The sequence below is a fragment of the Streptomyces natalensis ATCC 27448 genome (assembly GCF_000935125.1).
GTDB lineage: Bacteria > Actinomycetota > Actinomycetes > Streptomycetales > Streptomycetaceae > Streptomyces > Streptomyces natalensis.
This window is the reverse complement of sequence record NZ_JRKI01000026.1, coordinates 1-112613: the sequence shown is the minus strand read 5'-3', so window position 1 is coordinate 112613 and position 112613 is coordinate 1. Positions and strand designations below refer to the sequence as shown.

Genomic DNA, 112613 nt, shown 5'->3' with positions numbered 1-112613 from the left:
ATGAGGCGCTCCACCAGCTCCGCACACGACGGCAGATCCTCGATCGCCCCGGCGACCTGGCCCGACGCCATCACCCCGAGGTCCGTACGGCCGTCGACCATCGATGCCTTCAGGAGCATCGGCGTGTTGGCTGCCAGCAGCACCTGACTCCAGGTCAGCTCCTTGCCGTGCCGCATCGCCAGGCCGTCCCGCACCATCTGCGCCCAGCTCAGTCCGGACAGCTTCCGGAACGATGCGGCATGCCGCACCGCCGTGAGGAGCGCGGCGGTGCGGCCGGAGCGCTCCAGCGCCTCGACCAGTTCGCTGCGCAGCATCCGGTGCGGCAGCCCGTCCACCTTCCTGGTGACGGTGATGTCCGCGGCCTGCGCCGCCAGATAGCGGGCCTGCACGGCCGGCGGCACGGTGCTGTCCGACGTCAGCAGAAAGCGGGTGCCCATCGCGATACCGGCCGCGCCGTAGGCCAGCGCGGCGACCAGGCCCCGCCCGTCGAAGAAACCGCCCGCGGCGATGACCGGGATGTCCACGGCGTCGACGACCTGGGGGAGCAGCACGGTCGTGGCGACGCTCCCGGTGTGCCCGCCGCCCTCACCGCCCTGGACGATCACCGCGTCCGCGCCCCAGGCCGCGGCCTTCTCCGCGTGCCGACGGGCGCCGACCGAGCAGATGACGACGACGCCCGCGTCCTTGAGCCGGGCGATCAGCTCCCGCGAGGGTGCCAGCGCGAACGACGCGACGCGCACCTTCTCCGCCACGAGGATGCCGACGCGTTCGGCCGCATCGCCCGCATCCGCCCGCAGATTGACCCCGAACGGCCGGTCCGTACGGGAGCGCACCTCGCCGATCGCGGCCCGCAGCTGACCGGTGGTCATGGTCGCCGACGCCAGGATCCCCAGCGCGCCCGCCTGTGCCGCGGCCGAGACCAGCCGGGGCCCGGCCACCCAGCCCATTCCGGTCTGCACGATCGGATGCCGTACCCCGGCGAGCGCGGTCAGCGCGGTGGCGATCCCGGTCACGACGGCACCTCGCCCTCGCGCCGTCCGTCCGGGTCGAGGACCTCGCGGATCAGGCGCAGCTCCGCCGCGCCCGGCTCGCGGGTGCGGGGCACCTCGGCGGGTATGACGAGGGCGAAACCGGTGGCCTGCCGGACCTCCGCCACGGTCACCCCGGGGTGCAGGGAGGCGAGCCGCATCGTGTGGTCGGGGGTCTCGAAGTCGAACACCCCGAGGTCGGTGACCACCCGCGGGATGCGGTGGTAGCGGGTCGCGGACGGCCCCGCCGCGGCCGCGCTGTCGTAGCCGACCCCGCTGACCATGTCGACCTTCGGGACGAACACCCGCCGGGAATGCCGCGGCACCCAGTAACTGACCGGATTGTTGAGGGTGTTGACGGGCGCGCCGCGGACCCCGAGCAGCTGCCGGTCCGGTGTGGCCCAGTCGCCGATACAGGAGATGTTCTGGTTGCCGAAGCGGTCGAGCTGGCTCGCGCCCATCATGACGTGCCGCCTGCCGCCGGTGACCATGGCCAGATGCTGACGGTAGGGCAGCCAGCCCTCCCGCTCACCGTCGGGCCCGACGAGCGTCGCCTCACCGTCGGTCAGCAGCAGGTCGGGCGAGAAGGTCCGCCGGGCCAGCCGGGCCCCGAGGGACGGGATCAGGCCCATCGGGCTGGCGAGCACCTCGCCGTCGTCCCGCCACGCCTCGGCGCAGGCGAGCACGCAGTACTCCGCGCGACTGGTCATCGGCCCTCCTCCTGCCAGGTCCGGACGGCGCTCCGGTAGGACTTCTCGTCGCCGCCGGACAGGAAACGCTCCGCGAACTGCGGCCAGGGGGTGGTCGCATACAGCTTCTGGAACGCCTCGTCGCGGCCGTAGTCGGGCACGCACGAGGTGAAGTGCGCGCCGTTCGGCGTCTCGACGACACCGGTGACCGCATGCCGTTTGACGAGCAGCGTCTGCAACGGCGCGTCCCCGAAACCCGCCACGATCTCCTCGCACGAGACATACGCCGCATCGGCCGCCTCGCAGAACAGATCGTCGAAGTACGGATCGGGGCCCAGGTACTGGCCGTTGCCCAGCCGGTCGGCGCGGTTGACGTGGACCAGGGCCGCATCCATGCGCAGCGCCGGCATCGCGACGAAGGTCTCCCCGTCCTCGTAGGGCGAGGTGACCGTACGCAGATGGGGGTTGACCCGCATGACGTCCGAGCCCAGGCCCGCGCGGACGGGCAGGAACGGCAGCCGGTTGGCGGCGGCGTGCAGCCCCCACATGAACATCGCCTCGTCCACCTCCGTCAGCTCCAGGGCGCCCGCCTGGCGCGCCGCGCGGAAATGCGGCTCCAGCGGGATCGAATCCAGCGTCACGAACGCGGCGACCAGCTTGCGGATCCGGCCGGCGGCCGCGAGCAGACCCACGTCCGGGCCGCCGTACGCGATCACGGTCAGATCGGTGATATCGGACCGCAACAGCGCCCGCACCAGGGCCATCGGCTTGCGCCGCGAGCCCCAGCCACCGATGCCGAGGGTCATCCCGCTGCGGAGCCGGGAGACGACGTCCTCGGGCGTCATCGTCTTGTCGGTCATGGCCGGACCTCCCCTTCTTCCGTTGCCCGGTGCGGCGTGCCGAAGGTGTCGCGGACGCGGTCGGCCACCCCGCTGAGGTTGGCCTCGAAGGTGAAGCCCTGCTCGAAGCGGTAACTGCGGTGGACGTCGACGGGGTCGATGCCGTTGAGGGCGGCCTTGGCCAGACGCAGCAGCGAGCCGTCCTTCGCGGCGATCTCCCGCGCCAACTCCAGTGCTGCATCGAGGAGTTCGGCGCGCGGGACGACCTTCCAGACCGAGCCGTGGGCGTGCAGTTCGGCGGCGGTGGCGGTGCGCGAGGTGTAGTAGAGCGCGCGCATCAGGTGCTGGGGGACCAGCCGGGCCAGATGGGTGGCTGCGCCGAGCGCGCCGCGGTCCAGCTCCGGCAGCCCGAAGACGGCGTCCTCGCTCGCCACGACGGCGTCCGCATTGCCCACCAGGCCGATGCCGCCGCCGAGACAGAAGCCGTGCACCGCCGCGATGACCGGCACCTCACAGGCGTAGACCGCCGCGAACGCCTCCGCACACCCGTAGTTGGCGCCGATCAGCGCGCCGTGGCCGCCCGCGGCGGTGTCGCGCTGCATCTCCTTGATGTCGACGCCCGCATTGAATCCGCGTCCCTCGGCGGTCAGGACGACGCAGCGGACCCCGGGGTCGCGGCCGGCCGCGCGGACGGCGTCGGCGAGGTCGTACCAGCCCTGTACGGGCAGGGCGTTGACCGGCGGGAAATCGACGGTGACCTGGGCGATGCCCCGGTCCGCGCCATGGCCCCGGTCCTGGTCCGGCCGGGAGGTGGAGACACCCATGAGCAGATCAGCTACCTTTCAACCAAGCGCTTGTTAGGTAGCGAAGTTAGCAGCGGACCGCGCGCTGCGGGAGGGGGCCGGATGGCCGTGACGCTCGATCTGACCGGACGCGTGGCGGTGGTCACCGGCGGCACCCGGGGCGTGGGAGCCGGTATCGCCCGCGCCTTCCTCCGGGCCGGCGCGGAGGTGGTGGTCTGCGCCCGGCGCCCGCCCGACACCCCCGTCCTGGCCGCGGGCCGCATCGCGCACTTCCGCCCCCTCGACCTGCGCGACCCCACCGCCGTACGCGAGGTCCTCCCCCGCATTGCCGCCGATCACGGCCGCCTCGACTGCCTGGTCAACAACGCCGGCGGCACCCCCTACCGCCTCCTGGGCGAGGCCGACGCCGAATGCCACGCCCGCGTCATCGACCTCAACCTCACCGCCCCGCTGACCGCCTCCCTCGCCGCCTACGAAGTGATGCGCACCCAATCGCACGGCGGTACCGTCCTGATGATCGGCAGCGTCAGCGGCACCCGCCCCTCTCCCGGCACCGCCGCCTACGGCGCCGCCAAGGCCGGCCTGGACAGCCTCGCCCGCACGATGGCCGTCGAATGGGCCCCCACCGTCCGCGTCAACACCCTCGTCCTGGGCATGGTCCGCACCGAACGCGCCGCCCTGCACTACGGGGACGAGGCGGGCATCGCCGCCGTCGGCGCCACCGTCCCGCTCGGCCGGCTCGCCGAACCCGACGAGATCGGCGACGCCTGCGTCTTCCTCGCCTCCGACCGCGCCGCCTACCTCAGCGGCGCCGCTCTCCTCGTCCACGGCGGCGGGGAACGCCCCGCCTTCCTCGCTGCCGCCACCGTCAACCACCCCAAGGAGCAGGGAAGATGACCGGGATCTGCACCGGACGCGTCGCCGCCGTCACCGGAGCCGGGCGCGGCCTCGGGCGCGCCCATGCGCTCGCCCTGGCCGCCGAGGGCGCCCATGTCGTCGTCAACGACCTCGGCGTGGCAGCCGACGGCGCCGGCTCCTCGGCCGGCCCCGCCCAGCGCGTCGCCGACGAGATCTGCGCCCTCGGCGGCCGGGCCGTCGCCCACACCGGCGACATCACCACCACCGACGGCGCCGCCTCCTTCGTCACCACCGCGCTCGACGCCTTCGGCCGCCTCGACGCCCTCGTCAACAACGCCGGATTCCTGCGCGACCGGATGCTCGTCAACCTCGACGAGGACGACTGGAACGCCGTCCTGCGCGTCCATCTCACCGGGCACTTCCTGCCGCTCAAGCACGCCGCCGCCCACTGGCGCGCAGCGGCCAAGGCGGGCCGTCCGCCTGCGGCCCGGGTCGTCAACACCAGCTCCGGCGCCGGACTGCTCGGCAGCGTCGGCCAGGGCAACTACTCCGCCGCCAAGGCCGGGATCGTGGGCCTGACCCTCGTCGCCGCCGCGGAGCTGGGCCGCTACGGCATCCAGGTCAACGCCCTCGCGCCGGCCGCCCGCACCCGGATGACCGAGCACACCTTCGCCGAGACCATGGCGGCGCCCGCCGCGGGGGACTTCGACGCCATGGCTCCCGAGAACGTCTCCCCGCTCGTCGTCTGGCTCTCCTCCGCCCACTGCGACGGCGTCACCGGCCGCATCTTCGAGGCCGAGGGCGGCCGGATCACCGTCATGGAGGGCTGGCGGCCCGGCCCCACCGCCGACAAGGGCGCCCGGCGCACCCCGGCCGAGGCCGGCGAGACGGCCCGCGCGCTGCTGGCCGCCGCCGAGCGGCCGCAACCGGTGTACGGGGCGGGCTGATGCCGCGCGCCCCACGCCGGGCAGGTCCCCGGCGTGGGGCGCGGTGGCTTCCGACGCGGCGCCTACGGCCGGGGGCCGATGACGTCGCCCCCCTCGTCGTACACCGTGATGGCCAGGGCCGGACAGCAGTCGGCCGCGTCCAACGCCGTCTCGTTCGCCGCGATCTCCTCGCTGACGGGACGCGAGACCCGCTCACCCAGGACGAACAGCTCGGGTGCGATGGTGGCGCACATCCCGGACGCCATGCACCGCTTCGGATCGATTTCCGCTCTCCACGTCATGGCGGCCTCACCACCCCACCGGCAGCACCCGCGGGCCCCGCACCAGCATCTCACTCTTCCACACCACGTCACCGGCCACATGCAGCCCCGGGAAGCGGCCGATCAGCGCGCCGATCGCCTCCTGGAGCTCCAGCCGCGCCAGCGGTGCGCCCAGGCAGTGATGCGCCCCGTGCCCGAATCCGAGGTGCTGATTGCCGTCCCGGGAGATGTCCAGCTTTCCCGGTTCGGAAAAGCGCAGCGCATCGCGGTTGGCGGCGCCCACCGCGACCAGGACGGGGGACCCGGCCCGTACGAGCGTGCCGCCGACCTCGATGTCCTCCTTCGCATACCGGGCCTGGCCCGCGCCACTGCCCAGCGGGACGAACCGCAGCAGCTCCTCGACGGCGCTGCCGATCAGCTCCGGCTGCGCGCGCAGCCGGGCCAGCTCACCCGGATGATCCAGCAGCGCGAGCACGAAGTTGGGTATCTGGGTGGCGGTCGTCTCATGGCCCGCGACGAGGATTCCCACGCACAGATCGACCAGCTCCAGTTCGGAGAGCCGGTCGCCGACATCGCGGGCGTCGATCAGCGCCGTCATCAGATCATCGCGCGGCGTTTGGCGGTGATCCTCGATCAACTGACGCATATAGGCGCGCAGTTCCTCAAGGTTGGTGTCGAACTCCTCCGCGGTGAGCGAGCTCGTCGACAGCGCGGCATCGCTCCACACCCGGAACCGCGGCCGGTCCTCGGCCGGCACGCCGAGCATGCGGCAGATCACCGCCACGGGAAGGGGCAGCGCATAGCGGTCGACCAGATCGGCCGGCGGCCCGGCCGCCTCCAGTTCGTCCAGCAGCTCGCGGGTCAACTCCCGCACCTGCGGCCGCAGTTTCTCTGCCTGACGGACCGTGAAGGCCCGGGCGACCAGGGAGCGCAGCCGGGTGTGATCGGGCGGGTCCATGCCCAGAATGCCGCTGTCGCGGCGTCCCTCGGACTGCCGGGGCTCGTCGTGCGAAGCGCTCTCGGCCCGGCTGAAGCGCGGATCGCCGAGGACGAGCCGGGCGTCGGCGTAACGGGTGACGAGCCAGGCCGGCTCGCCGTAGGCCATCCGTACGCGCACCAGGCCGGGCCGGTTGCGGACGTGCGCGTACTCCTCGGCGAGGTCGAGGCTCTCGGGCGTATTGAAGGGGTAGGAAAGTGGTGCTGTGTCGGCCGTGGTCATGGGGACCTCCCTCATGTAAGCACCTGCTTACACAAGGTAGGACGCGCCCTCCCGGGCGGTCAACGACGTTTTACGGCCGTCCTGGTGACGTGCCGTCGGAAAGGAGCATGGCGATGGGGACGACGAGGCGGACGGCACGGGAGACCGCATGCGGCGACGACGGCGAGGGCGGCGGCGCCGGTGCGGCGGCCGGGCACCGGCGGGACGCGGAGGGCACCCGGCTGCGGCTGCTCGACGCGGCATCGCAGCTCTTCGCCGAACGCGGCTACGAACGCGCCACCGTACGCGATATCGCCGCCCGCGCCGGCGCCAACCAGGCCCTTCTCTTCCGCTACTTCGGCTCGAAGAAAGCCCTGTTCGGAGAGGTGATGGCGCGCGGCGGCCAGGAACAGCTGCGGACCACCCCGCCGCAGGACCTCTTCGAGGTCGCCCTGCGCGGGATGCTCGCCGACGGCTCCGGCGACGGCGCCGCCAAGGACCGTTCGCTGGAGGTCTGTCTGCGATCCATCGGCGGCAGCGACGAAATCGCCGAGGCGCTACGGGGGCTGGGGGAGGAGTACGCGGAGGTGCTGGCGACCCAGTCGAGCGCCGATCACGGCGAGCTGCGGGCCGATCTGGCGCTCTCCTGGCTGCTCGGAATTGGCTTGATGCGGGTGGTTGTCGGAAAAGAACCGCTGGCGAGCGCCGACCCGGACACGATATGCGCGCTGACCGGCGACACCCTGCGCACCCTGCTGGCCGGCGGACCGCAGGAGGGGACGAGCGGCTGAACGGTGGCGGGTCAGGCGATCCGTGGCCCTTGTGGCTCCGCCCGGCGCGCCGTCTCCGCCGTCTCCGCCAACTCCGTACGGATCCGGCGCAGATCGGCGGTGAGCGTGTCCAGCCAGATGACCGCGTCGACGAGCAGGGCGGCAGCGGCGGCGCGGTCCGTGTCCGGGCCCGGCGGCGGAGCCGGAACCACCTCCAACAGTCCACGGATGTCGAGGAGTTGAGAGGTATCGGGCTCGGCCGGTGCGCTGCGGACACCGTCCGGTCGCTCCGTCCGGAGCCGTTCGGCAAGGGCGCGGTACTCCTCCGCCGTCCGCCCCGCCTCCCGCCGCAGCCAGCCGCCGACCGCCCGGTCGCCGATCCGTCCGGGGCGGCCGGGCAGCAGCCGCTCCCCGCGCCGGGCGTGCGCCCCGGCGGCCAGCACCGCGGGCCAGTCCGGCTGCCGGGCGGTCTCCTCGCGCGGCTCGCTCTGATACTGGGCCAGGCTCTCCTCGGCCAGGACGAGGGCGCGGTTGAGGGCGACGATCCCGGCGCCGTCCGCCGGACCCGCGGCCGGCTCCACGACCCGCGCCGCGGTCCGCCCCACGGCATCGGCGACCGCCGTGCACACCCCCGCCATGCTCCGGCGCAGCTCGCTGCCCGCACCCCGCGGCCAGGCCAGCAGCCCGCACGCCAGGCCGATCACACTGCCGGTGAGCACATCGGCGAACCGGGTCGGGGCCAGCTGCCAGGTCACCGGCGCGACCTGCGCGAACAGGGTGGCGACGACGAGGGTGAAGCCGCCCTGCGCCCAGGCCGGGCCGCGCAGCGGACCCAGGGTGAACGCCGCGAGCATCACGACCGGCAGCACCAGCGCGTACACCGTGGTGCGCTCCTCCACCAGCGCCAGCAGCACCCCGGCCGCCGCCGCGCCGATCAGCGTGCCGACGAGCGCCTGGCGGACCACCCAGCGGGTCTCCAGGCTCGTCGTACGGGTGAGCGTCAGCGTCGCCAGCAGCACCCAGAAACCGTGCGAGAGATCCAGCACCCCGGCGACCGCCCGCGCCGCGGCCAGGCCCAGCGCGAAGCGGCAGGCGTTCTGGAAGATCACCGAACGCGGTGTGAAGTGCGCGGACAGCCGCCGCCACCACAGCACCCAGGCCGGCGCCCGCGCATACGCGAAGGCGTGCCCGGCGGGATCCCGGCCGACGCCGCGGTCCCCGAGCAGCAGCCGGGTCGCCAGCACCAGCACCACCGCGGAGTCCGCCGCCTGCACCACCAGCGCCCGGCGGCGCAGAAACACCAGCCGGTCATCGGCGCCCAGCCGCTCCAGCGCGGCCACCGCCCGACGGGTACGCACGGGATCGAGTCCGGCCTGCAACGCCGCCACCGACGGCTCGGCGCCCGGCCGCCGCCCCGCCCGCAGCGCCCGCGCCGCCTCCCGCAGGGCGGCGGCGATGCCGTGCAGCAACGCCACCGTCTCCGCGTGGTACCCGCCCCGGGGCGCGGCCGCGCCGTGCAGCGCCGCCAGCTGCGCCAGCAGCGTACGGACGGTCTCGGCGGCGTGCGCCATGGCCTTGTGGGCGCGGGTGGGGGAGGCGGGCAGATCGGCGGGCGGGACGCGGGAGGGGCGCAGCCGGTCCGCGGCCGTGCGGGCCCGCGCGAGCGCCCCCTCGGGGGCGGGCCCGTCGTGATGGTCGGCCAGCGCCGCGGCCGCCTCGGCGGCATCCGCCAGCAGCGCGGGGAACGGCGGCGTGACCGGCCCTGGCAGGATCAGCACCTGGGCCGCGGCCAGCAGCACCGCCCCCAGCACAAACCCGTAAACCCGCTGGTCCAGCGTGTCCGGTGCATACGGCGGAAAGCACGGCAGGATGTACAGCAGCTGCATCCCCGGCGCCGCCCCGGCGATCCGCGGGCCCGCGCTCCCTGCGTAGGCGACCAGAAAGCCGATCACCAGCATGCCGAGGACGGCCGCCCAGGTACGGACGGCCAGCAGGGTGCCGAGGACGACCAGCGCCGTTCCCGCCGGGAGGGCCCAGAGCGTGGTGGCGGCGCGCTGCCGGCCCGATCCGGGGATCCGGGCGAGCGCACCGAGCGCCACCACCGTGAAGGTGGCGTACAGCGCCATGACCGCCGCGTCGAGGCCGTAACGGCACAGGTAGAAGGCGATACAGGCGGCGGCCGTCACCCGGGCCGCGGTGCCCACCACGGCCCGGCGCCCACCATGGCCCGGTCCGCCACGCTCCACCCCTCCACTATTGGCCGCGGGCCGTTCCCCCGCACCGCGGGAGCCGTGCGGCCGGTCCGAGGCGACGGGCCGGGTTTGGCGGAGTCGCCCGCATCTACGTACAGTTCCGGCGAAGCTCGAACGGACAGTTCACCGGACGGTTCGCGACAGCCACACAGCAAGCGGGGCGGTGCGCAGGGCACCCGGGCCCCTTTGACGGAAAGCGGCGCAGCGGCGATGACGGTGATCGAAGAAGGCCGGGCCGAGGGCGCCGGAATCGACGCGGAGCGGATGGCGGTCTGCCTGAGCGTCCTGGAGGAGCTCGACGCGCTGCCGCTGGAGCACCCCGACGCGATCACCATACGGCGGGCCACCGCCGGCATCTACCGCAAGGTCAAGCAGCGCCGGCGCTCGGAACGCCGGGCCGCCAAGACCGCCAACGACCGCGCCGTCACCGCCGCGACCGCCACCGGGGCGACCGACCGCATCGACGACGAGACCCAGGGCCTGGCCCTGACCAGCTCCGTGACCACGGAGATCGCCGGGATCCTGGAGCGGCCCCGCTGCTGCTACGTCTGCAAGGCCCGCTACGTCGAGGTCGACGCCTTCTACCACCAGCTCTGCCGCGCCTGCGCCGCCGAGAACCGGGCGCGCCGCGACGCCCGTACGGACCTGACCGGGCGGCGCGCCCTGCTCACCGGCGGCCGCGCGAAGATCGGCATGTACATCGCGCTGCGCCTGCTGCGCGACGGCGCGCACACCACGATCACCACCCGCTTCCCCAACGACGCCGTCCGCCGTTTCACGGCGATGCCGGACAGCGCGGAGTGGCTGCACCGGCTGAAGATCGTCGGCATCGATCTGCGCGACCCCGCCCAGGTGATCGCCCTCGCCGACACGGTGAGCGCCGAGGGCCCCCTCGACATCCTGATCAACAACGCCGCCCAGACCGTGCGCCGCTCGCCCGAGGCCTACAGCCGCCTCGTCGACGCCGAATCGGCCCCGCTGCCCGCCGGGGAACTGCCCGCCTCCCTGGTCCTGGGCCACTTCGGCAGCGGCACCCCCGCCGCGCTGCCCGCGTCCCCGGCGTCCGGTGACCGCGGCCCGTCCGCCGAACAGCTCACCGCCCTCGCCCTGACCCCCGGCTCCGCCTCGCCCGCCCGGATCGAGGCCGGCACCGCGATCGACGCCGGCGGTCTCGTCCCCGACCTGCACGCCACCAACAGCTGGATCCAGAAGGTGGACGAGGTCGACCCGGTCGAGCTGCTGGAAGTCCAGCTGTGCAACATGACCGCACCCTTCCTCCTCGTCGGCAAGCTCCGCCCGGCCATGGCGGCATCCCCGGCCCGCCGCAAGTACGTGGTCAACGTCTCGGCGATGGAAGGCCAGTTCAGCCGCGGCTACAAGGGCGCCGGCCATCCGCACACCAACATGGCCAAGGCCGCCCTGAACATGCTCACCCGCACCAGCGCCCGCGAAATGCTGGAGACCGACGGCATCTTGATGACCGCCGTCGACACCGGCTGGATCACCGACGAACGTCCGCACCCGGAGAAGATGCGGCTGGCCGAGGAAGGTTTCCACGCCCCCCTCGACCTGGTAGACGGCGCCGCCCGCGTCTACGACCCGATCGTCCGCGGCGAACAGGGCGAGGACCTCTACGGCTGCTTCCTGAAGGATTACGCGCCTGCGGCGTGGTGAGTGAGCGGGGAGCGGGGCCCGACGGGACTTTGGGGACGCATCCGCGACGGAGCCCGGTCCGGATGAACGCCGGCGCCGCCCGCTGCGTATTACTCCTCACCACTCATCGTCCGAGGAGGGGCACATGACCGACCCCGCAATCCCCGCAATCCCCCCGCTCATCGCCCTGCCCGATGGGGAGGCCGAACTCCGGGTGACGCTCCGGCTGCAATGGGAGGACGTCGCCGCACTCGGCCAGGAGGCCGGACGGCTCGCCGCCCGGTGGAAGCGGGCGGTGAGCCTGGACGAGGCCGCCAGCCACCGGCTGCGCGGCCGCCCGACCACGGCGCCGGCCCCGGCCCCGGCCGCCCCCGCACCGCAGGAGCGGGCGAAACCGCAGCCCGCGGTCGCGTCGTCGTCCGTATCGCCGCTGCCCGCGCGCTCGTCGGGGGAACACGCCCGCCAGGCGATCGAGAAAATCTCCGGAGGCGCCGGCCACGCCTCGGCCTGACCGATTGCGGTGATCCGCCGGGCTCCCCGCGTGCGGCCGGTCCGCCGCGCGAGGAGCCCGGCGCGGCGGTCAGGACTGGGGCCGCTTGCCGTGGTTGGCCTTGTGGTTACGGCGCGACTTTTTCTTGCGGCGTCGCTTCGAGGACATACCGTCTCCTTCCTGATGCGGCGGAGCATCGCGATGCTGCGGCCGCTTCGATGGGCACTTTCGATGTGGCGCTGGCGATGTGGCGATTTCGCCTTGTTTCCACCCTTTCACGCCGACGCCGGGGGAACAGCCTCCCGCACGTCACCTGATCGGACGATTCGTCGGCAAGTACCCGGGGACTATGTCACCCCCTCGCCATCCTTGATCCATGACGAACAGCAGCAGAAACACCTGCGCCGCCCGCAGCGGCGGGGCCCGGGCGGGCGCCCGGACGCTCGCTGCGCCGAATCCCGTCGAGCGGACCGCGCCGTCCGTGTACACCGCCTATGCCGCCATGGTCCTCGAAGACCGCGGCTGGCGTCAGATGTTCCCGGCACTGCCCACCGAGAAGGGTGCACGCCACGGCCTCGCCGAGATCTTCCGTGGCCAGGCGGTGTGGAATCCGGCGTGGGGCGACCGCTATCTGGAGGTGGCCGACGAGATCCAGAGCGAGGCCGCCGACCAGGTCATCCTCGGTGGCGGCGTCTACCGCATCGTCCGCATCGAGCAGACCGTCGTCATGACGGAGTACGGCCCCGAGTCCCCGAAGCCGACGGACCAGGAGTTCCCGGCGGAGTTCGACGACCGCAGGTCGGCCGCCGGCGGACGGGGCGCCGGCTGACGGCGGGCGGGCGGGGCGTCGTACGTCAGGGGCGGCGCGGCGCGTCGGACTCCAGCCAGGAGAGGTACCACTCGCGGAAGTACGGCCCCGGCGTCATAGCGGGCCAGACCTGGTCGGCGAACCAGATGCGCCCCACGTCCTGGCCGGTGACCACGATCCGGACGAATTCCCCGCAGCCCATCTCGGCGATGGCCAGCGACCCCGTCACCAGCGCCGCCTGCTCGTAGCGCTCCCTGGGGCCGGGGCGCCAGGCCGCGGTGAGCGGGAAGGGCGTCGTCAGGACTCCGGGCTGCCGGTCCTGCGCCTTTTCGTCGTCCGCGGCCCACCCGTCGTCGTCCTCGTCCTCGTCCGGTGGCCCGTAACAAAGCCCCTCCAGCGGAAACAGGCCGTAGCCCGGCCCCGCGCCGCTCTCGCCCACCTGGGTCAGGAAGTCGCGGTAGTCGCGGGGGAGCGGGATGCCGTACCGCGCCTCGAAGGCGTCGACGTCGGCGGCGGCGCGCGGCGGGCTGAGCCGGTAGCGGTGCCTTTCGGCGCCGAACCGTTCGCACCGAGGATCCTGACGCGCCATCTCCGCCAACCTGGCCCGCATCGCGTCGGCATCCCAGCCACCGGCTCCATCCCGTCCCCGGGCGGCGGCAGTTGTCCCCTGGCTCTGGCTGCTCATCGGCTCCTCATCCCTTGAGAAGCACGTTACCGGTCGCGGTCGGCGCCTCGAACGCCGGGCCGACACCCGCGTAATCCCGACGACTTCGCCACCGCGCCGGCCGAAACCCCCTCCGTACGCAACGTCTTCGCACCGGCGTACGTCCTCCTGCATGCATCTGCACGCACGACATTTGTGGAGGTACATCTTGCGACGGTGGGGAACAGCGGCCGCGGCGCTCGCACTGACGGCAGCCGGTCTGGCCGCCACGGCAGGGACGGCCGACGCCGCCTCCGGCCCGACGGGCCGGGCGTCCTCGGCCGCGGCCTGCTCGACCGCCTGGGGCAGCGGGACGAAATCGGCCACGGGCGCGAGCGCCGCGCCGCTGAAGAACATCAGGACCGGCCGCAGCGCCTGCTACGACCGCATGGTCTTCGACCTCGGCGGCGCGAGCGGCAAGGCCGGCTACCACGTCGGTTATGTGGACCAGTTCCAGCAGGACGGCTCCGGTGAGGTGATACCGGTCAAGGGCGGCGCCATCCTGGAGGTCTTCGTCTCCGCGTCCAGCTACGACCCGCAGACGGGCAAGCAGACCTACGCCGGAAAGGCCGGCAAGCCGCTTCCCGGTGTGCACCTCGCCGGATACGAGACGTTCCGGGACGCCGAGTTCGGGGCGAGCTTCGAGGGACAGACCCAGGTCGGCCTGGGCACCCGGGCCAAGCTGCCGTTCCGGGTCTTCCAGTCCGGAAACCGGCTCGTCGTGGACGTCGCGCACCACCGCTGAACCGCGGGGTGCACGGAGCGTTGAGGAGTCCGGCCGCGCGATGGGCGCGGTCGGACGGCCCCCCGCGGCTGGTCCCCCGGCTGTGTTGGTCCGCCCCCGGCGCGCGACGGCCGCATGGCCGTAATACGACCTAGCAGATATATACGATGTCCCGCCCTTGCAACCGGTGCCCGGGGTGCCGGGTCATACCGGGTATGAGACGACTACTGAACCTGCGCATACGCCGGTCCCGCGCCGGACGCCGAGCGGGTGCGGCGCTCGCGCTGACCGCGCTGACGGTCCCCCTGACGGTGGCCGTCGCCTCGCCCGCCTCGGCGGCCTCCGAGTCGGCGTGTCACGGGCTGCGCGGCCCCTACCAGAAGCAGGCGGAACGGTTCCTCGGGCTGCGGGTCGACGGCCAACAGTCGGAGTCCGACTGCCGCGCCATCCGCGCCTTCCAGACCGACCACGGCATCTCCCCGAACTACGGCTACGCCGGCCCCGTCACCTGGGGTGTGATGCAGGTGGTCGCCCGCCAGCAGGCCGCCGGGCGCCAACCGAACAGGGCGCACAAGTGCCCCACGACCCGAGGACGCATCGCCTGCGTCGATCTCGACCGGCAGATCAGCTGGGTCCAGGACGGATCGAAGCTGGTCTTCGGCCCCGTACCGGTGCGCACCGGCCGCAACGGTTTCGAAACCCGTACCGGCTCCTCGAAGATCTACTGGCGCCATCTGCACCATGTGTCGACGCTGTACCACGTGGCCATGCCCTACAGCCAGTTCTTCGACGGCGGCCAGGCGTTCCACTCCATCAGCGGCAGTGTCTGGTCGGCCCCGGGGTCGCACGGCTGCGTCAATATGCGCCCCGTGGACGCCAAGAAGTACTGGTCCCTGCTCGGCTACGGCGACGACGTCTATGTCTACGGCCGCAAGCCCGGCACGTGAATTCGGCGCAGCGGCAGGTTGCTCGGGCCCGGCGCCCCGGTGACCGCGGCCGGGCACGTCCGGCGTCCGCCGTGGCGTGCCCGGCCCCGCCGGTCAGGCCAGCAGGTCGTACAGCGCCATGGGCGTGACATAGCCGGGCCAGCGCCCGTCGGTGAAGAGATGCACCCCGGCGTCCAGATAGCACTGGTCGACGAGCTGGGAGCAGATCATGTGCCCCGTGCTCGCGATGTAGCGGTGCAGCCCCGGAACGGGGAGGCGGAAGCGGTGCGCGGCGATCGCGGCATAGTCGAGGAAGCTGTAGGGCACCCCGACGTACCGTTCCGACGCCGCACAGATGGCGGTGCGCTGCGGTGCGGTGAGCCCCTCGGGGCAGACGTAGAGCACGGGGGCGCCGTCATAGGCGCTCAGGCTGCCGATACGGGCACCGCCCGGCTCGGCCTCCAGCAGCCGTCCGTCGGGCAGCACGAGAAAGGCGTGTTCGTAGTCGGCGAAGCCTTCTTTGTTGAGCCATTGTCCGAAGCGGATCAATTGGCCGGTGACGCCGGATATCTGAGTGAGTCCGATATCGCCGGGCTGGGGATGGGTGTGCTTCATGAGCAGCTCCCAGGGGCACAAAAGGCGGGTTACTCAAGGTGATACCCCGAATGCACCCCGTGCTCACCGCCGTCCGGTGCTCAACCGCCCCCGCCTCCCGGCCACTTCGAGCGCCCGGCCTCTCACCCCCTCCGCACCACCAACTCCGTGTTCCGGTCCACCGCCCGGCCCGCCATCGCCTCATGGACGCCACCGCCCATCTGCGCCGCCAGCCCGGGGGCGTTGTAGGACACCTCGCGGTAGAGCGACGCCAGACCCACGGCCGACAGGTCGTCGAAGTCGGTGCGGTGCGGGGCGGCGGATTCGATGAGGGTGGTGAACAGGGACAGTGTCCCGTCGTGGTTGTCGACCAGTTCGAAGACCCGGGCGTGCTGCGGATAGTCCACATGGGAGGCGGTGTTGACCTCCCAGAACGAGCGGGCGGCCGTAGGATGGGGGTGCGGCGTGATGCGGTTGATGTGACTGTGGCCGTTGATCCATGCGACGACGTTCGGGAACCGGTTCAGCAGCGCGATGACCTCCTCCCCGTCGTGCCGCTTCTCCTCCGTCCGTGCCGCATCCGGGCGTCGCGTCATGCTGGGGCTGTGGTGGTGGCTGAAGACGAGGATGTGCGCATCGTCGGCCGCCGCATTGCGCACCGGCCGCCCGTCCGCGTCGTAGTAGTGAGCGCTGTGTGCCGCCAACGTCCGTTCCAGCCAGGCGAGTTGCTCGTCGCCCACGGAACCCTCGTAGTGCCCGCTGCGGTAGGTGGTGTCGATGCTGATGCCGAGGACCCCGTCCGCCGCGCGGAAGGAGTAGTACATCCGCTCACCGTCCAGCTGGTTCTCGCTGTACCCGTGCCCGGCCGGTCCCGCGCCGGCGAAGGCCGGGTCCAGATGCGCCCGCACATACTCGTGCGGGGTGAGCATGCGCCGGCGCTCGTCCGGCGTCACAGCACGGGCTCCGGCGGCGTGACGGAGCAGAATCTCCCTGAGCACGGTGCTCTTGGGATCCCCGCCCGTGTCCAGGACGCGGGCGAGCGCGGCCACCTCCGCATCCGGTACGGAGTACAGCTTGCGCGCCCCGGTGACGTACTCGCGCAGGACCGGATCGTACGGGGAGAGGCAGCCGCCGGGCAGATCGTCGTGGTTGCCGGGCGTCGAGTACCACGGCATGCGCAGACCGGGGCTGACCACCGGGCGCAGCGCCGCCTCCAGATAGCCGGGTATCCGCGGCAGACCGCGCCGCTTGTCCTGGTCGGAGAGGCCGGAGTCGGGGTGCCAGTACAGCGGCAGACCGGAGTTCTGCACGCCCTCGTAGGCGCGGGGATCGCCGGAGTTGGGGGTGATCCGGCCGCCGCTCATCAGGGTGAGGAACCACTCCAGCTCCAGCGCGGAGTGGTTGTCGACGTTGTCCCCGGTGGACATGACGAACGCCGGCCGCCGTCCCGTGTACGGTCCGTCGCCGAGCGCATTGATCTGCTCCACCAGCGCGACCGAACCGGCCACCGACAGCGCCTCCTGTGCCCGCCACGACCCCGGCGAGCCGGCGCGCAGGAACTCCGTACGCAACGGGCTCTGCACATCGGCCACATGCAGATCGGTGACCTGCACGAAGCAGGCGAGCGCGGTGCGCCGGTCGGCGCGGCCGGACCGCGCGGCGGCGAGCTCGTCCCGGACGGCCAGCGGCCATCCGGGACCGGAGACCAGGCGCCGGTAGCCGCTGCCGGGCGCCAGGCGTGCCGTGGTCTCCAGGGTCGTGGCCCCGAAGGGGGCCGCTCGCCCGGAGGATGGGCGGGCCGGGGACGAACCGGGGGCGCCCTGCGCGGGCGGGGTGTCGGCGGCCGCGCTGCTGCGGCGCTGCCCCGGCAGGGCCAGGGCGGCCCCGGCCCCGGCGACGGCGGCGGAGGAAGTGATGAGGAATCGACGGCGGTTGGTGGCTGAGGTCGAGGTTGGGGTGGCGGTGGTTGCGGCGCTGGTTTCGCTGCCGGCCATGTGGCCCTCCGTGCCCTGGCCGGCGTGCCGGCCACGGCGGTGTCACCAAGCGGAACATCTCCTTCCGACAGGGTGTGCGGTGGGCATGACCGGAAATTGAACGCGATCGAAAGAGCGCACGCCGCGTGCCTGTCGGTACGTCGGTGCCGTGGTGCGCGGTGCGTCGGTCCCGTGGTCCTCGGTGCGCGGCGGCCTTCCGGCAGGCCGCCCGCGCCGGTGATCGTTCGCCTTGGGCTCAGACCCGGGCCGAGAACGGGCAGACCCAGTCCTCGGGCTTCCGCCGGCCCGAGTAGCGCCGGGCCTCGGAGAGCTTCTCGTACTCCACGAGATTGGGGTTGATATTGCCTTGCAGCTCGATGTCCTGCTTGCGGATCTTCTCCTGGAGCCGGTCCCACAGTCCGGCGGCCTTTATTCGGTCGAACTGCGCATGCGAATTGAACGCCAGCATCGGGAAGGGCGGACGGCGCCCGATACGGCTGTGCGTCTCGTGCAGTCCGATCACGAAGAACGGGTGCCCCGCGACGCTGTAGGCGAAGGCGCCGGACGAGGCGTCGTGGTCGTAGCCCTCGGCCCACCCGTGGGCGATGCTGTCATGATCGTGCAGGGCCTGAAGCTGCCGCCACAACATGTCCTCGAACTCGATCTCCGACAGCTGGAGCGGTCCCGAGAACGTGGCCACGAAACTGGTGAAGGGCTTGGCGTCCCAGTCCACCGCTTTCACGTACCGCTCTAGGTCGGCCGCCATCTGCCGCGCCGTGTCGTCGTCCCCGAACCACGTGTAATGGTGATGAGTGATCCCACCCTGCCGCCACGCCGAGCGGCCTGCCAGACAGGGGAACGAGTCGCCGAGAAAGAACTGCCCGACTTCAGTGGCGGCGGAGGCGTCAACCGTCATGTTCGAGACCTTCTGGTAGTCGGTAGGGGGACACGACCCACGGGGGGACCCCGGCAGTCAAGATCGGACATGGCCGTTTCGTCAAGCCAAGGACGGATGTACTGCGGCGTCGCCCCACCGGGGCGGCCGGCGGGGCCAAGATCCCCGCTCACGTGGTGTAGTCCGTGATGATCCGTACGTATACGGCAGACGGATCGTGATGAATAAATATGCGTGAACTGCGTGAATGTCCCTTCACTGTGCGAACCGTCCAGCGGGTTTGTGTGTGGTGTGTGTGACCGACGGGCAGTGAGGGGTCAGGGGTCACGGAACGGGGGGAACGTGGACTGGGCAACGCTCGTGGCGACGGTGAGTGGTGGTCTTGTGGCCATCTCCGGCACGGTTCTGGCCGACCATCTACGCCATCGCCATGACAGCGACCGCGGCGTGGAGACGCGGCGGCGTGCGGTGTACATCGAATTCATCACGGCCGCCGGGGCCTGCCATACGCGGCTGCGCCAGATAGCCCAAGCCCCGCAGGCCGAAGTCGATCTCGACGCGGCCACCCGCGCCGCGCTGAACGATGCCGAGCTCTACGAAGTGCGCGAACGGCTCTTCATCGATGCGACCACCGCCGTCGCCGGCGCCGGACAGGCGATGTTCGAACGTCTCGGCGCCCTACGGCGTGCCGTCGCGGCGGGCGCCGCACAGAACTCCCGCGCCTTCCACGACGCCTATCACCCCTACCTCGCCGCCGTCTGGGCCTATCGCGTGGCGGTGCGCAAGGAGTTGGAGGGGCTGCCCCTGTCGCCCGGGGATTTCGGGTGGGAGGAATGGGACAGCAGGGACCGATGCGCGCTGTGCGCAGGGACGGGCGCGGGGGCTGGGGCAGGGACGGGAGCCGGGGGCTGATCGGCCGTCGTCGCGCACATGACCGGCCTCACATCGCCCCGCCTTGACCCTCACATATATGTGAAGCTTCCCACCGAGACCTTCGAGACCCCGGCCCTGCTCGCCGAACTCGGCCTGAGCTACGTACTGGACTGGACCAACGACGACCAGCCGTACCCGCTCAATGTGCCCGGCATGCTGAGCGTGCCGTACTCCGTCGAACTCAACGACATCGGCCTGTTCGTCAGCAAGGGCCTCACCGGACCGGACTTCGTGCAGATCGTCAAGGACCAGCTGGACCAGCTCCACGAGGATGCGGCGGACGGCGGCCGGGTGATGTCGCCGGCCCTGCACCCGTTCGTCGTCGGCCAGGCGTTCCGGCGCAAGTACCTGGACCAGGCGCTCGAATACGTGGTGAACCACCCCGGGGTCTGGGCGACGACCAGCGACGAGATCGCCGCCCACTATGCGCGGGCAAGGGCGGCGGCGGGGGAGCGGACGAACTCTTCCTCCTGACTCCTCCTGACTCCTCCTGGTTCCTCTTGACTCCTCCTGAACTGGGAGGAAACTGGTTACTACACCAGACAACCGGAGAGCCGCACCGTCGGCAGAGACGTCTGTCGGCAGGAGACCCTTGGCGTGGCTCTGGCTAGGCCCCCGGAAGTCCTGCGATGTCGGAGACTCGGCGACGACTGAGGTAGATGGCGTCGATGAGGACTACCGGGGACTGTTGTGTGTGCAGGAGCAGCCCATGAACCCCCAGCAGGCCCGCGACCTCGTCCGTAGCGTCTTCGGTGACCGGGTCCACGCCGAGGTGACCGGCTTCCCCGGCGGCAACCTGTCCCTCGCCATCGCCGGCAGCCGGCACTCCGCCACCATCGACGGGCACCCCGACACCGGCTGGGCGTACACCGTCGACCCCGCCGAGGACGACGGATTCACCGGCCATGACCAGGCGGCCGAGACCCTCGAGGAAGCCCTGCGCGACATTCACGGGAAGCTGGCCGACTGACCCGGGCGCAGCCGGTGGGCCGCACCCCTTTCGTGACGCATTCGTCGCTCTCCGTGTGTGCGAGGTCCGTGTACGCGAGGTCCGTGTACGCGAAGTCCGTGTACGCGAGGTCCGCGAGGGGCGCACGATCCCCGCCGCTCACCCCAGTGTCCGGTCGAGATTGAATGCGGCGCTGATGAGCGCAAGATGGGTGAACGCCTGCGGAAAATTGCCTATCTGCTCGCCGGTGCGGCCGATTTCCTCCGCGTACAGGCCGAGGTGGTTGGCGTAGGTGAGCATTTTCTCGAAGGCGAGACGGGCCTCGTCGACACGGCCGGCGCGGGAGAGGGCCTCGACGTACCAGAACGAGCAGATGGAGAAGGTGCCCTCATCGCCGCGCAGGCCGTCCGGGCTGCTGCGCGGGTCGTAGCGGTAGACCAGGGAATCCGACACCAGCCCCTCGCCCAGGACGTCCAAGGTGGAGAGCCATTTCGGATCGGTGGGGGAGATGAACTTCGCCAGCGGCATCATCAGCACCGCCGCGTCCAGCACATCGTCGCCCTCGTGCTGGACGAAGGCCCGCCGCTCGGCGGACCAGCCGCGCTGCATGATCCGCCGGTAGATCGCATCGCGCGTCCCCGACCAGCGGACCAGGTCCGCCGGCAGGCCGCGGTGCGTGGCGATCCGGATCGCCCGTTCGATCGCCACCCAGCACATCAGCTGCGAATAGAGGAAGTTCTGGATCTTTCCCCGGGTCTCCCATATGCCTTCGTCCGGCTGGTCCCAGTTGGCGCAGACCCAGTCCACCAGCCGTCCGACGGTGTCCCAGTGCTCGCTGGAGAGCGGCTCTCCCCATTTGTCGTAGAGATAGAGGGAGTCGATCAGGGCGCCGTAGATATCGAGCTGGAGCTGTTTGACGGCATTGTTGCCGATCCGTACGGGCGCCGATCCCCAATGGCCTTCCAGATGCGGGAGTTCTTCTTCCGGGAGATCGCTGCGGCCGTCGATGCCGTACATGATCTGCAACGGGCCGCCGGGGGTCTCGTCCAGGGAGATGTTCTCGGAAAGGAAATGGACAAAGGCTTTGGCCTCGTCGGTGAAGCCGAGCCGCAGGAGCGCGTAGAGACAGAAGGCGGCGTCGCGTACCCATACATAGCGGTAGTCCCAGTTGCGTTCGCCGCCGATCTGTTCGGGGAGGCTGGTCGTGGGGGCGGCCACGATGGCGCCGGTCGGCGCGTAGGTCAGGAGTTTGAGGGTGAGCGCGGAGCGGTGCACCATCTCCCGCCAGCGTCCCCGGTAGCGCGACTGGGACAGCCAGCCGCGCCAGTAGCGCACCGTGGCACCGAACAGCTGCTCCGCCTCCGTCACCGCACAGTCCCGTGGCTCGATACCGTCGCCGATCCGGTCGAGGGCGAACACCGCGGACTCGCCCTCGGCCAGGGTGAACGAGGACCGCGCGTCCGGGCCGTCGATCTCGACCGGCATGTTCGACGTCAGTGCGAGGGACAGGGCGCGGGAGGTGAAGACGGTCTGGCACTGCCGGGTGCCCACGGTGTGCGGCTGCCGGCCGTAGTCGAAACGGGGCGCCACCCGGACGCTGAACGGCAGCGAGCCGCGCACGCACAGCACCCGCCGGATCAGCCGGTGCCGGTCCGCCTCGCGCGAGTCGTCGACGATCGGCATGAAGTCCTGGACCTCGCCCACGCCGCCGTCGGCGAAGAACCGGGTGATCAGGATGTTGGTGTCGGGGAAGTAGAACTGCTTGGTGCGGGCCGGTACGTCCGGCGCCAGCTCGAAGGCACCACCGCGGTCGGCGTCGAGGATCGCCGCGAAGACGCTGGGCGCATCGAACCGTGTGCAGCAGTACCAGTCGATGGTGCCGTTCGTCCCGACCAGCGCGGCGGTGCGCATATCGCCGATCAGACCGTGCTCGGCGATGGGGGTGTAACGGGGCGCGTCCGCCTTGCTGGGGCGGAGGCTCTCGCAGACGGTCATCCGACCTCCCCGGCGGCACCAGGGGCAGCAGTGCTCGGCCGAGCACTGGGTTCAGGTTACCTCCGGGGTGTGGGGGCGGCGAGGGACGACGGGATCGCCGCCTACCCCCTCCCCGACGCCTGCGCCGCGGCGCGCTCGCGGGCGGCGGCGGCCCGGTCCGCCCGGCCGAGCTGCTCTTCGAGGCGGGCCTGCGCCGACCAGTTGTACGGGCAGACCGGGCGCAGCTGGATGCGTGCGCTCAGCAGCGTCCGGGCCAGCTCGGCGCGGCCGGCGCGCAGGGCCGATTCGACGAGGGTGCGCTGGACGGCGTCCCGCTGCGCATGGCTGCCGCCGAAGGTGTGGAGGCGGTGGCGCAGCGGCAGCAGCAGATCGGCGGCCCGCGCGTACTCCTGCCGGCCGAAGGCGATCAGCGCCCGGCACACCGGCAGACCGATCTCGGCCGTCATGGCGCGATTGGTCACCCCGGGGGCCGCCTCGGACACCCAGCTCTGCCGGTCCCGCACCAGCCGCTCGGCCTGCGCCAGGCGGCCCGCCCCGACGTACGCCATCACCGCATGCACGTCGTTGAAGGCGTAGTGGGCGCCGTCCTGACGGCTCTCCCAGGCATCGGCCAGCCGGCCCCACCGTGTGCTCTGGTCGTCGCCCGCCAGATGGAGCCGCCACAGCAGCGCCGCGGCGTCGAGCAGCTCCATCGCCACCGGCGCCGAGGACTCGTGGTGGATGGCGGAGTCGTAGATCTCCAGTACGCGGGCGGTGTCGCCCCGTTCCAGTGCGTACAGGGCGTAGTGCCACCAGGTATGGACGGTCAGGAAGGTGCCCGCCGACCATTCCCGGCTCCGGTCGTCGAGGAAGCGGATCCCGTCGCCGAAACGGCCCCGCATCTCGTAGGTGTGCGCCACGCCGTGGATGCTCCACACATCGTGCGGATGCTGTGCGAGCGCCGCCAGACCGGCCTCCTCGGCCCGCTCGTAGTGCCCGGTCTCCTCCAGCCCGAACGCGTACATGCCCAGCAGCGGCCCATGGTGCCGGTCGTCCCGGCTCCAGGCGCCGAGCGCGCCGCCGATCCGTTCGCGCAGGCGCGCGGCGTCCCCGGTGAGGAAGTCGTGCTGATGCCCGGCGAACAGCGCCAGCGCATCGCGCGGGTGGGCGATGTTCAGGTCGTCGAGAATCCGCCCCGCGCCGTGCAGGTCACCGTCCAGCCAGGCCGCCGCGGCGGCCAGATGCATACGCTCCCGAGGCGTCGCAGCCGCCTCGTCGAACCCCGTTCGGAACCGCCCGAACGCCTTCCGCGCCGCCGCCGTGTCCTTCTCCTCGGTCCCCAGCACCCCCAGATACGCGGCCAGGACCTGCCCCATCACCGATCTCGGCGCGGCGGTGAGCACCGCCTGCGCATGGCCGGCCACCTCCGGCCGGAAGAACAGCAGGTCGTCCAGGGCCTGTTCGTAGTGTTCCAGCGCCTCGGCGCCGGTGTCGGTCATGCGATGTCCGTGCCGGTCTGTGGTCATCGGTGGCTCCAGGAAGGTACGGGACGGTCCGCCAACGGGGCGCGGTGGCCTGCCATCGCCCCATCGTGGCGGGCGGGAGGGGACGAGGGAAGGACGACTCGGGCGGCGCAGGGGGGATCGGCCGGCGCGTACGCCGATGGCGGTGCGCGGGGCCGCCCCTCGTGCCTGTGCGGCAGGATGCCGCAGCACGTCAGCGCGGTGAGGGCTTCCCGAGCCGGCCCGCCCGGCTGTTCCCGGCCGGGCCGATCGCCTGGTTTGCTGCCGCCCGGCGCCGACCGCTGCGGCACCTCAGGAACGCGCCCCGCGGAGATCTCACGGACGCGAGCTCGTCCTCGGCGCGCGGCGGCGGGCGGAGGGGCGGGGCGGCGAGGCGGCGTCGGCGGACGGGTTTTCGGTGCCGGGGGCCGGGGCGGGCTGTGGCGGGAGGGTCTGGAAGGGGAGTTCGCCTGCGTAGCCGACGGCGAGGGCGAGCTGACGGCCCGCCAGGTGCCGGGCGTGGGCGAGGGTCAGGGCACGGTCGCGGGCGATCAGGCGGGTGGCGAGGCCCGTCAGGAGGGCGAGGGCGACGGTGGCGACCTCGTCGGGGTCGCAGTCGCGGAAGTCGCCCGTGGCGAGCCCGGCCGTCACGGTGGCGGCGAGCGGCCGGATGATCCGGTCGTTGAGCGAGGCGAGCGTGCGGGCGAGTTCGGGGGAGCCGGCGGCCCGCATTTCCAGTTCGGACCACAGGCGCCATTCCATGACGTCCTCGTGGGTCAGCGGCAGCCCGAAGTCGATCAGATCGGCGAGCCGTTCGGGCGGTGCGGAGCGGTGCTCGCTGTCCGTACGGCGTTCCAGCCGGGCCTCGGCGGCGCTCAGGGAGTGGGCGAGGGAGGCGGTCAGCAACTGCGCGCGGGTGGAGAAGTGGTAGTGCACCAGCGCGGTGGAGGCCCCGGCGCGGCGGGCGATATCGGCGATGCGTACGCCGTCGAAGCCGTCGCGGGCGATCAGTTCCAGGGCCGCGCGCAAAATCCGTTCCCGGCCGTCGTTCGCGCTCATGGGGCCGATCCTGCCACAGGTCGGGGGATTGAATCCGCCCCGTCCTGACTTTAAAGTCAGGACGGCCGGTGGCCCCGCCGTCGCCGCGCCGACCGGGCGCGCCCTGCCCGCGCGCCGCCCCTCCGCCCCCGGGAGATCGCATGCCCCGCTACGGCCCCATGTTCGGTCCCGACATCACCTTCCTCGGCGTGGACCGCTGCACCCTCGATGAACCCGACACCTACCGGGATGCCGACGTCGTCATCGTCGGCGCCCCCTTCGACGGCGGTGTCTGCCACCGGCCCGGCACCCGCTTCGGGCCGCAGGCGATCCGCTCCACCGACTACGGCGCGCACGACGGCTCGCGGCCCTCCCTGGCGATGCGCGTCGACGGGCTGCGGGATCTGCGGGTGCTCGACGCCGGTGATGTGGAGATGTTCGCCGGCGACATCGAGGGCAGCATCGCGGCGATCGAGGAGGCCGTCGCCACCATCGCCGCCTCCGGGGCGGTGCCGTTCGTTCTCGGCGGCGACCACACCATCGCCCTGCCCGACGTCACCGGCGTCGCCCGCCACCACGGCTTCGGACGCGTCTCGATCATCCACTTCGACGCCCACGCCGACACCGGCGACATCGAGTTCGGCCATCTGCACGGCCACGGCCAGCCCATGCGCCGGCTGATCGAATCCGGCGCGGCGCGCGGCGACCGTTTCCTCCAGATGGGGCTGCGCGGCTACTGGCCGGGGCCCGAGACCCTGGACTGGATGGCCGACCAGAAGATGCGCTCGTACGAGATGAGCGAGATCGTCTCGCGCGGCCTGGACGCCTGCCTGGAGGAGGCGATGGCCCTGGCGCTGGACGACTGCGATGCGGTGTTCCTCTCGGTCGACGTGGACGTGGTCGACCCGGGGATGGCCCCGGGCACCGGTACGCCCGAACCCGGCGGCCTCACCTCGCGCCAACTCCTGGACGCTGTACGCCGGTTGGCCCTGGAGCTGCCCGTCGCGGGCCTCGATGTGGTCGAGGTCTCGCCGCCGTACGACCATGCCGACATCACGGCATATCTCGGGAACCGGATCGTGCTCGAAGCGCTGTCGGGGATGGCCGCGCGCAAGCGGGGGGACGTGTGGAACCCCGCCCGTCCGCTCCTGGACGGCAGGGGGACGCGGCCGGGCCGGGCCTAGGGTCCTTGGCGGGGAGACACGTCCGGTCGGGGGCGCTCGGGTGGTGACAGATTGCGGTCACCCGCTTGGCCAGGCACTCTTTGGGCATGTCGTATGTGAGGCTCGAGGCCTGGATCGGTGGGGAGTGGCTGGAGGTGGGCGCCGTGAGCGTCTCCGTGAGCGAGGCCGCGCTGACCCTGTCCTTTGAACGTCAGCGGTCCGCCTCCGCGTACCGGAGCCTCATCTGGGAGCCGCTGGAGAAATTCCTGCGGGAATACCGTGACGAGCCGCTGGTCGTGGTGCCGCAGGGGCGCAATCTGCCGGTGATGTTCGGTCCCGGCGCCGCGGGGCCGTTCCGGCTCTCCGAGGTGACCGACGGCTGACCGCCGCACCGCCCCACCGCCGGGCCGGTGGGACGGCCCCGCGGCAGGGCGCTATTCGAGCCCCGTCTCCGATTTGCTGAACAGCTGGCCCCGGGAGTAGAAGAACACCGCATTGCTGCTCCCGTCGGCGCCGTAGCAGGTCCAGGTGACGGGGTAGCCGTCCCCGGGCGCGGCCGTGTCCTCCTGCTGGCACGTACTGGCATAGCGGAGCAGATCCTTCTGGCTGCTGCCGACCTTGATCGCGTTGTATTCCGCCAGGGACATCGGATTGCTGGCCAGCGTGCTGCTCTCGTAGGCACCGGCCGCCGCGAGGAGGCCGAGGAGACCGAGGCCGGCTATCGCGCTCTTTTTCACGGGGGAGTTGTCCTTATTGCGGGCGGGAGACGTTGAGGGGTGGCGGGCGCGGAGCGGGTGCCGGTTTCAGGATAGAGGGCCGCCCGCCGCGCGCCCGCCGGCCTCCGCGCGGCCCCCGGCCGGGCACGGCGTCCCGCACGGTGCCCGGATACGGGCATCGCCGCCAACTCCCTTGATCCCAGGGGGACTACGCGGACCCCCACGGGCATCACGGACGATCCCCGGAACCATCGCGGTAATGATCAGCTGCTGCTATCGTCTCCGGGCGCCGACTGGTCATGAGTCGGCCGGTCCTGACCCGGCGTCCCCACCACCGGATACCGGTTCGCTTCGAGGACTCCGCCGCGGGGGCGGAGAGACGGGAGAGCTGCGTCATGGACGACCGGCCCCCGCATTCCCCCGCTTCCCCCGGCGACGCGGCGCACGGCGCGCCTCCCGTGGACCCGCTGTTCGCCCTGACCTCGGGACTGTGGGCCTCGCAGGCGCTGGTGGCCGCCGAGGACGTCGGCCTGTTCACCTTCCTCTCCCAGGAGGGCGGTGCCAGCGCCGCCGAGACCGCCGAGGGACTGGGCATCCCCGCACGGCCCGCCGACATGCTGCTGACCGCCTGCGCATCCCTGGACCTGTTGCGGCGCAACGGCGAGCGCTATGTCAACTCCCCCGTTGCGGAGGAGTACTTGGTGCGCGGGCGGCCGTACTACTTCGGGGACTACGTCCGGATGCTCCAGCACTACGTCTACCCCGGATGGATGCGGGTCACCGAGGCGGTCCGCACCGGCCGCCCCACCCGGCAGGCCCCCGAACCGGACAAGGGCCTCTTCGAGGCGGAGAACCGCCCGGAACTCTTCTGGGACGGGCTCTACCCGCTCTCGGCGCTCACCGGCCGCGCCCTGGCCCGGGCGGTCGACTTCGGTACGGCGCGACTGCTCGACGTCGGCGGCGGCGGGGGTGCCTTCGCCATCGAACTGTGCCGCTACCACCCCGGGCTGCGGGCCACCGTCTACGACCTGCCGCATGTCTGCGCGTTCACCGCCGACCGGGTCGCCGAGGCCGGGCTGTCGGAACGCATCGGCGTCCACCCGGGCGACTTCTTCGCCGACCCGGAGCTGCCGGGCGGGCACGACACGATCCTGCTGTCCATGATCCTGCACGACTGGGACGAGACCCGTAACCGGGAGCTGCTCGCCGCCTGTTTCCGCGCGCTGCCCAGCGGCGGCACCCTGGTGATCAGCGAACTGCTCGTCGACGACGACAAGACCGGACCGGCCGATGCGGCCCTGATGAGCCTGAACATGCTGATCGGCACTCCGGGGCGCAACTACACGGCCGCGGAGTACGGGCGGTGGCTGCGGGCGGCCGGTTTCGATGCCGTACGGACCGTGCCGTTCCGGGCCCCGGGGGCGAACGGAGCGGTCCTCGCCCGCAAACCGTGACCGGGCCACACCGGTCCCACGGAGGCGGCCAGGTGCTCGCGTCGGACGGCCGCGGCTGGTGGCGGGCCGTGGCGCGGGGTGGCGCGCAGGCACGCGAGGGGCAAACCGTGCGCGCGTACCGTACGCCCCGAAGGCGACCCGGCGTACAGGATTCCTCCTGCGGTTGAACACCAAAGCGACCAGCTTTGACCATCCCTGATGCCTCATCCGATCAATCTCGTTCCGGATCGATCGCACGGGTCCGGGAGGCGGGCGACGGCGGTGACCAACCCCGGGGGAGGGGTTTACGTGATCCGCCCGGTCGTCTACGGCCATAACCCTCTGTGGTCGTGGCGCGACGGACCGAGGGCGAAGTAGATTCCCCGACACCGGATGGCCAGTCCGGGAAGACAGTGACCCTGGCCGGGGCGTCCACTCCATGGCCAGGGCCTGTCGAACAACCGTGATTTCGATCGATTCCTCGGCACGCACCAAAGGAGAAGCTCATGCCAGATGACCGTTATCACCACCAAAGCCCGTTATGGGCCGTGGATTTCGGTGCCGAAAGTATCATGCCGCCGACTTCCTGCAATGAAACGCACGGTGCCGGTGACTTGACAGTCACCGTGCACGGCAGCGTCCTGATCACCGTGCTGATCTGGCCGGTCATGGCCTGGACCGGGTCCGCAGGGAGCATGGCCGCGGTCGCGCTGGCCATGGCTTGCATCAGGGCGGCGAGAGGATCCCGGCTCACCTACCGGCGCATTTGCCGGCCCGCAGACGGTGACGGCCATACCGGGCCCCCGGACCGCCGGGCGCCCTGACCGGCCCGGCGCAGCCCCTTCGATCCGGCCCTGCCGTGCGCGAGTTTGGCGCACGGCAGGGCCGAGGACGACCACCGGGGCGCGCCTTTCCTCTCCCGTACGCCCCCCGAAAGAGGCACCCCCATGACTCCCGCAGCACCGCAGCGACGGATCTGCCAGAACTGCCGCGCGTCCTTTGTACAACCGGCCCGCCCCGGCCGCCCCAGCACCATGTGCTCCGAGCCCTGCAAGCGCGCCGCCCGCCGCAAGTCCCTGGACCCGCCCGACCTCTCCATGCCCGAAACCGATATGGACGAGGCCGCTGAGGACCTCAACCGCATGGTCAGCGATCTGCTCGCCGCCGTCCAGGGCCGCGCCCCCTCCGCCCATCTCCTCCACCACCTCACGGTCCTCAAACGGATGGTCACCGACACCGAGGCCGCCGTGGTCCGGCGCGGACGTGTCCAGGGCGACACCTGGGACACCCTCGCCGCACCCGCCGGCCTCAGCTCCGAACGGCTGCGCAAGAAGTGGACCGAAGAAACGCTTACCCGCAGGCTGGACAACCGCCGCGCCGCCCGCGGCCGCGGCGCCTCCCCGCTGCTGCCCGCGCCCCGCCCGCCGGCCGACGCCACCCCGCTGCCCCCGGCCGGCACCGCCCTGCGCCCGCCGACGCACACCCCCGCCCAGCACCTCGCGGGCGCCCTGACCTCCCTCCAACGCAAGACCGGACGGACCCTCAAGGACATCGCCGCCGCCTCCGGCGTCTCCGCCTCCCATGTCTCACGCATCCTCTCCGGCCAGCGCCTGCCCTCCTGGCCCGTCGCCGAACGGCTCGCCCGTACCTGTGACGGCAACCCCGAGGAACTCCGCGCCCTGTGGGAGGCCGCCCAGCGCCCGCCCGACCCCGAAGCCTGTACGCGGCCCCCCGCCCCGCACCACCATGACGACGCCAAACGCCGCTTCCACACGGCGCTACGGGCCCTCTACCTCGCCGCTGACCGACCCCACCTGTGGGCCATCCGCCGCGCCGCCGGCAACACGCTCGGCGTCAACCACATCGCCCGCGCACTCAACGGCACCGACGTCCCCGACTGGCACACCACCACCCGTCTCGTCGCCGCCCTCCAGGGCCGCCCCGCCGACCTACGGCCCCTCTGGAACGCCGCCTACCGGACCCCGCCGCCCGACGCCCACGGCCCCCACCTCCCCGCCGGCGCCTTCGGCTGACCCGCGCCCCCGTCGCGCGGTTCGCCCTTCGTGCCCGTCCCTCGTCCCCGTCCCCACGCCCCGCCCTCGCCAGGCCCCGCGACCCTCAGGACTTCCATGCCTTTCGCCCCCGCACCCGCACGCGTACCGCCTCCCGCATTCGAGGCCTTCCGTACGCTGCACCGCGCGCCCTACCTCGCCTACGCCCACGCCCATCTGCCCGCGGCCCTGGCCGCCGCGGTCGTCACCGAAACCTTCGCCACCCTGGCCAGGCACTGGCAGACGCTCGTCAGCTCCGTCAACCCCACCGCCGAAGCCTGGGACCACCTCTCCCACGAAGTCCGCCGCCACGCCACCCCGTTACCCCTGACCACTCCCCTCACCACCGACTGCCTCCTGCGCTACGACGCCCTCGTCCTCGCGGCCCTCGGCTACGGCCCCGCCGCCACCGCCGCCGTCACCGGCCGCGACCCGGACAAGATCCGCTGCCTCACCAGGACGGCGGCAACGCCCCTTCTGCGGACGGCGGTTACCGGGGGCGCCCAGGGACGGGGCCGGGAGGATCCGCAGGAGGGCCCGCACGCCTCCCGCTTCTGACCCGGCGCCGGCGACATGGGGATGTCCTTGCTGCGGATGACGTGGAAGGTGGCGGGTGTCCCCTCCTTGAAGCCGGAGCAGTCCCACGTGCACGACTTCAGCGAGACGTCGGAGCCGGTGGGGGTGTCCGGCCGGCCCGTGCCCAGCCCCCACTGCTGGGCCGTGGCGTAGCCGACCGCCGCGCACGGGTCGGACGCGGTGTCGGGAACGACCGGCGCCGCGCCGTCGCCGTGGAATCGGTCCCGGGCAGCATTCCCGACGGCACTCAGCCAGACGGCGTGTAGCCAGGCGTGTAGCCGGGCGGCGAGTAGTCGGGTGTGTAGCCGGGCGGCGTGTAGCCGGGTGTGTAGCCGGGCGGCGTGTAGTCGGGTGTGTAGCCAGGCGTGTAGCCAGGCGGTGTGTAGTCGGGTGTGTAGCCGGGTGGGGTATAGCCGGGCGTATAGCCAGGAGGTGTGTAGCCGGGCGTCGTGTAGCCCGGCGGTGTGTCCGGGCCCTCCGGAAGGCTGCCACTCGCGGCGTCGCGCAGCAGCAGCCAGATTCCCGTAACGGCCGCCGCGGCCAGTACGACCGCGACGATCGCCGCGATCAGCAGGCGCCAAGGCCGGGTCCCCGGTGGCGGACCCGTTGGGTGCGGCGGCTGCACCCAGTCCTGTCTGTCCTCGTCCCATTGACTCACGCCGACTACCCCTGCCCGCCCAAGAGCTGCGTGATCTGCTGGACGACGGCCACCGCCGAGGCGAGCCCGGCCACGGCCGACGTACCGAGGTCGAGCCGCTCGCGCAGCCACTGCAAACGGTCGCGCCGAACCTGCCCCGTGGCGGCGATCTCCTCCTCGGCCTCGGCGAGCCCGGCCTCGACCTCGGCCGTCTCCTCGCTGGGGCTGAGCAGGCACAACTGCTCGCGCAGGGTGCGCATGGCCGTACGGAGTTCCGGCGACGCGTCGAGCGCCTGCGTCGAGTTGTCCAGGGCCCTGGCCTCCGCGCCCGCGGCCACGGCGCCACCGGTCATGACGCCGATGCCGATACCGCCGTCGGGGGCGGCAGGCGGCGGCACGGCCCCGGCCTCGCCCCCCGGAGGCGCCGGCACGGGCGCCGACCGGCCGAAGCGCCGCGAACGGTCCTCGGCCGAGGCTCCCGGCCCGGCCGCCACCGCGCCCCCGGTCAGCACGCCGACGCTGATCCCGCCCGAACTACGCTGCTCCACAGGTGAGTTGCCGGACCGTCGCTCTTCCGAGCCCGTCTCCTCGCCCGTCTCCTCCGGCTCGTGCGTCCCCGTTGTCATAACAGCCCACCCATCACATCGCCCACGATGTCCAAGTGCTTCGCCGACGACTTCTCGCCCGACGAGACCGCGCCGCCGCTCATCTGCCCGATGAACACTCCGCCCCCGTTCACATTGACCACATACTGCTCGAACTCGCCCGTCTCATAGCCCTTCTGACGAAGCGCCTCCCGCACCCCGCTGGCGATCCGGTCCTGAAGCGTCTTGACGTAGCGGCTGATGTCCATCTCCTGGAGCAGGGACACCTCCTTCACGCTGCCCAGCTCCCGCACCGACGTGGCCGGTCCGTCCGGCAGCGCGAACTCCGGGATCGTCAGCCAGACACGGAACAGCGAGACGGCCGTGCGCAGCAGGCCGACACCGGCGGCGAAACCCGCCGACGGGCTGCCGAGCACACTGTGAACGGCATCGCGCAGAACGCCCTCCCCGCCGCGTGCCGCGATCACGTCAACGGACCGGAACTCCGGGCGCACGGGGGTGAGGATGTGCGGTACGACCTCCAGGACCAGGATGCCGCCCTGGGTGTGGACGCGGATCAGCAGCGAGATCGCTACCTGTTCGTCCCAGGCTCCGACCCTGACGCGCAGAAAGTGCCGGCGTGCCTCGCCGCCCTCGCCGACCGCACCGTTGAGGTGCTTCTGGACGGTGGCGGCCTCGTACTTCACCAGACCGCGCGCCATCCCGACCGGCAGATAGACCATTTCGTCGACTTCGAGGGTGCGCAGGCGGTCGCGGCTGGTGGCGGCGGCCGAGGTGCGCAGGGATTCCAGCTGCGGTGTGATGAGGTCGATGACCTCGCGGCCGGTGAGCGGCCCGGGGGCCGCCGCGGGGGCGGGTCCTGCGCCCGTGCCGGGCTTTTCCGCCCAGGTGGACTGTTTGTGCAGGTCCGCTTTCTGCGTCGTCGGTTTCTGCGGGGTCGCCTGCCACCCCTTCCGCTTCAGCTCCATGACGAACGACCACGGCTTGTACGGCTCACCGGCCCCGACGAACGGCCTGAACGGGTCGTAGATCGCCAGGCTCGCATGCTGTTCGCGGTCGATCGCCGCGCCGATCCGCCGGAACTGGGCGGTGTCCGGCAGCGTCTCCCGGGTCGCCTTGGCGAAGGCGGCGCGGCTCAGCTTCTCCCGCATCACGGAGACGACATGCGTGCGGTACGACCACACCGGCGGCACCAGCAGCACCGGGAACACCGCAGCCGTCCAGGCGTCGGCACCGTTGACCAGCGCGAGGATCACGGCCGCCCAGTAGACGATCCCCACGGCGACCGGCACGACCGGCAGCACCGCCTTCAGCCGGCCGCGCGTCGCTTCCTTGATCACCGCCCGGCCGAGACCGAACACGGAGCTTCTGCTCCCGCGCACGCCCCACGACACCAGGCAGACCACGCCGTACGCCAGGAACCACGGGATGGGATAGGCCGTCTGCGCGCCGACCCCCGCCAGCCCGAGCGCGATGAACAGCCCCCAGACGGCCAGCAGCACCAGCCCGGTCTCCGCCTCCCGGCGCCGGGCCTGGAGGGCATGCGCGAGGACCGGCAGGGCATCGATGCCGAGCGAGGGCGCGATCGGCCGCTCCTCGTGCTCGACCAGCTGCTCGATGACGCGGTGACGGAAGTCGCTGTCGAAGTAGACCCCCGCACACAGCAGCCGCGTGGCCTCGCTACGGATGTGCCGCGACGTTGCCGCCGCAGTCGAAGCCGCAGCCGAAAACGTCGGGCTGGGCTGCTTGGATACGGACATACGTCCCCCGTCCCCCGATCCCCCGGTGGTTCAACTCGCCCTCCGTGAACGGATGGTGAGTGAGTTGCCGTAGGTGCAGTATGGCGACGGATCCGCCCGTGTGGAAGGGGATTCGCGGCTACTGGTTGGGGACGGCGGGGCGAAGGAGTGGTGTGTGTGCGTTGTCCTGCCCAGGGGATTTCTACAGTGCTGTAGATCAGTGCTGTACATTTCATGGTTCGTCGGCGGCGGGGGAGCCGAGGACGGGGGAACGGGGAGACGAGGGAACGGGGTGCCGTGGGCATCGGGGGAGAGGATGGGGAGCGGTTCATTGGGTGATGCGGCCGAGCCGGCGAGCACGACGGAGACGGAGAAGCCGGTCGATCCCCGTGACGAGTGTGACGAGAGTGACGAGGCGGCTTTTCGCCCGCGCGGACTGGTGGATTTCCGTGTCCCGGGCGCGTACGAGGACTCGGGGGACGTCCCGTCGGTGTTGTCGTACCCCGCGGGTACGGTGCTGGTGGTCTCCGGACTGCCGGGAAGCGGTAAGAGCACGCTGCTGCGCCGCTGGTCCGAGGCGGCGCTCGTCATCGACCCGAGGGTGGTCCACGTCGCCTGCGAGGCGGTGATGCCGGGCTGGTTGCCGTACGCCGTCTACCGGCCCTGGGCGCGATGGCGGTACTTCCGGTGGATGCGTGCCGCGGTGGACGGAGGCCGGCCCGTGCTGGTGCACGACTGCGGAGGCCGGCCGTGGATGCGCAGATGGCTGGCCGGGCGAGCCGGATGGCAGGGACGCGAACTCCACCTGGTCCTCCTGGATGTGGGGGTCGCCGAGGCTCTTTCCGGCCAGGAGTCCCGCGGCCGACGGGCCCCGCGCCGCGCCTTCGCCCGGCACCGGCGCGGCCTGGACCGCCTGCTGCGGGCGCTGCCGGCCCGCGGACACCGCGGCGGTACGCAGCCGGTCCCGGACCTCGTACGCGAGGCGGCCTCGGTGGTCCTGCTGGACCGGGGGTCGCGCGAGCGCGTGGCGGCGGTGCGGTTCGACGCCGATGCGTCAGGGCCGAAGGCCCGCCTGACGTGACAGCAGCAGGCGTCCCACCCCGCCTGCCAGCAGCAGCCCGCCGACCATGGTGATCAGCGACGGGCCGGGGCCGCACGGGACAGCAGCCATTCCCCGAACGCCGGTGCGCCGCTCTGCGCGTACGGCCACAGCTCGGTCATGGCGACCGGTGCGTAGCCCAAGCAGACGCCGGCGCGACCGTGTGCGCGGCCCCGACCTTCACGTCGTACGGACTGGCCTCACCCAGCTTGTCGATGATGCCGAGCACGAGGAAGGAAGGGGTGGTCAACCGCGAGTCCGCCGTGCGGCGACCGTATCGCGCCACCGGGCCCCGTCCCGGGCGGGCCGGAGTCCGTTGGTGGTCAGGCGGTCCGGTTCGCCTACGGCGTCGAGCAGTTCGGGCAGCGCACCGTCAGTGCGCCAGCTCTTGGCACAGCCGGACGATCTCCGGCCGGACCCGGCCCGCCGCCGCACGGCATACGGGCACCATGCCCTGCCCCGTCACCGGGGCGCCGCTCCGCCACCCCAGCTGCGGTGCCACCCGCACCACCCTCGGATGCCGCCGCGTCCGCCGGTGGTGCGGCGCCGCCGACCGCCGCGGGTGTGCGCTCTTCACGGCCGGGTCCGTGCGGCGTGCGGCGCGGTGGTGCGCAGGAGCCCCGACCGCCGCTCCCTTCGACGCCTTCGGGGCCGCCCATGGCCTCGACGCCTCCGACGCCTCCGACGCGTTCGATGTCCTGGGCGTCTTCGGCGTCTTCGGCAACTCCGGCGTCTTGGGGGTTTTCGCGGCCTTCGCAGCCTTCGGGGCATCCCTGTCCGGCGTGGTCACCAGCCCCTCCCGCACCGGGCGTTCGGGCGATTCCGGACCCTGCGGAGCCGAGGCGATGGTGCGATGCGATGCGGACGACGGAGCCGCCCGGTGGTCGGCCGGATCCGGTCCCACCACCGTGCAGCCGCACAGCGCTACGAGCGTCAGCACCACGGTCACGCCACCCTGCCGCCGCCCGGACATGCCCACCGCCGAAGACCCCCACCAAGTGCTCACGACCCGATCAACGTCCGGCGGCCCGTGCGCGTCACGCGGTGGGTGTCATGTGGTGGGTGCCATGTGGTGGGTGTCATGCGACGCGTGTTTCGGCGGCCCGCCTCCCCCACGCGGTGCCGAGGAGGATCAGTGCTGCTCCGGCGTAGCCGAGCGCTCCCAGCTGGTCGCCGCCGAGGGCGACGCCGATCACTGCGGCCCACAGCGGTTCCGTACCCAGCAGCAGGCTGACGCGGGAGGGGCCGGTGCGGCGTACGGCCCACAGTTGCACGAAGAAGGCGAACAGGGTGCAGAGCAGTGCCAGGTAGAGGAGGTCCAGCCACTGGCCCGCCCCCAGGGCGGCGGCCACGCGCAGGGGCGGGGTCCCGACGAAGGGGGAGAGCACCGCGAAGCAGAGGACGGCGGTGGACAGCTGGACGAAGGTCAGCGCGCCGTCGTCGGCACCCTTGATCGAGGCGAGCCGGTGCGTGGTGAGCACATTGGCGGTCCGGGCGAGGGCCGCCAGGAGCATCAGCAGATCGCCGAGCGAGGGCGCGGTGAAGCCGCTGCCCTGGGTGAGGAGCAGCACTCCCAGGACCGATCCGGCGGCCCCCATGAGGAACGACCCGGTGGGCCGGGTGCGGTGCAGCGCCGCCTCGGCCAAGGGGGTCAGGACCATCGTCAGGCTGATGATGAGGCCGGCGTTCGTCGCCGAGGTGTGGACGACGCCGTAGGTCTCCAGGACGAAGACGCAGGTGAGGATGAGGCCGATGAGGATTCCGCCGCGCACCTCGGCCGCGGTGAGCCGCCGGATGGCGCGGAGGCGAAGAAGCCCGAGTACGACCGCGGCGATGAGGAAGCGCAGGAGCAGCGTGGCGATGACGGTCGACGGGCCGGTGATGCTCTTGGTCGCCAGATAGCTGGAGCCCCAGGCGATGGCGACGGCCAGTACGGGGGCGTCGGTCAGCCAGCCGCGGGTTGTCGAGGGAGCGAAGGAGGGAGCAGACGAAGGAGCAGACGAGGGAGCGGATGTGGGGGCAGATGCCATGGGGTTCCCAACGGTGACGTGACGCCGTTTTGGCGGCGTCCCTCCAGAGAGGGGGGTGGAACCACGCCGTTGTAGCCCTCGGATGCCGGAGACCGACTCGGCGGAGCCGACCGTACCGGCGCATGATCATGACATAAGGCTGCCCCTGCCACATCGCCATTTCGGCGCGGTGTACGGGGCCTGGCAGACGCGGAGTTCACGTCCGCGTGGTGAGCGTGCGCCCGGCTGCCCGGGATGGGCCCGCTACCGCTGAGGGTGTGCGAACAGTTCGGCCAGGACGGCTTCGATCTCGTCGTGCTCGCGCCTCGTGGCCGGTAGATGGGGGAGCCGGGGGACGCCGACCGGGCGGCCCGTCGCGGCTAGGGCGGCCTTGGTGAAGGGCACCCCGCCGACTTCCTCGGTCAGCTGGTAGAGGGGACACAGCCGCTGGTGAACGTCGAGCGCGCCGGTCGTATCGCCCTCGGCGAACCGCCGGATCATCGTGTGCAGCAGACGTGGCGCCACATGTCCCGCCACGCCGATCAGCCCGGTCGCGCCGACGGACAGCCACGGCAGCGACAGCGGATCCTCGCCGCAGTAGTACGCCAGCCCGGTACGGCGCATCACCGTGCTGCCCGACAGCAGATCGCCCCGCGCGTCCTGGACCGCCACGATCCGCGGGTGCTCGGCGAGCCGCGCGAAGGAGTCGGCCGCTATCGCGATGCCCGTGTGCAGGGGGATGTCGTGGAGCATCATCGGCAGCTCGGTGGCCTCGGCGAGGGCGGTGAAATGCGCGACGACGCCTTCCTGGGCCGGGCGTGAGTAGTACGGGGTGACGGCGAGGAGGCCGTGTGCGCCCGCATCGGCCGCCTGGGCGGCCAGTTCCAGGGAGTGGCGGGTGTCGTTGGTGCCGATCCCCGCCGTCACCCGTGCGCGGGCGCCGACGGCGCGGACGACCTCCCGGACGAGATCGCGCTTTTCCTTGTCGGAGGTGACGGGGGCCTCACCCGTCGTGCCGTTGAGGACGAGACCGTCGCACCCCTCGTCGACCAGATGCGCGGCGAGGGCGATCGCCGCATCGAAGTCCAGTCCGCCCGAGCGGCGGAAGGGGGTCACCATCGCGGTGATGTTCTGTCCGAACAGGCCGACGGCGGCTCGGCTGCGGGCGGCTCGGTGCGCTGCGGCAAGGGTCATCCGTGTGCTTCTTTCCGGTCTTTCGCCGTGGGGGGAGGTGATCCACCGTCCGCGCCGTGCGGTGGAGCGGTGCGCCGACATTCCCGCCGCGGGCCGAACTCCACTGCCTCATAAGGGCGTTCGCTGAGTCATGTGCAACAGCCTGCCGTTCGCGCGGCCGTCGCGTCCACCGTCCCCGCGGTCGGTTCCGGTGCCGCGACGACGGATTCGGGGCGAAATGCATCGACGGCGCGAAGAGGTGGACCGGACTCCCTGATTCCGGCCAGGGAAAGCCGCCGTACGTTTTCCGCCCCGTCTTCGCCCCTTGGCCCGTTCACCGGCCGCACGCCGGGTGCCGCGGTGTCGCGAAAGCGCTACCGGCGCCGCGGCGAGAACCCGCTGTCCGCCGGTGTTCCAGGCGCCCCGGCAGCCGTCGCCGACGGGATATCAGGGGTGGAAACCGGCCTGCCGGGGCCACTTTTCGGCCGGGGCTCAATTCTTTCGATTACTCGTCCTGGAAAAGGCCCCGGAACGCCGTCGATGACGCGTTCAACGGTGGGTCAAATCCCCCTTGACCAGCCGTTAAACCATGTGAATACCGGCGGCCGCGTGACGTCTGTCACGATGATCTGCCTTGTCCGTGCTCAGTTCATTGCGGCAACATTTCGACGTGTCGAGTTCACCGCCGCTCTTCGGTGAATCCCGGTAATTCAGTGCGGAGGGAGGTGAATCAGATGATGAAGATCACCGTGAAGAAGGTCGAGGCTCCCGCTGGGGGGTCGAAGATTGCTTCCGTCACCACCTGCGGCTGATGCTGCTGACCCGGGGGTGCCGTATTCACCGATACGGCACCCCCGCGGCCAATGGGGCACAGAAAGGTTCTCGCATGACAGCGCCCACCACTGACCGTGTGGACATCCAGAACGCCCAGGCTCGTATTGAGCATCCGCGACTCCGTCACTGCACGTTCAAGTGGGTGTCGGACGACTCTCCCATGCTGATGATCGTCGGCAAGGAATACTTCGAAATCACCGAGGACTTCGGAACCCGGGAACAGTTTCTCACCATCAAGCGGTACTTCGACGGCCGGCACTCGATCGCCCAGATCGCCGAGCGCGCGGGCGTCGACGAGGACTCCGTACGGCAGATCGCCCAGACCTTCGACGAACTCGGGCTGCTGTACCGCACCCGGCCCATGGCCTCCGTACCCGCCAAGGCATTCACCGAGCAGATCGAGGCCAGCTGCGATATGTGGGGCCGTCAGATCGGCTTCCACAACCTCTTCGCCGGCCTGGAGAGCGGCGATCTGCGCGGCGAGGTCTTCATGGGAATGATCCTGGAGACCTACCACTATGTGAAGGCGGCCCCCAAGCACATCGCCACCGCCATTGCCCACTGCGATGACGAACGGCTGGTGCCCCTCCTCTCCCGCTACTTCACCGAGGAATACAACCACGCGGGAATGCTCCTCCAGTCCCTGAAGAAAATGGGCGTGCCCAAGGAGCACATCAAGAGCGCCCATCCGGTCATCGGTACCTGGTCGCTGATCAACAACCTCTGCGAAATCGCCCGCCAGGACACGCTCTCCTATATCGCCTGCACCACGCTCTTCGAGGCGCGCGCCGACGATTTCGAGGAGGGCACCGAAAGCCTGCGGCGCGCCGCGCGCACGGCGGGATATCCGGAAGCCTGCGCCGAACCGCTCATCACGCATATGCGTATCGACGTCGAGGCCGGACACGTCGGCCTGCTGGACGAGGCGGTCGGAATCCTCGGCGACATCCCGGCCGCGAACGCCCACAAGGCCGTGAACAATCTGCACGACCTCAAGCATTCGTACGACCAGTTCCACGACGGAATCGTCCAGTACTACTCGGACATCGCCAACTACATTCCGCGCATCAAGGTGGACTATTTCAGTCTCTGAGCACACGATCTCCGAGCACCACGAGATGACTCACGTCGAGAACGCGCACACGGGGGCGGACGAAGTGACTACTCCGCTGCGGCGGGACGGATCCTTCGTCCGCTTCTGGATTGCCCAGACGAGCAGCCAGCTCGGCGACGAGGTCTACACCGTCGCCCTCCCGCTGGTGGTCTATGCGGTGACCGGATCCGCCGGGGCCATGTCCCTGATTTTCGGACTCTCCATGGTTCCGCACGTCGTCGCCGGCCTCTTCGGCGGCGCCCTGACCGACCGTCAGGGCCCCTACAAACTTTTGGTCGCCACCTCGCTCCTCGCCGGCACCCTGATGGCCACCCTGGCGGCGCTGGTCTCGGCCGGGCGGGCGAGCGTCCCCGTCATGGCCGTGATCACCGTCGCGCTGGCCTGCGCGGCCTCCACCCTGCTGTCCGCCTACGAATCCGCCATCCCGCGGCTGATACCGGCGCCCCGCCTGCTGGAGGCCAACTCACGGCTGGAGAGCACCCGGACCCTGTGCACGGTGCTCGGCCCCTCACTGGCGGGCTTCCTGACCGGCTTCGGCAACGGCGGCCCGGCCATCGCCCTGAACGCCCTCAGCTTCTTCGTCGCCACCCTCATGATCGTCCCCTTGCGCACACTCAAGGGGGCCAGAGGACCCACCATGGCCACGGCGACACCCACCAACACCCCGGTCCGGGCACGGGAGTTGTGGGCCGACGTCCGCGACGGCCTCACCCAGGCATGGCACCGCCGCCCCGTCCGCATCGGCATCCTGCTCAGCTCCGGAGCCAACCTGTGCACCGGCTCCCTGGACATCTATGCGATCTTCTCGCTCCGGCACAACCTGCACGCCTCGGCGGCCGTCGTAGGACTCCTCTTCACCGGCTCGGGCCTCTTCGCCATGCTGGCCGCCGCCCTCCTGCCGCGGCTGGGCAGGCGCGTCGGCTACGCCCCCGGGATGGGCCTGGGCCTGGCCGGGCTCGGCAGCGCCTGCGCGCTCATGGCCTTCCCCTCCCACCTCGTCATCGTGGCGCTCGCCCTGATGGCGAACACCTGCGGCACGGTGATCTTCAACGTCCAATGGCGCGCCATGCGCCAGCATGTCGCGGGACCGGCCCTGGTCGGCCGCATCTCCGGCATCTGCCGAGGTATCGCCTTCGCCGCCGCCGCGATCGGCGCCTGGGTGGGCGGACTGCTGGCCACCCTGTCGGGAAACGGCAGCCGGCTCTATCTGCTCTCGGGAGCCGTCTTCGTCGCCGCCCTCACCCTGTGCGCCCTGAGCTTTCTACGGCGCAGTCTGCGCTCCGTGGCCGCCGCTGCCATGCCGTGAACCAACACCCCAGAACGCCACGCCCATCCCCACACCCACGCCCGCACCCAACGCCCTACCCGCAACGCTGCTCAGCGCCGGAATCGCAACGAAAGGCAAGCACCAACGTATGGGAAGCCGAACGGCCCAGGACGCCCTGCGCGACCTCGATGGCGTGCTCTACCGCCCCGCAGACCACGGCGACGAGAAGTTGGGCGACGCGCTGGCCGCCCGAAAGACCCTGCTGGACGAGGGAGTCAGCTTCCGCGGCGTCGACAGCGGCGAGGTGCCCTGGCTGGTGGCCGCGGAACCGTTCCCCGTGGACGAGGAGCTGACGGGACGGCTGCGCAGCCTCGGCGCCGCCATCTTCGCCCTGTCCGACGCGGTGCAGGACCTGTATGCGGAAGGGCATCCGGTCGTGCGCGACCACCTGGACATCGGCGTGCCCGACGACGTCCGCGGACTCGACCTGGCGCGCACGCTCGACCTCTTCCGGCTCGATGTGGTCGTCACCGACGGCCGCCCCATGGCCACCGAGCTGGAAGAGCTCATCGGCAACGTGGGAAAGATGCACGCCTTTGAACGGGCCTACGGCGTCCCGGCGACGCCCCTGTTCGCGGCGTTCGCCCGGCGGGACGTCACCCGCGTCTGGCTGGACGATGAACTCGGCTCCTACGGCCCCGAAATGGCCCTGATGCAGCGGCGGATGAAGGAGGAGTTCGGCCACGACGTCGCCGTCGACTTCTTCTCCCGCTTCCAGGACGACGGCCGCAAGGGATGGCGGTTCTGCTACGTCAAGGACTTCGTCCAGTACGACGCGGCGGTACGGGAACGGATCGTCGCAGGCAGCGAGACCCTGACCAACCCGCTCTTCCCGGGCTACGGGACCAAGGGCCTGCTCCCACTGTGCTGGCACCAGGACCTCACGGACGAACTCACCCGCCGGATGGGGCAGGAACTGTTCGACGCGGTCAGGGCCGGCACCCCGCCGGCCACACTGCTCCCGGCCGCCCCCGCGCCCGAGACCCTGGACTCCCTGCGCGATACCCGCAAACGCACCGTCCTCAAAGTGATGGACGCCCCCGGCCACCCCGAATACACCTGGGGCAGCCGCGGTGTCTTCTTCGGCGACACCGCGGCCAACCGGTGGCGGCAGGTGCTCGACGCGGTCGCGGCCGGGAACATCCCGGGCCGGACCGATGCCAAGGACGTCCGTTACATCGTCAACTCCCTGGTGGACAGCGACCGTTACGACATCGACTTCCTGCACCCGCGCGAGGGGACGCTGTGCACGATGCCCCGCGCCAGGGTGCGGCTCGGCCCCATCTTCAGCCGGGAGCCGGACGGCCCGCGGCTGCTCGGCGGCCACGCCACCTTCGTGAACACCAGCCGCAAGGCACACCTGGGCCGCCACGCGATCTGCGCACCGGTCCGGCTCGCCACGGCGGCCACCGGCGACGCCCCCGGCGCCGTCCCCGGCCCCCGACCCTGAAACCGCCGGCCCGTGAAACGCTACCGTGCCCTGTTCCGCCACCAGGGCCTCCCCTTGTGGAGCGTGGTCCGCGCGCTCACCCGCTTCCCGATCGTCGGTGCGCCCATCGGGTTCGTCCTGCTGGCGCGTACGACGCTGGGCACTTACCCGACGGGCGCCTGGATGGCCGCCGCCTACATGATGTGCGAGACGATTGCCGCCCCCGTGCTCGGTGCCCGGTTCGGACGCGGAAACGCGCTCCGGGGCGTGCGATGCTCCCTGCTGACCGCCGCAGCCGCCTTCCTGGGCATCGCCCTCGTAGCCGGGGCAGCGGGCACGCCGGTGCTGCTGGCGCTGGCCGGAACCGCCGGCGCGGCGACGGCCGGCCTCCAGGGCGGCCTGCGCAGCCTGCTCACCACCCGGCTCGACCCCGCCGACGTGCCCACCGCGCTGAGCTGGGAGTCGGTCATCCACCAGTTCGTCTACGCCCTCGGCCCGGTCGTGGTGGCCGGGACGGCCTTCGGCGTCGACGGCCGAGCGCCCATGGTGCTGGCCGGAACCGCGGCCCTGGCCGCCGCGCTGCTGTCCGGACGGCTCCCGGGGATCAGGGAGCGGACCGCACCCGGAACCGCCGGCTCCCGGCAGGCGGCGCGCCGCGCCCTGCTCGGTGCCTGGCCGGTCTACCTCACCAGCGCGGGAGTCTCGTTCCTGATCGCCACGGTGGAGGTGCTCCTGGCCCCGCTGCTCGACGAGAACGGACTGCCGGCCTCCTTGTCCGGACCCCTGTTGGGCGCCTTCGCCGTGACCAGCCTGCTGGGCGGCCTCTGTTACGGGCTGCGCACCTGGCGCATGTCCTACCGGTCACAGAGCCTCGTCCTGCTGATCGCGGTGGCCACACTCGTCGGCGGCGCAGCCGTCGCGGCGGGCGCCGGGCTGGTCCCCCTCACCGCGTTCCTCCTGCCGGCCGGCGCCCTGTACGCGGCACTGCTCACCGCCCGCAACCTGTCCCTGCGCGAGCGGCTGCCCCGCGGCCTGGACGCCACCGGCTACTCCCTGCTGTACGCCGGCAGCGGCCTGGGCTTCGGCCTCAGCGCCGCCCTGTCCGGCGTCCTGCTGACCCATGTCACCCCCCACACCGCCCTGCTCGTCGCCGCCGGAGCAACGCTGCTCCTGGCAGCGGCCGGCGCGCTCGCCGAGCCGGGCCGACGGACCCGGCGGCCGTCGCCACCACCTCCGGCACGCGGCCGGAGCCTCGACGCCGGTGCGGCCCACGAAGACCGCCCCGCCGCCTACCACTCGTAGTTCCTCACCCCTCCCACCCCCTCATCGGACCGGCAGGAGAACACCATGAACCCCACCGAGCACGCCGCCATGACCACCACCACGGACCCCACCGACCCCGCCGCCACCCCCTACCACGTCCACATTCCCGGCTGCCGCACCCCCGGTGAGCTCCGCTTCGCCTATCTGAATCTGGCGGACCACCCCCGCGGCGTCCTCATGCTGCAACGCCTTGTCGCCGCCGGATGTGTGCCCACGCTGGTGATCGACGAGGAATCCGCCCTCGCCGACAGCGGCCGCGCCTCGCAACGCGCCGAGCTCGACCAGGTGCCGGGCTACGAACCGCCGCCGCTCACCGAGGACCTGTGCTCCGCACACGGCGTCCCCCGGTACACGGTGCCGCACCACAACGACAAGAAGGTCGCCCACCTCATCCAGGAGGCCGACGTCCACATAGCCGTCCTCGGCGACACCCGCATCCTGAAGCCCTTCGTGATCGACAGCGCCCCGCACGGCATCGTCAATGTGCACCCCGGCTTCCTCCCGGAGGTCCGCGGCAACAACCCGTACATCTGGTCCGTCATCCACAACCTGCCGCAGGGCGCGACGGCGCATTTCATCGACCCGGGGGTCGACCGTGGCCCGATCCTGCTGGCCCGCCGGATCGAACTGCCCGACGGAACCGACCTGCCGCAACTCGTCCACACGCTCAACGACCTCTGCGCGGACATCGTGGTCGACGCCCTGCACCGCCTCGCGTCGGGAGAAGCCACCGCCACCCCCCAGCCCGACGACCCGCGCCTGACCTTCCGCGAGGCCCGCCCCGAAGTCCGCGCCCTCGCCGCCAAGATGCTGCGCGAACGGGCCGAGCGGGCCGAACAGGGCGCAATCCGGCCCTAGTTGGGAAGCAGCGCAGCGCACGCAGCGCTTCCGACCGCCAACGGAGAATGCCTCATTCGCGCCCACCGAATCGCCCGCAGTCGTGCCTACTGTGGGAGCCACGTTCTCGTGCTGTGTGGCGCGGAGGCTGGAGGCGGCGTGCGGGAGTCCTGCGCAATGGGTGTGGAGGTCCGGGCGGGGCGAGGGGAACTGACGGTGGGGGTGGAGGAGGAGTTCGTCCTGGCGCATGCGGTGACGCGCGAGGTGGCACTCGCGGCGGCCGCCGTGGTGGAGGTGGCCGAGCGGCTGGCAGGGACCGGGCAGGTGGTGGGCGAGCTGGCACAAGGGCAGCTGGAGACCATCAGCGCAGTGTGCTCCACCGCACGGCAGCTGGATACCGAGGTCACCCGGCTGCGCCGCTGTGCGGCCCGCGCCGCGCAGGAGGCCGGCTGCCGGCTGGTGGCCTGCGGCACGGCACCACTGGGCGATCCCGGCCCGCCGCCGGTCCAGGACAAGCCGCGCTCTCATACGATCGCCGCCCGGTTCGGACCGCTGCTGGACCAGCTGTGCGCCAACTCCTGCCATGTGCACGTCGGCGTACCGGACCGGGAGGAGGCCGTCCAGGTCGTCAACCACCTGCGGCCCTGGATGCCGCTGCTGCTGTCCCTGACCGCGAACTCCCCCTTCTGCCGCGGCCGCGACACCGGTCACGCCAGCTGGCGGGCCATACTGTGGAACCGCTGGCCGACCGCCACCCCGCCCCCGTACCTGCGCTCGGTGGACCACTACGAGCAGATCGTCTCGGCGCTGGTGAACAGCGGGGCGGCACTGGACCCGGGCATGCTGTACTGGTCCGTCCGCCCCTCCCGGCATGTACCCACCGTCGAGATCAGGGTGGCCGACGTGCAGCCCGGCACCGCCGACACCGTCGCCTATGCGCTGCTGGTACGCGCCCTGGTCGCCGCGGCGCTGGCCGACGTACGCAAGGGGAGACCGGCCCCGCCCGTGGAGGAAACCGTTCTGCGCGCGGCAGCCTGGCGCGCGGCACGTGACGGGATGTCGGGCCAGGCCCTGACCGTCCCGCTGCCCGGCGTGCCCAGAACGGTCCCGGCCTGGTACTTGGCCACGGCCCTGCTCAGACACGTCCAGGGCCCGCTGCGCGCCACCGGCGACTTCGATGCCGTACGGCGCTGGCTGTCGCGTCTGCAACGGCACGGCACCGGCGCCGCACGGCAACGCGCCGTGTACCGGCGCACGGGACGGCTGGAGGACGTGGTCGATGCGCTGACGGTCCCCGTTGCGCTCCCGCGAGGCACCGAGGGGGACCCGAAGGGCCGCACCGCCTGCGCGGACACGGCGCAGCCCCTGTGATCCATGGCCGGGCACCTACGGCCGGGGCACACCCGGCCGGCCGAGGCACCTTCGGCTTCTCAGCCACCTTCAGCCTCAGCCGGCTTCAGCGCTGGTTCTTCTCCAGGGCGCTGATGTAGTTGTTGATGAAATGGTCCCGCACGCCGTCCGAGGCCGGTGCCAGCGCGTCGGCCGTCAGCCCGCGGGCGCGGTCGACGAGCCCGGAGGCCAGGGGCATGGAGTCGTGCAGCTTGCCCTTGGAGTCGATGTAGCGCAGGGCGTCGACGTGATGGAAGGCCGGCTCCGGCGGGAGCTGGGGCACCACGTCGTTGTTGTTCACGAAGCGGTACATCCGGTCGGCGAAGGCCGTGTTGAACTCCCGGGCCAGCAGCCGCTCACAGGTGCGCGGCTGGCCGAAGGTGTAGATTCCGTCGGCCCTCAGCCGTGGCTCCTCGAAGTGCAGGCGGGCACCGGCGAGCATGGCCAGCGCGCCGCCGAGACTGTGACCGGTGAACCAGATCGTCTGGCCGCTGTCCCGGAACTCGTCGAGGGCAGCACGCACCTGCGGCCAGATGGAGTTCAGCGCCTCACCGAAGCCGTAGTGCACGAACCCCTTGCCGCCGGGACCGGGGTAGGGCGGGGTGGACGCGTCGGACAGCCAGTCTCGAATGTTCTTCGGCTCCGTCCCGCGGAAGCCGGTGATGATCATGTGCTCACCGGCGATGGTGTACGCCTGGGTGTCCTCCAGCGGGAACGGCGGGCTGAAGCGGGTCTCGTGGTGCCGCACCCGGGGGAAGCCCCACTCGCGCGCCGTGTTCTCGACGGTGTTCTTGTCCTTGTAGGCGAGATCGGCCGCATGGGCCATACACAGGGCGTGGCCGAGGCTGTAGCCGGTGGCGCGTTGGTCGATCGTGACAGAGCTCAAGGCAGTTCCTCCAGGCAACGGGTCGCGCGACGATGCCGACAGCAAAAGTCGCGCTCTGTAGCAATGCAGCTACAGAGCGTATTGCCCTCTGGATGCCCCATCCCTCATTTCTCAAGGCGTGGCGCCGCCACGCGCTGAGCGGTACGACCTGCATGCACGAGGGTGCGGCTGCTCGGATGCGGATCGGATACGGACGTCGGCCCGGACGACACGGCCGGCATGCCGCCGCCCGGCCGTCGAGGTCAGCCCAGCGTCCGGGAGAACAGCGGCGCCGGTGCGGATTCGCCCAAGGTCGATGCGGTGCCGCGTATCACCTGTTCCAAATTCCGCAGCACTTTCTCCGCTTCCGTACGTACCTCGGTCGGTATGTCTCCCCGTTCCGCGACGAGCCGGTCGTACACCGGCACCTCCTGCCACACTTCAACCACTCCCGTTCCGTGCCGAGTTGCGCTCCGGGACGTCCGGGAGCAGCTGCCGATTGTACGTCTGCCCTGGTGCGCAGTCGCCCGCGGGCTGGCCGAGTGACCCGAATCCGACCCGTGGCGGCTCGTGGCGACGTGCTGGTGCGTAGGTTGTGGTGACATGACTGGTGAGGGTGAGGGTGAGTGGCGGACGGATCGCATCGGGACCGTTCTGAGGGGTGAGAACCCGACCGTCCTGCGGCGGCTGGAGTCGGGGTTCGCGGTGATCGGGGACGTGCAGTTCCTGCCGGGTTACTCGGTCCTCCTCGTGGACGATCCGAACGTGCAGCGGCTGTCGGATCTGCCGAAGGCCGAGCGACTGTCGTTCCTCTCCGACATGGACCAGCTCGGCGAAGCGGTCGAGCGGGTCTGCCGGCGGCTGGATCCGGCCTTCCGTCCGGTCAATCTGGAGATCCTGGGGAACACGGACCCGTTCCTGCACGCGCACGTCTGGCCGCGCTTCGAGTGGGAGCCGGCCGATCTCGTGGGCGCGCCGGTGTGGCTCTATCCGCGTGACCGGTGGAGCGACGAGCAGTTCAGGCTCGGGCCGCAGCACGACGAGCTGCGGGATGCGCTCGGCGGCGAACTGGATCTGCTGAGGTCGTCGGCCTGAGGGGCGGCCCGGCCCGTCGCCGTAACGGTCCGGGGAGCGCCCTGTCCGGACCAGCCGGGGGAGGGACGGCGGGCGGATTGTCAGTGGTGCCGTGCATGATCGGACGCATGACACTGACACACGAATCCTCCTCCGAATCCTCCTCCGACTCCGATTCCGGCGCTCTGCGCACTCTCGCCCTGCGCCATCTGTCTCCCGACGCCGCGGAGCGGTGGCTCGGTCTGCTGCGCCCCGGTGTGCGCCTTGCGGTGGCCGAAGATTCGGACACGGTGGTCGGCCGGCTCGGTGGCCTGCCGACGTTGCCCGCCGATGCGGACTGGCCGACGTGGGAAGGGCACGGGCCGCTCTCGTTCATCGCGTCGATCGCCTGTGCGGCGCTGCCTTCCGACGCCCTGGACATCCCGCTCCCGGACGAAGGGACGCTGCTCTTCTTCTACTTCGACGGTCAGTTGGATGACGGCGATGCTCTCGTCCTGGCAGAAGACCGTGACAGCTGGGCGGGTGCCCGCGTGCTGTACGTCCCGGCCGGCGCGGATACGTCGCAGCGTGCGGCGCCGCGGGTGCTGGAGCCGTATCCGGTGGTGCCACTGACCGCGCGGGTGACGATGACGGCGGCCGAGCCCTGGCATCCGCAGATCCGCGACGCGTTCGCGCCGGGGGCCCCGCTCGGGCAGCGGTACGACCACCCGGTGTGCGCCCAGGAGTTCCTCGACGCGCTGTGGGAGTTCGACGGCACGGTGGGCCACCGGATCGGCGGCCATCCGCGGCCGGTTCAGAATCCGGTGGAGGTGGAGATAGCTGCGGCGGTGCTGGACGGAGAGGTGCCCTGGGACGATCCCCGGCTGTCCGACGAGGCGGGTGGCTGGGTGTTGCTGGCGCAGTTCGACAGCGAGCATGCCGCGGACATGATGTGGGGGGACTGCGGGGCGCTGTACTGGCTGATCCGGCCGCAGGATCTGGCCGAGCGGCGCTTCGAACGGGCGGTGTTCACGTGGCAGTGCGGCTGACGAGCCGCTGTCCGCCCGCCACGCCACGCCCCCGTCCATGGCCCCGGAGGGAGTCTGCGGGCGGCGTCTTGGGCCCGCACGCTCCGTCAGCCCGTCAGCCCGTCGGGTGGGAGCCCGGTGTGTGGCCGAAGGTGCGCCGGAAGACGTCGATGAAGGCGCTTGCAGACGACCAGCCGCACCGGTGCGCCACCGAGGTCACCGGTGTTCCCTCGGCCAGCAGGACCAGTGCGCGCTGGAGCCGCAACTGCGTGCGCCACTGCGGGAACGTCATGCCGAGGTCGCTGCGGAACAGCCGGGACAGGGTGCGGTCGCTCGCCCCGACGTCACGGCCGAGTTCGGCGAGGGTGCGGCTGTCGGCCGGATCGACGCGAAGGATGTCGCACAGCGTCCGCAGCAGAGGCGAGGCCGGAGCGGGCAGGTGCAGCGGCTGTTGGAGGGAGGCCCGCAGCTGGTCGATCAACACCGCGCGCAAACGGGCCCGTTCGGGACTGTCGTCGTCCGGGGTGCGGGTGTAGGCGACGAGCAGTTCCCGCAGCAGCGGGCCGACGGCCAGCACGGTCGGCGCGTCCAGGCCGAGCGGGTTCTCGGCCGCGGGCAGCCCCACCAGGTGCAGTTCCAGCTCCCCGTGGGCCTGGTGGGCGTGCACGGTGCCGGCGGGCACCCAGATGGCGCGGGTGCCCGGAGCCACCCAGGAACCCGCGCCGGTCGTGATCGCCAGAACTCCCCGGCCGGCGTAGACGATCTGGTGGTCGTCGTGCCGATGGGCGTCGATCGCACTGCCGGACGCCAGCCACTGGGTGCGGGTCGGAGCGACCGGCTCATGACGGATCTCCTGCCGGATTTCACGACGTAGCCCATGCCGGGCCTCACGACCGATCTCATGGTGGATCTCATGGCGGCTTTTCGGCATCACGCGGCAGTTTATCGGAAGTGCGACACGGTGCCGGGCCCGGATCCTGACGGAGTGCAAAGGAATACATCGATCACTCTGCTGTCCGTCGGTCATGCCTGCGTCGACATCTACCAGGGCGCAGTGGCGTCCCTCGTCCCGTTCTTCGTCGCCGAGCGCGCCTACAGCTACGCCGCCGTCTCCGGCATCGTGCTGGCCGCCTCCTTGCTGTCATCGGTGGCCCAGCCGGTGTTCGGCGCCCTCACCGACCGCTGGGCGATGCCCTGGCTGCTACCGGTCGGCACCCTGCTGGGCGGTCTGGGCATCGCCCTGAGCGGGCTGAGCGGTTCCTACGGGCTGACGCTGGCGTTCGTAGCGGTCTCCGGGGTCGGCGTGGCCGCCTACCATCCCGAGTCCGCTCGGGTCGCCCGGCTCGTCAGCCAAGGCAGCCACAGCGCCATGAGCTGGTTCTCCGTGGGCGGCAATCTCGGCTTCGCGCTGGCCCCGCTCATGGTCGCCGCCGTCGTGGCCACCGGCGGGCTGCGTCTGACGCCGCTGCTGGCGCTGCCCGCACTCGCCGGCGTCGCGCTGTGCCTGCCCGTGCTGCGCGCGCTGGGACGGCGGCAGGCCGCCGGAGCCGGTACGGCGGTGCCGGCCGGGGACGACGACCGCGCGTCCTTCGTGAAACTGTCGCTGGCCGTGGTGTGCCGGTCGATCGTCTTCGTCGGCCTGAGCGCCTTCATCTCGCTGTACGCCACGCAGCGCATGGACGGCGGCAGCGCGGCGGGCCCCGCGGCACTGTTCGTGCTCTATCTCGGCGGCGCGGTCGGCTCGGTGCTGGGCGGCTCGCTGGCCAACCGCTGGGACCGGGTCACGGTGTGCCGCTGGTCGTACCTGATCACGGTCGGGGCGGTCGCGGGAGTGGTGTTCGTGCCGGGCCCGGCCCTGTACGCGTTCGTGGCGCTGACCTCGGCGGGTCTGTACGTCCCCTTCTCGCTTCAGGTCACGCTCGGCCAGGACTACATGCCCTCGCGCGTCGGCACCGCCAGCGGGATCACCCTCGGTCTGGCCGTCAGCATCGGCGGTCTGGCGAGCCCCGCCATCGGCAGCATCGCCGACGCAACGTCCCTGCGGACCGCCCTGGCCCCCCTGATCCTGATGCCGGTGCTGAGCTGGCTGTTCTTCCGCACCCTGCCCGAACCCTCCCCCAAGCTCTCGACTTCGCTGGAACAGGGGGGACCCTCATCGCCGCGACCTGGGCCTGTGGCGCACCCGAAGGCGGACGCCGCCGATGCTGCGCTCGCTTCGGCCGGGCCTGACCAGCGCTGACCGACCAGCCGGGGGCTCGTCCGCCCGCCGCCCAGGGAGTGCCGCTGCTATGCGGCGAGTTGGCGTTCCAGGGGGGTGCGGTAGCAGGGGGTGATGCGGGTGGTGCCGAGGAATTCCGTCAGCCGGTGGATTTCGGACTCGATGGCGGTACGGGCCTGCCGGCCGGGGTCGGTGAGGAGGCGGTGGTTGATGTGCCCGTCGGAGCGCTGGGCCCATGCACCGATGATGCGGCCGTTCCACCAGACGGTGGGGCCGATGTTGCCGTTGCGGTCGAAGAGGGCCGGGACATGGTCCGGGTCGAGATACCAGTCGCGGTGGCGCCAGCCCATGGCCGTGGGGTCGAGGCTGGGCAGGAGCGCCGCCCAGGGCTCGGGTTCGGGTTCGGATTCGGATTCGGGGGACCGTTCGGCGTCCTCGGGCAGGAGATATCCCGTGCCTTCATCGAGCGCGACGGCCTCGGCTCCGGTGGCGGCGAGGGCTTTGCGGGTGTCGGTGAGGCTCCACCCCGTCCACCACTTGAGATCGTCGGCCGTGACCGGGCCGTAGGCGGCAAGGTAGCGGCGCGCCAGGGCTGCCTTGGCCTCCTGAGCAGGGACTTCGGGCAGAGGCGTCGACGGCGCCCAACGGAACTGCGCCGAGGTCCAGGATCCGGCGGGACGGCTGCGCCGGATCCGGCCGTCGGCGGCCAGGGCACCCAGGATCGGGGCGCAGACGCGCTGCCGGGACTGATAGGACTTGCCGGGGAAGGTGGTGATCTGCACGCGCAGGGCCGGGAGTTCGGCGACGAGTTCGGCGGCGGAGGCTGCGCCCAATGCCGTGAGGACGGTGAGGATGTCGCGTTCCGCGGCGGCGTAGCGGGTCTCGTCCCAGCCGGCGGCGTCCCGCAGCCGTTGCACGGCGTCCGCGCGGTGGCTGTGGGTGTTCTTCGCCGTCGCGGAGTGGGCGACGGGTGCGAGGTGAGCGGGGAGCACGAACATGGTGCGGCGCATGCACCGTATGCGGGCCAGCGTGACGTCCTCGTACAGCGCCCGCTCCACGGAGGCGACGTCCGGGCTGGTGAGGCGGGCCGCGGCGGCGAGGAAGACGGTGGCGGGGTCGGTGGCATGGAGGCCGACCACCGCCGTGGCCGCTTCCTCGGGGCTGTCGACGCGCGCCCGTGCGGCCAGGAGCTGCCGGCGCGCCAGGCGGGCACGGCGCTGGGCGGGGGTTATGCGGGGCGGGCGGGTGATCTCCAGGGGGGTGGTCATGCGGCTCCGAGGGAGGGGATGGGGGAGGGGCGGCCTGGGGCGTCTGGGCGGGCCGCACCCGCGTGCAGGGGCGGGTGCGGCCGCCGCACCATGCCGGTCGCGAAAACGTGCGGAGGGGCGGAGTGATTCCGGGCAGGACAAGACAGGACAGGGCAAGGCAGGAGCAGTGCCGGGGCCGGGGCCGCGGCAGGTCTGTTGCGACCCGGACTTGCCGGGCCCGCTACCAGGTCTGCTTCTGGGTGACGCCGATGACGTAGCCGTTCGGGTCGGTGAAGTAGAAGATCTTCTGGCCGTTGTGCTCGAGGGTGTCCTTGGTGACGGTCACCAGCGGGCGGATCTTCTCGACGTAGGCGTCGAAGTCGTCGACAGCCAGGTAGAACATGCCGAACGCGCCGACGGGGGTGTCCTTGAGGACCGGCAGCCAGTCCCGCAGGTGCCGGTCGCGGAAGACCATCAGCGCGAACTCGCCCTCGAACAGCAGGATGCGGATGTCGTCGTTCGCATCGTCGCCACCGGGCAGGGCGGTGAAGCCGAGCTTCTCGTAGAAGTCACAGGCCGCCTGGGTGTCGGGAACGCCGAGGCAGGGGGAGATGGCGGGGGCCTTCATCGGGTGCACTCCTAGGGGGTGAGGTGCGCGGCGGCTGGGGGAGGTGGGTGGCCGGATGCTGGGCCTGCGCCGCGACGGGTGAACAGTACGTTTGTACTGTAGGTGGAGTGGGGGATGGGTGCAAGTTGGACATATGGTGCACCCTGGGTTGTTGGGTGCGGGCTCTGTGTCACGCCGGTGGGGTGCTTCGCTTCCCGTCAATGCCGTATGTCGCACGAGGGGGGCGCTACATGACCTACGAGAGGGTCGCTGTTTCGCCTGGCCGGGGCGACATGGCCGCGACGTAATATAGTACGTACGTACAGTAATCTGCGGTTGAGTAACCAGGCCCCCGCCCCCCCCGCAGAACCCGTACGGCATACGGCGCTCCGCGCCAACAACGTGGCTCGTACGCAGGCCGCGGCACACCACGCCACCAGCAGCGACGTATCCGTCAAGCGGGTGGGCGGGTGAGCGGGCAACCGCTCCCGGGGACCGCTCGGTGTGAACCTCCCATGGCGGCCCGTCAGTTGAGGTGCGGGCCGCTGGTGCGGGGGACGGGGGAGGTGGTCGCCGGTCACGGGTAGTTGGCCGCCGGTCGTCGATTGCCAAACGGGGGGCCGTCCGCACGAATACGCCCGGCGTAGCAGGTGATCAGAGCCCCTGATCAAGCATCCTGCTCATCGGCCTCAGGCCGGATGCCTGGTAGAAGGAAAGCGCGCCTTCATTGAAATCCCAGACGTTGGTCACCAGGCGTCGGCAGCCGGCGGCCCGTCCGATGTCCCGCACCGCGTCCAGCAGCGCCGAGCCGACGCCCTTGCGCGAAGCGCTGGGGTCCACGGCAATCTGCTCAAGCGAGATGACCGAGTCCGGCGCAATGAGCGCGTTGCCGTGCCGCGTGGCCACTCGGGCCATTGCGTATCCCAGGGCGTTCCCGTCGGGCGTCGTCTCGGCGATGAGGAACGTCGTGTCCGGATCTGACAGTTGACGGATCAGGAGAGCTTCGAGGGAGTCACGCGAGGGAGTGCTGACGAAGAGATCGGGCCTGTGGCGGACGTGCGCGTCATGAACGATGGCGTTGAGCCTCGTCAGTATCGCGAGGTCGTCCGACGAGGCGATGCGAAGGGTCATCACGCCCGTATCCTCTGCCGTCCCGCATACGCCACGCCACGGGGTTTCGCGGACGGGCGCGATCGGGACGTCCCTGGCTCAGGGAGCGACGCCACCCTCGACCCAGTAGGAGGTCACGGCGGTAGGGTCACGCGCATGGGGGGAGAGCTGGGCGCGGTCGAGGCGGGAGGGCTGGTCAAGGCCGCTGTGGGAGGGGCTGGACGCGGTCGACTGGGCGGGTCTGGAGCACAACTACGGGTCTGCCGAGGACGTGCCCGGTCTGCTCCGCCGCTGCGCAGGACCGGATCCCGAGGACGCCGAGGAGGCGGCGTTCGAGCTGGAAAACCTGCTGTTCCATCAGGGCGGTTGGATCTGCTCCGCCGTCCCGGCCGCTTTGCCCTTTCTACTGAGCCTGGCCTCGGCTGCGGCCCCGCCCGTTCCGTACCGTCGCGCGGCATTGGACCTGGTGGCGATGCTGGTGGCGGAGGCAGGGCAGGTCGCCGAGAGGTTCCTGGACCCCGGCTGGTCATCGGCCTGGGAACGGGTGCTGCCCGAGGTGCTGGCCTTGCTGGCCGATCCCGCGCCGGAGATCCGGCGGGCCGCGGCCGACGTGGCCCGGGTCTGCGCCGACCCTGGTGAGCTCCTGCTGCCACCGCTCCTACGGTGCTGGCAGACGGAGAGCGACCCGGCCACTCGTCTCGACCTGATCCTCGCGCTCGGCAAGGCGGTCCGGCGGGAGCCGGCCGGCGACCGTTCCCAGGAGGTCAACACCCTCCTCCATGCGTTGCTCGACTCGCCGGAGCCGCAGCGCCGGTTGGCGGCGGTGCATGCGCTCGCGGATGGCGACTCGCGTCGTGCTGCGCGGCCGCCGGAGTTCGTGCTGGCCGCCGTGCGTGACCCGAGCGTGGAGTTGTGGCAGCACACCAGCTCGGTGGCGTGTGGGGCGCAGGGTGTCCAGCATTGGGCGGCGGAGCTGTTCACGGACGCGTCCCCCGCCTTCGCGCTCGGCCTGTTGGCCCACCACCCCGACCAGGAGCAGCGGATCGGAGCCCTGGCACAGGCGGGCGGGCTGTTGTCCCAGTGGCGCTCGCCGACCACTGCGCTGCTGCCGGCCATCGTGGCGCGGTTGGACGATCCGGTCGCCGAGGTGCGCTATCGGGCGGCCGAACTGCTGGCCTGCCTCGGTCCGTCGGCCGCTGACCATGCCGACGCGGTCGCCGCACTGCTCGGCGACACCGCCACCCGGACGACACGGACGCGGGAAACGGTCGCCGAGGCGGCCCTGTGGGCGCTGGCCCGGATGAACGACCCGCGCTGCGTCCCGGGCCTGGCCGAGCGCGTGGCCGGCGCCCCGTCCGGCTTCTCCTCGACCGGCGTCTTTCACAGCGCCCGCCACGCCGTCCACTTCCCCGTCCTCCCCGCCCTCCACGAGGTACTCGTCCACCTCCCCGACCACGCAGAGCTCCTGCTGCCTGCGATCCGCCACCGACTCGGCACCACTACCGCCACCGTCAGGGACGCCACCGCCACAGACGCCACTGCCAGGGACACCACTGCCACTGACGTTCGCCTGCTCCACCAACTCTGTGACGTGCTCGCCGCCTGGGGACCCCCTGCACAGGCAGCCGTTCCGCAGCTGCTCGACCTGCTGGAGGACGACCGGACGTGGACCCCGGCCGCCACAGCCCTGGCCGCGATCGGGCCGACGGGCACCAGGGCACAGGAACTGCTGCGGGCCCGTGAAGTGTTGCTGTCCCGGTCAACCGCCGCAGGTGCAGGTGCAGGTGCAGGTGCAGGTGCAGGTGCAGGCGCGGCCGCGGAGCTCGCCGCCTGGGCGTACTGGCAGCTCGGCGGGGAGCCGGGCCCGGCCCTGAAGGTGCTGGGGCCTGCCGCTACGGAGGGCCGCTTCCCGCACCCCGCCCTGCGCAAGCTGGCCGCCCTCGGCCGACACGCCGCCGGCTACGCCGACAAGATCCAGACACAGACCACCGACACCGATCCCTGGACCAGAGTCGAGGCCGCGCACGCCCTCTGGACCACGACCGGTGACACCGACAGCGCCGTGCCGGTCCTCCTCGACACCGTCCACAATCTGGCCGACGGCACCTACCTGCCGGTCATCCTCCCCGCGGTGCGGTATCTGACGCGGATGGGCCATGCCGCCCAGCCCGCCGCGCGACTCCTGAACGACCTGCCCACCAACGACCGGCGCCTGCACCACTTCGGCGCCTGGCGCGCTTTCACCGAGGACGAGTCCCTCCGCACCGCCGTCGACGAGCTGCTCACCGGTGTCGGCTGACGGACTTTCACCTCCCGCGAGGTGAGCGCCGAACTTTCACGCGAGCGCTGTACGTGGCCGGACGAGCCAACTCACGTACCACCCAAAGGCGTTCGCCGTGCCAGGCATCGGGCATCATCTGCCTACCGTCGAGGTAGCCAACTGGCGCTGCCAGCAGCCACCTATCGGTGACGGACCTGTGTCACCGAAGGCTGAGGTTGCGTCATGTAAGTCTGAGCGTGGTCTGGTCAAGCCCGCCCACGCGGTGCATCAGTGCTGACGAGTTTCCCGGCAGAGTTTCATGGCTCGAACACCATGCCCCAGGCCGCGGTCAGGACCGTGACGGCGTCGCTGTCCACCAGGTGCGGTGCGCCGACGGCCATAGCGGCATCGAGCAGCGCACCCAGGGTCGTCTCCCACGGGTCCCCCAGGATCCGATCGCCGTCCTCGTCGAGGGTGAGGGAACCCGGACCGCCTCGATCCCGGGCGGCTGCGTTGACCGTCTTCCAGATCAGGGAGAAGCCGTACCCGATCGGTGATCCCGAAAAGCCGGCCCCGGGGATCGACAGGGTCCATGCGTGATCTCGGTTTCGGTAGGACGCGGCTTCCGGCTGTTCGGCGAGCCACCGGTCCCATGCCTTGCCGTACTCCCGCTCGGCCGCGGGATGGCGAGCGGACTCAAGCGCCCGTGCGCGTTCCTCGTCCAAGGCGCTCGCGGCCTCGACGATGCGGACGACGGCGTCGCCATGGGGGCCGAAGAGCTCTGATGAGGAAAGCTCCTCCAGTAGGTCGACGGCGATGGCACGTGTGTGGTCGGCGTGCGAAGCCACGCCCTCGGCGGCTCGTGCCACCGCGGCACGCTCCACTCGTGTCGTTGGAGGCACCGTCTGCACCTGGAAGAGCCGCCCGGACCATCTGGCGACATGCACGCGCTCCAACGCGTGATAGACCACGATCCACGGCGGAGTGAACACCGGCAGCGTCACCCTCATGCCGGCCGTTGCCGTCTTCAGGTAACCAGGGGACTCCTCGCTGATGAAAACGAAGCCTGCTGACGTGGGCGGATCCGCCAAATCCTCCACCGACACCCCTGAATCCCTGTTAGCTCACCCTTCGATGGCACGAACCTACTGGTCACCAATCTTCAGTGACAATGATCAAGCTTCGACGATACGGGACAGTGAGGTGACTGAGCGTCTCCCTTGGCGGATGACTGCTTGAGTTGGAGGGGCTCAGCCCAGGTGTGGGCAGGCAGCTGTGAAACCGTGCCTCGACACCTCCGGCGCCGCCGCATGCACGGCTCTGTGAACGTGAGCCCGGCCCCGCAGCGTCTGTGGTCACCGGTTGCTCCTGCCCCGGGTGGTTCTTGTGCGGCCGGGCGTCGGGGTCTTGCGGATCTCCTCGGTGGCTGCGCGGAACGCGGGCGCGGCGTGCCCGAAGTAGTCGAAGAGCAGGGCGCGCTGCTCGGCGGTGTCGCGCGCCAGGATCTCGGCGATGTGACGGCGGGCCGGGGACACGACTTCTCGATGCGGTCGAGTGCGTCGGGCACGGGCTCGACGATCACGCGTCTGCGGTCCTTGGGGCCCGCGGCGCGTTGCGGTCACCTCGCTATTGAACGAGCTTGTCGCCGCTTGGGGGCGGCACGATGTCGAGGCGTACAGCCAGTTGTTCACTGCGGACGCCACCTACACCACCTTCATCGGCACCCTCTCCCAAGGGCGTCAGGACATGGTCGACAGCCACCGCTCGCTGTTCACAGGGTTCCTCAACCGGGAACCAAGCCCGCGGACGAAGTTCTCGACATCCGCTTCCTCGGGCCGGATGTCGCCGTCGTCAACGGATGCGGCGACGCCTACAAAGGCAAGCGGCCCACGTGCGAGTGGGGGTTTGGGGGGCAACAATCCGCCCGGGTCTTTCAGCGTCAGCTCCTGTTGTTGGGCGCCGACTTGCCTGATCCGCCATCGGGTGAATGTTGAAGACGGGCCCCAGTTCGTCCATCCACCGCCGTGCCGCCTCGCGTTCCCGGCGCGACCCCCGTCCGGGGTACGAGACGCCACCCCACTCCCGAATGTGAGATAGATCTCGTCCGTTTTGCCGGATTACCGGGTCCCCGCGCTCCGCCACGATGCCTGGCAGGAAGTAACCCGCAGGAAGTAACCCACAGGACGTAACCCAGGGATGGAGTTCGCAAGTGGACGACAGCCAGAGCGTCGGTTCGTGGCGGGAACTCGGCTGCCATTTAGGCACCGTCGTGGTGCTGGCCGGGGGCGTACTCGTCGGCGCCGTCAATATCTATCTGGCCGCGAGCCTGCTGCCGACGGCGGTCGCGGACATTGGCGGTGGACGCCTCTACGCATGGAACATGACCGTTTTCCTGACCGCACAAGTTGTCGCGACCATGCTCGTGAGCCGAACTCTTGCCAGGCGCGGCAACATCGGTTCCTACCTCATCGGCTTCGGTGTCTTCGCCGTCGGGTCGGTTGTCTGCGCGGTCGGTCCGACCATGCCGGTGCTGCTGGTCGGCCGTGGCGCGCAGGGACTTGGGGCGGGCTTGTTGACCGGTCTGGGGTTCGCCCTGATCTATTCGGCACTGCCGCGCCAACTGTGGGTACGGGGCAGCGCGTTGATCTCCGCCATGTTCGGCCTGGGCAACTTCGTCGGTCCGACTCTGGGCGGTCTCTTCGCCCAGTTCGGGTCCTGGCGGACGGCGTTCGTCGTGTTGGCTGTCGTCTCGGGGGCGATGGCGGCCCTCGTCCCCCGAGTGCTGCCTGGCAGCGGCAGGTCCGCGGCGGGGGCGGTTCCGGTACCGCTGGGCTCGTTGACGCTGGTCATCGGGGCCGCAGGTGCCGTGAGCGTCGCCGGAATCCTCTCGAACGAGGTCATGATGGCGGTGTCCATCGCGCTGGCACTGGCGTTGGTCATGGCCTTCGTGGTGACGGAGAAACGGGGCCAGGTCCGAGTCCTACCGCGCGCGACCTACGAGGCCGGCTCAGCACTGCGGTGGGTCTACCTGACCATCGTGTTCCTCGCGGCCGGCGTCGCCGTGGAGACGTTCCTGCCGTTGTTCGGCCAGCGCCTGGGCGGACTGCCGCCGGTCGCTGCCGGGTTCTTCGGAGCGGCCTTGTCGCTCGGCTGGTCGGTGAGCCAGGTCGCGAGTTCCTCGGTACGTCGGCAGCGGACGGTTCGACGGCTCCGGGTGGCCGGTCCCGGACTCCTTGCGGCGGGGTTCGCCGTGCTCGCTCTGCTGCAGCGCCGCGATGCACCGCTGCTTCTGGTCATTGCCTGGCTGCCGGTTCTTCTTCTCGCCGGTACGGGCATCGGCCTGGCCATGCCCCATCTGTCCGTTGCTGCGATGAGCAGCACGCCGAACAAGGAGGAGGGAGAGAAGGCCGCCGCGGCGGTCGCAACCGTGCTCACGATGTCGACAGCGTTCGGCGCGGCGGTCGCCGGCCTCCTGGTCAATCTGGGCGGCCCTTCGGCGCTTACCTCCGCGCGCTACCTCCTGCTCGGCTTCACCGCTGTCTCCGCCCTCGGGATGCTTACTGCACTACGAGCCAACAGCCTCGCTCGGCAGACCGAGGTGCGGCGCGAGACTGGGACCGAGGTCGAGGTCGAGGTCGAGGTCGGGGTCGAGCAGTCCGCAGGAACTGGCTGATGAGGGTGTGAGAGACGGGCCCGGGGCGGTAACGGGTCCACCAGTGTGGTCGTACAGTGCGTCCCCGGCGGTGGCCACGGCCGGGGACGCAAGGCCCAGGGGCCGCAAGCTTGACGGCCGACCCGTCGGCTGTCGTAGGCCGTGGTGGCCCTGTGTGAGTTGAGCCGGACGTCGGTCAGTTCACCAAGGCTCGATGGCGGGCTTCGCGGATGAGCTGATCGGTGGTTTCGTCGGGAGTGAGGGCCGCGGTGTCGAACCACCAGCCGACGTCGCCGAGTTCACGCTTCATGTCGGCGTCGAGGACTTCATAGCCGTCGAAGTCGAACCGTTCGCGAGGATCCCTGATGGTGTTGCGGTACTGGCATGTCTCAATGCCCGGTGCGAGGACGACGAACAAGACGTGCCGAGTCGACAGGAGGCTCACGAAGAAGTCCAACTGCTCGCGGTCGGGGATCACCCAGTCGATCACGGGCGTGAAGCCGGCATCGGAGAAGCTGTTCGCCAGCATGCACAGGTTGCGGTTGCACAGGCCCACCTGCCGCGCTGCTTCGTCGACAGGCTCGCCCAGGGCTCCGACCCGACCGCTGACGACGAGCCTGCTGATCTGGTCACCGTCAAGCCGGGCGGAGCGTGGCAGACGCTCGGCGACCAGTCTGGTCACCGTCGACTTCCCCGCCCCGGGCATCCCCGTCACGATCAGGCAGCTCGGCCTCTCAGCAGCGATCACGCCCGGCAGCCTGCCAAAGCGCGTGCCGGCCGGCAACCGCATTACCAGGTGCGCTCGTCGGCAAGCCGGACCGCTCAAGGTGCGGAACCAAGGCGTCCAGGTCCAGGGCACTACTGAGCAGGCGGTGGGGAAGTTCACAGAGCGCCATCAGCCCCTGGTCGGCGGACTGTTCGCCTCGCGGGTGCCGGCCGCTCGCTCCACCCAGCGGTGGAGTGGGCGGGTGGAGGGCCGACCGGGCTGGAGCGCCGGGCTGCGGGTCGAGAGGGGAACGGCTATACCTGGGAAGGCATCGCACGGCTCCTCGTAGCCCGACACCTGCCTGATGCGGCGGATCGGTTGGAACGTGACTCCGAGTCCGGGCTGGTCGTTCTGCTGGGCACGGCACAGACCCTCGTGACGGTGCACGGCCGCCGCAGCGGCGTGCTCGCCCTGATACGCGGCCGCGACTGATATGGCCACGCATCTTCCTGCCCTCGCCATCGTTTTGCGTGACTACGCGTCACCTTCTCCGTCTATCGCCCGCGGCCGCCCCACTCGCCTTCGACGCTCCGAGGTGAGAACACGTACGCAACGCTGTTAAGCGCCCGCGCCGTGATCTAGTGAGGAGACTCGGCCCAGGGGACCTCGCGAGCCGCGATGAGGCCGGAGGTGGCCGGCGGCCGTACTGTCGAGCCCGTTACCGAGGAGGACTTCTGATGCGCAGGGTGACCTATTCGATGGGCGTCTCACTTGACGGCTACATCGTCGGGCCGGACGGCGACTTCAACTGGACGGCGCCCGACGAGGAGATCTTTCGCTTCGTCACCGACGAGATTCGAGGGGTCGGCGTCCACCTGTTGGGACGACGGCTGTACGAGACGATGCTGTACTGGGAGACCGCCGACCAGGATCCATCGCTCGACGACTCAATGCTGGAGTGGGCCGCGATCTGGAAGCCGCTCCCAAAGGTGGTGTTCTCCACCACGCTGTCGGCGGTGCAGGGCAATGCCCGCCTGGCCTCCGGCGGCCTGGCAGAGGAGATCGAGCGGTTGCGAGCCGAGCCCGGGGAGGGTGACATCGCGATCGGCGGCGCGAGTCTCGCTGCCGAGGCGGCCGCGTTGGGTCTGCTCGACGAGTACCGAGTCAGGGTCTACCCGGTGCTGGTTGGCGGTGGCATTCCGTACTTTCCCCAGTGCGAACGCCGGGTGGATCTCGAGCTCGTCGAGACCCGCACCTTCAGCTCAAGTGTCGTCTACCTCCGCTACCGCGTGGCGCGCTAGGGGCGTGTTTCGAAAGTGCTGGTCACAGCCCCGCGTGCGCGGGCGCCCCGGCCCCATCCGGGCGCGAAAACATGGCGGAGATCCTCGTCGAACGCTTGACGGGGCCTCGATGCAATTTCCGCGGCGCCGGGACGGCACGACCCGCCGGTCACGGCCGACCCGCCTCGCGACACACCGGCGCAGAACGTGGCAGGCACTACGGTGCTCGCGGCCGGAGCGAAAGCCACTGGTGCCGGCGCCTCAGTTCGGACAAGCTGCGGCACATGTACTGGATGCCCTTGCTCTCCACACTGACCGGTGCCGTCATCGGCATTGCAGCCACTCTGATCGCCGATCGCAACCGGTGGCGGCGGGAGGAATCCAGGCACGCACTGGAAGTACGGCGCGAGGTGTACACGGAGTATGTTTCCGCCCTCAAAGCCGCGGGTGAGGAGATACGGGCCGTCGCTCTGGGCGACCACATGTCCGAGTCGGCGCGCGACGCGGCGGTGCGGGAGGCCGTGCGTGGCACCGGGATCTACACGGCGGGCGAACGCCTCTGGCTCGTGGGCCCGCCGCAGGTCGTGGAGGCGGGGAACGAGGCGTTCCACTGCCTGCGCGCGATCCGCGATGCCTATGCCCGTGGAGTGGCTGTCGGCTCCGCCGACGACGCGCCCCTGATAGAGCGACGACGCAAGGCCATGGCGCAGATGCGTCGCCTCATGCGTGAGGACCTGGGCATCGGACCCCTTGGAATCGAGTGATGGGTCATCAGCCCTGCGCTCGTCCCAGCCTCGCGAGGTTCCTGCTCACGGCGGCGAGCAACCGGCTCTGACCTCGGCGTCTATTGTTGGACGCGCTGGGGCGTGCTTCAGAAGTGGATCAAGGTCATGTGGTGATCACGTCTCATGACTCGAGGAGACCTGACAGGTACTCAGTGGGCGGTGCTGGAACCGCTGATGCCTTGGGGCATCAAATCCGGCCGTCCTCCGGTGCACACCAACACCAAGCGGCAGCTGATCAACGGCATACGGTTCCGGACGCGGACCGGCATACCGTGGCGAGATCTACCCGCACGCTACGGCCCCTGGGAAACGGTGTATGGGCTGTTTCGCCGCTGGCAGCGGAACGGTAGCTGGCACCGCCTCTTCGAGCAGCTTCAGGCCCGGACCGATGCGAAGGGCCTGATCACCTGGGACGTCTCCGTGGACTCGACGATCGCCCGCGCCCACCAGCACGCGGCTGGTGCCCGCAAAAGGGGGATCTACAGGTCGAACCGCCCGGCCGTGTCTTCGACGAGCCCGCCGATCACGGGCTCGGACGCTCCCGCGGCGGGCTGACCACCAAGCTCCACCTGGCCGTCGAGCAGGCTCAGAAGCCGATGCCGCTGGTGGTCACCGCCGGGCAGCATGGGGACTCCCCGCAGTTCCCGGTCGTCCTCGGCCGCATCCGCGTCCCCCGGATCGGGCCTGGACGCCCGCGCAGGGGCTCGTCGAGTCCTACGGGGACCGCTGCGGCGAGGTGGGCCGACAGGTCGGCGCCCGTGCCCTCGCCCTGGGCCCAGGCGTCAAGGTTGAAGCCTTCGCTGAAGCCGTATTCGAAGGCCAGGACGGCCAGGACGGCCAGGACGGTGAAGCCGCAGCGTTCGACCAGATACCGCAGGATGCGCTCGCGCATGAGGGCGAACTCGTTGATGAAGTGGGAACTTTCGCCGATCGCGACGACGCGGGCGTCACCGATGATGGCGCGCAGCGGCTCCAGGTCATCGAGCGGCGCCTCTCGGTCGAGGTGGGTGAGCGGGACGGCATGGCCGCGAAGCCAGTCGGCGAAGGGGGTGTGGTGGGACGAAGCAGGCGTGCAGATGACTCGATTCCGAGGTGCTGGAGGTCTGAAACGGGAGTCGCGTATCGGTCAGTTGTTGGTTTCCGTGGTCCCCGGGTGTGAAGTGCGGGAACGCGAGTGGATCACTGAAGCGGGGGCGCTGCCTTCTCCAGGTCATCGACGCATTCTTCGACCTCGCCGACACGATCTCCCACGATCTCCACCGTGCGTAGCCTGATCCGGCTGGCATGGACGCCCCACCGCTGGGGCGAACGCACGAACGCACGAACATGCGAACGCACGAACCGCCGACCATGACCGCACCCCTATCCGCACGGCCTCCTACAGAGGCCGCGAGTTCGTTGTCAGTGCTCGGTGTTACTTTCTGTGACATGACCGATCACGCGCTACGGCTGCTGCGGCAGGACCGCCGCCTGGCCGAACTGGCCGCCTTCCCCTTCGACTTCGACCTGGACCGCGCCGCCCACGGCCATGTCGAGGAGGTCCACCTCGCCTCGGGCGGGCCGCTGGAGACAATAGCCGGGGACGATACCGGCGGTACGTACTTCGTGTGCGCGGACGGCTCGGTGCTCTACGCCGACTCGGAGGGCGCCGCGGGGATCATCGGCTCCAGTGTCGACGAGACCCTGGAGCTCGTGATCGGCCTGCCCGGCTGGCGCGACTACACACGTCTGTCGCCAGACGACGGCGAGGAGAAGATCCTGGCGTGCGTCGCGGAGACCGAGGACGAGATCCGTGAGTACTACGGAATCGACGAGGAGCGTGCCGAGCTCCGTGCGGCACTGGGCTTCCCGAAACGCTCCCCGGTCGAGCTGGTCGGCAGGCTGCGTGCCGCGCTGCTGCGCACCGAGCCGGAATTCATACTGCTCAACGCGGATGAGGGATGCGCGTACGACCGGATAGGCCCGCCCGGTCCCCCGCTGTGGGAGCCAGTGCTCGCGGCGGGCCGCGCCGATCTCGCCTGGCTGCGGGAAGGCGACCGCACGGCATGGCGTGAAGTCGCCGAGGACCCGGTGCGGCGCCGGATCACCCTGCGGGCCGCGCAGTTCGACCGCGCCGAGGGCGATCTGGACCTGCTGCGGCATCTACTGCGGCACGAGACACGGTCATCGATGACGGACGAACTACGGCTCGCGGCCGTGCTGGTGGGGCTGCGCGGGGACACCGGAGATCTGCCGCTGCTGCTTGAGGTCCGGGAGACGGACTTCGACACGGCGTGCGGCCTGGGCGGGATGCCGGAACCGGGCGCAAGCGCGGACGAGTTGCAACAGTGGGCGCGGACGCTCGACGAGTCGATGTTCGGGACGGACCCGTCGGACGAACCGGTCTCCACCTGGACCGACCTGGCGCGGGACCAGGGGATGACGGACCTCGCGCGGGTGACACTGATCCGCGAACTCGACAACATCTTCATGGACCAGAGCAGACTCCGCCGCTCCGAGGCGTCCCGCACCCTGGCCACGGCTCCGTTGAGAGGGCTCGCCCAGGACTTCGAGGAACTCGGCGACCTTCCCCAGGCACTGCGCGCCCAGCGCCTGTACGCCGCCCTTCAGGAGACGGCATGGGACCGGGCCTCGGCCCGGCACACCCTGGCCCGCCTGGAGCGGGAGGCGGGCCGGCTGCCGCAGGCGGCGGGCAGCCTGGCCGCCGTGCGCGACGCCCTGGCCACCCCGGGCGACGACTCACTGTGTCACTGGCAGCATGTCAACCTCGGCCGCTTCATCGCCGAGGAGCACTACCGGCTCACCCTCGCCCTTGCCGACGCGGGGCGCCCCGAGGAGAGCCGTGCCCTCCTCACAGCCGCCGACGCCATACTCGGCGAGCTCTCGGAGAACACCGCGAACGGCATCCGCGAGCTCGCCGGGCGAACCGCGGCGAGAGTGCGGGAGGTCAACTGAGGACGGACACGACGGGCGGGCCGGTCCGCCAGGAAGCAGTGGGCGCAGCGGGCCAGGTCTCCTCGCCCGCTGCTACGAGCGGCACACCACCGGCATCGAGGCGTTCTTCGTGGCGTGGGACTGGGCGCGTCGCGTTGTCAGGAACCGCAGTCGCGGCCGGCGTCGCACTGCCAGCCGGAGAAGCCGCCTTCGCGGGGATGCTCGACGGCGTGGTCGAACTGGATGAATCCCCAGGCGGCCCAGGCGATGAAGGCGATGCAGAGGGCGAGTCCGGTCCACAGGGCCAGCTTCTTCAGAAAGCCTCCGCGACCCGCGTCGTCCTTGTGGGCACCAGGCCCGTCCCCGCCGTCCCCGCCGTCCCCGTCATCCAGGAGCGCCGGACGGGTGGGTGCGGACGGCCGTGGCCGCGGTGCTCCGGCCGCCGAGTGCCGGCCCTTCATGAGTGGGCTGTCATCTCGTCGGACGAACCGGATACGTCGAAGCCGCGGGCCATTCCGGAGCTGTGGAGAGCCGGAATGGCCGATGATACGGCTGCTCGGTTGCTGCTGGCAGGTTGTGCCATGCATGTCCGCAGGTGCCTTTTGCCGTGGGCTTCACACCAGACCACGCCACCCCCGTACGGCCGTCCGCAGACACCAGCGTCCAACGTGTGGAGCCCTTGGGCGATCTCGTTGACGACGCGCTCGGTCTCGCGCCGGAAGGTGTGGCCGTCGTCGCTGATCGGTTCGGTCATCCCCTACCCCTTCACGCTACTGATCAGCATGTAGTAGAGCACCACGAGCGCGACAACAGAGCACGGGGCGAGTGCCGCGAGGGCGATGCGGTTGGCGGCGTGCTTCCTGCGCCAGGGCAGGATCCAGCTGGCGAGCAAGAGGGCGACGGGGACGAGCAGCCCGCAGAAGTAGCCGAGGAAGAGAGCCCCGAAGCGGTCCGCCTCGGCGCTGGAGCACGAGTCGCAGACCATCGGCGACATCATGCCCACGATGACGGCGAAGAACCCGGTGATCCCGGTGACGGCGGTCGAGGCGAGCGGCGCGATCCACGCGTTCGGGTCGGAATCGCCGTCCCCGTTGCCGGGTGAGCTACGGGTCGGCAGGGGGGTGGCCGGCATCCCGCCGAACGGCATGTGGTCGGACATGTACACCACTCAACCCCAGCGCCGGTCCCCGCACATGAGCCCTCGTACTCAGATCCGGACGCTGCCCAGCCACAACACCTCACGAGCGCGGCCCAGGTCCGCATCGTCACAGCCGACAGCCGCGACCGCGCCCAGCTGCTGCCCGACTGGTCTTCGTGCCTGCCGCCCGGGGAGGCTGCGGGCGTCAGCTGCCGTGCGGTGCGGCGCCCCGTACGGCAGGCAGAGGCACAGGCGCCGGCCGATGGCTCGCGGCGTGGCAGGGTGGGGATACGTGTGGCCGTTACGTCCCCCCCCCGGCGGTCCGCAGGATCTGGTCGGCCCGTTCGACGTCACGCGCTGGGATCCTGATCAGGTGCTGGACCCGAGCTGGAATGTGACTCCGACCAATGATGTGTGGTCGGTGCTGGAACGCGTCGAGCACGACACCGGCGAGATCACGCGGCAATTGCGGCCACTGCGCTGGGAGCTCCTTTATCAGGAGGAGGGCAGTCCTCCCACGGGTGTTCGCGGTCAAGGGGCCGGGCACAACTGAGCAGGTGGTGGGGATGGTCACAGAGAGCCATCAGCCCTGGACGGCGGGCTGTTCGCCGCGCGGGTGCCGGCCGCTCGTTCCACCCAGTGGTGGAGTGGGCGGGTGGAGGGCCGACCGGGTGGGGCCGACCCGGGGGACGATGCTTTTCCACCCACCCGGCTTCTAGCGTCGATGCAGGTCACCGAAGTGCCGGAGCGTCCGGTGCCGGACCGCTGGAGGCTGTCGTGGAAACCGTGCAGAGACGTCAGGCGGAGCGGTGGCGCGCCCTGGGCCTGTCGCTGAGCATGAACCTTTTCCTGCCGCTGGTCGTGTATTACGTGCTTCGGGCGCGGGATGTCGCGCAGTGGCAGGCCCTGTTGCTGAGCGGTGCGGTACCGGCGGTGCACGCACTCGCAACGGCCTTGGTGCGGCGGCGGGTGGAGTTCTTCGACGTGCTGGTGGTCGTGCTGTTGGCGGTGTCGGCGGGGCTGTCAGCGAGCAGCGGCAGTCCACGGGTGATGCTGCTGAAGGACGCGGCCATCCCTGCTGTTCTGGGGCTGTGGATTGGGGGCACCCTGTTCGCGGCCCGGCCGTTTGCGTATCACATCGGGTGTCGGCTGCGTGGGCCAGACGGTGCCCAGTCTGCTGAGCGTGTCTGGCGCGAACTGCCCGAATTCCGGGCGGCGTTGCGCGGACTGACCGCCCTGTGGGGCGGTGCCCAGCTGCTCGATGCCGCGCTGAGTGTGGTGTGGGCGCTGGAGCTTCCCGTCGACCTGGCACCGGTGGTCGGCAGGATCCACTCCTTCGCCCTCCTGGGTGCGATGGTGGCGCTGACAGCGCTCCGCAGCCGTGCCTTCAACGCCAGGTTCGGTACGCCGCTGTTCGGCGTCCGGGCACCGGTCGCATCGCAAGTCCCCTCCGGCGCCCCGGTCCACGTCGCGGACGATGCGATGGCGCGATGAGGGCAGGACGGCAGGACGGCATGACGGCATGACGGCATGACGGCATGACGGGATGGCGCGTGACGGGGTACGGAAGGTGAGGCGGGTGCACGGACCTCCGGATACGCGACCAGGTGGCGGTTCGTGCGTTCACCGTCCCCCTAGTGCGTCTACTTGTACTTGCCTGGCAACCCCGCGCGGCACGTAGGCCCACCAAAGCACGCATCACGCATGGGGTCTGGCCATGGACACAGCCAGCCCCCATGCGTGGGTGGCTCGGTGAGCGACGAGGTCAGAAGCTGGGCGCTCCCGGTACGGGGCGCGGGATCGGCGCGACGCCCTTGCGGGGGCCGGCGTTGTGGTGTGCGGACGGCTTGCAGGTGAGGTCCCGCGCCGGGAGTTGTCTGGTGCTCAGGTAGGCGTTGACCGCCCGGTTGGCGCAGGCGCGCGGGTCACCGGAGTAGACACCGTGTCCTTCACCGCCGGCGACGTACACCATGCGCGACCCCTTCAGGGCGCGATGCATGCCCAGACCGCTGGTCAGAGGCGTCTGGGAGTCCCACTGGTTCTGGACGGTGAGCAGGCCGACGTTGTTGTGCACGGCCGTGACCGGCTCGGCCGGCTTTGTTCCAGAAGGCGCAGGGTGTGATGTTGGAGCCGAAATCGCCGTACAGCGGGTACCTGGCCTTGTCCCGGATCGCGTCACGCCGGTACTGGTCGGGATCGCGTGGCCAGGCCGCGGTGTCGCCGCAGACGACGGACCAGAAGACGGCGGAGCCGTTGTCGTCCGGCAGTTGTTCGTCGGATGCGGCGAAGCGGCGCGGGCCCGGGACTTGGTCCGGCGTCGCGGAGCTGCGCGGGACGGGTTTGCCGTCGGCGGCCTTCTTCAGACCGGCGACGGTCTTGGCGGCGCTCTCCGGGCTGAAGAACTGGCGGCGCAGCGCGGCCCGGATGTCGTTGCTAACTCGCACTCCGATGTCGCAATGAACTCTCATGGAAATGTCTTCCTGATCAGTCAACTGAGCTGCAGTCGTAGGGGATTTATTACGACACTCACTGCTGCGTAGATGCGACATTTTGTGAGAAATGACAACACCCGAAGACAGCGAAGAGCACGACGAGACCGGCCGCCCGATCCCCGGCCCCATCGACGACGACGAGGCCCGCCTGGCCTACGTCGCCATCACCCGCGCCCGCCAACACCTCGACCTGGGCGGCCTTTCCTGGATCAACAACCACCCCGACGGACGCCCCTCATGAGCATGCGGCGCGCCTCCCCACGAATCCGATTCTCACTCACCGGCCGGGGGCTGGGAGGGCACGCAGCCGGGACGGCTTCGATTCCCCTCGGTCCCTGTACCACGGACAACGATCCCAGAGCTGGAAGCAGCCTGCATCTGTGAGGCGCCCCTGTTACAGCGGTAAGGGGTTTTACCTCCTCGGTCGGTTATGGCCCGGCGAGACCGTCAAGCCGCAGGCACGGGAACAGGCCCTCGGACGGAGCTTGCATGTCGTTGCCTGGCACGTAACACGCGCCCGTAAATCGGCCGAGAGTAATGCACGGGCTGTGTGCCCCTGAAACCTGTCTTCGGCGGAGTGTCTTGAACCAACCCTCAGGACCGGCTCGGAGGGCGATTTCCGTAGCCTTGTTCGCATGTCTTAGAGGTCCGCACGGTGGCTGGATTTTGCGGGATGGGCAACGATGATCTTGCTTGTTAGCCTCATGGAATGCATGTGAACACGGGAAGTTCCGGAGCCCCAGCAAGGGTCGTGGCCGTCGTGGGGTCGGGAGCCAGCGGTATTCTCACCACCATTCAGCTCATCGAGCAGGCGGGCGATGTCGACATCAAGGGGAGGTTAAGGATCCAGGTCTTTGATCGCGATGGCGACTTAGCCCGCGGGCCAGCCTATGGCACGCTTCATGATTGTCACATCCTTAACATGCGTGCATCTACCATGAGTATGTACGCTGATCGTCCGGAGCACTTCTGTGACTGGATGAACGTGCAGTTCAGGGAGGATGGTGGCGCGGTCTCGGGAGATGCGTACGTACCGCGGTCCCGATACGGCCGGTATCTGCGGGAGCAGTTGCTGAATGCCGTGGAAGGAGCCCAGCGGCAAGGCGTAGAAGTGGAGTTCGTGACCGCCGAGGTCACCGACTGCCTTCCCGGGTCCGGAAAGGCGCTCGTCCAGTGCGGGGACGTGATGTATCCCTGTGATGCGGCCGTATTGTGCTCCGGTGATATTGCGGGAAACAGGTTCCCTCAACTCACCGACACGCCGGGCTACATTTCCTCCGCGTGGCAATACGAAGCCATTGCCGGTATACACCAGTCGAGGTCGGTAGCAGTTATCGGATCCAGCCTGACGGCCGTCGATGTGCTGGTCATGCTGGACGCCTTGGGGCACCGCGGAGAAATTCACTGTGTTTCCCGGCTGCGGTCCCTGCCGAAGGTGCAGGGACCGCCCTCGCCCTGGGAGCTGCAATACGTCACCCGGGAGCGCGTCGAGAAGCTGACCGAACACGGCACGCGGCAGGCGGCGTTGGCCGAGATCGCCGCGCTCTACCGGCAGGAGGTCGAGCTGGCGACCGGAACTGCCGTGGACTGGGCAGCGGTGCTCGGATCCGCACATCGGCCCGTGGCCGACACCCTGCCCGAAGACATCCGGGAAGCCGCCGAGGGGCGCAACCGCTGGTACGCGGCACTGGACGCCACCGGGCACCTGGCCCCCTACCTGTGGAACCGGATGGACGACTCCTCCAAGGACGTCTTCCTGGCACGCTACGCTTCGCTCTGGGCGATGTACCGGCACAGCATGCCGCTGCCCAACGCCGAGAAGATCTGGCGGATGGTCCGCGAAGGGCAGTTGCACGCGCACACCGGATTCCGGTCGGTCACCCGCGCATCCGGCAGGAGTCACACCCTGACCTATGTCGCCGACGGGCGGGAGCACGAGATCACGGCCGACTATGTCGTGAACGCGACCGGCGCCTCGCCGGACATCACCGAGCTGGACGACCCGCTGATCTCCAACCTCCTCCACGCCGGCCGGCTGCGTCCCCACCGCCACGGCGGGATCGACGTGGACTTCGCCACCGGCCAGGTGATCGGTCTCGACGGCACCGCGAGCATGCCCATGTACTTCGTCGGGCCGCTCACCCGAGGCGTGCACTTCTACACCCATTCCGTGGAGACCCTGCGCACCAACGCCGCAGCCACCGCACGCGCCCTGTTGCGCGACCTCGACTGACCCGATTTTGCACCGGCTTGTGAGCACACGAAGCCGTGCACCCACACGCCCGCACGCCCCTACGTTCTGAAGCCTGTACGCCCAAGTCCCTATGCCTCAACTCCCTGAGCTCGCTGACTGCGCGCACGACCCACCCGGCACCACCACGAAAGACAGCTCCATGACCTTGCAGATCGCCTTCTTCATCGGCAGCGACGTCACGTCCCACCTCACCGTGAATGCGGCCATACGTTCCCTGGCCGGTGAGGACGTGGGAATCCACCTCTTCTACACCGGGCAGAAGCCCCCCTCATCGGCCCCGCGGGAACGCCGCGACCTCTACTTCATTGAGCACCAGCTCACCAATGGCGTGCTCTACCCCTACCTGGATGCCGCCAACGTCCCAGTCGGGCCGTACCAGACGCCGCTCGCCATCGCGCAGACAGCGCCGGGCCGGATCAGGAGCGAGCGTGTGTCAGAAATCAACTCACCCGCATTAATTGAAGAGTTGGTGCGCAAGGGTGTCACGCTCGGCTTCTCGGTGCGCTGCTACCAGAAGTTCGGGGCGGATATCATCCGCTACTTCTCGGAAGCCGCCGAGCACGCCGCACTGCTGAACCTCCACCCCGGAGCTCTCCCCGCCTACCGCGGAGTGCTCACCTACGCCCGCGCCATGGCGAACTCCGAAGAGCACGCCGGGTTCACGCTGCATCACATCAACGCCGACTGGGACGCGGGTAACATTCTCTCCTGCGTCACCCAGCCGCTGGACTACCGCAGTTCGGTGCTGGAGAACATGCTCCGACACCACCGCTCGGGTGCCGCCCTGATACGCGAGGCGGTTGTACAGACGACTGAGGGTGAGCGGCTGCTGAGCGTCCCCCAGCAGGAGTCTGCGGCTCGTTACTACACGCATGCCACGCCAGCAGAGCTGACGGAATTTCAGGACAAGGGTCTCGAGCTGTTCCGCGCCGAGGCCGTCATCGAGACGCTGGTGCGCGCCTTTTGTGTGGGTGATGACAGCACGGCCCGCGGGGCGCGCAAGCTCCTGCGGGACGCCGTGGTAGACGCCGGGATCCTGGCATGACGGCCGCGGCCGGCCTGGCGAAAGGCACCTCCGCTGGCAACGGTCTCGGGCGGGCGTTGACCGTCACGCTCACCCTGGCCTGCGCGATCTCCTCGTCCAACATCTACATCAACCAACCGGTCCTCACCGACATGGCGCACTCCTTCGGCGTCTCCGAAGGGGCCATGGGGTCGGTTCCCACAGCGACCCAGTTCGGCTACGCGCTCGGCATCCTGCTGTTGGTGCCCCTCGGCGACACCCGGGACCGCAGGAAGTTGATCCTGACGCTCGGCACGGCGACCACGGTGGCGCTGGCGGCCGCAGCAGTGGCGCCTGATCTCGCCGTGCTCACCGTGGTCAGCTTCCTCCTCGGGGCGCTCACACCGATCCCGCAGATCGTCATCCCGCTGGCAGTGGCGCTCTCCGGCGAGCGCGCCAAGGGGCGGACCGTGGGCGTCTTGCAAGGCGGTCTGCTGGTCGGCCTGCTGGCCTCCCGCGCCTACGCGGGCGCGCTCGCCGACCTGGTGGGCTGGCGCTGGGTCTACGGCTGCTCGGTCGCGCTGATGGTGATGCTGGTCGCCCTGCTGTTCTTCGCGCTGCCCAAGGGCATCACCGGCGCCTCCGCCATGCCGTACCGGGAGTTGCTGGGCAGTCTGCCGAAGCTGCTCGCCGACCACGCCTTGGTACGCCGGGTATGTCTGTCCGGTGCGCTGGTCGGCATCTCCTTCGGCGCCTTCTGGACGACGCTCGCCTTCGTCCTTCAGGACTCCTACGGCTACGGTCCCGGCATCGCCGGACTGTTCGGCCTGGTTGCCGCGGCGAGCGCACTGGGGTCGCCGCGAGCCGGGCGGCTGGCGGACCGCAAGGGCGGCAGGTACACGCAGACGATGTTGCTGATCGTTTCACTGGCCGGCTGGGCCGCGCTGGCCGGGGGAAAGAACTGGCTGGCCCTGCTGGTGCTCGGCGTCGTACTCCTCGATGTCGGCGTCTGGGGCAACCAGGTGGTCAATCAGGCCATGCTGTTCAAACTGGACCCGGCTCAGCACAGCAGGCTCAACACCCTCTACTTCACCACGCGATTCATCGGCATCGCGACGGGCTCCCTGGTCGGATCCCAGATCTGGAACGTGGGCGGGTGGTACGGCGTCGGAATCCTCGGCGTCGGCGTACTGCTGCTGGCCGCACCGATCCTGTGCACCACCCGGGACGCCGTGCCGGCGAGCGAGGACACCCAGGCGCCGACGGACATGGCCGCCAGGAAGGCCTGAGCCGCCCTCTGACACCCGTCGTCTGGACGAGCGTCCGTGTCGGGTGTCAGAGGGTCTGTCGGGCCACATCCGGCTCAAGCAAGCCACGAGGGCATCACCCGGACGGGCTACTCGGGAGTCCGCTTGCTGTCACCCGCATGGTGCTGGCGGTGGCAGTCGGCGTGTACCAGGCGGAGGTTGGTCCTTTGATCCGTGCCGCCGTCTCTGCGGTAAACGAAGTGGTGCTTGTTGAGCACTTTCTTCGATGCCGCGAACCAGTCCATCCACTCGCGTGGGCTGTCCGGTTCGTATTCGGCTCCGTCAATCAGCGCCTGTCGGCAGAGCGGGCATAGCCCCCTCTGCCGAAACGCGGGCGAGTTTCATGGGACAAACGCATGCAGGTGCACGTCGTGTGCTCGTCGCGCACCCTGTAGGTACACGCCGTCCGTTTTGGCGTTCGAGCTAGTAGTGCTTTGTTACGTGGTCTTGTCACGGTGGGTGTGTGGTAGTTCGCTGGTTGTATGAGGGCTGGGGAACTTGCTGAGTGTCGGGGCCGGTTGGAGGAGTTTGCTGGGGAGGTGTTCGCGCCGCTGGTGCGGCGGGATCAGCGTGAGAAGGGCGCCCTGTATCTGCGGGGGCTGCTGCTGGACGGCCGACGCAAGTCGATGCAGCCGATGGCTGAGCGCCTTGGGGAGGACCACCAGCAGCTCCAGCAGTTCATCACCTCCTCCACCTGGCCCTCCGATGCGCTACGAGCCCGGCTGGCATGGCGGGCCGTGCGGGTGGTCCGTCCTCAGGTCTGGGTGGTGGACGACACCGGATTTTCCAAGGACGGCATCTCCTCGCCCGGTGTGGCCCGGCAGTACTCCGGCACGCTGGGCAAGGTCGGCAACTGCCAGATCGGAGTCAGTGTCCACGCCGCCTCCGACACCGCCTCTTGTCCCGTGTCCTGGCGACTGTTCCTGCCCGAGAGCTGGGATGTGCCCGAGGCGGTCGGCCGCAGGAACCGCTGTCGCATCCCCGACGACGAACACCACCGCCCCAAGTGGCAGCTTGCCCTGGAGATGCTCGATGAACTTGCCGGAACCGGCCTGAGCTCGCCGTGCTGGTCGCGGACACCGGATACGGCGCCAACGCCGAGTTCCGCCGCGGTCTGGAAGAGCGCGGCCCGGCCTACGTCCTGCAAGCCAAGGCCGAGATGACCGCCCACGGTGAGGCCGCCGAACCCCACCAGCCTGCATACAGCGGACTGGGGCCCAGGCCCCTTCCGCGTAACCGCACCCGCCCGGTGTCCTTGCGTGACCACGTGCTGGCCGCAGGGCGGAGCCAGGGACGGACCCTGACCTGGCGCAGGGGTTCCAAAGCTGCGATGAGCTCGCACTTCGTGCTGGTGCGGGTCCGTCTTGCCGGGCGTCGGCCAAAGCCTGCCGCGGACGGCACGATCCCGCTGAGCTGGCTGATCGCCCAGTGGCCCGAGGACGCAAACGAGCCTGTCCAGTACTGGATCTCGAACCTGCCAGCCGATATCCCCGCCCGCGACCTCGTCCGCATCGCGAAGTTACGGTGGCGCATCGAGCACGACTACCGAGAGCTGAAAACCGCCCTGGGCCTGGACCATTTCGAGGGCCGCTCGTTCACCGGCTGGCACCGCCACGTCGCCCTGGTCACCGCCGCCCACCTGTTCCTGACCGAACAACGGAGGAACCCAAAAGCCCCTGCCAGGGCCTGACCCTCTACCAGGCCCTGGACCTCCTCCAATACCTCCTGGCCACCTGGACCGGCACCTGCCCGACCTGCCATCAGCCCACCCCATGGCAGCCCTACGACACCACCTAACAAAGCCCTACTAGTCGGGGTGGATGAGGCGGCCCGCTCGGATCACGGTTTGGATGTCGAGCAGAGTTTCCAGGCGGTGCAGGGGATTGTCGATTACTGCGATGAGGTCGGCGTCGTAGCCTGCGGCGATTCTTCCTTTGCGATCGGCTAGTCCGCATGATTGTGAGGCGAGGGTGGTGGCCGAGGCCAGGGCTTCGGTGTTGGTGAGGCCGAGAGAGGCGAAGTGGATGATCCCGTGGGGGAGCACGCCGTGGGGTTTGCGGGGACCGGCCCCGGCATCGGAGCAGCAGACGAGCTTCGCTCCCTCACGGTGCATCCGTGCGAAATTCTCGCTCCGTTGCTCTACTCGCCTGGCCATGTGGGGCGCGATCATCGAGCCTTCCGGGAGCCATGCTTCGGTGGCGCCGACGAAGATGCCCGCCTGCACTAGGGCCGCAATGGTGTTCCAGTCGGGTTCGATGCCGTCTTCGGTGAAGAAAGAGACGTGTTCGATGCCGTCGACGCCGGCGGCGACGGCGTCAGCGATTCCCTGGGGACCGTGAGCATGCGCGGTGACTGGCCTGCCGTGCGCATGGGCTGTTCGCGTTGCCGCTGCAAGTTCGTCGAGTGTGTACTGCGACTGATGCGGTCCCCATCCGGGAGTGATCACGCCGCCGGTTGCCATGATCTTGATGACGTCGGCGCCGTGTGCGATGCGCTCCTTAACTGCGGCCTGCACGGCCGTGATGCCGTCGGCTTCGCCACCCAAGAACCAGCAGTGCCCGCGAGACCGTGTAAGGGGCGGTCCTGCGGCGAGCATCTCCGGTCCTACCTCCGTTCCGGCCGTGTAGCGGTCACGAAGTGATACGGCGAGATGATGACGATCGCCGAGGTCTCGTACGGTGGTGATACCCGCCCGCAGCTGTTGCCCGGCGTGGACGCGCATGCGAGCCAGGGTTGTGTGGGCATCTTCTTCTGCCATCGCCTGCTTCGACTTGCTGTTGGGGTCGAAGGCGAGGTGCACGTGAGAGTCGATCAGCCCGGGCAACAGCGTGGCGTCACCGAGGTCCAGAACGTGCAGGTCTGCAGAGGGATGCGCCCCGGTCATGTCGACACCTGCAATGCGCGAGCCATCGATGAGCACAAGTGGGCGCCCGGATCGCAATGCGTGCCCGTCAAAGAGGCGCGCCGCGCGGACGGCCCAGGTCCGTCGATGCTGAACCTGTCGTTCACTGCTGGCAACCACCCCGATGCTCCTCCTCATCGTTCAGTCCGCTGACTGCAGCGATCAATCACCGATGCTGCGACAACCGGCGAGTGCATGAAGGCTCGTGCGAGCTGCGACAGCCAATGAGCTTCACTGGCTAGATCGTCACCACCGGACAGATCGGAGAGCACGTGGAAGTCATCACGGGCTCTTGACTCAACTGGAACAGAGCCCCCTTTCACTTTGGCCCCCAATGCTGCCTTGAGCTGGGCCGCTTCAATTACTGCCCGAAGCTCATTGCCGGCTAGGCCAGCTTCCCTGCCCAGCTTGGCCGTCCTCACTGATATCTCAGAATTCATATAGGGGCGCAACGCAATCTGCCCGTCACGGATCTCGATGATCCGGCGATACAAGCGATAGTTCAGGTTTGACAAGGTCGATGCCGGGGGAGGCAGTACGATCTCGGGAAGCTCTTGATACATCGCGAGCCACAATGGGTGAAGGCTGCGGTAGGTGCGGTAATTGTTCCACCAAGTATGCAGGGTCGAAAGGTGAGGTCCCCAGGACGGTATGGTGAGACCGCCGACGATGAGTGGTATGCCAATCCCCGCGCCCAGTAATGTCAATATCTCCCACTTCAGTGGGTTGAGATCGAGTTGTTCGATGACGACATCCGAAGCCCGGTTCACGAAGTTGATCGAATAGATCAGTGCACCCATGGCTGTGACGCGCAACCCACGGCGCAGCCATGGGTGCCCTGAGACTTCGGCGTATTTGCGACACAGACGAGCGATCTCGACCAGTGCCACCAGCAGCGTGCTCACGTACAGGAGCAAATACACATCTACCACGGGCCGATTAGCGTTCTGCACGAGATAGTGTGTTGAGCGTCCCGATGACCCGGCTGCCGCCGCTATCCACAATGACAGCATCGTGAGCATTACGATCACGGCTATACCAAGTCGCCACCGAGCTCTCGGCCACGCCTGCTCGGGCGCGTGCGCCCAGAACACCAGCACTACGAGCACTGCGGCGCTGAAGGCCACGCCACCGAGAAGGTGTATACACAGTGCCGCTATGTCAGGTATACCAAGTTGCCGGTCAACGGCCCGAGCCACCACAGGCGTTGCGAGCACGAACGCCGTGCCCTTCAAAGCGAAAGCGGTCAATAAAGCGAGCAGCGCCGGGGCGCGCCGTTCGAACCTCAGGCTGCGGATCTTATAGAAGAATGCCGCCCAACATAACGTAGCAAGCAGGGGGAAGACAATGCTCTCGGCTCCGGTCACAGCAACTCCAATGAGCAGGTGGATCAGAGGGCGGACCTACCTACCTCTATGATGTGCTGGTTGGAGAGTTCTTCAGCGAGCGTTCAATCCGTGCGACGGTCTCAGCGGCCTCGGGGGGCACCTTCCAGGTGGTTCCGGGGGGCCGGCGATTGGCTCGTTCGAGAATTAACGAGGCCATGATCTCCGCCTCTTCCTCCTGTCTGTCGGAGTAGGTCGTGCGGCCGAATATATCGCGCAGCAGCTCAGGATTGAGGTCCGGGAACAGCTGGTTCATGCTGGCCTTGTCGAGTTCACCGGTCCCGCGATGACAGCAGATCATATGGGCGAGTTCGTGGGCGATGATGTGCTCCTGGTGGAGTTTGCTGGTGTTGGCCTCGTAAATGATGTAGTCGGCATCGTTGGTGGCTATCCAGAGTCCGCAGGGGTCGGACGCCTGCATCACCATGGGGATGAGGTGGATCGGGTGCCCCCGTTGCCGGCCGATGTGCTCGCACAACATCCTGGTGTCAAAAGCCCCTGGAAGCCTTAAGCTCGCCAGCTGCTGCTGGCAGTTTTCCAGCAGCTGCGCTGAGCGTTTACGTTGCGTTCGGTTCACACGTCGAGGTAATTTGGTCATGGCCCGGCGTCACTCACTCCCTCTTGAATCCATCTGTGGCTGCCGCGTCGGTCTCGGAGTGAGGGGAGATCAGGACCCGCTGGTCTGTTCCGAGTCAGTCTTGGGCTGACGCATCTGCGTGATCTCCTGGATGATGCGGACCATGGATTTGCGGGTTTGATCGTCCAAATTCATGATCCTCAAGGCAACATCCCGTACATCTGCGTCGCGCATCGCGGTAGCCAATGCGAACTGGGACTCGATGCGGGCGGCTAGATCTTCGTCGAAGAAGTAGGCGACCGGCACACGGAAGAACGCTGCGAGAGCCTCAAGGTGCCGCTTGGTGGGGTTGTCGCGCTGCCCGGTCCGCAGCTGCCAGACGTACGTCTTCGAGAATGTGCCGCCGCTCAACTTGCTGCAGCCACGGGCGACTTCTTCGTAGGTGTACTCGCGTCCATTCGTCCGGATCGTGGTGAACAGCCTGTCGATCTTGTCGGCCAGGGATGACATACAGGCTCCTTACGTTCGCCAGGATGACCGTCGGACTAGGTCAACATCCATGCTAGTTGACAGAGTTCATCCGTGTCTCTACGGTACAGAAGCTGGCAGCGAAGGTGGACGGGGGGTCCATGTCTGTTTGCTCACATGAACAAGGTTCTGTGTGGACAGGACGTCCATCTCGCCCCAACCCCTGCGCTGATGTCTCTGGCAGGTGAACTGGCACGTGATGCATGTCTTCCCTTCCTCGGTGAAGAAGCAGATAACTGCAGTTCGTTGCTCCTGTCCTGAGGTCATGGGTATCAACTCCCCTCTCTCGCCCCACCTTTCACTTCTGGAGGGGGAGAACCCGCGGCACATCTGCGCCCTGACCAACGTGCAGACGGCGCTGCCGCCGATCACGGTGCACCGCCCCACGATGCGGAGCGTCGACGGTGTACACCGGCTGCGCGCGGCCGCGCTGCGCGGGGACGACGGGTACGTCGAGCCCCGGTTCGTCGAGGGCAGCGCAGAGGGCGCCCCAAGCCATCGACTGGAAACTCCACTCGCACCTCGTCGCATGGCGAGGTGCGCGCTTGCTCTCCTGCCACCATGCCACTTCTGAACAGCGGCCCCTCGCCGCGACCCGGTCGGTCGCGGCGATGAGAGGCCGGCTGGAGGTTGATTGTGTTCGGCAAAACGAACGGTGAGGTTCCGCTCGTGCGATGGCCCGCACAGGCGGAGTTACGGAACCAGTACATGAGGGATGGAATCCCACGACTGCTCGTCATCGAAGGTGACGCGAGCCCTCCGGTGCCCAGCGACCCGTACGAGGACTGGGTACGGCCTCCGATCTCACGCTTGGATCTGCAGGCCAGGGTCGCGACGTTGAGAAGCAGACTGATCGACGGCAATGTGCCGTCGATCGACTCCGTCGGCCGTCTGTCCTTCGGTTCACGGGCCGTCACGGTGTCGAGCACCCAGGTGCAGTTGATGGAATTGTTCGTCGCGCGGTTCCGGGAGGTTGTCCACCGGGACGAACTATGGCAGCGACTTACCGAGCATTCGGTGGGCGTGCCGACCAGGAACTCGCTTGATCTCCACATCCGGAGGCTTCGGCAGCGCATCGCCATCGTCAAACTCTCCCTTGAGACAGTGCGGGGGCGCGGGTATCTGCTCCAGCCCTGTTCCACCGTCGTCTGATCAACGTCTGGACGTGGACTACCTCCGGTGCCTGCCGGTTGGCGCCATGCACCCGCGGAGGGAGGCGGACCTGGGCCGGTCCGCACGGTGCCGATGCCGCTGCGGGGCCTGCTGGTGGCGCCGTCGTCGCCGTTCCTCGATCGTCAGCCAGGTCGCCAGGACTACCGCGAGGAAGATGGCCCCGGCCAGGCAGAGGCAGGCCGTGTGGAACGCGCCGATCGTGGCTGCACCGTCCTTCTCGAGGATCAGGACGAGCATCACGCTGCCGACCGAGCCCCCGAGACGTTGGATGATGTTGGCTTCCGAGGTGGCATCGGGGAGCCGGTCGCGCGGCACGGTGGCGTAGGCGACGGACAGCGCGGGCATGGTTGAGAGCCCGAGGCCGAATCCGGTGACGGCCTGGAGGGCTTCGATCACGACGAAACTGGCGTGGGCATCGAGGAAGACCAGTGGCAGCACGCCGACAAGACTTGTGGTCAGGCCGAAGAGGGTGACGATCCCGCCGCCGATCCGGTCGGTGGCCGGGCCGCCGAAGGGCATCGACAGCGCGGTGCCGCCGCCGATCCCGAGCATCAGCAGACCGGTGTGGATCACGCTCTGGTGCCGGATGAGCTGGAAGTACAGCGGGAAAAGGATCATTGTCCCCAGCAGGGCGGCCCCGGTCAGGAACACCGAGGAGGTCGCGGCCGTGTAGATGCGGTTGGCGAACAGCCGCAGGTCGAGCACGGGGGTGGCGACGGTGAGGCTGCGCCAGATGAACAGGACGAGCGCGACGATCCCCAGCGGGAGGGTGGCCAGTACCTGCGGGGAGATGACTCCGTGGTGCCGGCCGATGACGGTGACGCCGTAGATGATCAGCGGGAGACCGCCCGCGATCAGTGCGAAGCCACCGAGGTCGAACGGCCTGCCCGCGGTGGGCTTGCCACGGGGAACCAGCAACAGGCCGAGCACCAGGGCCAGGAGGCCGACCGGGACGTTGACCAGGAACAGCCACCGCCAGGACAGGTTGCTGATGAGCAGGCCGCCGATGGTCGGGCCGATGACGGGGGCGAGCACCACGACGATCTTCGTGGCGTTCAGCACCCGGCCCATCCGCTCGGGACCTGCGGCCTGGCCGATCAGGGTCTGGCCGGTCGGGACGAGCAGCGCTCCGGACAAGCCCTGCAGGGCGCGCAGGCCGACGAGGACCGGCAGGTTCGGCGCCGGCGCACACAGCGCGGAAGCCGCGGTGAAGGCGACCAGGGCGCCCAGCCACAGACGGCCGACGCCGAGCCGCCGGCTCAGCCACGCGTTGAGCGGTAAGGAGGCGGCGAAGGCAATCAGGTAAGCGCTGGTCACCCACTGCACGTCCGGCAGCGGCGCTTTGAAGTCCCGGCTGATGGTGTTGAGCCCCACATTGACCAGGGACGAGCCGAGGGTCGTCATGAACGAACCGAGGATGACGACGCCCGCGAGCCGCCACACCTCAGCCGGCACCTTGGCCTGCGGAGTCGGCCGGCTGGGCGGACTGGTGGTCGATATGGACATCTTGGCCCCCGTGGCTGCTACTGACAGTTCGCGATCGTGGGAATTCCCATTAATAGGTATACCTATGGTTGCGGTACGCTGCAACCATGTCGACCGAAGAGCCCCTCGAGCGTCCGCCCGTCCTCCTCCATCTGCCGGTCTTCGCTCTCGCGCACTTCGGCCGGGTCGCCCGCGGCGCGGCCAAGAACGCGTTTGCCGGTCAAGGGCTGTCCTCGCGGGCCCACTTCGTCCTGCTGTGCCTTGACGAGTACGGTGAGCTGTCCCAACGTGAGCTGTCCGACCGCATCGCGATGGACCGCAGCGACCTGGTCAAACTCCTCGACGAGTTGGAGCGGACCGGGCAAGTCCGGCGGCAGCCCGACCCCCGCGACCGCCGTCGCCACGCCCTGGTCATCACCGCCGCCGGCATGGAGACCCTCAAGCAGGGCGAGCGCATTCTCCACCAGGCGACCGACGAGGTCCTGGCACGGCTCAGCACCGAACAACGAGCGGAACTGCAACGACTGGTCCTACAGGCCCTCGGCGCGGATCAGAACTGAGCGCCGTCGAGAAGGCCTGACCGAAAGCTGAAAGATTCGCGGTTGGCGTCCGGTAATCATGCGACGCTCACGATCGTGAACAACCTTTCGTTTTCGGGCAGTTAGGCTGCGATCTTGACTGGTGATCATCATTGGGGATGGGTTCGGCGGCTGAACGCCGTCGAGCATCCGAGGTTACGACTGGTCTGCTTTCCGCATTCCAGCGGATCGGCGGGAAGCTTCCATTCGTGGTGTGCGGAGCTGCCGCCGGATGTGCAGCTCATGGCGGTGCAGTACCCCGGTCGGGGAGATCGGCTGCCGGAGGCGCCGGTCGCCAGCGTTGCCGAAATGAGTACGCACGTTGTGGCGGAGCTGATGCGGCTTGAACCGCGCGAACTCGTGCTGTTCGGACACAGCCTGGGTGCCTTGGTCGCATACGAAACGGCAATGGCACTGCGCGACCGGAATCGGCCGCCGCACTACCTGTTCGTATCCGGATCGCGCTCTCCGTGGCGGGCCGGCCGCGGTCACGTGCACCTGGCCACCGACGAGGACCTGTGGTCGTCCGTATGTGAACTCGGCGGAGTCGAACAGGAATTGATGGACAACCTGGAACTGCGCGACCTGGTGCTGCCGGCCCTGCGGTCCGATCTCATGGCGAACGAGACCTATCAGCCCCGGTGCGACGCCGAACCGCTGCCCTGTGCGGTTCGCTGCTACTACAGCCCGGAGGATCCGCTGGCGAACGGACCGCTCCTGGGCGAGTGGACGAAGGCCACGGACGAAGGCCTCACACTGTGTGCGCGACCCGGTGGCCATTTCCACCTACAGGTCGACACCGCCGGTCTGGTCGACGACATCATGACCACTCTCGCCGGGAAGTGTGAAAGTGTCCGAGCCTGAGTGGAGCGGGTACGAAGGGCGGGGCGGCCCCGACCTCACCGGGAAATCGGTGGTGGTGACCGGCGCAGGGACCGGAATCGGCAGCTGCATCGCGGAATGCGTGGCCATGGCGGGAGCTGACGTCACGGTCGTTGGACGCAGGCAGGCGCCGCTCGACGAACTCGCCGAGCGGGTCGGAAAGGCGCTCCACGCTGTTCCGGCCGACATCACCGCGCCGGGCGCGGCGGAACGAATCATCCAAGCGGCCGTCGACAGGTTCGGAAAGCTCGACGCGGTCGTGAACAACGCCGGAGTCGCCCGCTTCGGCCGGCTGGAAGAAATCGACCCCGCGGAATTCGACACCATGCTCCGGGTCAATGTGCGCGCTCCCGCCGAGCTGATCCGCTGCGCCCTTCCGCAACTACGGGCGAAACGCGGTTCGGTGGTCAACGTCTCGTCGGTCGGAGGCGCCCTGTCCATGCCCGGACGCGCCTTCTACGGTGCGAGCAAGGCCGCCCTGAACAGCCTGACCCGCTCGCTCGCCCGGGAGTTGGCACCGCAGGTGAGGGTCAACGCAATCCTGCCGGGCCCGGTCGACACGCCGATGTGGCGTGATGCGGGCATGACCGAAGCCGAGCAGCGGAAGTTGCACGACGACCTTTCCGCAGCGACCCCCATGGGGCGGTTCGGTGACGGTCACGAGATCGGCCGCTGGGTTTGCTGCCTACTTGACCCGAACCTGTCCGGCTGGGTCACCGGTGCGTTGATCCCCGTCGATGGAGGCCGTACGGCATGAGTTGGCGGACAGACGCCGCCCTACCAGGAACACGGAGGTGAAACGATCGTGCACAACGCAGAGATCGAATCGAGGGACCGGGTGCCTCTCGCCGCGACGATTCCGTCGTCATGTCTCCACGAGATCTTTCGTGCGGCGGAGGTGAGGGAGCGGGAAACCGGTACCGAGGTGGTGAAGCTTCACGTCGGCGACCCCTACTTCGACCCGCCGGCCGAGGTGGCTGACGCGCTGCACGCCGCGATCCGGCGGGGCGACACGAAGTACACGTCCGTGGAAGGCGTCCTGGAGCTGCGCGAGGCCCTGGTCGAGAAGCTGTCCATGGAGAATGGCCTGGACACGGCGGTCTCCCGGGTCTTCGTGACCCCGGGATCGGCCCAGGGGCTGACCGCGCTGCTGCGGTCCATCGTCGAGCCCGGAGCCGAGATCCTGTTGCCCGAGCTCCACTGGCCGGTCCACTTGCAGCAGAGCCTGTTCGCCGGGTTCCGTCCGGTCTTCTACCCGCTCGGCCCCGGCTTCCGTCCGGATCCGGAGGCAGTCCTCGCGGCCGGGACCCCGCGGACCCGAGTGCTGCTGTTGAACTCCCCAGCCAATCCGACGGGAGTGGTCCTGGACGCCGACACGGTCCACAGGCTGCTGGAGATTGCGCGCGAGCAGGGCTGGCAGGTCATCAGCGACGAGGCGTACGAGCACTACGTCTACGAGGGCGAACACACGTCTGTGGCGGCGCTGGAGCGGGACGTACCGGTCGCCCAGCGGATCGTACACAGCGTCTACAGCTTCTCGAAGAGCGCGGCCATGACGGGCTATCGGCTGGGATATGTGGTCACCGCCGACGACCGGACCGCGGATGCCATGCGGGTCGTCCAGGAAGCCGGCATCATCGCGCCGTCGACACCGGTGCAGTACGCGGGAATCGCCGCGCTGCACGCCCGTTCCGCCATAGAGTCCAACGCCAAGCTGGTGTCCCACAACCGCAACGAGCTGCTCCCACCGCTGCGTGACGCGGGACTGCTCGCCGAGCTGCCCGCCGGCGGCTGGTACGCCCTGTTGGACGTACGGAAGACCGGGCTCGATGCAGAAACGTTTTCCTCGCGCCTGCTGGACAGCAAGGGCGTGGCGGTTGTACCAGGAGCCGGGTTCACCCTGCGGCCCACACTCGGGGACACCGGGCGGGTGCTCTCCCTCGACTCCGCACCGTGGGCGCGGAGTCTGATCCGGATCGCTTTCTGCGGCAGTCCGGAACTACTCGACATCGGTGTAAAGCGAATCCTCGACTTCGTACGAGACCTTGCCGCGGAGTGACACGATGACAAGTCTGACCTATGCGGACTACCTGAATCTCGACACCCTGCTCTCGCTACAGGCGCCGCGTACACCCGACACCGCGGAACGTTCGGTCATCCTGGCCGAGCACTTCTTCGTCGTCGCGCACCAGTCGAGCGAGCTGTGGCTCAAGCAGATCGCCGCCGACCTCGACGCTGCGGTCGATGCCCTCCGCCCCGAATACGGGCCCAGCGACCCCGAATCGGGAAGCGAGCTGTTGGAGCGGGCGGCGGAGCTGTTACGCATCCTGCTCGAACAACTCGCCGCTCTCGACAAGCTGCCGGTACGGCACTTCGCCGAATTCCGGCCGTACCTTGGCAGCGCCAGCGGAGCCGAATCGGAGCAGTTCCACTACCTGGCCGAGCTGCTGGGTGACGATCAGCATCCGGGCAGGCTGTACGAGGCGTTCGCCGCGGCGACGGAACACAGCGGCACCACGGTCGCCGAGGTCTGCCGGCGCGGCCCGCAGGCCGGAGTCCACCACCGGATCGCCGAGAATCTACTGGACATCGGCAACCGGTACTGGCGCTGGAAGGTGGGACACCTGACCCTGATGTCAAAGATGCTCGGGGAACAGCCTGGCACCGGCGGGACCACCGGTGCCGCCTACCTGATCAGCCGCATCATCGTGCCGTTCGCCGAGCTGCGGCGATTGCGCGGCCGACTCCACGAGGACCTCGTCGGTAGACCCGCACAGTGATCTCGAGAGCGCCCGCCCCACCGGTCGCGCACCGGAACGTATCGGACAGTGGAGTCTGCTGTGAGCACGAACCCGTTCGACGACGAGAACGCCTCCTTTCACGTCCTGGTCAACGGAGAAGGCCAGTACGCGATATGGCCGACGTTCTCCGACCTTCCCGCCGGCTGGACGATCACCGCCGGTCCGAGCAGCCGAGCGGACTGCCTGGAACACGTCGAGCAGAACTGGACCGACCTGCGACCCGCCAGCCTGCGCGGCACCACAGACAGCTAGGAGGTGCTGAACTTGGTTGCCCGCATTCCCGACTGCCCCCTGGCGAGAACGGTCGGCCAGATTGGCCAGTGGTGGACGCTGGAGATCCTGCACGAGACCTTCGACGGACACACCAGTTTCGCGGCGATCCAGGAGAACCTCGGACTACCGACTGAGGTGTTGACCGAGCGGCTCGCCGCACTGGTCGACACCGGCATCCTGGAACCCCACGGCGACCAGGGAGGCATCTCCCGTACCGAGTACCTGCCGACTGTCCTGGGCTGTTCCCTCCGGCCGATCCTGCTGGTCATGGCGGCTTGGGGCAATCACCGCCTGGAGCCCGACCAGCGCAGCCTGATCCTCGTGGACGTCACGACCGGCGAAGAAGCCGAACCGGTCGTCGTCGACCGGGCCACCGGCCGTCGCGTCGACACCACCGGCTACGCCTTCACGGCGGGCCCGGCCGCGAGCGAGGCCCTCCGTGCCCGCTATCGGAAGCGCTAGCAGGCCCGGCCATTCCCGAAGCCCCTCCCCCCATGCGCGGCAGCCTGGCCGGCCGCCGTGCGGTCAGGAGACAAACATGTCCACCGCCCCTCTCTCCGACGTCAGCCCGCGGGGCGAGAAGCTGCCGAGATACCCATTCACCCGCACCCCCGGCTGCCCGTTCGACCTGCCCGCCGAACTTCAACAACTGCGCCGGACAGAGTCGATCACCCGGGTGTCGCTCTGGGACGGAAGCAATCCCTGGCTGCTCACCCGGTACGAGGACGTCCGTTCGGTCCTGGCGGACCGGCGGTTCAGCTCCGACCGGAGGCAACCGGGCTTCCCGCCGAGTTCGGCCGGCCAGCGGATCCGCAACGAGGTCTCCCCCTCCTTCGTCGGGATGGACGATCCGGAACACGCGCGCCACCGGCGGATGCTGGTCGGGGAGTTCAGCGCACGGCAGACCGCAGGACTGCGCCCGATGGTGGCGGAGATCGTGGACAGCCTGCTCGACGAGATGGCGCGGCAGACCGGGCCAGTCGACCTGATGGAGTCGTACGCGATACCCCTGCCCTTCATGGTGGTCTGCCGGGTGCTCGGCGTCCCCTACACCGACCGCGCCTTCATCGAGGAGCACCTGAACGTCCGCCTGGACGCCCGCTCCTCGCCCGACCTGGCCCGGGAGAGCATCTCCCGGATGCATGACTACGTCCTGGAGCTCGTCAGGCAGCGCGAGACCGAGCCGACCGACGACCTGCTCGGCCGACTCGTCCAACGTCGCGTGCACACTGGCGAGTTGACGCGAGACCAAGCCGCATCGATGGCTGAACTGCTGCTGGCCGCCGGCAACGAGACCACCTTCCACATGATCGGCCTCGGGACACTGATGTTGCTGCGCGACCCCGAGCTGGCCGCCGTGGTGCGCGACGGCGAACCGGCTCAGGTATCCAGCGCGGTCGAGGAACTCCTGCGCCTGCTCAGCATCGCGCACGCAGGGCGTCGGCGGGTGGCCCTCGAAGACGTCACGATCGGTGGCGTGACAATCCGCGCCGGGGAGGGCGTGATCGCGGCCACGAACATGGCCGACCGTGATCCCGACGAGTTCCCGCAGCCCGACCGGCTGAACCTGGGCCGCACTCGCAACCGCCACCTGGCGTTCGGTTTCGGCCCGCACCAGTGTCTGGGCGCGAGCCTGGCCAGGCTTGAACTACAGCTGGCATACCCGGCACTGCTACGCCGCTTTCCGGCCCTGCGGCTCGCGGTGCCGGAGGCAGAACTGCGGTTCATCGACGGAAAGGTCATATACGGCGTGGAGGAAGTGCCTGTCAGCTGGTGAACGGAAGTCGCGACCGCACCATCACAGCCACACCGAAGGGCGTCGATAGCCATGTCGGAACCCGTGACCACGGCCCGGCCGACCGTCACCCCGACGCAGTTCCGTACCCTGATGTCGACCTTCCCAGCCGGCGTAGCGGTCGTGACGGCCTCGGAGCCCGGCGGGCCGCTCCGGGGCACGACCTGCTCGTCGGTCTCCAGCGTCTCGACCGAGCCGGCGACCCTGCTCGTCTGCCTGCAGCAGGACAGCCCGACGTTGGCGGCCCTGCTCGGGGCTGCCAGCTTCGCGGTAAACCTGCTCCACGACCAGGCCGAGGCCGTGGCCGAACTGTTCGCGTCCCGCGTCACGGACCGCTTCGACCAGGTCCGTTGGAGGCACGAGCCCTGCTTCGGAGGGCCGCACCTGTTCGATGGCGCCCACACGATTGCGGACTGCCGGGTGGCCGGGACGGCGCTCGTCGGCGACCACGTGGTCGTGTTCGGCGAGGTGTTCCAGGTGAGCACACCGGCTGGTCCGTCGCCCAACCCCCTGCTGTACGGACTGCGCAGCTACTGGTCGCTGGGTCCGGTACCCAAGGCGGTCAACACGATCTATTCAGCGCGTCCTTGACGAAACCAATAGAAGAGGAGTGAAGTCGTGGAGTTCGGAGTTTCCCTGTTGCCGGACACCGGCCCCGAAGAGCGCTCGGGTCGTGACTACTACGCGGACCTGCTGGCGGTATCCCGCCTTGCCGACCAACTGGGCCTGGACTACGTAAAGATGACCGAGCACTACCTGCGCCCGTACGGCGGATACTGCCCGAGCCCGCTCATTTTCCTGTCCGCTGTGGCCAGTGTCACAAACAGGATCCGACTGATGACCGGAGGGATCCAGGCATCCTTCCACCATCCGATCCAGTTGGCGGCGCAGACTTCCCAGTTGGACGCGATCAGCGACGGCCGACTGGACGTGGGCTTCGCCCGGGCCTTCCTCCCCTACGAGTTCGAGGCGTTTGGCGTCGATCTCGACAGCAGCACGGAGCGGTTCCGGGAGACCGTACGGGCCGTGCTGCGCCTGTGGACCGAGCAGAAGGTGAGCGAGGACAATCCGTTCTTCCGCTACACCGACGTGACATCGTTCCCGGCTCCGACGCAGGAACCGCATCCACCGACCTGGGCCGCGGCGCTGTTCACGAAGTCCAGCTTCGAATGGATCGGCGACATGGGGATCAACCTCCTGATGTCCGCCCCGCCACGCCGCGAGGACATGGCGCACACCCAGAAAATGATCAACCACTACCGGGACCACTTCGCTCGGGCCGTGGGCTCCACGACAGAACGGCACTCGAAGGTCGCTATCAGCATCCCGCTGCTGATAGCGGAGTCGGACGACGAGGCCGGCCGCCTGGGCCGACGGCTGCTCCGGAAGCACTGGGCCCGATTCAGCGAGGCAGCGGCCTCGTGGCACAACGTGTCCTCTCCCGCGTACCAGGGATACCAGGAGGCCGTTCAGAAGAAATACGGCAATGACGTGAGTGACACGGAGCTCGACTCGACGGCCTTCTTCGGCTCCCCCGAGAGCGTGGTGGACAAGGTACGGGAAGTCCGCAAGACGCTCGCACCGGACGTGATCCTTTGGCAGGTCGACTTCGGTCAGCAACCGCTGAAGGTCATGGAGCGCACCCTGAAGCTCTTTGCCGACCAGGTGCGCCCGCACCTCTAGCCGTCGAAGCCTTCGAACGAGCGAGAAAGCGGGATCGCAGTGAAGCACTTACTCGGCTCTACCTTTCCAGAACTGTTCGAATCCACCGCCGCGGTGTCGCCCCGCGCACCGGCGGTCACCTACCACGACACGACGATCAGTTACGCGCAGTTGAACGACCGAGCGAACCGGATGGCACGACGGCTTATCGCCCAGGGAGTGGGGCCGGACTCACTGGTCGCGGTGGCGGTACCACGGTCGATCGACCTGGTGGTAGTGATCCTCGCCGTGCTCAAGGCAGGCGGCGCCTACCTGCCGCTGGATCCGACCTATCCGGAGACCCGGCTGTCCTCCATGCTGGCGGACGCGCAACCACTGCTGCTGCTGAGGACAGCGCGAACTCGCCTGTCCGGAGCGGACATTCCCGAGATCGTGATCGACGCCCCCGGTTTCCGGGCTGCCTGTGAATCGGAGCATGGTCATGACATCATCCAGAGCGAGCGCCTAGGAGAGCTCCGGCCCTGCCACCTGATGTACGTGATCTACACATCAGGGTCGACCGGCCGGCCGAAAGGCGTGGCGGTGACTCACGACGGTGTTCCCGACCTGGTCGCGACGCAGTCCTCCTGGCTCAACGCCGGCCCTGGCGACCGCGTCCTGCAGTGGGCGTCGATCAGTTTCGACGCCGCGTTCTGGGATCTCACCCTGGGCCTGTTGTCCGGCGCGACCCTGGTGATGGCGGACGCCGACGACCTGCTGCCGGGTCAGCCCCTGAAAGAGGTACTCGTCCAGCACGACATCACGCACGCGGTACTGCCCCCCGTGGTCCTGAGCATCACCGACAGCGACAATGCGCTGAAGGGCGGGACGATCATGTCCACCGGCGACGCGTGCACCAGAGCACTGGTCCGGGAATGGTCGCGCGGCAGGCGCATGTTCAACGGCTACGGACCCACCGAGGTGACCGTCGGATCCACCATCGCCGGACCCATCAGCGACGCTGACGAGATCAGCATCGGAGTCCCGTGGACCGGCGCCCGGGTCTACCTGCTCGACGAGCGGCTACAGCAGGTCCCCGACCGCCAGGAAGGCGAGCTCTACCTGGCCGGCACCGGTCTGGCACGCGGCTACCTGAACCGTCCGGGCCTGACCGCGACCAGGTTCGTGCCGGATCCCTTCGGCCCGCCGGGAAGCAGGATGTACCGGTCGGGAGACCGCGGCTGGCGCAGGGCCGACGGTGAGCTCTTCTTCACCGGCCGGGCCGACGACCAGGTGAAGGTCCGCGGTTTCCGCATCGAGCTGGGCGAGATCGAGGCGTGCCTGGCCAATCACCCCGCCGTCGACATCGCCGTGGTAGCGGTAGAAGGGCAGCTCGCTGACGCGCTCGTTGTCGCATACGTCAAGGCCCGGTCCGGTTCCCCGGTCACCGGTGCTGAGCTACGTCGGCACGTCGCGCAGTCCCTGCCGGAGCACATGATCCCCGCCACGGTCACCCTGCTCGAACAGTTCCCCGCCTCGCCGAACGGCAAGATCGATCGCAAAGCGCTGCACACCTCGGCGCATCCCGTCGCACCTCGCCCGACGCCCGAACCGACAGAAGGGGATACCACGCCTGAAAAGGTCTTGTACCGCGTGGTCACCGAGGTCCTCGGTCTGCCGCATGTGAATCCCGAGGACAATCTCTTCGAGCTGGGCGGGAATTCCGTGACCGTGGCCAAGCTCACCACCCGGATCCGCAAGGAGCTGGGGGTGAACCTGCCGATGCGATCCGTCTTCCAGACGCGCACCCTGTCGGAGCTGGCACAGGCACTCCAAGCGTTGAAGTAGCCGCTTCCGTCCGGCCTGGAGCCCACCTCGCCGAACCGTCACCGACCTTCGATGAAAGAGAATCCCGGATGAGCACGGCCGTCTCCCCTGTCCACTCACTCGACCTCACCGACCCGGCCACCTTCGTCACGCACGATCCGCGCGACTTCTGGCGTGAGGTCCGCAGGCGCGAAACCGTGTACTGGCATGAGGCCACCGAGCGGCACCCGGGGTTCTGGGTAGTGGCCGGACACGCCGACGTGCAGTCGGCCTACAACAACCCAGAAGCATTGAGTTCCGCCCGTGGAACCGTCCTGGACGTGCTGCTCCGCGGTGACGACTCCGCCGGGGGGAGGATGCTCGCGGTCTCCGACCGCCCCAGGCACCGGCTGCTCCGCAACCTGATGCAGCGCGCGTTCTCCCCCCGGGTGCTCCACGGCGTCGCGGAGCGGATACGCCAGCGCACCACATCCCTCGTCGGCGCGATGACCGGGACCGGGCCGTTCGACTTCGCGACTCAGATCGCCGAACACATCCCGATGCAGACCATCTGCGACCTACTGTCCATACCCGAGCAGGATCGCCAGCAGCTCCTGGAATGGAACAAGCGGACGCTCTCCTCGCCGACGCCGGACGCGGACGAGTTGGATTCGCTCAGCGCGCGCAACGAAATCGTCCTCTACTTCATGGAGTTGGCCGACGAGCGCCGGTTGAGGCCCGGCGACGACGTGGTCAGCATGCTGGCGACTGCTGTGATGGGCGACGGCGTTCTTCCCCTGGAGGACGTCGCACTCAACTGCTACAGCCTGATCCTGGGAGGTGATGAATCCTCACGCATGTCGGCGATCAGCACGATCCGCGCCCTCGCCGAGCACCCCGACCAGTGGCAGGCTCTCCGCGAGGGCCGAGTCCCGATCGACATCGCCGTGGAGGAACTGCTTCGCTGGGCGACTCCGGCCATGCACTTCGCCCGGACCGCGACGCGTGACCTCGTGATCGGCGGCAAGGACGTCCGCGCGGGCGACATCGTCACGCTGTGGAACACCTCGGCGAACGACGACGAGACCGTGTTCGAGGCCCCCGGCGACCTAAACCTTTCCCGGACCCCCAACAAGCACATCTCCTTCGGCCACGGCCCGCATTTCTGCATAGGCTCCTACCTGGGACGATCGGCGTTGAACGCCCTCCTCCGCTCCCTGGTGGAATCCGTCGCTGACTTCGAACTCGTCGGCGAACCGACGCGGATCTACTCGAACTTCCTGTTCGGCTACCGAAGCCTTCCAGTTCGCTTCCGTCCCCGCGGGCGTGGTTGATGATGGGGGAGATCCAGAGCAAGAACGAGTCGTCCTTCCCGGCCCGCGGACTGGTCGCGAGCCGTTCCGCGTTCGCGGCGATCGGCTAAGGACTCGCCCCCGGTTACCGCCTCGACGACATCGTCGCGCAGGTACGGCGAGCTCTCCGATGGCTGATCGAGCACGCGTCCGAACGCCATCGCCAAACTTCCGAGAGCCAACGGCGGGCGTAACGGACCAACGTCCTCGACCAGTTCAGCGATCATCCCGGGTGACCAGCCCAGTGACCTGACGATTGTGGATGATCACTGCACGTGGCCGGCCTTCCATCACGGATGCCATGGTCAATGACCACGGTCTCGGCGCACCAGCGCCAACCACGCACGAACTCGTTAGTCAGACAGGGTTTTCTTGGGGACGGATTCGCGGAGTCCGGCGGCCCAGGGCCCGCCAATCAGTGCCAGGGCGTTGTCGCGCTCCAGCTTGCGTCGTTTCCCCGGCGGCAGTTGCAGAGCGTCAAGCTCGGCCATGGTGTACTCCAGGCCGAACTCCGTTGGTGTCCAGGGGTAGTCGCCTCCCAGGACGATCGTGTGCTCGCCGACTTGGTCGACGACGAGCCGGATGGCATCCCGGTTCTGGGAGTGCGTGTCCATCCAGATCTGGGACAGGATCTGACGTAGATCTCGAGACGCCCAGGAAGGGGTTTCGCCACCAAGGAGCCGCTGGCGGAGATGCTCCTGCTTGTTGTGGAAGTCCCAACGCCCACAGCAGAACGGGGCAATGCCAGCCAACTGGCAGAACATGAACCGCACGCTCGGGAAGCGCTCGAACACCCCGGCGTTGGCCATCAGGAACAGTGCCATGGCATCGGCCAGCAGGAAGCCCAGCCCGTGCAGCAGAAAAGCCGTCTCGTTGAGCCGCATGGGCTTCACCCAGCCCGGCCACGCCTGGCCCGGATGCACGGTGACAGGCACATCGTATTCCGCTGCCAGTTCGAAGATCGGCAGATAGCGAGGGTCGTCCAGGGTGACTCCGTCCGACCCGGTCGTGAGGCCGATGCCGAAGATGTTCGGCAGCTTCAGCGACCGCTTCAGCTGTGCGAGCTCGTCGCCACCGCCCATGGGGTCGACCACTGCGGTCGCCAAAAACCGCCCCTCGGCGGCTTGGAGGTCCTCGGACAGCGAGCGGTTGTATGCCTCGGTCACCTCGGAGAGTGGCCCCATGCCTCGGAGATGGTCCGTTCCGGTGCTGATGATCAGGCCGATGTCGACACCCGTCTGGTCCATGACCTGTGCCATCACCCGCAGGTCGCGATAGGCGGGCCGGTCCTGCGCGATGCGCATCAGATCCAGTTTGCCCAACTCGTCGGTTCGGCGAAGCGGGTTGGGCATCGCTGTGGGGATGTAGTGAAGGTGGCAGTCGATACGTCGGACGTCGCCGATAGGCAGCATGCGGGCGCCTCCCCGGGCCATTTAGTTGTGACTGCATAGATAGGAATACCCATCATAGGCGTCCCCGGCTTGCGAGGGAGTAGGTCAAACGGGTGAGCTGGATTCGGGTGTGTCGATTCAACGCCCTGGCTCACATTCGGTGGTAGCGGAGCGTGACTGGGCTCGTTGGCATCGTGTGCGAGATGTCAACGAGCTCGTGGATACGGTGCTTTCGGGGCTGGGTCTGCTGGCTGTCGAGGATGTGGTCGACGAGGCCGAGCGGATCTGGGTGCGGGTGCGGACGCCCGAGGGCTCGGCTGCATGCCCGGGCTGAGGGCCTTAGCGAACAGCACAGACTCCTCACCGAGCTGCTGACCTGTTCACGTCGCTACGGCTGTAACCAGGGCCCGCAACGGTTGGATCAATTCGGGTGGTCGCCGCGGGCGGCAGATTGCAGCAGGTCGGTGGCGACGGCGAGGAGCGTGGTGCGGCCGACCGGGGTGTTCAGGATCGGGCATTCGGCGCGGACCCGGGAGGCGGTTCGGGGGGCGAGGAGGGAGTAGGCATACAGCAGCGCCGACTCGTAGTCGGCCGGCGCGAGGCCGAATCCTTCGAAGTCGAGCAGTGCTGGCCCGGTAGTGGTGAGGTTGGCGAAGTGGCGGTCGCCGTGCGCGGTGGCTCAAGCGATCTCCTTTGGTGCAGAGACGCCGGTGTATTGGGGGAGAGCGCGGTCGATCCACTGCCGGCGCACCGCCACCCGCCCGGTGGGGCGGCGGCGATGGTTCCAGGTCGGAATAGCGGGTCGGCGAGGACCAGTTCGTACTTCGGTCCGGCTCCGGCCTGCCGTCGGCGGGCACCGTGGCGCCGCTCACGCAGCGCGGATTCCCGTCAGGCCTGCCTCCGAGGGGTCAACTCCTCGATCAAACCGCTGAGATGTGTGCGGGAGAAGCCGGTAAAGGCAGGATGGGACAAGGCCGCACGGGCCCACCTCTTCTTGATCACACTCGAAGAACCCGTGCGGCCCCCTCCACGTCACGGCCACGCTCCCGATCTTCACGTCGTTACTGACTTCGGCTCGTCAGGGTGGCGTTGGGCTGTCGAGGGCCAGGCCGGTGCCGGCTATGAAGCCGTCGAGGGTGTCGGGCCGGTACTGGAGACCTTTGAGTCGGTTGCGGACGAGAGTTTCGAGCCGGTCGAGGGCCATGACAGCGAGGTTGGCGAGGCTGCGTTTGACGTGTGCCCACACCCATTCGACCGGGTTGAGGTCCGGCGAGCAGGCGGGCAACAGGAACACCGTCAGCCATGGCCGTTCGGCGATGAGGTTGCGCATCGTGCGGGAGACATGGGTGTTCAACCGGCCCCACACCAGCACGATCGGTGCTCTGACCAGCTGGTGGGTACCGTCGACCAGTGCGATGAAGTCGCGTTCGCCCATGCTGCGACGCGTGCCTTTGCCTGCGGGGTGGGTCCGTAGGCGGTGGCAGAGTCGGGTCCGGGAACCGGGCCGCATCGCGATCAGTCCGGCCACGGAGAGCCGTCCGGAACGCCGTCCGCTGACTGTCACGACCGGGGTGACGCCCCGGCGGCCCCAGGTTCGTCCGCGGGGCGGCCGTCGGGTGAAGCCTGCTTCGTCCTCGAAGCAGATGTAACCCCCGCAGACCGCCCGTGCCCTTTTACCTCCGCCCATGTCGCCTCCTTCCACCCGGTGACGGCCTGCTCGTCGCGCTCGGCGACCCGTCGTGCGGGGACCTGCGGGGAGAAGCCGAGCCGGTGCATCAGCCTCGTGGCCCCGGAGACGCTGTAAGAACCAGAAAGCCGGAGCCAAGCTTCGCGCCTACACCACCGATGACCGCATCCTGGCCTGGGACAAGACCCTGAGCGAGAGCGAGAACGACCGCTACTACGTACGCATCAAGTAGCACCCTCACAGGACAAGGGCCCCTTTCACCACCCGAGCGGTGAAAGGGGCCCTGTCACGCCCAGCGACAGAATGTCACGTCGGCAGCGAGGTCAACCAGCGACGCCTCCTCGAGCAGGTTCTCCGCACCCGCGCGGGCCGCCGTCAGCGCCGGGCGGGCCGTTGCTGCGCGCAACTGCGGTGATTGCTATGCCTCTGTACCGGCTAGTAGGATTCCGTTAGGTTGAGGTGGATCTTGTTGGCTGGTGTCTGGTCCGGGGTCGGGGCAGGGGCTGGTGGCAGGTGTTGCACAGGCCGGTCCAGCAGTTCAGGAGGTCTTGGAGGGCATCGAGGATCTGGTAGAGGGGGAGCGAGCCCTGTGTGCGGGCTTTTGGGGAGAGCCGTTGCTCGGTGAGGAAGGCGTGGGCGGCGGTGACCAGCGTGACGTGGTGGTGCCATCCAGGCCAGGAGCGGCCCTCGAAGTGGTCCAGGCCCAAGCCGTGCTTGAGCTCCCGGTCTGGCGCCGCAGGACCAGTAGTTGGTGGCGCAGCGCCAGAATCTCGATTTCCTTCCTCCGTTCGCTCATCGGCAGCAGGCGTAGGAACGTGAAGGTGTTCGTGACCGCGAGGTAACCCAGGCGTAGCAGCACGACAGGTCATGATGCCGCCCGCGCCCTGTCTGAGTGAAGACCGCGGGCCAAGCAAGCGGGTGCGCTCGAAGATTGGTGATCAAGGCCGTCACCTGGATGGACGATTTATCGGCACCCGCACTGTCGGCCGATGTGATCGCTGAACTCGTTTCCGAAGTAGGTCCGTTGTGGCAGGAACGGCATCAGGCCAGGCTGGCCTCCCGCCCACGGCTCCTGGCCACGCTCGTCCATCCGGCAAGAGACCCGGTGCCTCCCAAACTCCTGCTCGATAAAGCCATCAGCGAGGACGGTCAGATGTTAGGGACCTGCAGCTGGTCCCAACTGGTCTTGCCGGGGATGCCGTTGGCATCGTCGCCTTCGAGGCCGAGCTTCTGCTGCCAGGCGGCGTAGGACTTCACATCGCCCGGGCCCCATATGTCGGCGTTGGCGCTCGACTGGTACCGGTTGCAGTCTTCGGCGACGAGCCGTTGGTGCATTGCGGCGATGATCGGCGATTTCTGTCCGGTGTGGAAGTACGACGCACCAGGGAACGGCTCGGTATCCGGCCCGGGGGTGGGGTGTGAATCTTTGAAGTGGTCGTACGCCTCCTGAGCCGCCGCGAGGACCTGGTCGTAGATCTTGTTCATGTACGGGCCGGCGCAGACGGTCGAAGTCCAGTGGTGGTGGTAGAAGAGGTTGCTCTTGCTGGGGCGTTCGCCGATCACTTTGGCGAAGTTCCAGCCAGCGAGACGTGCGGCGTTCTTCCAGGTGGCTTCGGCGACCGTCCAGTTGGGCCCGAGTGTTGCGTTCGCCATTTCGATGCTGATCGAGCTCTGGTTGCCGGCCTTGTTGCCGACGGCCCAGGCGTACTCGTTCACCTTGACGTACTGAGCGACGGCACCGGCGGCGTCCACGTCGAAGTGGGCCGAAGCCTTACGCGTCTTCCAGCCGTTGAGCACACCCTGGTGCGAAAGCCGACTGACATTGCCGTCGTTGTGGTGCAGCGTGACCGAAGTCTTCCTGTAGGGCGTGTGGGTGACGTGGCCCGTCGCGCTCAGCTGGTCGATGAGGTTCGAGACGGGACGGTCATAAGCGATGGTCGCAGTCACTTGGGGGCCTCCGTGTCGTTCTCGACGCCGTCCTCGGCGAAGGCGACGAAGTCGCTCTCCGGAAGGTCATCGAGGTTGTCGGTGCCGGGTCCATGGGAGGTGTCTGTCTTCTCGAGAGCCGCCTTCACGTCCTCGTCGTCGTAGTTCTTCTCGGGCATGACGCCGTCCTTTCAGTTCCACGACTTTGTGTCGCCAGTTCTACGTTCGACGAGCGATCGGGGAAGAATTCCCTCGTCGCCGTGGTGAATGGCGTTGTGGTTCGATGGGTTGTTGAGATCAGGTACTCAGGATCAAGAATCCTCGCGTCGCCAGTCGAGATGTCGTCAACCGTCATCGGATTCATGTGATGTATGTAGTTACGGTCGTGAATCTCGTAGCCGTCTACACCAAAATCACATCCATTGTCACGAACGATGATCGGTCGAATCCGAAGGTCGATCTCCCGACTTCCCCGCGGAGAGAAAGGTACTGGAACCGTTCCTCGAAGGTTTTGCCTTTAGACGTTGGGGACCTGCAGCTGGTCCCAACTGGTCTTGCCGGGGATGCCGTTGGCATCGTCGCCTTCGAGGCCGAGCTTCTGCTGCCAGGCGGCGTAGGACTTCACATCGCCCGGGCCCCATATGTCGGCGTTGGCGCTCGACTGGTACCGGTTGCAGTCTTCGGCGACGAGCCGTTGGTGCATTGCGGCGATGATCGGCGATTTCTGTCCGGTGTGGAAGAACGACGCACCAGGGAACGGCTCGAAGGTGGCGGGGCTGCCACCTGACTGGTAGGCGGTCAGTGCCCTGTTCGATGGTGCGCGGCGTTGCTTGAAGACCGTCTGCACGCGGGCGTCGGCGCGTGGCAGTTTGCTGTGGCCGCTGAGAATGGCCCCCGGAATTTCGAAGTTGTAAACGACTTCGTCGCTTGCAGCCTCAACCGACACCACCTGGCTGGAAAGGACCTGATGGACTCCGGAGTAGCTCGTACGCAATTCGTGGTCGAGATAGTCCAGTTGGACATCCATGTTGAACAGGACATCCGCCCCGAGCGCAGCTCCGTTGTAAACGTGCCTGAAAAGCCCCGACCGCCGAGAGGGCGAAGTCCACTGGGCGAGGCCGACGCCGGGTAGCTTGGGCCCCTGATGAGGTGATTTCCGATCCATGATTTGGGCGGCTGTGAAATTCGTGGTTACTCCGGCGAAGTTCTGCGCGCGCATCGGGGTGGACGGCGAGCTGCCCTCGATGCGATTCGGCAGAATGGCCGACTCTGCCCACAAGTTCCCGACGATCCCGGCGGCGCCTGCGGGCGGATAACCGTACCGGTCGACGAGTTGCCTCATGCAGTAAAGCATGCGGTCGTCGGTTCCGACCTTTGTCCAGTCGCCAGCCGACGGAACCACCGCGACCGCGGCGGGCGCGTGTCCCGGTCCGAGACCGGGATCGGCTGGAAGATGTCCTGCTTCGATGTTCGAAAATTTGCCGTTCATTTCAGGCTCCTCACGCGAAGCCCGCTTCGCCCGTCGCGAGGGCGCACGGCGTCCACCACGGCTGGAGAAGCCGGGTAAGGGGATGGCAGAGACATGCTGTTGTCTAGTTGTGAACTGGTGCCGCCAGTAGTGGTCGCCCCGGCCCTGTTCAAAGCCCAACCCAAGCTCAGTGTACTGCGAAGCATCGCAGCCCGCCCTGGATCACATTGCGCGGCCATCAGGTAACCGAACGCGGCCGCCCGGCAGGCTGTCACGCGGGGGCACACGTCTGTGACGCGCGCTACCGGACAATATGAGCTTCAGGCACGAGCGTAATCGCGACCACCAAACGCATAGACGTCTCTAGACGTCGGGGACTTCGGTGGGGCTCGGTGTTTACATTTTCCGTGCTGATGCCGGGTCGGTGATCTGCTGATGAGACAGCAGGCCAGCGACAGCTTGGACGGTGTCGCTCATGTGCTCGCGGCGGCCGAGGTGACGGGCGAGGGCCCGCCAGTTCATTAGACCGTGTCCTACGTGGTGAGGCGGATGACGTGCTTGTAGCAGCACACGGCGGCGGCCAGGCCGAGGAAGGCCAGGTAGTTGCGGGGACTGCGCCGACGTCAGACGTGCGCGAACCCGCGCGGATCCTGGGGTTTCCATGACCGCTTCAAGCGGGCCTACCGCAAGTACGCCGAACTCCACCTCGGCGACGAACGGCTCGCCGGTCGGGTCGTCCACACCGTATTCCTCAGTCTCCCGTTGGCGCCGCAGCACCACGGGGCCCAAGCCGAGCGGGAGGTGGGCGAAGGCGCTCGAGCCGGGGCCCAACACGCCGGCCAGGCCCGGCGGCGGCAGCATCGGCCGGACGCAGAATCCAGCCGCCGGGCCCACCCAGTCTCACAGAATGCCCGCTGTCGGCAAGGCTGGGGTGCCGGCAGGACTTTTGGAAGCCAGCCTCATGGCCCACGTGTTGTGGGCGAAGCCAAGGGAGCGGTACAGCCGCGCGTGCTGCTCGTTGGCGTTGAGGTTGATCACCCGACATCCGTGTTGTGGGTGGATGCCGCCTCGCTGGAGACGCCGTACACCGCAGCCGCCAGATCGGTACGGCCCTCGGCCGGCTCCACACGGCTTTGGCCACCTGCCCCGTGAGCTCCTACAAGCCGAACAAGAACCGCTGGTGGGCAGCATCGGCTGGGAACCTGAGCGCGCGGGGCGAGCGGTTGCTGGGGCTGATCGACGCGGTTGGGGGGCTGTCCGAGGACGACCTGCGGCGGCGCGAACAGGTCGCTGAGCGCATCGCCCAGGTGAAGGGTCTCGCCGCCGTGCAGGCGGGACTTCCGGCCACCCCGCGCGAGCACGTGGTCCACTTCGACGCGACCGACGCCAACCTGCTGTGGGATGCCAAGGAGGTCCCAGATCCGGTGTCCGGGGGGGGCTGGCCGGTGGTTGGCGGGGTCTCACTCGTCCGAGGGATAGCGGGCCACGATGGCGAAAGGACACGCTGGCGCTGTCCTCCGGGACCTTCCCCAAACCCTCTGCATGAAGGGCCCACCATGCGACGCCGTCCCCTGCTTGCCGCTCTCGCTCTCGCCACCACCTCGCTAGCCACAGTCCTGGGGGCGAGCGCCACGACGTTCGCCGACGCCGCCCCGCCGCGCCAGGCGGCACATTCCCAGCCCGCGGCGCAGCCTGGTCTCCATGTCCCCGCCTGCGCCCCGGGCGACAACATCTGCAAGTGCGACGCGTACAAAGCCATCCAGAACTACTACTTGCAGGAGGCCGACGACGACGCGAGCATGACCCCTGCAGAATCGGTGACGGAGGACAGCGCGGCCGCTGCCTCCGGCTTGGCGGCAGCCCGCCCGTGCTCCCTCTAGTAGAGCTCGTCGCCGCCGCCACAGCGACACGGTAGGCCGATACACCAAAACGCCGACAACGTTCGGCGCGAGGGCGCCCCACGGCTTTCCGGCGGGCGCATGCGCGCGACAGCCCCCTCGTCCGGCCCGCCGGCCCGACGACGGGGGTGCTGTCGCGTGCATGCGGTGCAGCAAAGGAAAAATTCACGGACCTGGCCCGGCCGCATCGCCGCCCGGACGCGGCCCCGGTCACCCTCGCGGCAGCCGGCTGAGTCCTCCACGGCCCGTTCGCCCGCTCGTCCAGTGACGGGCGCCTGCACCGCAATCCTCCAGCAGCCGCGCGAGTGCCGTTCTATGCCGATCTGGCCGACGGTGTACGGCAGCGCCTTGCCCACATGAAGGCGACGGCGGATGGCGTCAGGCGGGGTGTGGGGATCGTGGGCCAACACGCCCCTGCCCCCAACACGCGCTCGCCGCATGAGCGCCTGCGGCGCACCCGCCGACGTCTGCGGGCTGCAACGTCAGCCGTCGCCCGGGGGCGCCGACGCGGAGTCATCCAGGTTGCGCTATCGCAGACGAGCGAGCCGGTCCAGGCAGCGCTGACCGTGCTCGGCCGACGGCCCCGGGATCGTGATGAGCCCTTCGTGCTCCAGTTGCATCGCACTGACCTGCGCGGTGCGATCCTGGCTGACGCCCACCTGGAGGCGGCGAGCCTGGCCCACGCGCGCCTGGAGGGGGCAATCCTGATCGGGGCCCGCCTGGACGGGGCGTACCTGGGCGGCGCTCACCTGGAGTGAGCGCGCCTGGGCGACGCTGACCTGGAGGACGCCTGGGATCTGACGGTCGGGCAGCTGCTGGCCGCCCGACCCTGGCAGAGCACTCTTCTGCCCGCCGCACTGGCCGCGGACACCGCGGTCCGTGGCGAGGACCTTCGCGACGGTGGTGTTCTGGTTGTGTCCGGTGACCTGCCCAGAGGCGCAGCCTGCCTGGTACGCGACGGGGGTGGCCAGCCGGCCGGTGACCAGACAGGGCGGCCGCAGCCCGTAGGTGCGCAGGTCAGCGGCGATACGGGCGTAGTCGCCGGTGCCGTCGGCGGCGGTCCGCGCGGCACGGGTCAAGATGGCGTACTGGCTCACCAGCTGCACCGCGACGAGCGCGGCTGCCACAGCAATGGCGGTCGGCCGCAGCCGGGGCGTACGGACCGGGTCGCGGAGGCCAGGGCGTCGGCGACCGGGACGGCCAGCAGAGCATAGGCGGGGAGCAGGAAGCGTGGCGCCGCGTAGTCGATGAGCAGCAGGTACGGGACTGCGATCGAAAGGCCGCACAGGGCGGGCAGCAGGGATGTGGCGAGCCGCCGGGCGCGGGCGGCCGCCAGGACGCCGCCGAGCGTGAGGGCGGGTGTCATAAACCACCAGATCGCGCTTGTCCGGTGTCGCCAGGGCACCGTGCAGGGGCGGCACAGTTCGGGGCCGCCGGCCAGTGTGCGCAGCTGGTCGCCGATCGCGACATGCCAGCCGAGGCCGCCCTCTATGACGCTGGAGCGGTGCAGCCGCGCGAGGACGCCGCCGTAGGACAGGTACGCCTCGACGATCCACTGTGCGCCGCCCAGTGCGAGCCCGGCGACGATGGCCGCGAGCAGCGCCGGGCGCCGCCAGCGGCGTACGAAGAGCCCGGCGGCTGCCATCGGCAGGGACAGCCACACCGCATCCGTGGGGCGGAAGAGTGCGGCGGCCGCGAGGGCGAGTCCCAGGCCGACGAGTGCCCGCCGGTCGTTCCGGTCTCCGGCGGCCCGCAGGAAGCAGCCGACCGCGGCGAGTCCGCTCAGGGCGGTCCAGAGGTTCGGCATCGCCTGCGGCCCGTAGAGCTGGGTCACCCACAGGCCGGCGAAGAGCACACCGGCCAGCGCGAGCACCGGCACCGGCCGCAGCCGCCGCCACACGCGCAACGCGAGGAAAAGCCCCGCGCCGGAGAGCACGGCGAGATAGACCCGCAGCGCGAGCGTGGATGAGGTCAGGAGGGTGAGCGGGGCGACAAGCACCGAGACGCCGCGGGCGCGGGGCGCGCTGAAGTACGCGGACGGGATGTGCGGGGCGACCTGGCTGGCGTACACCGACTCGTCCCAGCCCAGATGCAACCCGGGCGCCACGAACAGAAGTTGGGCCACAGTGAAGGCGAGTGCGACCCCGGCCAGCAGCAGAGTACTGCCGGCCGCGACGCCCGCCCGGGTGGGGCGGGGGCGCGGCAGTATCGGCATGGCCGAGCGCACGGCGCGGGCTACTTCCCGGCGGCGGACGTGGCGGCGGCGTTCTGGAAGTAGTCGCCGACGAGGTCGCCGACCAGGGTGCCGGCGGTGATGTCGCTGTTCACGTGACCGGCCATGTAGAGGCGGGAGTAGACGATCTGGGCGGCCATCGCCTTGTAGTCCTCGGCGCGGTGCGGGGACCAGTCACCAAGGAGGGTGACAGCGGCGGCGGACTTGGCGGCGTGCCGCGAGGGGTAGGAGTAGGGGCCCTTCTGCCCGGCCTTGAGGTGCTTGTCGGGGCGCAGGGACGGGTCGAGGACGTAGGGGGCGGGCTGCTTGTCGCGGGCGGCCACCTTCTCGGTGATCGCCTTGGCGAGCTTGAGGGCGGTCTTCAGCTCGGTCTTCTCCACGGTCCCTTGCTCCTGGGGGAGCAGTTCGCGCTGGTCGTGCGCGTAGAGCTTCCAGATGTCGCCCTTGCCGTGGGTTTCGAGCCAGGTCGCGGCCTTCTTGCCCGCGGCGGTACGGGTCTTGGCGAGCTGCTGGACCTGGTGCAGTTCGGCGGTCCGGTCGGCCTTGCTCGGCGGAGCCGGGACCTGCTGCGCGGCCCAGGTCAAGAAAGCCTTGTCGTCGCGGGTGGAGCCGTGTGCGGCCTTCCACTTGGCGAACAGGGCGTCCGCCGTGTGCTTCTGTGCCTCCTGCTGCTTGGCGAGGCCGGCCACCTGGGCGTCGGTGAAGAGCGTGGGCGGCGGATCTTTCTTGATCAGCTGGGTCGCGCCGGGCTTCTTCTTCGCCGAGGCGGGGGTGGCCGAGGCGTGCACGAGGCCGAAGCCGACGGCGCCGGCGGCGACGACGGCGATCACGGGGTACTGCCACTTCAGGCGGCGGGGGCGATTCATGCGGGGGTGTTCCTTCCGGTTCGGGCTGCGGGAGGCGTCTCGGCGCGCGGGCCCGTGCGGAAGCGGGTGCGGGCGAGGCGGCGGACGTTGTTGTCGGGCAGTCCCGGTACGAGCAGCGAGAGCCCGACGATGTACTTGCTGAGGGACACCGGCCGGGCGCCCAGGCCGAGCAGGTGCCGGTCGGCTGGAGCGGGCCGGGCGGTGCCCTTGGTCTCGACCAGGACGTAGCCAGGTTCCAGCGCCGCCGTCCGGTCGTCGCGGTGGCAGGCGAGAGCGCCGTCCAGGGTGAGACGGGTGCCGGCTTCGAGATCGGCGAGGGCCGCGCGGAGGTAGCAGACCTCGCCGGCCGCCTGGAGATCGGCAGCCGTGACCGCTACCCCGCTGTCGCGGAGCACGCTGTCGACGAAGGCGGCGGCCTCGGTGCCGCTCTCCAGGCGGCCGTAGGCATCCGCGTCGACGGTGTGTGCGCGCTTGACCGTGGCGCCGCGGCCGTCCTTGGTCTTGACCTCCATCCGGCACAGCCGGTCCTCGGCATACAGCCGGGTACGCACCTTCCACCGGCGACGACGCCCCTGCATATGGGCGCGCCAGGCGGCCAGGTGGGCGGTGTCGAAGTACGTACTGCGGTAGTCGGTGGTGCGGCGCCCGTGGATGTCCAGGACCTGGTGGGTAGCGGCCAGCTGGGATACCAGCTGGGCCGCCGAGGAGGCCGGTATCAGGTACTTGCGGTCCACCCGGTGCTGGAGGGCGGCCGCGGCGTCGATCTCGGCGAGCGAGGCCCCCCGCAGCGTGTCCAACTGCAGCAGCTCGGTGAACCGTGCGCGGGGCAGGGCCGCTACCCCAGTGTCCGGGGATGCGGAGGACATGGGGGCCGTATCCGTCGTGACGCTCACAGCGACTTCCCCCCGCCCGTCGCCGGGTCGGCGGGGACCGGCGAGGAATCCTGCCCGTCCCGCTGCCCGGGGATGAAGACCCGCGCGCCCTCTTCCACGGAGTACCGGGCTGAGACCCGCGTGGTCTCCCGTACGTAGTCGATCTCGTCGACCTCGACCGAGAGCGGTGCGGTGCCGAGCCTGGCCGTCAGGTCGGCGCGGATGTCCTCGGAGCTGCGATAGACCCGGTCGAGCGTGACCTTCATGACGTGCGTGGCCTGATGGGAGGCCGGGTCGTCGATCACCAGGACCGCGGCGAGCAGGAGGACATCGATCGCTATGATCATCCAGGTCTCGCGCTGCGGCAGCCCGTTGCTCAGCGCGATCACCAGCGCAATGAAGGCGTACGCGACATCCCTGACCGTGAAGGCGGCGCTGCGCAGCCGGACCAAGGAGAGAATGCCGAACAGCCCGAACCCGACACCGGCCGGGAACTTGCCCGCGCTGATTGCGGTCATCGCGGCGAACAACCCGAGGTTGAGCGCGGCCAGAGCGAGCGGCATCTCGGGCACGGGGCGGCGGCGCCGGTAGAGCCAGCCGACCAGTACCAGCAGCGCCAGCACGTCCAGGCCGGCACGCGCTGTCAGATCTCCCAGCGTGAGTGCCGAGGCGAGCGACTTGTCGGCGAGCATCAATGTCGGGCCGTGCATGATCGTGGTCTCCGTTCCCGGCAGCGGCCGCCGCCGATGGCGGTCGAGGCCGACTACTGCCGTAAGGCGACGCACGCTAGGGACATCGCATTAACAGACCATGAAGCCTTCTCTGCGCATCGGGGCGCCGAGGAGCACGCGGCGGCTCACGCCGGGCGGGTTACCCTTCCGGCGTGCACTTCCTGGTCGTCGAGGACGAGGTCCGGCTGGCCGACCTGATCGTCCAATACCTACGTGAATCCGGTCATACCGCCGAAGTGTGTCACGACGGGCCCAGCGGGCTCGAAGCGGCCCGCGATCCGCGGGTGGACGCCGTCGTCATGGACGTGATGCTGCCCGGCATGGACGGCGTCCAGGTGTGCCGCACCCTGCGCCGAGAGGGCAGCGACGTCCCGGTGGTGCTGCTGACCGCCCGCAGTGCGATCAACGAACGCGTCGCGGGACTGGACGCCGGCGCCGACGACTACCTGGTCAAACCCTTCGCCCTGGAGGAGCTGAGCGCCCGGCTGCGCGCGGTCTCCCGCCGCAGACCCGCGCTCGGCAGCCGACTGGAGGTCGGCGACCTGGTCCTCGACCCGGATGAGCGGCGCGCCTGGCGGGCCGGCACCGAACTGGACCTGTCCCGTCGCGAGTTCGCCGTACTGGAGATCCTGATGGAGAACGCCGGCTGGGTGGTCACCCGGACCCGGCTGCTGGAAGAGGCATGGGACGGCGAGGCCGACCTGCACAGCAACGCCATCGACGTCCACATCTCCAAACTCCGCTCGAAGATCGACAAGCCCTTCGGCCGGGCCAGCATCACCACCCTGCGCGGCACGGGCTACCGGCTGGAGACCCGGTCGTGACACCACCGGAGGGCACCGCCGGGACACCACCGGAGGGAGCGCCCGGCGAGAGGCCGGACGGTGCGTCCGGGACCGGCCGCCGCGCCCGGGGCCTGCGACGATGGCACCGGCTGCCCATCGTGGTGCGGCTGGTTCTCGCCGTCGCCGTCACCATGTCCCTCGTCCTCGGCGGGGCGACCGCCCTGGTCTACGTGAGAGTCCAGCACGCCCTGGATCAACAGCTCGACGCGGATCTGGCCGCCTACTACCACGACCTGCAGGGAGATCTGCGGGCCGGACGCAAACCGGGCGGCCCGGACGGCAGCGCGTACCAGGTCCTGGACACCCACGGGCGAGTCCTCCAGGCCAGCAACCTCGTACGCACCAAGCAGCTGCTCACCCCCGCCCAGATCACCTCCGTCACCGGCGGCACCACCGTCCATCGCGACATCGGAGGACTGCTGCCGCTCAACCCGCACACCTTGCGGATCAAGGCCCAGCGGGTCCGGCTGCCTGACCACCACTCCGTGATCGCCGTCGCGGCTCTGCGCCGCGGCCACCGCGACGAGGCCCTGCGCGAACTCCTCGCCCAGCTCGGCATGGCCGCCGGCCTCACCCTGATCGCCGCCTCGTACGCCGGCTACCGCACCGCCCGCGCAGCACTGGATCCGGTGGAACGCTACCGCCGCCGCGCCGCGACCCTGGCCGACGGCACCTCCGGCGTACGACTGCCCGTCCCCGAGGACCGCGACGACGAACTCACCCGGCTCGGACACACCCTGAACCAGATGCTCGACCGCCTCGAAGCCGCTGCCGAACGCGAACACCGCTTCCTCGCAGACGCCAGCCACGAACTGCGCACCCCGCTCTCCCTGCTGCGCGCCGAACTCGACGTCGCCCTGCACCGTCCACGCACCGCCGCCGAACTCACCGAAACCCTCCGCTCGGTGGACTCCGAGGTCCAGCGCCTCATCAACCTCACCAACGCCCTGCTGGACCTCGAACAGGTCGGCGCCACGGACCACCTCACCCGTGCCCCCGTGGACCTCCCCGGACTGATCGCCTCCGCCGTCGACCCCCACCGCACGGCCACCACACGCGCCCACCGCAGCATCACCGCCGATGCCGCCCCCGGCACGGTCGACGTGGACGCCACATGGCTCCGGCCAGCCATCGGCAACCTCGTCGACAACGCCCTGCGCCACAGCCACGGCGACATCCACATCACCGCGGCCACCCACGACGGAAACCTCCGCCTCACCGTCACCGACGAGGGACCCGGCTTCCCAGCCGACTTCCTGCCCAAAGCCTTCGAACGCTTCGCCCGCGCCGAGGCCAGCCGCACCAGCCCCGGATCAGGACTCGGCCTCGCCTTCGTAGCCGCCGTCGCCGCCTCCCACGGCGGCACCGCCCACGCCGAAAACACCGAACACGGCGCAGCCGTCACCCTCGACATCCCCTGCTAACCCAGGCCCACCTCTGCCAACCGGCCGAGAGGTGGTGAGACGACTGCGAGAAGCTGGCGGTGTATCGCCCCTCACGATGTATGACTCGTGTCGACCCGAGAGGGCGAGGTCCGCACTGGAGAAGACGAGCTGCTCCTCCAGGGGACATGACGCCCCCAGCCGTCACAACTCTGGCCTGCTGACAATGAAATAGGCCCCAGCCTGCACAGATGCGTTGAGCGTTCCCAGATCACCCTCGACGCGTTTTGGTCGTGCGTACCCCCGCTCTGACCTGCGTTGCACGACTTCCGTGCGAACCCCGGTACGGGGGCGCCAAGTCACCGTCAGGCCTTGGATGCCACATCAGCGGAGCGACCCGGTGTCGCTCCTGGGCGGGAAGGGAAGGTCTATCGCTTCTGGCTTACTGCACAGTTCTGGGGGAGTGAATGGGCGTTCGACCACTGCGGGTGGGGACGTCGTCCCGCCACTGCTTCGTCAGCCGGGTCACGCTGGCCGGCGACAGGCCGGCTGCCGAGCCGAGGAACTGCTCAAGCGCCGGGACGAAGTCCCCTGAGGACAGGCCGTGCAGGTAGAGCAGCGGCAGCACCTCGCTGACCTTGGGCGACTTGCGGCACCACGGCGGCAGGATCTTCGAGGAGAACCGCATACGTTCTCCGGTGGCCGCGTCCACGCGCTTGTCGTTCACGCGCGGGGCCGTGACCTCGACTGGACCTGCTGCGGTGGTCACGGTGCGGGCCCGGTGGTGGCCATTGCGGACCACCAGGCGGCGCCCGGCCCCGTCCGTCTCGGCAGCCAACTCGGCTATGTACTGGTTAACATCGGCTTCCAGCGCGGCGGCGAGCATCCGGCGGGGCGCCCTCGCGGACGATCTCGTCGATCAGGGAGCCGGACTCGGTCGAACCGCCGGCGTTTACTCCGCTGAGCACGGGCGTGCCTTCCCGACCCGCGCTGCGAACGCGGGCCTACTCGGTGACCATCACAGGATCATTCGGGAAGGTACGCCCTTCGCGCCGTGTCCCGAAGACCGATCCACAGGTCCTGAGCATTGCTCCACGTGCGGTGACTGCTAAGTGCCGTGTCAGGCAACGTTTGACCTGTTAGGAATGCGCCGTGACGGCTGAGCAGGGGTGGCACCGCTGAGGCGCCGGCGGTGTGGCAGGCTGAGCCGGTGCCTGTAACCCTCCGTCCCCTGGACGCCCGACACTTCTCTGCCTGGCTCGAACGCAGTCGAGCCGAGTACGCCAAGGATCTCGTTGCTTTGGGGCAAACGTCCGAGGACGCCTACCGGCAGGCGGACGAGAGCATGGCTCGCTCCTTTCCGTCCGGGATACCGGCCCCGGAGCACGTGGTCTTCGACGTAGTCGACGATGCCGGGGTAACCGTCGGCTACCTCTGGATCGGACCGGATACGAGCGACGACGCCGGCGCCTGGTGGATCTGGGACATCGTGATCGACGCCGACAGGCGTGGTCGGGGCCTCGGACGAATGGCCATGCTCCTCGGCGAGGAGTACGCCCGGGCGCAGGGCGCTCATACTCTGGGTCTCAGCGTCTTCGGGTTCAACACAGGCGCGCGTGGCCTTTACGAGTCGCTCGGTTACGAGACGACCTCGGTGAAGATGCTCAAGAAACTCGACTGAGCCTCAGGCGGCGTTTGCCCTGTCGACGACGGCGCGTAGGCGCCGGTCGTCGGCGTGGCGGTTTCGCCTGGCGGGGAAAAGGACGGACGACTGATCGCAATCTTGCAATACCCCAGCAGCCGAAACCGTCGCGATCCACGCGCTGCCCTAGGAACGTGGCAGATCAGGCTTTCTTGACCACGCTGGACTTGAGCTGCATCGCTCCGAAACCGTCGATCTTGCAGTCGATGTCGTGGCCGGCGACTGCGTCGACCAGCCGGATGTTGCGCACCTTGGTGCCCGCCTTGATTCCCGACGGGCTCCCCTTGACCTTGAGTGCCTTGACGACGACCACGGTGTCGCCGTCGTGCAGCACATTGCCGACAGCGTCCTTGACGACCGCCCCCGCGGAGGCGTCCCCGCCCTCCGCACCACTCTCGACGGGAACCCACTCATGGCCGCACTCCGGACACACCACAAGGGCATTCATCTCGTAGGTGTACTCACAGGAGCACTTCGGACAGGGAGGAAGATTCTCGATCACCCCTCCAGGGTATCCGGCGTCGACGTCCGTCCTGACGTGGCGAGAGGGGATCACAGGTGACCGCCAGATGGTCGGGCCAGGCAGCCGGTCACGGCGCAGTCTCCGTCACCGTCTTCAGTAGACCACCAGCCGCCAGCGCGGGCCGATCCCGTCGGCGAGCGCGTCGACCTGCTCGACAGTGGCGGTCGGCCGCTCCTTGGCCTTCTCGCTGCCGGCGCCCTTAATCCGGCCATGCCCGAAGGAGGTGCGTGGTGGAGCCGCACCTTCTCCCTGTGGCCGAGGCACTCACCGCGCCAGCTCCCCCGCCTCGCACCCCTCGCATCCCCTCTGCTTCCGTGCCCGCCAGGATGGAACGTTGCCCAGGCATCTGGGAGGAGTTCGTGGTCGGCTTCTCCCGAGTCGGGTAGGTCACCACCGCGCGACGTGTGTCGCATCCGGCGTCTCGCTGCTGCGCGTGCGCGAGTCCTGGGTCTCCGGGGACTTCCGTACGACGGCGCGGAGTTCTCCACAGGCCACAGGCAGAAGAGCTCCGGGACGGCGAGGGCCCGCTGATCGTCGTGTTTCAATGCAGAACAGACCATTTCCCCCGAACGGCGCTCACGCCGACCGGCCGAACTGAGCACGGAGTCGGGCTCCGAAGCTTCCGAGGAACGCCGGGAAGCCTGGCAGACCGGAAGACCTGGCACACATGAAGGGCACACAGGATGGGCATCTCCGTGGAGTACGACTACGACCCGACCGCTGATGTCCGCCTGGCTGAGGAGATGTACGCGGGGCTAGCCGAGGCTTTGCCCGAGTCCGATATCGACCCAGTGGACGTCGAGGCGCCGACGTGCACTGTCGTCGCGCGGCAAGGCGGCAGGCTCCTTGGCTGGGCGCAGGTCTACGCCGCCGTCAACGACAAGACGACCGCGTTCGTCCAGTGGCTGCTCGTCTCGCGGGCGCGGGAGCGCGCCCTCTGCGGCCACAACGTCCTGCGCGACCCGACCGGGGAGGAGACGGACGCGCTGGTGCGTCTGCTCCGGGGCGCCGCCGAACAGGCCAGGGACGCCGGGTACACCGCCCTCGTGTGGACCGACACCGACCGTTCGCTCGACGCCCGGGCCGCCGCCGAGTTGGGTGCCCCGTCAGCCGAAGATCTGGGCCGCTACTGGACAACTTCAGGCCAGCTGGCTGACTGGCGGGCCCCTGCCGGGCTGCTCAGCGTGACCACCCGTCGCATGCCACAGCCTCCCGATGATGCCTTGCTGTCGGTGTATGCCGCCTTCCACGCGGAGGTCACGGGGCAGGCGATCAGCCCGGAAGAAGTCGCGGACCGGCTTGACGACGGGCCGCTGCCGCTTGTGACACTGGACTTGCTGACTTCCCAAGGAGAGCTGTCCGCCCAGGTCACCGCGGTGATCGCGGAGGATGCGGCGTTCGTCGAAGGGGTCCTCCGCCGGAAGCAGGTGGGCGACGAGCAGGTGACCGCCCTGCTGACCGAGCTCATCGCCCAGCTGCGCTGTGACCACCCACAGGTCGCCCTGCTCGAAGTCCGGGAGCTCGACGACCCGGTGGTCGCCCGCTCCTTGAACTCGATGGCCCTGCAGATCACCGGTCACTGGCGCAGCTACCGACTCCCGCTCCAGGCCTAGGCAGTGCCCCCATCAACAGGCGCAACCGGAGTCACCCCGACCGCCTCGGAGAGCCAGCCTCCTCTTGCGCGGGGGCGTCGTCAAGTTGAGCAGGGTGTC

Annotated in this window: 113 protein-coding genes and 5 pseudogenes (1 of these 118 running past the window's edge); 61 read left to right on the top strand and 57 right to left on the bottom strand. The window is 69.3% G+C overall.

The window, feature by feature from the left end; all coding sequences use genetic code 11:
- The 4 genes in view from SNA_RS16275 to SNA_RS16260 are tightly spaced (at most 5 nt apart) and all read right to left on the bottom strand, a layout consistent with a single transcriptional unit that may run on beyond the window.
- Window positions 1-1004: the 5' portion of an NAD(P)H-dependent flavin oxidoreductase gene (locus tag SNA_RS16275; RefSeq protein ID WP_030071412.1), read on the bottom strand. Its footprint begins 40 nt before the window's first position; 1004 of the gene's 1044 nt are visible here — the first part of the coding sequence; it begins with the start codon at window positions 1002-1004; the stop codon falls past the left edge of the window.
- A 5-nt stretch (window positions 1005-1009) separates the two neighbouring features.
- Window positions 1010-1738 carry a CoA-transferase subunit beta gene (locus SNA_RS16270; protein ID WP_044365594.1) on the bottom strand — a complete coding sequence of 243 codons (729 nt, stop codon included), beginning with the start codon at window positions 1736-1738 and terminating at the stop codon, window positions 1010-1012.
- Complete coding sequence (locus SNA_RS16265; protein WP_044365592.1) at window positions 1735-2577, bottom strand: CoA transferase subunit A; 843 nt, start codon at window positions 2575-2577, stop codon at window positions 1735-1737. Before SNA_RS16265 ends, SNA_RS16270 begins: the two co-directional genes overlap by 4 nt.
- Window positions 2574-3380, bottom strand: a complete 807-nt coding sequence (locus SNA_RS16260; protein WP_030071407.1) for an enoyl-CoA hydratase family protein — start codon at window positions 3378-3380, stop codon at window positions 2574-2576. The genes SNA_RS16265 and SNA_RS16260 overlap by 4 nt, the downstream gene beginning before the upstream one ends.
- A gap of 81 nt (window positions 3381-3461) precedes the next feature.
- On the opposite strand from SNA_RS16260, the gene SNA_RS16255 reads away from it, so the two are divergent.
- Window positions 3462-4256, top strand: coding sequence for an SDR family oxidoreductase (locus SNA_RS16255; RefSeq protein ID WP_044365590.1), 795 nt, complete (start codon window positions 3462-3464; stop codon window positions 4254-4256).
- Window positions 4253-5164: an SDR family oxidoreductase gene (locus tag SNA_RS16250; RefSeq protein WP_044365588.1), complete on the top strand. Its 912-nt coding sequence runs from the start codon at window positions 4253-4255 to the stop codon at window positions 5162-5164. Before SNA_RS16255 ends, SNA_RS16250 begins: the two co-directional genes overlap by 4 nt.
- Window positions 5165-5226: 62 nt before the next feature.
- Here the strand turns inward: SNA_RS16250 and SNA_RS16245 are convergent, their stop codons facing one another.
- Together SNA_RS16245 and SNA_RS16240 are read right to left on the bottom strand one after the other, a co-directional pair.
- Complete coding sequence (locus SNA_RS16245) at window positions 5227-5445, bottom strand: ferredoxin (RefSeq protein ID WP_030071401.1); 219 nt, start codon at window positions 5443-5445, stop codon at window positions 5227-5229.
- A 7-nt stretch (window positions 5446-5452) separates the two neighbouring features.
- Window positions 5453-6643: a cytochrome P450 gene (locus SNA_RS16240; RefSeq protein WP_030071399.1), complete on the bottom strand. Its 1191-nt coding sequence runs from the start codon at window positions 6641-6643 to the stop codon at window positions 5453-5455.
- Window positions 6644-6756: 113 nt separating this feature from the next.
- Here SNA_RS16240 and SNA_RS16235 point away from each other — a divergent pair, with 113 nt between their 5' ends.
- The gene (locus SNA_RS16235; protein WP_078969949.1) at window positions 6757-7413 is read left to right on the top strand and encodes a TetR/AcrR family transcriptional regulator; all 657 of its coding nucleotides are present in this window, start codon (window positions 6757-6759) and stop codon (window positions 7411-7413) included.
- 11 nt (window positions 7414-7424) lie between these two features.
- Here the strand turns inward: SNA_RS16235 and SNA_RS16230 are convergent, their stop codons facing one another.
- Window positions 7425-9599, bottom strand: coding sequence for an FUSC family protein (locus tag SNA_RS16230; RefSeq protein ID WP_052808929.1), 2175 nt, complete (start codon window positions 9597-9599; stop codon window positions 7425-7427).
- Between the two features lie 255 nt (window positions 9600-9854).
- Here SNA_RS16230 and SNA_RS16225 point away from each other — a divergent pair, with 255 nt between their 5' ends.
- Together SNA_RS16225 and SNA_RS16220 are read left to right on the top strand one after the other, a co-directional pair.
- Window positions 9855-11318 carry an SDR family oxidoreductase gene (locus SNA_RS16225; protein WP_044365586.1) on the top strand — a complete coding sequence of 488 codons (1464 nt, stop codon included), beginning with the start codon at window positions 9855-9857 and terminating at the stop codon, window positions 11316-11318.
- A gap of 124 nt (window positions 11319-11442) precedes the next feature.
- Window positions 11443-11808: a hypothetical protein gene (locus SNA_RS16220; protein ID WP_044365584.1), complete on the top strand. Its 366-nt coding sequence runs from the start codon at window positions 11443-11445 to the stop codon at window positions 11806-11808.
- 69 nt (window positions 11809-11877) lie between these two features.
- Here the strand turns inward: SNA_RS16220 and SNA_RS45425 are convergent, their stop codons facing one another.
- Window positions 11878-11955 carry a 50S ribosomal protein bL37 gene (locus SNA_RS45425; RefSeq protein ID WP_466421286.1) on the bottom strand — a complete coding sequence of 26 codons (78 nt, stop codon included), beginning with the start codon at window positions 11953-11955 and terminating at the stop codon, window positions 11878-11880.
- Window positions 11956-12163: 208 nt separating this feature from the next.
- On the opposite strand from SNA_RS45425, the gene SNA_RS16215 reads away from it, so the two are divergent.
- The gene (locus SNA_RS16215) at window positions 12164-12616 is read left to right on the top strand and encodes a DUF5954 family protein (protein ID WP_044365582.1); all 453 of its coding nucleotides are present in this window, start codon (window positions 12164-12166) and stop codon (window positions 12614-12616) included.
- A gap of 25 nt (window positions 12617-12641) precedes the next feature.
- Here SNA_RS16215 and SNA_RS16210 read toward each other — a convergent pair whose 3' ends face one another.
- Complete coding sequence (locus SNA_RS16210) at window positions 12642-13280, bottom strand: SMI1/KNR4 family protein (RefSeq protein ID WP_044365580.1); 639 nt, start codon at window positions 13278-13280, stop codon at window positions 12642-12644.
- Window positions 13281-13467: 187 nt separating this feature from the next.
- Between SNA_RS16210 and SNA_RS16205 the strand changes: the two genes are divergently transcribed.
- Both SNA_RS16205 and SNA_RS16200 read left to right on the top strand, forming a co-directional pair.
- The gene (locus tag SNA_RS16205; protein ID WP_044365578.1) at window positions 13468-14043 is read left to right on the top strand and encodes an AMIN-like domain-containing (lipo)protein; all 576 of its coding nucleotides are present in this window, start codon (window positions 13468-13470) and stop codon (window positions 14041-14043) included.
- 194 nt (window positions 14044-14237) lie between these two features.
- Window positions 14238-14969, top strand: a complete 732-nt coding sequence (locus tag SNA_RS16200; protein WP_044365576.1) for a L,D-transpeptidase family protein — start codon at window positions 14238-14240, stop codon at window positions 14967-14969.
- Window positions 14970-15062: 93 nt separating this feature from the next.
- Here the strand turns inward: SNA_RS16200 and SNA_RS16195 are convergent, their stop codons facing one another.
- The 3 genes from SNA_RS16195 to gntA form a co-directional block, all read right to left on the bottom strand.
- Window positions 15063-15563, bottom strand: coding sequence for a C40 family peptidase (locus SNA_RS16195; protein WP_030068667.1), 501 nt, complete (start codon window positions 15561-15563; stop codon window positions 15063-15065).
- Between the two features lie 122 nt (window positions 15564-15685).
- A complete protein-coding gene (locus tag SNA_RS16190; RefSeq protein WP_044365574.1) occupies window positions 15686-17536 on the bottom strand; it encodes a TIGR03767 family metallophosphoesterase in 1851 nt (616 codons plus the stop codon).
- 235 nt (window positions 17537-17771) lie between these two features.
- Window positions 17772-18431, bottom strand: coding sequence for a guanitoxin biosynthesis heme-dependent pre-guanitoxin N-hydroxylase GntA (gene gntA, locus SNA_RS16185; RefSeq protein ID WP_030068670.1), 660 nt, complete (start codon window positions 18429-18431; stop codon window positions 17772-17774).
- Window positions 18432-18752: 321 nt separating this feature from the next.
- On the opposite strand from gntA, the gene SNA_RS16180 reads away from it, so the two are divergent.
- From SNA_RS16180 to SNA_RS16170, 3 genes are all read left to right on the top strand, one after another.
- Window positions 18753-19322, top strand: a complete 570-nt coding sequence (locus SNA_RS16180; RefSeq protein WP_030068671.1) for a hypothetical protein — start codon at window positions 18753-18755, stop codon at window positions 19320-19322.
- Window positions 19323-19382: 60 nt separating this feature from the next.
- Complete coding sequence (locus SNA_RS16175; RefSeq protein WP_241779696.1) at window positions 19383-19817, top strand: polysaccharide deacetylase family protein; 435 nt, start codon at window positions 19383-19385, stop codon at window positions 19815-19817.
- 235 nt (window positions 19818-20052) lie between these two features.
- On the top strand, window positions 20053-20313 hold the full coding sequence (locus tag SNA_RS16170; RefSeq protein WP_051877432.1) for a hypothetical protein: 261 nt from the start codon (window positions 20053-20055) through the stop codon (window positions 20311-20313).
- A 138-nt stretch (window positions 20314-20451) separates the two neighbouring features.
- Here SNA_RS16170 and SNA_RS16165 read toward each other — a convergent pair whose 3' ends face one another.
- The 3 genes from SNA_RS16165 to SNA_RS16155 form a co-directional block, all read right to left on the bottom strand.
- Complete coding sequence (locus SNA_RS16165) at window positions 20452-22287, bottom strand: glycoside hydrolase family 15 protein (RefSeq protein WP_044365572.1); 1836 nt, start codon at window positions 22285-22287, stop codon at window positions 20452-20454.
- A gap of 101 nt (window positions 22288-22388) precedes the next feature.
- Window positions 22389-23765, bottom strand: coding sequence for a tetratricopeptide repeat protein (locus SNA_RS16160; RefSeq protein WP_241779695.1), 1377 nt, complete (start codon window positions 23763-23765; stop codon window positions 22389-22391).
- 339 nt (window positions 23766-24104) lie between these two features.
- Complete coding sequence (locus tag SNA_RS16155) at window positions 24105-24827, bottom strand: TetR/AcrR family transcriptional regulator (protein ID WP_051877433.1); 723 nt, start codon at window positions 24825-24827, stop codon at window positions 24105-24107.
- 140 nt (window positions 24828-24967) lie between these two features.
- Between SNA_RS16155 and speB the strand changes: the two genes are divergently transcribed.
- Together speB and SNA_RS16145 are read left to right on the top strand one after the other, a co-directional pair.
- On the top strand, window positions 24968-25990 hold the full coding sequence (speB, locus tag SNA_RS16150) for an agmatinase (RefSeq protein WP_030068679.1): 1023 nt from the start codon (window positions 24968-24970) through the stop codon (window positions 25988-25990).
- An 86-nt stretch (window positions 25991-26076) separates the two neighbouring features.
- Window positions 26077-26352 (top strand): hypothetical protein, encoded by a 276-nt coding sequence (locus SNA_RS16145; protein ID WP_030068680.1) that lies wholly within the window; start codon window positions 26077-26079, stop codon window positions 26350-26352.
- A gap of 51 nt (window positions 26353-26403) precedes the next feature.
- On the opposite strand, the gene SNA_RS16140 is transcribed toward SNA_RS16145, so the two are convergent.
- Entirely contained in the window at window positions 26404-26706 is a 303-nt protein-coding gene (locus SNA_RS16140; protein ID WP_030068681.1) for a hypothetical protein, read from the bottom strand.
- A gap of 374 nt (window positions 26707-27080) precedes the next feature.
- On the opposite strand from SNA_RS16140, the gene SNA_RS16135 reads away from it, so the two are divergent.
- The 4 genes from SNA_RS16135 (at window position 27081) to SNA_RS38330 (ending at window position 30727) form a co-directional block, all read left to right on the top strand.
- Complete coding sequence (locus tag SNA_RS16135; RefSeq protein ID WP_078969947.1) at window positions 27081-28139, top strand: methyltransferase; 1059 nt, start codon at window positions 27081-27083, stop codon at window positions 28137-28139.
- Window positions 28140-28624: 485 nt separating this feature from the next.
- Window positions 28625-28942, top strand: coding sequence for a hypothetical protein (locus SNA_RS42355; RefSeq protein ID WP_157879943.1), 318 nt, complete (start codon window positions 28625-28627; stop codon window positions 28940-28942).
- Window positions 28943-29065: 123 nt separating this feature from the next.
- Window positions 29066-30151 (top strand): helix-turn-helix domain-containing protein, encoded by a 1086-nt coding sequence (locus SNA_RS16125; protein ID WP_104531984.1) that lies wholly within the window; start codon window positions 29066-29068, stop codon window positions 30149-30151.
- 96 nt (window positions 30152-30247) lie between these two features.
- Complete coding sequence (locus SNA_RS38330; protein ID WP_052808928.1) at window positions 30248-30727, top strand: hypothetical protein; 480 nt, start codon at window positions 30248-30250, stop codon at window positions 30725-30727.
- A gap of 265 nt (window positions 30728-30992) precedes the next feature.
- Here SNA_RS38330 and SNA_RS41270 read toward each other — a convergent pair whose 3' ends face one another.
- Genes SNA_RS41270 through SNA_RS16110 form a run of 3 tightly spaced genes read right to left on the bottom strand, consistent with a single transcriptional unit; the run spans window position 30993 to window position 33747 of the window.
- A complete protein-coding gene (locus SNA_RS41270; protein ID WP_157879942.1) occupies window positions 30993-31403 on the bottom strand; it encodes a hypothetical protein in 411 nt (136 codons plus the stop codon).
- A gap of 5 nt (window positions 31404-31408) precedes the next feature.
- Window positions 31409-32008: a hypothetical protein gene (locus SNA_RS16115; RefSeq protein ID WP_051877434.1), complete on the bottom strand. Its 600-nt coding sequence runs from the start codon at window positions 32006-32008 to the stop codon at window positions 31409-31411.
- Window positions 32005-33747: a hypothetical protein gene (locus tag SNA_RS16110; RefSeq protein WP_030068688.1), complete on the bottom strand. Its 1743-nt coding sequence runs from the start codon at window positions 33745-33747 to the stop codon at window positions 32005-32007. Before SNA_RS16110 ends, SNA_RS16115 begins: the two co-directional genes overlap by 4 nt.
- A gap of 418 nt (window positions 33748-34165) precedes the next feature.
- On the opposite strand from SNA_RS16110, the gene SNA_RS16105 reads away from it, so the two are divergent.
- The gene (locus SNA_RS16105) at window positions 34166-34807 is read left to right on the top strand and encodes an AAA family ATPase (RefSeq protein ID WP_241779694.1); all 642 of its coding nucleotides are present in this window, start codon (window positions 34166-34168) and stop codon (window positions 34805-34807) included.
- Between the two features lie 391 nt (window positions 34808-35198).
- Here SNA_RS16105 and SNA_RS42350 read toward each other — a convergent pair whose 3' ends face one another.
- The 4 genes from SNA_RS42350 to SNA_RS43515 all read right to left on the bottom strand — a co-directional run bounded on the left by SNA_RS42350 (window position 35199) and on the right by SNA_RS43515 (window position 38953).
- On the bottom strand, window positions 35199-35831 hold the full coding sequence (locus SNA_RS42350) for a hypothetical protein (protein WP_157879941.1): 633 nt from the start codon (window positions 35829-35831) through the stop codon (window positions 35199-35201).
- Between the two features lie 73 nt (window positions 35832-35904).
- Entirely contained in the window at window positions 35905-36855 is a 951-nt protein-coding gene (locus SNA_RS16100) for a DMT family transporter (RefSeq protein WP_030068690.1), read from the bottom strand.
- 243 nt (window positions 36856-37098) lie between these two features.
- Window positions 37099-38028: a 4-hydroxy-tetrahydrodipicolinate synthase gene (dapA, locus tag SNA_RS16095; protein WP_044365565.1), complete on the bottom strand. Its 930-nt coding sequence runs from the start codon at window positions 38026-38028 to the stop codon at window positions 37099-37101.
- 709 nt (window positions 38029-38737) lie between these two features.
- Window positions 38738-38953: a hypothetical protein gene (locus SNA_RS43515; RefSeq protein WP_206742963.1), complete on the bottom strand. Its 216-nt coding sequence runs from the start codon at window positions 38951-38953 to the stop codon at window positions 38738-38740.
- A 30-nt stretch (window positions 38954-38983) separates the two neighbouring features.
- Between SNA_RS43515 and SNA_RS16090 the strand changes: the two genes are divergently transcribed.
- The 6 genes from SNA_RS16090 to SNA_RS16065 all read left to right on the top strand — a co-directional run bounded on the left by SNA_RS16090 (window position 38984) and on the right by SNA_RS16065 (window position 46242).
- Window positions 38984-39934, top strand: a complete 951-nt coding sequence (locus SNA_RS16090; protein WP_241779693.1) for a thiaminase II/PqqC family protein — start codon at window positions 38984-38986, stop codon at window positions 39932-39934.
- A 25-nt stretch (window positions 39935-39959) separates the two neighbouring features.
- The gene (locus SNA_RS16085; RefSeq protein WP_030068693.1) at window positions 39960-41261 is read left to right on the top strand and encodes an MFS transporter; all 1302 of its coding nucleotides are present in this window, start codon (window positions 39960-39962) and stop codon (window positions 41259-41261) included.
- A 109-nt stretch (window positions 41262-41370) separates the two neighbouring features.
- The gene (locus SNA_RS16080) at window positions 41371-42732 is read left to right on the top strand and encodes a hypothetical protein (RefSeq protein ID WP_044365561.1); all 1362 of its coding nucleotides are present in this window, start codon (window positions 41371-41373) and stop codon (window positions 42730-42732) included.
- 12 nt (window positions 42733-42744) lie between these two features.
- A complete protein-coding gene (locus tag SNA_RS16075) occupies window positions 42745-44013 on the top strand; it encodes an MFS transporter (RefSeq protein WP_052808927.1) in 1269 nt (422 codons plus the stop codon).
- A 45-nt stretch (window positions 44014-44058) separates the two neighbouring features.
- Window positions 44059-44892: a formyltransferase family protein gene (locus SNA_RS38325; RefSeq protein ID WP_030068697.1), complete on the top strand. Its 834-nt coding sequence runs from the start codon at window positions 44059-44061 to the stop codon at window positions 44890-44892.
- Window positions 44893-45048: 156 nt separating this feature from the next.
- Window positions 45049-46242 carry a carboxylate-amine ligase gene (locus tag SNA_RS16065; RefSeq protein ID WP_044365559.1) on the top strand — a complete coding sequence of 398 codons (1194 nt, stop codon included), beginning with the start codon at window positions 45049-45051 and terminating at the stop codon, window positions 46240-46242.
- 85 nt (window positions 46243-46327) lie between these two features.
- Here SNA_RS16065 and SNA_RS16060 read toward each other — a convergent pair whose 3' ends face one another.
- Both SNA_RS16060 and SNA_RS42345 read right to left on the bottom strand, forming a co-directional pair.
- On the bottom strand, window positions 46328-47146 hold the full coding sequence (locus SNA_RS16060) for a lipase family protein (RefSeq protein ID WP_030068698.1): 819 nt from the start codon (window positions 47144-47146) through the stop codon (window positions 46328-46330).
- 242 nt (window positions 47147-47388) lie between these two features.
- Entirely contained in the window at window positions 47389-47547 is a 159-nt protein-coding gene (locus SNA_RS42345) for a hypothetical protein (RefSeq protein ID WP_198535075.1), read from the bottom strand.
- Between the two features lie 181 nt (window positions 47548-47728).
- Here SNA_RS42345 and SNA_RS16055 point away from each other — a divergent pair, with 181 nt between their 5' ends.
- Window positions 47729-48220 (top strand): HIT family protein, encoded by a 492-nt coding sequence (locus SNA_RS16055; protein WP_030068699.1) that lies wholly within the window; start codon window positions 47729-47731, stop codon window positions 48218-48220.
- Between the two features lie 107 nt (window positions 48221-48327).
- Window positions 48328-49227, top strand: coding sequence for a YwqG family protein (locus SNA_RS16050; protein WP_078969973.1), 900 nt, complete (start codon window positions 48328-48330; stop codon window positions 49225-49227).
- Between the two features lie 94 nt (window positions 49228-49321).
- Here SNA_RS16050 and SNA_RS16045 read toward each other — a convergent pair whose 3' ends face one another.
- Window positions 49322-50137 (bottom strand): AraC family transcriptional regulator, encoded by an 816-nt coding sequence (locus SNA_RS16045; protein ID WP_078969945.1) that lies wholly within the window; start codon window positions 50135-50137, stop codon window positions 49322-49324.
- 54 nt (window positions 50138-50191) lie between these two features.
- Here SNA_RS16045 and SNA_RS16040 point away from each other — a divergent pair, with 54 nt between their 5' ends.
- Window positions 50192-51445: an MFS transporter gene (locus SNA_RS16040; RefSeq protein WP_044365557.1), complete on the top strand. Its 1254-nt coding sequence runs from the start codon at window positions 50192-50194 to the stop codon at window positions 51443-51445.
- Window positions 51446-51492: 47 nt separating this feature from the next.
- On the opposite strand, the gene SNA_RS16035 is transcribed toward SNA_RS16040, so the two are convergent.
- From SNA_RS16035 to SNA_RS16025, 3 genes are all read right to left on the bottom strand, one after another.
- Window positions 51493-52692: a winged helix DNA-binding domain-containing protein gene (locus tag SNA_RS16035; RefSeq protein ID WP_030068704.1), complete on the bottom strand. Its 1200-nt coding sequence runs from the start codon at window positions 52690-52692 to the stop codon at window positions 51493-51495.
- A gap of 220 nt (window positions 52693-52912) precedes the next feature.
- Entirely contained in the window at window positions 52913-53299 is a 387-nt protein-coding gene (locus SNA_RS16030; protein ID WP_030068705.1) for a VOC family protein, read from the bottom strand.
- 633 nt (window positions 53300-53932) lie between these two features.
- Window positions 53933-54409, bottom strand: coding sequence for a GNAT family N-acetyltransferase (locus SNA_RS16025; RefSeq protein WP_157879939.1), 477 nt, complete (start codon window positions 54407-54409; stop codon window positions 53933-53935).
- A 250-nt stretch (window positions 54410-54659) separates the two neighbouring features.
- On the opposite strand from SNA_RS16025, the gene SNA_RS16020 reads away from it, so the two are divergent.
- Window positions 54660-56687 carry a HEAT repeat domain-containing protein gene (locus SNA_RS16020; protein WP_241779692.1) on the top strand — a complete coding sequence of 676 codons (2028 nt, stop codon included), beginning with the start codon at window positions 54660-54662 and terminating at the stop codon, window positions 56685-56687.
- A 278-nt stretch (window positions 56688-56965) separates the two neighbouring features.
- Here SNA_RS16020 and SNA_RS16015 read toward each other — a convergent pair whose 3' ends face one another.
- Window positions 56966-57517, bottom strand: coding sequence for a hypothetical protein (locus SNA_RS16015; protein WP_157879938.1), 552 nt, complete (start codon window positions 57515-57517; stop codon window positions 56966-56968).
- A gap of 486 nt (window positions 57518-58003) precedes the next feature.
- A complete protein-coding gene (locus SNA_RS16010; RefSeq protein WP_241779691.1) occupies window positions 58004-58183 on the bottom strand; it encodes a hypothetical protein in 180 nt (59 codons plus the stop codon).
- A 19-nt stretch (window positions 58184-58202) separates the two neighbouring features.
- On the opposite strand from SNA_RS16010, the gene SNA_RS41930 reads away from it, so the two are divergent.
- Together SNA_RS41930 and SNA_RS16005 are read left to right on the top strand one after the other, a co-directional pair.
- Window positions 58203-58745, top strand: coding sequence for an SgcJ/EcaC family oxidoreductase (locus tag SNA_RS41930; RefSeq protein WP_241779690.1), 543 nt, complete (start codon window positions 58203-58205; stop codon window positions 58743-58745).
- Window positions 58746-58857: 112 nt separating this feature from the next.
- Entirely contained in the window at window positions 58858-60321 is a 1464-nt protein-coding gene (locus SNA_RS16005; RefSeq protein ID WP_198535048.1) for an MFS transporter, read from the top strand.
- A gap of 175 nt (window positions 60322-60496) precedes the next feature.
- Here SNA_RS16005 and SNA_RS16000 read toward each other — a convergent pair whose 3' ends face one another.
- Window positions 60497-61048 carry an AAA family ATPase gene (locus SNA_RS16000; RefSeq protein WP_030068710.1) on the bottom strand — a complete coding sequence of 184 codons (552 nt, stop codon included), beginning with the start codon at window positions 61046-61048 and terminating at the stop codon, window positions 60497-60499.
- A 695-nt stretch (window positions 61049-61743) separates the two neighbouring features.
- Here SNA_RS16000 and SNA_RS15995 point away from each other — a divergent pair.
- The 3 genes from SNA_RS15995 (at window position 61744) to SNA_RS15985 (ending at window position 63626) form a co-directional block, all read left to right on the top strand.
- Window positions 61744-62307, top strand: a complete 564-nt coding sequence (locus SNA_RS15995; RefSeq protein ID WP_030068711.1) for a dihydrofolate reductase family protein — start codon at window positions 61744-61746, stop codon at window positions 62305-62307.
- A gap of 263 nt (window positions 62308-62570) precedes the next feature.
- Window positions 62571-63050: a hypothetical protein gene (locus SNA_RS15990; protein ID WP_241779689.1), complete on the top strand. Its 480-nt coding sequence runs from the start codon at window positions 62571-62573 to the stop codon at window positions 63048-63050.
- Window positions 63051-63230: 180 nt separating this feature from the next.
- Complete coding sequence (locus SNA_RS15985; protein WP_241779688.1) at window positions 63231-63626, top strand: transposase; 396 nt, start codon at window positions 63231-63233, stop codon at window positions 63624-63626.
- 31 nt (window positions 63627-63657) lie between these two features.
- Here SNA_RS15985 and SNA_RS43880 read toward each other — a convergent pair whose 3' ends face one another.
- The gene (locus SNA_RS43880; protein ID WP_044365554.1) at window positions 63658-63963 is read right to left on the bottom strand and encodes a hypothetical protein; all 306 of its coding nucleotides are present in this window, start codon (window positions 63961-63963) and stop codon (window positions 63658-63660) included.
- A 536-nt stretch (window positions 63964-64499) separates the two neighbouring features.
- On the opposite strand from SNA_RS43880, the gene SNA_RS15975 reads away from it, so the two are divergent.
- Complete coding sequence (locus SNA_RS15975; protein WP_044365552.1) at window positions 64500-66026, top strand: hypothetical protein; 1527 nt, start codon at window positions 64500-64502, stop codon at window positions 66024-66026.
- 137 nt (window positions 66027-66163) lie between these two features.
- On the opposite strand, the gene SNA_RS15970 is transcribed toward SNA_RS15975, so the two are convergent.
- The 3 genes from SNA_RS15970 to SNA_RS15965 are packed head-to-tail and all read right to left on the bottom strand — an operon-like array spanning window position 66164 to window position 67164.
- Window positions 66164-66466 (bottom strand): hypothetical protein, encoded by a 303-nt coding sequence (locus SNA_RS15970; RefSeq protein WP_030063138.1) that lies wholly within the window; start codon window positions 66464-66466, stop codon window positions 66164-66166.
- Window positions 66463-66759 (bottom strand): hypothetical protein, encoded by a 297-nt coding sequence (locus tag SNA_RS42340; RefSeq protein WP_157879937.1) that lies wholly within the window; start codon window positions 66757-66759, stop codon window positions 66463-66465. Before SNA_RS42340 ends, SNA_RS15970 begins: the two co-directional genes overlap by 4 nt.
- Before the next feature lie 3 nt (window positions 66760-66762).
- On the bottom strand, window positions 66763-67164 hold the full coding sequence (locus SNA_RS15965) for a hypothetical protein (protein WP_241779687.1): 402 nt from the start codon (window positions 67162-67164) through the stop codon (window positions 66763-66765).
- Window positions 67165-67435: 271 nt separating this feature from the next.
- Here SNA_RS15965 and SNA_RS42335 point away from each other — a divergent pair, with 271 nt between their 5' ends.
- Window positions 67436-67696, top strand: coding sequence for an SOS response-associated peptidase family protein (locus SNA_RS42335; protein ID WP_157879936.1), 261 nt, complete (start codon window positions 67436-67438; stop codon window positions 67694-67696).
- 224 nt (window positions 67697-67920) lie between these two features.
- Window positions 67921-68637: a VC0807 family protein gene (locus tag SNA_RS15960; RefSeq protein ID WP_241779686.1), complete on the top strand. Its 717-nt coding sequence runs from the start codon at window positions 67921-67923 to the stop codon at window positions 68635-68637.
- A 271-nt stretch (window positions 68638-68908) separates the two neighbouring features.
- Here SNA_RS15960 and SNA_RS45005 read toward each other — a convergent pair whose 3' ends face one another.
- Together SNA_RS45005 and SNA_RS39635 are read right to left on the bottom strand one after the other, a co-directional pair.
- Window positions 68909-69199, bottom strand: a complete 291-nt coding sequence (locus SNA_RS45005; protein ID WP_338059808.1) for an alpha/beta hydrolase — start codon at window positions 69197-69199, stop codon at window positions 68909-68911.
- On the bottom strand, window positions 69093-69635 hold the full coding sequence (locus SNA_RS39635) for a hypothetical protein (RefSeq protein WP_338059809.1): 543 nt from the start codon (window positions 69633-69635) through the stop codon (window positions 69093-69095). Before SNA_RS39635 ends, SNA_RS45005 begins: the two co-directional genes overlap by 107 nt.
- A gap of 82 nt (window positions 69636-69717) precedes the next feature.
- On the opposite strand from SNA_RS39635, the pseudogene SNA_RS41265 reads away from it, so the two are divergent.
- From SNA_RS41265 to SNA_RS15940, 4 genes and pseudogenes are all read left to right on the top strand, one after another.
- Window positions 69718-69876, top strand: a pseudogene (locus SNA_RS41265) (DNA helicase); the annotation flags it as partial.
- A 468-nt stretch (window positions 69877-70344) separates the two neighbouring features.
- A complete protein-coding gene (locus SNA_RS39630) occupies window positions 70345-71868 on the top strand; it encodes an FAD/NAD(P)-binding protein (RefSeq protein WP_078969944.1) in 1524 nt (507 codons plus the stop codon).
- A gap of 160 nt (window positions 71869-72028) precedes the next feature.
- Window positions 72029-72934, top strand: a complete 906-nt coding sequence (locus tag SNA_RS15945; protein ID WP_030063134.1) for a formyltransferase family protein — start codon at window positions 72029-72031, stop codon at window positions 72932-72934.
- Entirely contained in the window at window positions 72931-74181 is a 1251-nt protein-coding gene (locus SNA_RS15940) for an MFS transporter (RefSeq protein WP_078969942.1), read from the top strand. Before SNA_RS15945 ends, SNA_RS15940 begins: the two co-directional genes overlap by 4 nt.
- 107 nt (window positions 74182-74288) lie before the next feature.
- On the opposite strand, the gene SNA_RS43875 is transcribed toward SNA_RS15940, so the two are convergent.
- Window positions 74289-74444 (bottom strand): HNH endonuclease, encoded by a 156-nt coding sequence (locus SNA_RS43875; protein WP_241779685.1) that lies wholly within the window; start codon window positions 74442-74444, stop codon window positions 74289-74291.
- Window positions 74445-74681: 237 nt separating this feature from the next.
- Between SNA_RS43875 and SNA_RS15935 the strand changes: the two are divergent.
- A pseudogene (locus tag SNA_RS15935) lies at window positions 74682-75889 on the top strand (IS701 family transposase).
- 117 nt (window positions 75890-76006) lie between these two features.
- Here SNA_RS15935 and SNA_RS15930 read toward each other — a convergent pair.
- The 4 genes from SNA_RS15930 to SNA_RS15920 form a co-directional block, all read right to left on the bottom strand.
- A complete protein-coding gene (locus SNA_RS15930) occupies window positions 76007-77221 on the bottom strand; it encodes a metal-dependent hydrolase family protein (RefSeq protein ID WP_198535047.1) in 1215 nt (404 codons plus the stop codon).
- A 14-nt stretch (window positions 77222-77235) separates the two neighbouring features.
- Window positions 77236-78468: an MAB_1171c family putative transporter gene (locus SNA_RS43870; RefSeq protein ID WP_241779684.1), complete on the bottom strand. Its 1233-nt coding sequence runs from the start codon at window positions 78466-78468 to the stop codon at window positions 77236-77238.
- A gap of 46 nt (window positions 78469-78514) precedes the next feature.
- The gene (locus tag SNA_RS15925; RefSeq protein WP_241779683.1) at window positions 78515-79063 is read right to left on the bottom strand and encodes an ImmA/IrrE family metallo-endopeptidase; all 549 of its coding nucleotides are present in this window, start codon (window positions 79061-79063) and stop codon (window positions 78515-78517) included.
- Window positions 79064-79153: 90 nt separating this feature from the next.
- Window positions 79154-79573, bottom strand: coding sequence for a helix-turn-helix transcriptional regulator (locus tag SNA_RS15920; protein WP_030063130.1), 420 nt, complete (start codon window positions 79571-79573; stop codon window positions 79154-79156).
- A gap of 283 nt (window positions 79574-79856) precedes the next feature.
- On the opposite strand from SNA_RS15920, the gene SNA_RS39620 reads away from it, so the two are divergent.
- On the top strand, window positions 79857-80165 hold the full coding sequence (locus SNA_RS39620) for a hypothetical protein (protein ID WP_078969941.1): 309 nt from the start codon (window positions 79857-79859) through the stop codon (window positions 80163-80165).
- Between the two features lie 236 nt (window positions 80166-80401).
- Window positions 80402-80743: a winged helix-turn-helix domain-containing protein gene (locus tag SNA_RS15915; RefSeq protein WP_198535046.1), complete on the top strand. Its 342-nt coding sequence runs from the start codon at window positions 80402-80404 to the stop codon at window positions 80741-80743.
- An 18-nt stretch (window positions 80744-80761) separates the two neighbouring features.
- Here the strand turns inward: SNA_RS15915 and SNA_RS15910 are convergent, their stop codons facing one another.
- Window positions 80762-82270, bottom strand: coding sequence for a DHA2 family efflux MFS transporter permease subunit (locus SNA_RS15910; protein WP_198535045.1), 1509 nt, complete (start codon window positions 82268-82270; stop codon window positions 80762-80764).
- A gap of 86 nt (window positions 82271-82356) precedes the next feature.
- On the opposite strand from SNA_RS15910, the gene SNA_RS15905 reads away from it, so the two are divergent.
- From SNA_RS15905 to SNA_RS15850, 12 genes are all read left to right on the top strand, one after another.
- Window positions 82357-82809, top strand: a complete 453-nt coding sequence (locus tag SNA_RS15905; protein WP_030063127.1) for a MarR family winged helix-turn-helix transcriptional regulator — start codon at window positions 82357-82359, stop codon at window positions 82807-82809.
- Between the two features lie 114 nt (window positions 82810-82923).
- The gene (locus SNA_RS15900) at window positions 82924-83691 is read left to right on the top strand and encodes a thioesterase II family protein (protein WP_044365547.1); all 768 of its coding nucleotides are present in this window, start codon (window positions 82924-82926) and stop codon (window positions 83689-83691) included.
- Window positions 83678-84466, top strand: coding sequence for an SDR family NAD(P)-dependent oxidoreductase (locus SNA_RS15895; protein ID WP_078969939.1), 789 nt, complete (start codon window positions 83678-83680; stop codon window positions 84464-84466). The genes SNA_RS15900 and SNA_RS15895 overlap by 14 nt, the downstream gene beginning before the upstream one ends.
- 48 nt (window positions 84467-84514) lie before the next feature.
- Window positions 84515-85768 carry a pyridoxal phosphate-dependent aminotransferase gene (locus tag SNA_RS15890; RefSeq protein ID WP_241779682.1) on the top strand — a complete coding sequence of 418 codons (1254 nt, stop codon included), beginning with the start codon at window positions 84515-84517 and terminating at the stop codon, window positions 85766-85768.
- Between the two features lie 4 nt (window positions 85769-85772).
- A complete protein-coding gene (locus SNA_RS15885; RefSeq protein ID WP_030063123.1) occupies window positions 85773-86489 on the top strand; it encodes a tryptophan 2,3-dioxygenase family protein in 717 nt (238 codons plus the stop codon).
- Between the two features lie 60 nt (window positions 86490-86549).
- Window positions 86550-86762, top strand: coding sequence for an MbtH family protein (locus tag SNA_RS15880; RefSeq protein ID WP_030063122.1), 213 nt, complete (start codon window positions 86550-86552; stop codon window positions 86760-86762).
- Window positions 86763-86765: 3 nt separating this feature from the next.
- Window positions 86766-87245, top strand: coding sequence for a winged helix-turn-helix transcriptional regulator (locus SNA_RS15875; RefSeq protein ID WP_030063121.1), 480 nt, complete (start codon window positions 86766-86768; stop codon window positions 87243-87245).
- A gap of 76 nt (window positions 87246-87321) precedes the next feature.
- Complete coding sequence (locus SNA_RS15870) at window positions 87322-88560, top strand: cytochrome P450 (RefSeq protein ID WP_051877035.1); 1239 nt, start codon at window positions 87322-87324, stop codon at window positions 88558-88560.
- A gap of 63 nt (window positions 88561-88623) precedes the next feature.
- The gene (locus tag SNA_RS15865; RefSeq protein WP_241779681.1) at window positions 88624-89169 is read left to right on the top strand and encodes a flavin reductase family protein; all 546 of its coding nucleotides are present in this window, start codon (window positions 88624-88626) and stop codon (window positions 89167-89169) included.
- Window positions 89170-89196: 27 nt separating this feature from the next.
- Window positions 89197-90261, top strand: a complete 1065-nt coding sequence (locus SNA_RS15860) for an LLM class flavin-dependent oxidoreductase (protein WP_030063118.1) — start codon at window positions 89197-89199, stop codon at window positions 90259-90261.
- Window positions 90262-90300: 39 nt separating this feature from the next.
- Window positions 90301-92067 carry an amino acid adenylation domain-containing protein gene (locus tag SNA_RS15855; RefSeq protein WP_044365545.1) on the top strand — a complete coding sequence of 589 codons (1767 nt, stop codon included), beginning with the start codon at window positions 90301-90303 and terminating at the stop codon, window positions 92065-92067.
- A 68-nt stretch (window positions 92068-92135) separates the two neighbouring features.
- Complete coding sequence (locus SNA_RS15850; RefSeq protein WP_030063116.1) at window positions 92136-93359, top strand: cytochrome P450; 1224 nt, start codon at window positions 92136-92138, stop codon at window positions 93357-93359.
- Window positions 93360-93730: 371 nt separating this feature from the next.
- Here SNA_RS15850 and SNA_RS15845 read toward each other — a convergent pair whose 3' ends face one another.
- The 6 genes and pseudogenes from SNA_RS15845 to SNA_RS42315 all read right to left on the bottom strand — a co-directional run bounded on the left by SNA_RS15845 (window position 93731) and on the right by SNA_RS42315 (window position 99870).
- The gene (locus SNA_RS15845) at window positions 93731-94789 is read right to left on the bottom strand and encodes an amidohydrolase family protein (protein ID WP_030063115.1); all 1059 of its coding nucleotides are present in this window, start codon (window positions 94787-94789) and stop codon (window positions 93731-93733) included.
- Window positions 94790-95846: 1057 nt separating this feature from the next.
- Window positions 95847-96616, bottom strand: a pseudogene (locus tag SNA_RS15840) (IS630 family transposase); the annotation flags it as partial.
- A 383-nt stretch (window positions 96617-96999) separates the two neighbouring features.
- Window positions 97000-97180 (bottom strand): annotated as a pseudogene (locus tag SNA_RS39610) (IS701 family transposase); the annotation flags it as partial.
- A 424-nt stretch (window positions 97181-97604) separates the two neighbouring features.
- Window positions 97605-98402: a peptidoglycan-binding protein gene (locus SNA_RS15830; RefSeq protein WP_044365543.1), complete on the bottom strand. Its 798-nt coding sequence runs from the start codon at window positions 98400-98402 to the stop codon at window positions 97605-97607.
- The gene (locus SNA_RS42320) at window positions 98399-98560 is read right to left on the bottom strand and encodes a hypothetical protein (protein WP_157879932.1); all 162 of its coding nucleotides are present in this window, start codon (window positions 98558-98560) and stop codon (window positions 98399-98401) included. Before SNA_RS42320 ends, SNA_RS15830 begins: the two co-directional genes overlap by 4 nt.
- 338 nt (window positions 98561-98898) lie before the next feature.
- On the bottom strand, window positions 98899-99870 hold the full coding sequence (locus tag SNA_RS42315; RefSeq protein ID WP_157879931.1) for a phage tail tip lysozyme: 972 nt from the start codon (window positions 99868-99870) through the stop codon (window positions 98899-98901).
- A 1535-nt stretch (window positions 99871-101405) separates the two neighbouring features.
- Here SNA_RS42315 and SNA_RS42310 point away from each other — a divergent pair.
- Window positions 101406-101729 carry a hypothetical protein gene (locus tag SNA_RS42310; RefSeq protein WP_157879930.1) on the top strand — a complete coding sequence of 108 codons (324 nt, stop codon included), beginning with the start codon at window positions 101406-101408 and terminating at the stop codon, window positions 101727-101729.
- 374 nt (window positions 101730-102103) lie between these two features.
- The gene (locus tag SNA_RS45000) at window positions 102104-102505 is read left to right on the top strand and encodes a pentapeptide repeat-containing protein (protein ID WP_078969972.1); all 402 of its coding nucleotides are present in this window, start codon (window positions 102104-102106) and stop codon (window positions 102503-102505) included.
- A gap of 335 nt (window positions 102506-102840) precedes the next feature.
- Here SNA_RS45000 and SNA_RS15815 read toward each other — a convergent pair whose 3' ends face one another.
- From SNA_RS15815 to SNA_RS15800, 4 genes are read right to left on the bottom strand one after another with little or no spacing between them, the layout of a single operon-like run.
- Window positions 102841-103962 carry a hypothetical protein gene (locus tag SNA_RS15815; protein ID WP_052808922.1) on the bottom strand — a complete coding sequence of 374 codons (1122 nt, stop codon included), beginning with the start codon at window positions 103960-103962 and terminating at the stop codon, window positions 102841-102843.
- Window positions 103963-103982: 20 nt separating this feature from the next.
- Entirely contained in the window at window positions 103983-104846 is an 864-nt protein-coding gene (locus SNA_RS15810; RefSeq protein WP_030073275.1) for a phosphatase PAP2 family protein, read from the bottom strand.
- Entirely contained in the window at window positions 104843-105712 is an 870-nt protein-coding gene (locus SNA_RS15805) for a VTC domain-containing protein (RefSeq protein ID WP_044365541.1), read from the bottom strand. The genes SNA_RS15810 and SNA_RS15805 overlap by 4 nt, the downstream gene beginning before the upstream one ends.
- Window positions 105713-105735: 23 nt before the next feature.
- Window positions 105736-106428, bottom strand: a complete 693-nt coding sequence (locus SNA_RS15800; RefSeq protein WP_241779679.1) for a DUF4956 domain-containing protein — start codon at window positions 106426-106428, stop codon at window positions 105736-105738.
- A gap of 173 nt (window positions 106429-106601) precedes the next feature.
- On the opposite strand from SNA_RS15800, the gene SNA_RS15795 reads away from it, so the two are divergent.
- Together SNA_RS15795 and SNA_RS15790 are read left to right on the top strand one after the other, a co-directional pair.
- Window positions 106602-107273 carry a response regulator transcription factor gene (locus SNA_RS15795; protein ID WP_030073279.1) on the top strand — a complete coding sequence of 224 codons (672 nt, stop codon included), beginning with the start codon at window positions 106602-106604 and terminating at the stop codon, window positions 107271-107273.
- Window positions 107270-108718 carry a sensor histidine kinase gene (locus tag SNA_RS15790; protein ID WP_052808921.1) on the top strand — a complete coding sequence of 483 codons (1449 nt, stop codon included), beginning with the start codon at window positions 107270-107272 and terminating at the stop codon, window positions 108716-108718. Before SNA_RS15795 ends, SNA_RS15790 begins: the two co-directional genes overlap by 4 nt.
- Window positions 108719-109172: 454 nt before the next feature.
- On the opposite strand, the pseudogene SNA_RS15785 reads toward SNA_RS15790, so the two are convergent.
- A pseudogene (locus SNA_RS15785) lies at window positions 109173-109644 on the bottom strand (transposase); the annotation flags it as partial.
- A gap of 242 nt (window positions 109645-109886) precedes the next feature.
- On the opposite strand from SNA_RS15785, the gene SNA_RS15780 reads away from it, so the two are divergent.
- Window positions 109887-110357, top strand: a complete 471-nt coding sequence (locus tag SNA_RS15780; RefSeq protein ID WP_030073285.1) for a GNAT family N-acetyltransferase — start codon at window positions 109887-109889, stop codon at window positions 110355-110357.
- 163 nt (window positions 110358-110520) lie between these two features.
- On the opposite strand, the gene SNA_RS15775 is transcribed toward SNA_RS15780, so the two are convergent.
- Both SNA_RS15775 and SNA_RS43210 read right to left on the bottom strand, forming a co-directional pair.
- Window positions 110521-110880 (bottom strand): zinc ribbon domain-containing protein YjdM, encoded by a 360-nt coding sequence (locus SNA_RS15775; protein WP_030073287.1) that lies wholly within the window; start codon window positions 110878-110880, stop codon window positions 110521-110523.
- 114 nt (window positions 110881-110994) lie between these two features.
- A complete protein-coding gene (locus SNA_RS43210) occupies window positions 110995-111165 on the bottom strand; it encodes a hypothetical protein (RefSeq protein WP_198535074.1) in 171 nt (56 codons plus the stop codon).
- A 419-nt stretch (window positions 111166-111584) separates the two neighbouring features.
- On the opposite strand from SNA_RS43210, the gene SNA_RS38305 reads away from it, so the two are divergent.
- Entirely contained in the window at window positions 111585-112514 is a 930-nt protein-coding gene (locus tag SNA_RS38305; protein ID WP_051877557.1) for a hypothetical protein, read from the top strand.
- The last annotated feature ends 99 nt before the right edge of the window (window positions 112515-112613 follow it).

Excerpts from the sequence above, each read along its gene's own strand:
- SNA_RS16270 (WP_044365594.1), bottom strand. The coding sequence starts at position 1,738 with ATGACCAGTCGCGCGGAGTACTGCGTGCTCGCCTGCGCCGAGGCGTGG.
- SNA_RS16265 (WP_044365592.1), bottom strand. The coding sequence starts at position 2,577 with ATGACCGACAAGACGATGACGCCCGAGGACGTCGTCTCCCGGCTCCGC.
- SNA_RS16260 (WP_030071407.1), bottom strand. The coding sequence starts at position 3,380 with ATGGGTGTCTCCACCTCCCGGCCGGACCAGGACCGGGGCCATGGCGCG.
- SNA_RS16255 (WP_044365590.1), top strand. The coding sequence starts at position 3,462 with ATGGCCGTGACGCTCGATCTGACCGGACGCGTGGCGGTGGTCACCGGC.
- SNA_RS16250 (WP_044365588.1), top strand. The coding sequence starts at position 4,253 with ATGACCGGGATCTGCACCGGACGCGTCGCCGCCGTCACCGGAGCCGGG.
- SNA_RS16245 (WP_030071401.1), bottom strand. The coding sequence starts at position 5,445 with ATGACGTGGAGAGCGGAAATCGATCCGAAGCGGTGCATGGCGTCCGGG.
- SNA_RS16240 (WP_030071399.1), bottom strand. The coding sequence starts at position 6,643 with ATGACCACGGCCGACACAGCACCACTTTCCTACCCCTTCAATACGCCC.
- SNA_RS16235 (WP_078969949.1), top strand. The coding sequence starts at position 6,757 with ATGGGGACGACGAGGCGGACGGCACGGGAGACCGCATGCGGCGACGAC.
- SNA_RS16225 (WP_044365586.1), top strand. The coding sequence starts at position 9,855 with ATGACGGTGATCGAAGAAGGCCGGGCCGAGGGCGCCGGAATCGACGCG.
- SNA_RS16220 (WP_044365584.1), top strand. The coding sequence starts at position 11,443 with ATGACCGACCCCGCAATCCCCGCAATCCCCCCGCTCATCGCCCTGCCC.
- SNA_RS45425 (WP_466421286.1), bottom strand. The coding sequence starts at position 11,955 with ATGTCCTCGAAGCGACGCCGCAAGAAAAAGTCGCGCCGTAACCACAAG.
- SNA_RS16215 (WP_044365582.1), top strand. The coding sequence starts at position 12,164 with ATGACGAACAGCAGCAGAAACACCTGCGCCGCCCGCAGCGGCGGGGCC.
- SNA_RS16210 (WP_044365580.1), bottom strand. The coding sequence starts at position 13,280 with ATGAGCAGCCAGAGCCAGGGGACAACTGCCGCCGCCCGGGGACGGGAT.
- SNA_RS16200 (WP_044365576.1), top strand. The coding sequence starts at position 14,238 with ATGAGACGACTACTGAACCTGCGCATACGCCGGTCCCGCGCCGGACGC.
- SNA_RS16195 (WP_030068667.1), bottom strand. The coding sequence starts at position 15,563 with ATGAAGCACACCCATCCCCAGCCCGGCGATATCGGACTCACTCAGATA.
- SNA_RS16190 (WP_044365574.1), bottom strand. The coding sequence starts at position 17,536 with ATGGCCGGCAGCGAAACCAGCGCCGCAACCACCGCCACCCCAACCTCG.
- gntA (WP_030068670.1), bottom strand. The coding sequence starts at position 18,431 with ATGACGGTTGACGCCTCCGCCGCCACTGAAGTCGGGCAGTTCTTTCTC.
- SNA_RS16170 (WP_051877432.1), top strand. The coding sequence starts at position 20,053 with ATGAACCCCCAGCAGGCCCGCGACCTCGTCCGTAGCGTCTTCGGTGAC.
- SNA_RS16165 (WP_044365572.1), bottom strand. The coding sequence starts at position 22,287 with ATGACCGTCTGCGAGAGCCTCCGCCCCAGCAAGGCGGACGCGCCCCGT.
- SNA_RS16160 (WP_241779695.1), bottom strand. The coding sequence starts at position 23,765 with ATGACCGACACCGGCGCCGAGGCGCTGGAACACTACGAACAGGCCCTG.
- SNA_RS16155 (WP_051877433.1), bottom strand. The coding sequence starts at position 24,827 with ATGAGCGCGAACGACGGCCGGGAACGGATTTTGCGCGCGGCCCTGGAA.
- speB (WP_030068679.1), top strand. The coding sequence starts at position 24,968 with ATGCCCCGCTACGGCCCCATGTTCGGTCCCGACATCACCTTCCTCGGC.
- SNA_RS16145 (WP_030068680.1), top strand. The coding sequence starts at position 26,077 with ATGTCGTATGTGAGGCTCGAGGCCTGGATCGGTGGGGAGTGGCTGGAG.
- SNA_RS16135 (WP_078969947.1), top strand. The coding sequence starts at position 27,081 with ATGGACGACCGGCCCCCGCATTCCCCCGCTTCCCCCGGCGACGCGGCG.
- SNA_RS42355 (WP_157879943.1), top strand. The coding sequence starts at position 28,625 with ATGCCAGATGACCGTTATCACCACCAAAGCCCGTTATGGGCCGTGGAT.
- SNA_RS16125 (WP_104531984.1), top strand. The coding sequence starts at position 29,066 with ATGACTCCCGCAGCACCGCAGCGACGGATCTGCCAGAACTGCCGCGCG.
- SNA_RS38330 (WP_052808928.1), top strand. The coding sequence starts at position 30,248 with ATGCCTTTCGCCCCCGCACCCGCACGCGTACCGCCTCCCGCATTCGAG.
- SNA_RS16115 (WP_051877434.1), bottom strand. The coding sequence starts at position 32,008 with ATGACAACGGGGACGCACGAGCCGGAGGAGACGGGCGAGGAGACGGGC.
- SNA_RS16110 (WP_030068688.1), bottom strand. The coding sequence starts at position 33,747 with ATGTCCGTATCCAAGCAGCCCAGCCCGACGTTTTCGGCTGCGGCTTCG.
- SNA_RS16100 (WP_030068690.1), bottom strand. The coding sequence starts at position 36,855 with ATGGCATCTGCCCCCACATCCGCTCCCTCGTCTGCTCCTTCGTCTGCT.
- dapA (WP_044365565.1), bottom strand. The coding sequence starts at position 38,028 with ATGACCCTTGCCGCAGCGCACCGAGCCGCCCGCAGCCGAGCCGCCGTC.
- SNA_RS43515 (WP_206742963.1), bottom strand. The coding sequence starts at position 38,953 with ATGCTCAATACGAGCCTGGGCGTTCTGGATGTCCACACGGTCAGTGGT.
- SNA_RS16085 (WP_030068693.1), top strand. The coding sequence starts at position 39,960 with ATGACTCACGTCGAGAACGCGCACACGGGGGCGGACGAAGTGACTACT.
- SNA_RS16080 (WP_044365561.1), top strand. The coding sequence starts at position 41,371 with ATGGGAAGCCGAACGGCCCAGGACGCCCTGCGCGACCTCGATGGCGTG.
- SNA_RS38325 (WP_030068697.1), top strand. The coding sequence starts at position 44,059 with ATGAACCCCACCGAGCACGCCGCCATGACCACCACCACGGACCCCACC.
- SNA_RS16065 (WP_044365559.1), top strand. The coding sequence starts at position 45,049 with ATGGGTGTGGAGGTCCGGGCGGGGCGAGGGGAACTGACGGTGGGGGTG.
- SNA_RS16055 (WP_030068699.1), top strand. The coding sequence starts at position 47,729 with ATGACTGGTGAGGGTGAGGGTGAGTGGCGGACGGATCGCATCGGGACC.
- SNA_RS16050 (WP_078969973.1), top strand. The coding sequence starts at position 48,328 with ATGACACTGACACACGAATCCTCCTCCGAATCCTCCTCCGACTCCGAT.
- SNA_RS16045 (WP_078969945.1), bottom strand. The coding sequence starts at position 50,137 with ATGCCGAAAAGCCGCCATGAGATCCACCATGAGATCGGTCGTGAGGCC.
- SNA_RS16035 (WP_030068704.1), bottom strand. The coding sequence starts at position 52,692 with ATGACCACCCCCCTGGAGATCACCCGCCCGCCCCGCATAACCCCCGCC.
- SNA_RS16030 (WP_030068705.1), bottom strand. The coding sequence starts at position 53,299 with ATGAAGGCCCCCGCCATCTCCCCCTGCCTCGGCGTTCCCGACACCCAG.
- SNA_RS16025 (WP_157879939.1), bottom strand. The coding sequence starts at position 54,409 with ATGACCCTTCGCATCGCCTCGTCGGACGACCTCGCGATACTGACGAGG.
- SNA_RS15995 (WP_030068711.1), top strand. The coding sequence starts at position 61,744 with ATGCGCAGGGTGACCTATTCGATGGGCGTCTCACTTGACGGCTACATC.
- SNA_RS15990 (WP_241779689.1), top strand. The coding sequence starts at position 62,571 with ATGTACTGGATGCCCTTGCTCTCCACACTGACCGGTGCCGTCATCGGC.
- SNA_RS43880 (WP_044365554.1), bottom strand. The coding sequence starts at position 63,963 with ATGCGCGAGCGCATCCTGCGGTATCTGGTCGAACGCTGCGGCTTCACC.
- SNA_RS15975 (WP_044365552.1), top strand. The coding sequence starts at position 64,500 with ATGACCGATCACGCGCTACGGCTGCTGCGGCAGGACCGCCGCCTGGCC.
- SNA_RS15970 (WP_030063138.1), bottom strand. The coding sequence starts at position 66,466 with ATGAAGGGCCGGCACTCGGCGGCCGGAGCACCGCGGCCACGGCCGTCC.
- SNA_RS42340 (WP_157879937.1), bottom strand. The coding sequence starts at position 66,759 with ATGACCGAACCGATCAGCGACGACGGCCACACCTTCCGGCGCGAGACC.
- SNA_RS15965 (WP_241779687.1), bottom strand. The coding sequence starts at position 67,164 with ATGTCCGACCACATGCCGTTCGGCGGGATGCCGGCCACCCCCCTGCCG.
- SNA_RS39630 (WP_078969944.1), top strand. The coding sequence starts at position 70,345 with ATGCATGTGAACACGGGAAGTTCCGGAGCCCCAGCAAGGGTCGTGGCC.
- SNA_RS15945 (WP_030063134.1), top strand. The coding sequence starts at position 72,029 with ATGACCTTGCAGATCGCCTTCTTCATCGGCAGCGACGTCACGTCCCAC.
- SNA_RS15940 (WP_078969942.1), top strand. The coding sequence starts at position 72,931 with ATGACGGCCGCGGCCGGCCTGGCGAAAGGCACCTCCGCTGGCAACGGT.
- SNA_RS43875 (WP_241779685.1), bottom strand. The coding sequence starts at position 74,444 with ATGGACTGGTTCGCGGCATCGAAGAAAGTGCTCAACAAGCACCACTTC.
- SNA_RS15920 (WP_030063130.1), bottom strand. The coding sequence starts at position 79,573 with ATGTCATCCCTGGCCGACAAGATCGACAGGCTGTTCACCACGATCCGG.
- SNA_RS39620 (WP_078969941.1), top strand. The coding sequence starts at position 79,857 with ATGGGTATCAACTCCCCTCTCTCGCCCCACCTTTCACTTCTGGAGGGG.
- SNA_RS15910 (WP_198535045.1), bottom strand. The coding sequence starts at position 82,270 with ATGTCCATATCGACCACCAGTCCGCCCAGCCGGCCGACTCCGCAGGCC.
- SNA_RS15905 (WP_030063127.1), top strand. The coding sequence starts at position 82,357 with ATGTCGACCGAAGAGCCCCTCGAGCGTCCGCCCGTCCTCCTCCATCTG.
- SNA_RS15885 (WP_030063123.1), top strand. The coding sequence starts at position 85,773 with ATGACAAGTCTGACCTATGCGGACTACCTGAATCTCGACACCCTGCTC.
- SNA_RS15870 (WP_051877035.1), top strand. The coding sequence starts at position 87,322 with ATGTCCACCGCCCCTCTCTCCGACGTCAGCCCGCGGGGCGAGAAGCTG.
- SNA_RS15850 (WP_030063116.1), top strand. The coding sequence starts at position 92,136 with ATGAGCACGGCCGTCTCCCCTGTCCACTCACTCGACCTCACCGACCCG.
- SNA_RS15845 (WP_030063115.1), bottom strand. The coding sequence starts at position 94,789 with ATGCTGCCTATCGGCGACGTCCGACGTATCGACTGCCACCTTCACTAC.
- SNA_RS42320 (WP_157879932.1), bottom strand. The coding sequence starts at position 98,560 with ATGCCCGAGAAGAACTACGACGACGAGGACGTGAAGGCGGCTCTCGAG.
- SNA_RS42315 (WP_157879931.1), bottom strand. The coding sequence starts at position 99,870 with ATGAACGGCAAATTTTCGAACATCGAAGCAGGACATCTTCCAGCCGAT.
- SNA_RS42310 (WP_157879930.1), top strand. The coding sequence starts at position 101,406 with ATGCGACGCCGTCCCCTGCTTGCCGCTCTCGCTCTCGCCACCACCTCG.
- SNA_RS45000 (WP_078969972.1), top strand. The coding sequence starts at position 102,104 with ATGAAGGCGACGGCGGATGGCGTCAGGCGGGGTGTGGGGATCGTGGGC.
- SNA_RS15815 (WP_052808922.1), bottom strand. The coding sequence starts at position 103,962 with ATGCCGATACTGCCGCGCCCCCGCCCCACCCGGGCGGGCGTCGCGGCC.
- SNA_RS15810 (WP_030073275.1), bottom strand. The coding sequence starts at position 104,846 with ATGAATCGCCCCCGCCGCCTGAAGTGGCAGTACCCCGTGATCGCCGTC.
- SNA_RS15805 (WP_044365541.1), bottom strand. The coding sequence starts at position 105,712 with ATGTCCTCCGCATCCCCGGACACTGGGGTAGCGGCCCTGCCCCGCGCA.
- SNA_RS15800 (WP_241779679.1), bottom strand. The coding sequence starts at position 106,428 with ATGCACGGCCCGACATTGATGCTCGCCGACAAGTCGCTCGCCTCGGCA.
- SNA_RS38305 (WP_051877557.1), top strand. The coding sequence starts at position 111,585 with ATGGGCATCTCCGTGGAGTACGACTACGACCCGACCGCTGATGTCCGC.